Raw genomic sequence first — 115,343 nt, 5'->3', positions numbered from 1 at the left:
GTGTTGGCGGCCGAGCAGGTCAACGATGCGAAAATCTACATATTCCACTTTTTCCGCGTCAATTGTGGACAGGACTGTTTTCATATCCAACAAGATTCACTCCATTCACGAATTAAAGTTATGAATTCACTATCAATGTTCGGTTTTTACTTGGTTTCTATATTCTGAATTATATCGACAGTTATAATTGTTCGTCAAGAAGTTTTCTTACGTTTGTTGTTAGATTTTCTAACATTATATTGTGGGGTTTAGAAAATGGTTACTTTCTAATAAAATGTAGACAAACCAAGACTTATAAACGCGGAGGCGGTATAGATGAAGGTTCTCGTACTGGGAGCAGGGGGCATTGGCGGTTATTTTGGTGGCAGGCTGGTTGAATCGGGAGTAGATGTAACGTTTCTTGTGCGCGAGCGTAGGTACAAACAGTTACAGGAGCGAGGCTTGCGCATTCAGAGCATTCATGGAGATTTGCTTTTGGAGCAGCCACAACTGATTCAAGCAGGGGAGGAAGCAGGACCATTTGATGTTGTGCTGTTATCCAACAAAGCCTACACGCTGGAAGAAAGCGTGAATGCCATCGCTCCGTACGTAGGTGAGGACACAGTCGTCATTCCGCTGCTGAACGGAATTGCGCATATGGAAGTGTTGTGGGATCGTTTTGGGCGGGAGCGTGTGCTCGGGGGTCTTTGTTTCATTGAAACGACGCTGAATGCTGATGGCGATGTTGTGCAGACAAGTCCTATTCATGATGCGGTTTTCGGTGAGTGGGAAGGCGGCAAAAGTGAGCGTGTAGAGCGAATGGAGCAAGCTTTTTCCAAGATCAACGGAACGATGCGTGCTAGTACAAATATTCAACGGGAAGCCTGGCACAAATACTTGTTTATTGCGACGTTTTCCGGTATTACCACACTGATGAACTCCGCTGTTGGACCGATCCGGGAATCGGCATGGGGAGTAGAGCTGACACGTCAGCTCGCAGACGAAATCGCTTCTGTCATGAACGCTTTGGAGGCACCAATCAAGCAAGATATCGTCGATAAACAAATGGAGACTTTCCAAAATCAGCGTCCTCAAACGAAATCGTCCATGCTGCGCGATATGGAAAAAGGTCTTCCGGTGGAAGCAGATCATCTTCAAGGCTACCTCTTGGAGCGAGCAGAACAAAAAGGCGTGTCCACACCGCTTTTAAAAGTTGTCTACAATAATCTGAAGGTTTACGAACAGAAGCGTGCAGGAGACAAATAAGGTATAATATTGGGTGAAATGTCTTTCGCTCACGCATTATAAAAAGTAGGAGGGGTAAAGATGGAAGTCATCAAGATTTCCCCCCGTGGATATTGTTACGGTGTGGTAGATGCCATGGTATTGGCACTGCGAACAGCGCAAAACTTTGACTTGCCCCGCCCGATTCATATTTTGGGCATGATCGTACACAATGCTCACGTCGTCGAGGCGTTTGAAAAACAAGGGATAAAAACATTGGATGGAGAGGATCGGCTGGCTCTCTTGGATCAGGTTCAGGAGGGAACGATCATCTTCACGGCCCATGGCGTGTCTCCTGAGGTGCGCAAGAAAGCGCGCGATAAAGGCTTGACCATTGTCGACGCGACTTGCCCAGATGTAACGAAGACACATGATCTGATCCGTGAAAAAGTAGCGGAAGGCTATCATGTGCTCTACATCGGGAAAAAAGGACATCCTGAGCCAGAGGGTGCAATGGGGATTGCGCCGGATCACGTACATCTGGTTCAAAAGCTGGAAGAGCTGGACGCACTCGATCTGCCAACAGACAAGCTGATCGTTACGAACCAGACGACCATGAGTCAATGGGATGTCAAACATCTGATGGACGCCATTTTTAAGCGTTTTCCTGGCGTGGAAGTGCATAATGAAATTTGTCTCGCTACGCAGGTTCGTCAGGAGGCTGTAGCGGAGCAAGTAGGAGATGCAGATTTGTGTATCGTCGTAGGCGATCCGCGCAGCAACAACTCCAATCGTTTGGCACAGGTCTCAGAAGAAATCGCGGATGTTCCGTCGTATCGAATCGCTGACTTGTCAGAGCTCGACATAGAATGGCTGCGTGGAAAGAAAAATGTGGCAGTTACTTCTGGCGCTTCGACGCCGACTCCATTGACGAAGGAAGTCATCACCTTCCTGGAGCAGTTCGATGAGTTCAACCCGGCTACATGGGAGAAAAAACGGACCGTCAACATGGCGAAAATATTGCCAACGGTAAAATAAATCATGTAGGCATGCTCTGTGTTATGTTTTCTTACACGGTTAATTAACCTCAAAATAGGAGAGTTATATGCCAGAATCACTTTCCGGTTTCGGGCTGGGGGGCGCAAAAGGTAGATACGTAAGTCTTTGCGCCCTTTATCTTTTTATTTACTACGGGTTTGGCGCTTTTGCTCCGCTTATTACGCAATACTACGAATCCATCCATCTAACTGGGACCCAAATTGGTCTCATCAGTGCAGTCGCGCCGATCGTTTCCATAGTAGCGCAACCGATGTGGGGTATGATCTGTGATCGCTATCAAATTCGCAAAACTGTGCTGATTCTGACATTGATCATCACGGGTTTGACGGGACTTCTCTTTACGGGTGTCTCCACCTTTGTCTACGTCTTTTTGCTCTACATATTGTTGTCGTTTTTTCAAAGTGCCGTCGTTCCCATCTCAGATAGCTTGGCTCTCGGCTATGCCAAGGGACATGGCATTCAGTTCGGCGACATTCGCTTGTGGGGAGCAATTGGCTTTGCACTAGCGGCATTCATCACCGGTCTTCTCGTTGAGCAGTGGGGGCCACATTTTCTTTTTTACTCGTTTTGCTTGGCGTTTCTGATTGCTATTCTGTTTCTTCGGAAGGTTCCGGAAGAAGTGACAGAAGCATCGCGGTTTCGCGTCAGTATGCTGGCGGGGATAAGGGATTTGGCACGAATTCCGCGATTTGCGTTGTTCTTGATTTCATCGTTCTGCATGATGGGCTCTGTAAACGCCAATAATATTTGGTTTTCCCTGTTTTATCAGGATATCGGAGGGACCATTGCGGGGATCGGTCTTGCCTTCTTGCTGTTTGCAGGTAGTGAGGCTCCTTTTATGAAGCTGGCGGGTTATATTGTCCGCAGGTGGGGACTGGAGTTGACGTTGCTTCTATCAGCGGTTTTTTGCGCGATGCGCTGGTTTTGGTATAGCTCCGCTCCAAGTACGACAGCCGTGATTACGATGTTCTTTGTGCAGGGGATTTCAGTAGGCTTTTATTTGGCAACGGCAGCCCAATTTGTGCGCGAAAATACGCCCGCATCCCTTCAGGTGACGGCGTTGGCCATCTTCTTTTCGGTGGGAGGCGGGCTTGGTTCGATGTTTTGCAATTTGGTAGCAGGGTGGATCAAAGATTCGTTTTCAGTACTCGCCATTTATTTGTTTTTTGGAATCATCACCACGATCGGGATCATTCCTCTGCTCATGATAAAATTCGGACGGTGGAAGCAAATCTCACCAGACGAAGAAGTGCAAGCTAGTCAATGACGAGCATGCCTTGGAAGCCTGTTTCCGGATAGCCAGGTGCGTCAGATACGAAATGATACCGACCACGTTTGGCGGCTGAAAACTGTAAGAGAGTCGATTGAGTCGGCTTCAATTCTGTGGATGTAAGGTTCAGATCACGAATGGATAGATTGTGAGGGCGCGTATCGGTGTTGACGATCATCAACGAGACTCGCTCTCCTTCGTGTGCAGTCAATTGATTGGGCAAAAAGCCAGCGCTAGAAATCGTAACGGTATGTGTCCGTGTCGCGATCGCGTACGAAGCGGGCAGGCGATGGTGATGATGTGTCCAAAGTAGCGTTAATGTCACAGCCAAAGCGATGATGGGATAACGAAGCTGCCGATACCAGTGACGAGACATTTTGTTTTCAACTCCTTTGAGGACAATAGCATGGGAAGTTACTATTATCCTGTCCTCGGAGTGAGGGGGATAAACACTTTTTCCCTATTCGATTGAAGAAGGAGTGGAAAAACGTATGAAAAAATCGTTTCGGGTTTGATCAGAGACTGTTGATGATTGATTCAACAGCCTTTTTTTATTTAGTATTTTTTGTAACCTTTTGCTATTTCTTGCGATTAATTAACATTGAAAGAAATACGGGAGGATGTAAATGATGAAAAAGCTGAATAAAGTGATTTTTTCGGTAACAACTGCAACTTTACTTGCTACTACGCCAATCCATCTGACGAATAATGGTCAAGTGCTGGCGGAGGAGAGCAAGGCAAAGGAGCTTACACCTGAATGGAAAGGGAAGGTAGAGCTTGCAATCCAAAAGGTAAAGGAAAGGCTGCCATATTTATCCGATTTTTCTTACAGTACGCTTAAGATTTTAGAAAAAGATGATGGAACGAATGATATAACCATCATCTTGCAAACGTCCAAGGAGAAGAAGAAGCCGTCTTTTGAATTCGGTTTGGATAAACAAGGGAATCCCGATTGGTTTAGCTACGACGAGGAATTTCCCGAAGAAGGAAGGCCGAAGATTGAGCATGACAAGGTAGTCAGCAAAGCAACAGATTTTATGAAACAATGGTATGGTCCAGATATGGGCGGCTTTGCCTATAACCCTAACTATTCAAGGGACAACGAGGCCCATTTTACAAAATTGGTAAACGGACTTCCGTATCTGAATATAAATGTTCGTCTAACCGTAAACAGCAAAGGAGAAATTATTTCGAAAGGATCAGGTTTACATAAATATAATCTTGGAGACGATGCACCCGCCTTGGAAAATATGAAGTTTGCTGATCCAAAGGAAGCCATATCCAAGGATCAGGCTGAAAAAGCCTTCGCCAAACACCTGAAGCTCTTTTATTTGAAACAGCCAGTAGAGAGATGGGACGAGAAAACGAAGAAATACTTGTATGGCTCTCCTACATTACGATACAAATCGGAATTCTCGGAATTTATCGATGCCAAAACAGGCGAGGAAGTTCCTCCTTATGTCGGTTCGGCGAACGGTTCGGGGAGTGCATATAATCCCATTGTCAGAGTGAATCCTGTCGGTAAGGAAGTAACCGTAAAGACGACAGAGGAAGCAGCAGCTATGTTCGCTGCTTTTGGGATCGAGAGCAAAGCTGAAAAAATAAAAGAAGGCATTTCTGAAGATACAAAAGGTAAGAAATATACACATGAAATCAATAAAGACTTTGATGCTGAAATTGAAACGGAGGAAGAAACAGGACGATTCATGAGCTACCGTGTGGTTGACAAGAGAAAGAAAGAAATAAAATTCCCTAAAGAAGATCCAAACGGAAAGAAATGGCTAACGCCAGAAGAATCGATGAAACTAGCTATTGCTGCGCTGGAAAAGTACGGACCAAAGCAATTAAAAGAAGTGATGCCGATTGGGAAAGCAGAGTTTCAACAGAGAGGCGCTGTGCAGGGCTTCAGGTTTGTAAATGTGCACGAAGGGATTCCCGTTCTGGATGATGAGATTTTTATCAGAATAGACCGTATCACGGGAGAGGTGATAGGTCTGCATATGGAGGATGTATCTTGGGAACCACTCATTCTGCCTGACCCCAAAAAGGCTGTATCACATGAGCAGGCGCTAAAGGAATACTTGAAAGTGCGTCCACTGGAGCTGCAATATTTCACATCAGATGTCGATATTGAGTCGGATAACCGAAACTATCAACCCATTCTGGTGTACAGAACAGCTATATCTCTAGACCACCGAGAAATTGATGCCCTAACCGGCAAATTTACTACTACAGGTGAAATTCATTACAATCCGTACTAAGACAGGAGGCTAACCCGTGCAGGAGGATATCGAGCAGCGGATTAGCGCGATCTATCATGCTCACTATCAGGACGTTTACTACTTTCTGCTCCATTTTACGGGCAACCAGAATGATGCCGAGGATTTGACGCAGGAGGTTTTTACGAGAGTGTTAAAAGGGCTCGCCGGATTTGATGGCAGAGTCACTCTGAAAACATGGCTCTTCTCCATTGCCAAGCATGCGGCGATCGACCAGCATCGCAAGCAGAAGGTCAAGTCCTTTTTCTCAGAAAACTGGCTGATGAAGCTGGCGACCAAGGAAGGGAGTCCGGAAAACGTCCTGACCAAGAGGGAAAACGTTCGTGAGCTGAAGCAAGCGATCCAAAAGCTAGCGCCCCATTATCGTCTGGTTCTGATTCTGCGCTGCATCGAGGAATACAGCGTCAAGGAGACGGCAGAAATCCTGGGTGTATCGGAATCCAAGGTGAAAGTAAACACCCATCGGGCATTAAAGCTGGTCAAAGAAATGATGGATGATATGGAGGAAGGGGGCTTCCTAAATGAGTGGGCTAGAGGATGAGAAGCTGACGGTCCAACTGCGAGGGTTAAGAAGGCAAGACCCACCCCCTCGTCAGGAATTTGTCACCTATTTGGATCAGACGCTGGTTAAACAGGCAAGGCAGATGAAGCAGAGGAAAAAAGTGGGACGTATCTTGTCGATGACAGGAGGTGCAGCTGCAACTATCGTACTGGCTCTCTTGGTAGCTGTGCCTGACGGAAAAGAAGCACCAGGTGGGGCCAGCAGTGTACGTACGGAGCAGCGTGCAGAGAATGTGCCTTCACTGGCAAAAGAGAAGGACATACCGGAGCAAAGGAATATTCCTCCTGTTGCCGAGCAGCGGAAAATAAGCCAGGTGAAAGAACAGCCCAAACAGAAAGAACAGAGTGTCATTACGCAATCACAATCGCTCCCAAAAAGCCAAACACTGCCCAAAACGGCAACCACGCCAAGCAATACGCCAATGCTGTCTGTCGAGCAATATATGAAGCAGAAATTAGGCGATAAAAGTAAGCAATATCAACTCGCTTCTAACCATCTGGAAAAAGATACGGCTGTTTTTCAACGCGTCATTAACGGTATACCGTTCGCCGACAGTGTCGTGAAGGTTCACTTGGAGTCAGATGGAACACCAGCGGGAATGGTCATGGAAGAGAATCTCGATGTAGAAGCGGATTTCTCGCTATTTCCCAATCCAGAAAAAGCAATTTCCAAAGAGGAAGCAGTACAAAGGCTGACAGCCAGTTTGAAGCAAGAAGAAGTAGCGACTTTTGCAGGCTATATCAACGCATTGAACGGGGAAGTCCTCGATCATCGCTTTCAGAGCGTGGCAGCAACTGGTAGCTATAGCCTCATCCCGATTCAGGCACAAGGTAAGCTGCTCATGGCCAACTCAGATGAGGAGATAGCCACTCTGATCCAGAAAGAGTTCGGTGTACGTATCGGAGGGGATAACCGTCCATTATCAACAGAAGAACACGAATCGTACATGGAATATACGTGGAAAATGACAGATGCTACTTATCTTACTGCGAGGTTTGCCAAGAAATCTGGTCAACTGCTGGCGTATCGGATGAAAACAAATACGGAGTCACATACTTCCCCGGAGCTGTCCCAAGCAGAAGCAGCCCAAATCGGTGTCAAAAAACTGGCGTACTATTTGCCAAGACAAATCACACAGCTTGCAATGGAGGGCTCGGCGGTGGAAGACTCAGCAATCAGGCTAGACTTCATTGCCATTACACAAGGAGCAAGAGCGGAGAGTCACAAGTATAAGGTTTGGGTGGATAGCACCAGCAGACAGGTAGTAGGCCTGGAAGGGAATTTTTCAGAGATAGAAAAAGCTTCTACAGAGCCTAACAAGGGGAATCGTCCCTCCCTGGAACTGCTTTATGTTTGGCCGGAATTAAACGGAAAACGGACGCCAAGACCCTATCTGGTGTACCAGGTGAAACAATAAAACGACCGGGCTGCCTATTTGAGATACGGTTCTCCGCGCTAGTCTTACTTGGGCTATTCATTCGGCTAACAGAAAAAAGGGGCGAGCCTGTTACTCGTCCCTTTTGCTTTTAGATAAATACATGTAACAACAAATAAATGGCCGCTGCGAGAAAGGCAGAAATCGGCAGCGTAATAAACCAGGTGATCACGATGCGTTTGGCAACACCCCAATTGACGCTTTTTAGCCGTTTGGCTGCACCGACCCCCATGATCCCGGAAGAGATGACATGGGTAGAGCTCACAGGCAAGCCTAACTGCGTAAAGGTAAAAATGATCGAAGACGAAGTGAGATCGGCAGTGGCTCCATTAATCGGTTCAATCTTGGTGATTTTGCCCCCGACCGTCTTGATGATTTTCCAGCCTCCGATAGAGGTTCCCAAGCCCATCGCGAGGGCACAAATGAACTGCACCCAGAAAGGAATCGTGCTGGTATCTGTATGCAGGTCAGCGGCAACGAGAGCGAACACGATAATGCCCATCGCTTTTTGTGCGTCATTCGTTCCATGTGTAAAGGATTGCAGGGCCGCCGTGAAAATCTGAAAGAAGCGAAATCCCCGGTTGACCTTGGTAGGAGGAACCATGATTCGACTGAAAATGAAATAAACCAAATTCATCATGAGGTAAGCGGCAACCAGCGCAATAACCGGTGACACTATAAGTGCCTGGAATATTTTTAAAAAACCAGTCCAGTTGATTTGCGCACTCCCGGCGGAAGCGAGGACTGCCCCTACGAGTGAGCCGATGAGAGCGTGAGACGAACTGCTGGGGATACCGTACCACCACGTAATCAAATTCCAAAGGATCGCAGCCAAGAGAGCAGCCATGACCACAAGTACACCGAATTCCAGCTTGGTTGGATCGGCGATATCTCCACCAATAGTTTTGGCGACCCCAGTAAATGTCAGGGCACCGATAAAGTTCATGATAGCCGCCAGGCCAATGGCAATCTTAGGCGGGAGAGCCTTGGTGGATACGGTGGTTGCGATGGCATTGGCAGTGTCGTGAAACCCGTTGATGAAATCAAAGAAAACAGCCAAAATGATAACGGCAATCACAAGGGGAAGGCTCGTATACATGAAAGTAGGTCTCCTTGCTTAAGAGTTGCCCATGATCACGGATTCCATCGCATCCGCGACATCCTCGCAATGATCCATGACATCTTCGAGCACTTCGTAAACCTCTTTGAGCTGCATAATGTGAATCGGATCGCTTGAGGTTTTGAACAATTGCCGAATGCTGCTCCGCACCAATTCATCCCCTTCGCTTTCCAAATCGTTAATGCGGATGATGTACTCCTTCATGGCGGACAACTTTTGCTTTTGAAGCAGTTCGATGGCGAGAAGAATTTGCTTGGTAGCTTCTTCGATGAGTTGACCGAATCGTACCATCGTTTGATCTGGTTCCATGATATCGTACATATAGAGTCGCGAAGCGCAAAACTCCAATCCGTCCAGCACATCATCCAGCTTGACGGCAAGGTCCAGAACGTCCTCACGCTCGATTGCGGTAATAAATGTCTTGTTGATTTGCACGATGATTTCATGGATGAGCTTGTCGCCTTTTGTTTCGTACACCTTCATCTCTGTAGAAAAGGTTTTGACAGTCTCCAGTGAAGTGATTTTGTATTCATTAAAATAGATCGCCGTCTGATGCACATTTTTCGCAATCTCATACAAGTCATCCAAGAGTGCATCCGATTTGGTAAAAAGCATTAAACAAACCTCCACTTCGAAAACCCGAATAGGAGTATTTTGAGTGGAGGGGATGGGGATTATTCACTTTTTCATGAACTCTTTACGAGATGAGTAATTGGGCCGCCATATAAAAGGCCACTCCCCACATAATCACAGCCGAAATCATATTCAGGCCACGCTGCAATTTTCCGGACCGGTCCAATCGTCCTGCTGTACGACCAGCTACAGAAAGGCCGAAAAACCAGAAGCAGGATACGAGGATGCAGGCAACAGTAAAGCTCCACTTTTCTGTTCCCGAATAGCTGAGTGAGCTGGTGCCGATGACCCCGATCGTGTCGAGAATCGCATGCGGGTTCAACAAAGAGACAGAGGCCGCAAACATGATTTGTTTTTTGGCCGAAAAGCGCTCTTTCTCTCCAGCCTCAGTATCTGGACGGCTACGCCACGTTAAATATCCCATGTACACCAAAAAGAAGAAACCGATGACATATAGCACCGTTTTCAGCCATGTGACTGTCAATACAACCAAAGAGACTCCCAATACCGCTAATAAAATGAGCAGGGTATCGCAGAGTGCCGCAGTCAGTACGACGGGCATGGCGCGAAGCAATGTAGGTTGTAGAGCCCCCTGATTAAAAACGAAAACATTTTGTGCGCCGAGCGGTAAAATAAGCCCAAAAGCAAGCACAAAACCGTGCAAAATCGCTTCCAGCATGATCGTTTCCTCCCCGTTTCTCTCTCGATGCAAAGGCCATTTGCATTACTGTCATTATTCACGGTTGTGAATCTGTTGTCTCCAGCCAATTGGTTTACATCTAAACCAACCAATTTGTACAATGATCAGAAGAGGAGGAATGTGCCTGTGCTAACGATAGACTGGAAGCCTGACAAATCATCTGACATACCGATCTACGCGCAGATCGTAGCGTATATGAAGGGGAAAATTGCAGGTGGAGAGTGGCCGATCAATAGTAAATTGCCAACACAAAGAGCGTTGGCGCAAGCCTTTGAGGTAAACCGCAGTACGGTGGTGACGGCGTTGGAAGAGCTAAAAGCGGATGGTTTCATTGAAGCAACCGTAGGTAGTGGCTCCGTCGTCAGTAACAACACGTGGTCCTTATTGACGACCGCGCCGCCACCCAATTGGCTGGGCTACGTGCAAGCAGGAGCACATCTACCCAATTCGCCGACGATTCAGGATATCAATCGTTATGAGCCAGACCCGAGGTACATTCGTTTAGGGACTGGTGAGCTGTCGCCGAGCTTGATTCCTGTTGCGGAGATGGAAGCGGTCATGGCTAGCTTGCAGGGCAAAATGACTCATCTCGGATATTCGGAGCCAAAAGGGCTGTTGCCTTTGCGCCAAGCGATCAGCGATCATTTGCGGAGCAGGGGGATCGAGGCTTCACCAGCGTCTATTCTGGTCGTTTCGGGGGCCCTTCAAGCCTTGCAGTTGATATCGATTGGCATCCTTCACCGTGGATCTGCCATCTTGCTCGAACAGCCTTCGTATTTATTCTCTCTGCCTTTGTTTCCATCATCGGGAATGCGTCTGGTTGGTGTACCGATGGATGCGGAAGGAATCTCTCCCCAAGTGTTAACGAGACAAAAGCAGGCGCATAACGCAGCACTCCTCTATACGATTTCGGCTTACCACAATCCGACTGGGATTAGTATGTCAGAGAACCGAAGGGAGCAAGTGCTGGCTGCATGCGAGCGGGAGAGGCTGCCTGTATTGGAAGACGATGTTTATGGAGAATTGTGGTTAGACGAACCGGGGCCATTGCCGTTAAAGGCGAGGGATCAGAGCGGGTTAGTCTTATATTTGGGCAGCTTGTCCAAAACGCTCAGTCCAGGGCTGCGGATCGGCTGGATTGTAGGTCCTGAGCCAGTCATAGAACGCCTCGCGGATGTAAAAATGCAGACGGACTACGGAGCAAGTGCGATTTCCCAATGGGTGGCGACAGAATGGCTCACAAGCAATAGATATTCCCGGCATCTGGATCAGCTTAGAGCAGCTCTGCGTTACAGGAGGGACAGGATGTGCGAATGTCTTACTCGCTGGTTTGGCGATTTCGCAGATTGGCATATTCCGCATGGCGGTTTTTATATCTGGCTGCGTCTGCATCAGGCAGTCTCTATGCGCAAGCTTTTTACGGAAGCACTGGCAAAAGGGGTCCTGTTAAATCCGGGCTTTGTTTATGATCAGACGGATAGTCATCATCTTCGCTTGTCCTACGTGTACGCAGAAGAAGCCGACATGGAAAAGGCGTTATATGTAATAGCGCAGCTCCTGCGTGGTAGGGGGTAACAAAAAAAGACACCTGCTAGGGTCAGGTGTCTACTGCTATATCAATGATAAGGGAACTGTGTGGAGTACCCGCTAAACTGCTGATAAGCTTGCTGGAGTTTTTGTTGCTCGGCAGCCTCTAGCTTGTACCATCCCTTTTGGAACATGAGATTGAAAGCATCGCGGGCTGATTGATGGGTTTCATTCAAAATTTGCAGCATGTCATCATAAAGCTGCTGGTGGCTGGCTTCACGAACAGCGATGTTAAAGTTATCTGTCAAGTATTTGCAGGTAGCTAAACAATCGTTGAGATAATCACGATCGTTCATTTGCGGACCTTTTACTTGTGGCAGCTGACCGGATTGTGGATTGGCGATCTGGTTTTGGTTTGGCATCCCGATTCCTCCCTTACTGCATTTGTTGTTGCTGTTGTGATTGCTGTTGCTGGGACTGCATCTGTGGAATGGTCGCCATCACTGCGGTGTTGTTGTTTTGCAGGTGACTCAGCAGTTTTTGGTAGTGTCGCTGGTGCATTTGTCCTTGCTGTTCCAGACATTGCTTGACCTGGGGATCAGTAGCTTGCTGTGCAAAAGCATGCAGCTTTTTGAAAGCGATCAGTTCCCATGACAAAGCATCCTTGAGATAGCTCAAGTCCTTTGTCGAAATGACCTTAGGCGGTTCGGGAATCGGAGCTTGAGCAAAGGGCTTGGAAGACAGGATGGATGGCATAAGGTTGCTCCTTTCAGATGGAATCATGTATAGGATGAGCAACAAGTTAGGATGCAACCCCTGAGGATTGCAGCCAAAAAAAAATCCGGTCGCAAAGGACCGGATTAGGTTAGCTCCAGCGATAAAACGACGATGTCGATGCTGGCGGGAGCGATATTGAGACAATAGTGAGCTTCTTTGTACAACGTAGATTGAAGGGCATGGATAAGTGCTGGAATATTTGTCATGTAAGGCAATTGAAGAGCAATCGAAACCTGGAACCGAGGTAAATCTTCAAAGCTGGAGACGATCTTGACCACATGCTGGACCTCGCCAAACTGGTTGCAGGCCGCTTCAACGATTTTTCGCAACACCTGGGGATGAATCATGATACGTCCACCTGAAAATGGAGGATGAACCACAGTTGTTTCCCCAATGACTTCTTTTTTCGAGCTGAAAATCTGTTGGGCTGAAGAAATGAGACGCTGGAGGAAATCTTTTTCTACCTCCACACGAGGAATCGGTATCGTATGCTTGCCCATTGTTTCCCGCACGTAGCGGGCAGCCTCGATTTCCTGCGGAGGCTTGATGGATTCAATCGGGATGAAGTCCACCTGAAAAGGCAAATGCAGCGCTTCGACGATACGACTAATCATCCGTTGCGAAGTTCCTAACACGAGTAGTCGGCTTGGTTGAATCTCGCCAAGACTTCGCCGTACTTCTTCAGCGTGCTCCTTATAATGAAAAATAGCTCGTTTTACCGCCTGAATTTTTGTCTTCTCATATTTGGCAGAGGTTCCGGCCACCTTGCGTCCCTGGTAAATCAGGATGCCATCATCAATAATGGCGTCGATGTTCATTCGGTGAGCAAGTTCTAATGCACTGGTGCTTTTTCCTGTTCCACTGGTGCCGTACAAGGCGTAAATTTCCATGGGACCTCCTTCGTCATTTTTCTCGACTATGCTTGATCCTTTTTATTATACATGACAAGAAGGAGGGACAAAACGACTTTACTGGTATTGTGCCCCCATCTCCCGCGATCTTTCGGCAGCACGCAGGATGGCTGCCGTGACAGCCTCCTGAAACTGATAGGCTTCCAATACTTCCAGCCCTGCCTGGGTCGTTCCGCCCGGACTTGTTACTTTTTGGCGGAGAATCGAAGGCTCTTCGCGTGTATCGAGCAGCATATGTGCTGCGCCAATCACGGTTTGCAGCGTTAATTGGCGCGCCATTTCCCGATCCAGTCCCGCTGTGGCACCTGCCCCCATCATGGCCTCTACCAAATAGTAAATATAAGCAGGGCCGCTTCCAGACAATCCAGTAATGATGTCCAGCTCTTCCTCGGCGACTTCATATACGGTGCCAATTGCTTCGAAAAGTTTGGTAGCCAGCTCGCGGTGCTCTTCCTGGACGAAAGGATTCGCGCACAGTCCGGTAGCAGACAAACCAACCGCAGACGATGTATTGGGCATCGTGCGGATAATCGGGCACTCTGCACCGAGCCACTCTCCGATCAAGCTGGTGGAGACGCCAGCGATTACCGAGATAATCAATTGGTCGGAACGAACGACCCCACGCAAATCCAGCAAAGCCTCTGCGGCATCCTTCGGCTTGATAGCCAAAATCAAAATATCGGAAGAACGGACTACGTCAAATTTGTCCTGAGTAGCAGTTACTCCGTAGTCATTTGCCAACTGCTCCAAACGCTCCATATTGTTGCGGTTCGTAACGGAAATACGCTCAGAAGGGAGTAACCCTTTTTTTACGATACCGGAAAGCATGGCCTCCACGATCGAGCCTGCACCGAGAAAACCGATCCGCCCTTCTGTAATCGCTGTTGCTTGGTTGCTCATGATGATTCCCTCCCTTTTGGACTATCGGATTTGGCCGTTTCCGCGTACGACATATTTGTAAGAAGTGAGCGCTGGCAAGCCCATTGGCCCACGAGCATGTAATTTTTGCGTGCTGATGCCGATTTCAGCACCGAAGCCGAATTCTCCACCATCGGTAAAGCGGGTAGAGGCGTTGTGATAAACCGCTGTGGCATCGATTGCAGTCAAAAACTGACGGGCTGCGATTTCATCTTCCGTTACGATTGCCTCGGAATGGCCGGAAGTATGCGCTGTAATATGTTCAATGGCCTCGCTCAGGCTATCGACAGTGCGAACCGCCAGAATCAGCGAAGAGTATTCTGTGTCCCAGTCTTCTGAGGTTGCTTGGTGCAGTTGAGCGGCGAGGTCAGTATGCAGCTCTATCGTACGCTCACAAGCGCGGAGCTCAACGCCCTTCGCCAAGAGCTTTTGAAGCAAGGCACGTTGATTTTCCTGTGGCCAACTGCGGTGCACAAGTAGTGTTTCGGCAGCGTTGCATACGGCAGGACGACTTGTTTTGGCATTGATCACGATGCTTTCAGCCATGTCGTAGTGAGCCGCTTCATCCACATAAATGTGGCAATTGCCGACGCCTGTTTCGAGTACAGGAACGCTTGCGATTTGTAGAACTCGCTGGATCAGTCCTGCGCCACCCCGTGGGATGATGACATCGACGAGACCATTGGCGGTGCACAAGTAATCGACAGAAGCATGTTCGGCAAAAGGCAAGTACTGCACCGCTTCCGCGTCAAGTCCGGTCGCAGTGAGCGCTTGACGAATGCTAGTCACCAACGCGAGATTGCTATGAATAGCGCTGTGGCTGCCACGAAGAACGATCGCATTGCCCGTTTTGATGGCGATTGCTGCTGCGTCAACGGTGACGTTCGGTCTGGCTTCATACACCATTCCAATGACGCCGAGAGGGACGCGGATTTGTTCGATGAAAAGTCCGTTTGGTCGTGTCCACGAGTCGATCCGTTCCCCGACAGGATCATCGAGGGATACCAGCTGTGCAAGGCTATCCACGAGTTGTGTTATTCGCTCTGACGTCAACAAGAGACGATCTAGATAGGAGGCAGGCTGACCGTCTGCTCTCGCGATGGCGATGTCTTTGGCGTTTTCGGAGAGAATAACAGCCTCATCTGCCAGCAGCTGGTTGCCGATTGCGACGAGCACCTCGTCTTTTTGTTTGCGAGAGAGTAAAGCCATTTTTCGTGAAGCCTGTTTGGCCAGGCTCAATTGTGTATGCACTTTTTCCTTCAAGCTTTCCATGGTTGCTCCAACTCCTTTTTCTATCTACATGGATTCGTTTAGATGACAGGCGCCCATTCATCTCGATGTATAACAGTACCACTGTGTCGCGTTACGTTGTCAGGGGAAAGAAAATCACTTAACTGTGCTGCGGTAAATCTGCTGATACCGCGACCGATCAACGTCCCCTCACAGTAAACCTCGATAACCTCACCTTGCTCGAACATGCCGGATACATCGCGGACACCTGCTAGAAGCAAGCTTTTGCTGTTTTCCAAAATCGCTTCAGCTGCACCACTATCAACCGTGATTTTTCCACGGATAGGGGAGTGAAGCGCAATCCATTGCTTGCGAGTAGGAACGCTGTTTGTTGCAGATGCTTCGGGATGATAGTTGACGTAGGTGCCATTCCCGTTGCCAGTAAGGACATCGAGCAAATCTGTGGGATTCGTCAATTTTCCAATAAAGCCGGGAATTCCTAATGATTGGGCGGTTTTTGCTGCGATCAGCTTGGAGCGCATACCACCTGTTCCCAGTTGGGAAGCTCCGCCTGCAAGCGCCTCGATTTCGTCCGTCACACATTCGAGCCAGCCCATGTGTTTGGCATCAGCATGATAACGCGGGTCTTTGTCATACAGGCCATTCGTATCAGTCAGGATCATGTACAAATCGGCATGGATGAGACCAGCGACGAGTGCGCCCAGCATATCATTGTCTCCGAAGGTCAATTCCGCTACGGATACCGTGTCGTTTTCATTGATGATTGGCAAAATGTTTTTATCTAAAAGCAGTGACAGAGTAGAGAATGCGTGTTGATATCGTTCCTTGTGGGAAAAGTCTCCTCGTGTGAGTAAGATTTGCGCCACGCTGAAGTTATGGGCGCCGAACATTTGCGTATAGGTTTGCATCAACAGGCTTTGCCCGATGGCTGCCGCTGCTTGCTTGGCTGCCAAGGATCGCGGTCGCTGCTGATAGCCGAGACTTTGATAACCGCTGGCGACAGCTCCTGAGGAGACTAGGACAACCTGATGACCCGCTTCGCGCAATTGACTGATAGCGGAGACGAGCAAAGACATTTTCGCCGGATCAACACCGCCTGTAGCTGCTGCAATCGAACTGCTCCCCACCTTTACTACCAAACGCAATTTACCCTTTTTCATGTTCAAAACCCCCTTCTTGCATACAAAAAAGCCCTCTCGTCTCTTTGATAAGGACGAAAGGGCTTGAAAACCTCACGCGGTACCACCTTATTTGACGTTTTGGACTGAAGGCATACTTCAGCCAAGAAACGCCCGGCTCTCTTTCTTTGATAACAGGTGAAAGAAACCTGTCCAGGTCTTCCCTGGATGCTCTGGGGTGGGTTCAAACCGATTCAAGGACGAAACCTCTCAGCCGGTGGATTTCGCTCTCTGGACCTGAAGGGCGGTTTTACTATTCCCCGTCATTGCCGCTCACTATGTGCTTATTAATTCACTATTATTCGCTGGATCCGCAAGAAATGTCAAGAGGCTTATTGAAATTGTTCATTCCCATAAGCGCCCATCCGTGATTTTATTTCGAACCGTTTCGTCTTTTGATCGCGCACGAGTCGGTAGCGCAGCGTGCGGTCAGAAGCAAAGGAGGAATCGGTTACATCTTCCACGGTCACATTGAGTTCCCCATTGTTTTTTTGAACAGTCGTGTTTCGTACCGAGATCAAAGTCGGATAGTCGACGCGTGGGATTGCTACATATACCTTTTCCTTTACCAACTTGGTTGTCATGTTGTCGTACATGGCTTCTGCCAGTGGACGGCTCCAAAAATGACTGAAGTACCCCGTTATCTTGTCTTTACTGTCGAAGCGCTTAGGCAATTCCCGAAAGACGAGACCATCCTCAACTACAGATTTGCCCTTGGCATTGTCCGCGGCAGCGTAATATACATTTTCCAGTTGATGCTCGGCTTGTTTCAAAAAGAGGACGACATCCATTTTGTTATCCCCAAGCTTTTGGATGGCAGACTGCGCGGCAGGCTTACTCTGTGTTTTGGCCTTGTTTTTTGCATGCTCCTGCTTTACTTGCGTCATGCATCCTGTGACGAGCAAAGAGAGAACGAGAATAAACATCCAGTTTTTCCAGTTACCTTTCATGGCGCACCTCACTTGGGAGCAGTCGTTTAACGTTAGCGTGTGTGTCAAAAAAGACAAATAGCCCAGTAAATATATGGATAGGGGTTGTCTGACTCTCGGATTATGTCTATCATGGAGAGAGTTGGACAGATCGAACGATTGAGGTGGAATATATGTTTGGGTTTGGCAAAAAAGCAAAAAAACCAGACGGGATTGATGTGTTGATTATCAAAACCGATGAAGCGAAAACTCGCAACTTTTATCAGGTTGCTTTCCCTAGCGTGGTAGCGAATGATATTTTGTCCATGCTGCAAAAATTGGAGAAATCAAAAATGAACAAGCCGGAGTTACTGGGGGAAATCGGCGGTTTTCGTATCGTGACCCACTTGGAGGCCTTGACTGGTTTTGACATTTTGGATGATGCCGATACGGAGGGACATCCAGTACAGATTCAAGACTTTGCCAACATGCTTCTGCGTCGTTTGGAAGCTTTGGAGGAAAGTGGAAATTTTATCGAAAACGAAGATTTAGCATTCATGATGGGCGAGTTGACGATGCTGCGTGATGGCAGCTTTGTACCACAAAACTAATCATGAGAGCCGTTGGGATAACCGACGGCTCTTTTTCTATTCCCGCTGATTATAGGCCTTATGGCAGGAGGTCTAGTCGTCCTCGCCAGTTTTTCGCTGGGGCCATCCATGTTAGGGACCGCTCTTGGGATTATCGTCCTGTTCACCCTCATCAACATTTTCCTTTATGGACCTCTTGTGACCAGGGAGCCAGGCTGGTTAGAGCAGATTGAAGGATAGTCAGCGCATAGAGAAAAAGGATATAATTGGGCCGCTCATACAAAGTGCGGCTCTTTTTCATTTCTTCTGAAAAAGTATAACAAAGTTCCGTTTTCATCCCGATACAAGAAAGGGAGAGATCAGACCCAGGAAAATAGACCAATATGGCAGGAATGGATGCTACCGAGGGAGAATTACCAAAAAAAGGGAGTAAGGAAACGATCATGAAAAGAAAGGAGTTATCGTAAGTCATGGTAAAGCGTTTTGCTATCGTTTTTTTCTTGGTACTGTTAGTGGTGCAAAGCGTTTTTTCAGGGAGTGCGAATGCGGCTGGGCCTGGCATGTATACGGACATACAGGGACATTGGGCAAGTGAGCAGATCGAAAAAATGGCGGATCTCGGCATCGTAAAGAGAACGGGATATCAGCCTTTTTACCCAAACAAGCCGGTTACTCGAGGCGAAGCTCTGGTTATGCTGAATCGCGTATTTGAGACAATATACGGACCGATAGAAAAGCCAGAACGCAAGCCAAACCTGGATCAGCGCTATCTACTCCGGGGGGAAGTAGATCAACTGCTGAGCAACCTAAAGACCATGATGAAAATCGAAACAGACGATCTGGGCAAGTTTGATCCAGGAGACCGGATGCTGTACTATCTATATTTGGCTGAAACCGGGCACTTGATGAAAAAGCAAGAGAAGGAAAATCCGAAGTGGTGGATGTCCAGTGCCGGGATGCAGTGGCCATTGACGAGAGAAGAGGCCAGCTTGATATTGTTTCATATGATGGCCCCACAAAAATTCCGTACAGCCAATATTAAACCACAAGATACAGTCTCTTTCTTTAACAGCTATTACGAATGGAAGCGCGACCGATTCTATCGAGATACATATTCGCCATATCCACTGGCGATCCGGGAATTCAATCTGTTTCGCACAGAGAAGAACTTTTCTCCGAACAAAATCCTGACGCGTGCAGAATACATCGTTGTGATGGATCGATTGATCGATTATTACCGGATGGATGTAGCTTCGCAGTTCCGGGGTTCACCTGCGAATCAGCAGCATATCGCGCAGGTGTATTTACGAGCAGCGAATTTGGCGTACGAGACAAAAAATGAGAAACAGCTGTCTGCGCTCTTTACCGACGATGCACGAAAAAGCGTGGCAAAGCTGGAGCAAGTGCCTACGTACAACGGGCCGGTAAAAGTAACGGTCAAGGCAGACGAAAACAATTCGAAAATCCTTTGGGTGATTGCTCATTATCTAGACCCGAAAAACGGAGACTTCCAGATTGAATACCGTTTGGAAGAAGACACGTCCAACGCATACGGACGTAAGATCACTGCACTGATTTACACACAAAAATAGCACAGAAAAGGGGGCATTGGACAACAGTGTGCCCCTTTTCTTTTCTTTCATGAAGTGACGATTGCAACTGACAGAATTTTCGATTACAATAAAAACTGAACGGTGATTCAGTTGGTGGGAGCGTAGCATCTCCGGGCGTGTAAAACAGCCAAAACGTGGGATGTCATTTTTTAACCCACATACTGAATGAGCATTCATTCAACACGAGACATGTGCTGACGCACACAGGAATATCTATGGAGAAAGTAGAAGTTTTAAAAATACTCTGCTAGTCTGAATATTAGGTATTCACTGTTGCGAGGCCATTCTTTTTGACCATGAATCAGTCATGACTAGGTTTTTTAAAAAGGAGGATTTGGAGATGGAACGCAAAATTCGCAAGGCGGCAGTTCTCGGTTCAGGCGTCATGGGCGCCGGGATCGCAGCACATTTAGCCAACGTCGGTATTCCCACTTATTTACTGGACATCGTGCCGCGTGAATTGACAGCAGATGAGAGTAATAAAGGACTTTCTTTGTCTGATAGCGTGGTGAAAAACCGGATAGCACAAGCGGGCCGTGACCGACTTTTGAAGGAGAAGCCGGCGCCGCTCTACGATAAAAAGAACATCGACTTGATTACAGTTGGTAACTTCGAGGATCATCTCTCTTGCTTGAACGAGGTCGACTGGATTATTGAGGTGGTTGTCGAGAACATCGAAGTGAAGAAAAGCGTCTTCGCTATGGTAGAAGCGCATCGCAAGCCAGGGGCCATCGTGTCTTCCAATACGTCTGGGGTTTCTATCAATGAAATGGCAGAGGGACGCTCGGATGACTTCCGCAAGCATTTCCTCGGCACGCACTTTTTTAACCCACCGCGCTACTTGAAGCTGTTGGAGCTGATCCCAGGTCTTGATACAGACCCGCAGGTCATCTCTTTCATGAAGCATTTTGGTGAGCATGTGCTCGGAAAAGGAATGGTCGTTTGCAAGGATACACCGAACTTCATCGCCAATCGCATCGGTACATATGGATTGCAGGTGTCGATCCACGAAATGGTGCGACTGGGGCTTGGGGTAGATGAGGTAGACGCGTTGACAGGTCCGGTTATCGGCCGTCCGAAGAGCGCGACGTTCCGCACACTCGATGTCGTCGGACTGGATACGTACGTGCATGTGGCGGGTAATGTCAGGAACAAAAGCACGGATGAGCAGGAGCGCTCTGTTTTTGAAGTGCCGGAGTTCGTTCTGCAAATGGTGGAGAAAAGATGGATCGGGCAAAAAGCCGGTCAAGGCTTTTTCAAGCAGGTGAAGACGGAGAAAGGCAAAGAGATTTTGGCACTGTCGGTTGACACACTGGAATACCGTCCAAGTGTGAGGCCGAAGTTTGCTTCCCTCGAAGCAGCCAAAACAGCCAAGACTTTGCCTGAGAAGTTGAGAGCGCTCGCATACGGAAAAGACAAGGGCAGTGAGTTCGTCTGGAGTGTCTTCAAAAAGGTACTACTGTACTCTGCGGAAAAGGCTTATGAGATCGCAGACGATATCGTCTCTGTTGATCAGGCCATGAAGTGGGGCTTCGGTTGGGAGATGGGGCCATTCGAAACGTGGGATGCCATCGGTCTCGAAAAGTCAGTGGCAAGAATGCGTGAGGAAAACGAGAAGATTCCGGCACTCGTCGAAGAGCTACTCGCGAGTGGGAAAACCTCCTTTTATCAAAAAGAGCAAGGGAAGCGCAGCGTGTTTTCCATCGGAGGCACATACAAGGACGTCGAAGAGAGCAAGGAAAACATCAACCTGGCAGCCCTTAAGGAACAAGGCAAGCTGATCAAGAAAAATGCGGGTGCCGCCTTGATCGATTTGGGCGATGGAGTCGCATGTCTGGAATTCACCTCCCCGCACAATGCACTCGGGATGGATGTCTTGCACATGGCAAGTCAGGCCGCAGAGGAAGTGCAGAAGAACTTCGCAGGTCTGGTCATCGGTAATCAAGGCAAAAACTTCTGCGTCGGGATGAATCTCGCAATGGCATTGATGGAAGCACAGGATGAGAATTGGCTGGAGCTCGACATGCTCGTCACGAACTTCCACAAAACAGCACGGGCACTGCGCTATATGCATCGTCCAGTGGTCGCAGCACCATTCGGCATGACGCTGGGTGGCGGTGTCGAGGTGGTCTATCTCGCGGATCGCGCGCAGGTATCGGCAGAGACGTACCTCGGACTGGTAGAAGTGGGAGTAGGACTTCTGCCAGGTGGCGGAGGAACGAAGGAGATGCTGTTCCGAGCAATGGAAAACGTTCCAGAGGGAGGAAGCGTGCCAGTTGATCCGTTCCCAATCGTTGCGAAGGCGTTTGAAGCCATTGCCATGGCAAAAGTATCTACGAGTGGTCAGGAAGCCATCAATCTGGGGTACCTGCGACCGACTGACCGCATCAGCGTGAATGCTGATCATCTGCTATACGATGCGAAGCAGCTGGTGCTTACGATGGATAAAGAAGGCTACACGCCGCCAGCTCCACGCAAAATTCGCGTCATCGGCGAAACGGGTTATGCGAACCTCCGCCAAAATATTTATGCCATGAAGAAGAGTGGATATATCTCCGAGCATGATGAGCTGATCGCAAGCAAAGTTGCCTATGTCATGTCCGGTGGTAACGTGCCAGCGGGTACAGAAGTGACAGAGAACTACATTCTGGAGCTGGAAAAGCAAGCGTTCCTCGAACTGATCAAGACGCCGAAAAGCCAGCAACGGATGCAGCACATGCTGACCAAGAACAAGCCTTTGCGTAACTAGGGAGAGGGAGGGATAACGATGAGAGAAGCAGTTATTGTCGCGGGCGCCCGCACCGCTATCGGTAAATCGAAAAAAGGAAGTCTCAAGGATTTTCACCCAGTCGATATGGGAGCTGCAGTTGTAAGCGACCTGTTGCGCCGCGTACCACAGCTCGATCCTGCTGATATCGAGGATATCATCATGGGGACGGCTGTACCGGAAGCTGAGCAAGGCATGAATATGGCTCGCTTGATCGGCCTGCGCGCCGGATTGCCGACAAATGTATCGGGAATCACGATCAATCGCTTTTGCTCCTCCGGTTTGCAGACGATTGCTTACGCTGCTCAGCAGATCATGGTCGGCAGCTCCGATGTAGTTGTCGCTGGCGGGGTGGAGAGCATGAGTTTGGTGCCAATGCTCGGTCACAAAATCGCACTCAATCCGACTCTGGTAGAAACGAAGCCGGAAGCGTATATGAGCATGGGTCATACGGCTGAGGAAGTGGCGAAGAGGTACAACATTTCGCGTGAGGATCAGGATGCTTTTGCTCTGCAAAGCCATCAGCGTGCGACGGCCGCCATTGCTTCAGGGAAATTCCAGGATGAAATCGTACCTTTGACAGTCAAGCAGCATTTTGTCGATGAAGCTGGCAAGGTTCACGTCCAGGAACGTGTTTTCGACAAGGATGAAGGAGCGCGCTCTGACACGACGATGGAGGCACTCGCCAAGCTCAGACCGGTCTTTCATGTGCAGGGCAGCGTAACAGCAGGAAACTCCTCGCAAACGAGCGATGGCGCGGCGGCAGTTCTCGTGATGTCTGCCGAAAAGGCAGCCGAGCTGGGTGTCGAGCCGATTGCCAAGTTCCGTTCCTTTACGGTTGGTGGTGTAGACCCTGATGTCATGGGGATTGGTCCGGTTGTTGCGATTCCAAAAGCATTAAAGCTGGCAGGAATCAGCTTGGAGGATGTCGATCTGTTTGAGTTAAACGAAGCGTTTGCCTCCCAATCGATTGCCGTCATTCGCGAGCTGGGACTCGATCCAGAAAAGGTCAATGTAAATGGTGGGGCAATCGCATTAGGGCATCCACTCGGTTGCAGTGGTGCCAAGCTGACCGTCCAGCTTTTGAATGAAATGAAGCGCAGAGGCGGCAAATACGGAGTCGTTACGATGTGTATCGGTGGTGGAATGGGAGCCGCTGGCGTTTTTGAAATGATCTAATTTTAATATAAGGAGAGGGATAGTAATGGCAGAAACAAAAGATTTGATCCGCGGTGGAAGCTTTTTGATCGATGCAGGTTCAGCTGATGATGTATTCGTGCCAGAAGAGTACACCGAAGAGCAAAAGATGATTGCCAAGACGACAGAGGATTTCGTCAACAATGAAGTTCGTCCTCATCTGGAAGAGCTTGAAAACCATCAATTTGATATTTCGGTTCGTCTGTTGAAGGAAGCTGGGGAGCTCGGTCTGTTGGCTGGAGACGTTCCGGAAAAGTACGAGGGACTGGGGCTGGATAAAGTCAGCACGGCACTCGTAACAGAGAAGTTCTCGCTGGCTCGCGGCTTTGCGCTCAGCTACGGCGCCCATGTCGGTATCGGTTCACTGCCGATCGTGTACTTTGGAAACGAGGAGCAAAAACAGCGCTACCTGCCTGATCTGGCGTCTGGAAAGCGAATCGCAGCTTACTGCCTGACAGAGCCAGGCTCTGGCTCAGATGCGCTGGGTGCGAAAACGACAGCGACTCTCTCCGCAGATGGCACGCACTATATTCTCAAGGGAGAGAAGCAATGGATCACGAATGCTGGCTTTGCTGATGTGTTTATCGTATACGCGAAAATTGATGGCGAGAAATTTACTGCCTTTATCGTTGAGCGCACATTCCCAGGTGTTTCGTTTGGACCGGAAGAGAAGAAGATGGGAATCAAATGCTCCTCGACACGCACGGTCATTTTGCAAGATGTACCTGTGCCGGTAAATAATCTGCTCGGAGAGCCTGGAAGAGGTCACGTGATCGCGTTCAACATCTTGAACGTAGGTCGTTACAAGCTCGCGGTGGGCGCAGTCGGCTCCTCGAAAAAAGCGGTGGAACTCGCGACGAACTACGCAAAAGAGCGCAAGCAGTTCAAAACGCCAATCGCCAACTTTCCTTTAATCAAAAACAAACTGGCAAACATGGCAGTGAAAACGTATGCGGCTGAAAGCTCCGTCTATCGCACAGTGGGTCTGTTCGATACAGCGCTGACTCGCTTGGGTGAAAAAGCGGATGATGGCGCAGAGGTTGCGAAGGCGATTGCTGATTATGCGATCGAATGCTCGATCAATAAAGTATTTGCCACTGAGGTTTTGGATTACTGCGTGGACGAAGGCGTGCAAATCCACGGTGGATATGGCTTTATGTCCGAGTATGAGATCGAGAACATGTACCGTGACTCGCGGATTAACCGCATTTTCGAAGGAACGAACGAAATCAATCGCATGCTCATTCCGGATACGCTCGTGAAAAAGGCGATGAAAGGTGAATTGCCGCTCTTGCAAGCAGCAAGCAGTCTGCAAGCAGAGCTGATGAGCTATTATCCAGAAGAGATTGAGGATGCACCCCTGGCTATGGAGAAGCATCTGATCAACATCACGCGCAAAATCATTTTGATGGTGGCTGGCTCTGCGTTGATGAAATACCAACAGGAAATGTCCAAAGAACAGGAACTCTTGGCATTCGCGGCTGACATGCTGATCGAGCTGTACGCAATGGATAGCATCGTGAAGCGGACAGAGAAAGCAATGGCGGCAAATGGCATCGAAGCTGAGCAGCAAAAGCTGGAAATGACCGCTGTCTATGTACATGAGGCATTCGATCATATCGAAGGCTGGGCGAAGGAAGCATTGGCGGCGATGGAAGAGGGCGACGAGCTTCGTCTGCGCCTGTCGATCTTGAAAAAGCTGACCCGCCGCACGCCGATCAACACAGTGGCACTCAAACGTTCGATTGCAGACCGCGTGATCGAAGCGGGGGCATATGTGGTGTAGTTCCAAACAGTAGATGGGAAAAGGAGCAAAGCATTGAGCTTTGCTCCTTTTGCATGTAACGCACGTTTTCATTCTTGCGGATATTTGCGATTTGCAAATGCTTTGGGATTTATTCGATTCAGCGGCAGAATGTGCCAAGCTCCATGCATATTTTGGGAAGCTCTCACGAACGCTAATGGAACATACTTCGGAAAAGGGCGGGAGCTGTAGCAGATGGCGATGAGAGGGTGGCTAAGAAGAAAAAAGACATCTGTCAAAGACAGGATAAGCCACTCGAGTGAGCCTATCCGTGTCCGTGAGATCAGTGAGCGATTAAGTGATAACCTTGCGGAGTTGAATGCAATATTTACGCTGACACCCGATTTGGTCATTCGGACGTTTGCGTGCCAGCATATAGAGGGCATGGTTACACTCGTCTACCTGAATGGCTTGGTTGACAAAAACTCGATTAACAATAATGTGCTTCGTCCGCTTTTGTCACACCCAGAGGGTGAGAAATCGAGTATTTTGGACCTGTTATCTGTCGGAAAGGTATCCGTTGTCTACGACTTTCGGAAAGTAGAAACCGAAATTTTGCTTGGGAGTAGTCTTTTGTTTATTGAGGGTCGAAAAGAAGTGCTTGTGATTCAAACGAATGGATGGCCACAGCGGGCGATAGAAGATCCACAGTTGGAGGCTGCGCTAAAGGGAGGACACCAAGGGTTTGTCGAAACGGACTCGATGAACATTGCCCTCATTCGCCGCTATATTCCCAACCGTGAATTAAAAATAAAAGAAATATGGTTGGGAGAACGAGGCCTTACAAAGCTCTCAATCATGTACTTGGCTGATGTGGCGAATCCGGAAGTATTACAGGAGCTGGAAGATCGGCTCAAGATGATCAAGGTTGACTCGATTCTTAATGCGTCTGAACTGGAGGAGTATATCGAGGATAATCCTTACTCGCTGTTTCCGCAGTTTTTGACCTCAGAGAGGCCGGATACAGTCGCCTCTCACATCTTGCAAGGGAAGATTGCTGTCGTTGTCGATCGTTCTCCAAGCGTATTAATCGGACCGGCTACTTTCGTTTCCTTTTTTCAAAACGTTGACGATTACGGTACGCGTTGGCCTGTTGCCACGTTTATTCGCTTGCTTCGATATTTAGCTTTTTTGATTGCTACTTTTTTACCCGCGATTTATATTGCGTTAATTTCATTCAATTATGAGGTTATCCCACTCGATTTGATTTTGTCAGTCGGAGAGTCCCGCGAAAAGGTTCCATTCCCACCCTTGTTAGAGGCATTTATTATGGAGCTCACTCTGGAAATGCTCCGGGAATCGGGAATTCGCCTGCCAGCGCCTATTGGGCAAACAGTCGGTATCGTAGGGGGTATCGTGATTGGTCAAGCGGTCGTACAAGCGGGGATTGTGAGCAATATTATGGTGATTGTCGTTGCATTTACAGCGATCTCATCCTTTATTATTCCGAACTACGATATGGCCTCGGCAGTCAGGCTTATTCGATTTCTCATGATGATCCTCGCTGCGATGTTTGGTTTTGTAGGTATTATTGTCGGGCTGATGGCATTGATCGGCCATTTGATTACGCTGGAATCATTAGGTGTTCCTTATGGAAGTCCTCTTGCCCCTGTGCGCTTCGGGGACTGGAAAGATTTGTTTATCCGCCTGCCACTGTGGAAAATGAAAGAGCGTCCCCTGTCAGCCCATACGATTGAAGAGGAAAGACAAGGCAATAATCGGCCAAGGGAGGACGGGTGATGAAAAAGTATACGTACAACCAATTGAGCGTCCTTCAGTACATTCTCCTCATTCATGGGGCACAAGTAGGGATCGGCGTATTGACGATTCCCAGAGATTTGGCGGAGAAGGCGAGCACCGACGGATGGATATCGCTTTTGATCGGATGGCTTGCGGCAATGCTAGTCAGTCTCGTCATCACGAACATGATGAAGCAGTACCCGGAGAAGACGATCATCGATATATTCCCATTGATCCTGGGCAAGTGGCTCGGTCGTGTCGCTATTGTTCTCATGTTCATTTATTGCGGGGTTGCAGCGTTCGTTTTGCTGATAAATGCCACGGGAATCATAAATGTTTGGCTCCTGTCTCAGACACCCGCCTATGTCGTCGTGTTCCTTTTTACGTTGCCAACTTATTTTGTTCTCCAGGGAGGGGTTCGCGCCATAGGAAGGTACGCCGAGCTCGTATTCTATCTTACGCTTTGGATACCTTTTGTTCTCACGACGGCTTATCGAGAGGTTCATTGGCTAAACTTGCTGCCAGTGATCAAGGAGGGCTGGCACCCGATATGGGAAGCGAGCAAATCCACCGTACTCTCCTTTCTTGGATTTGAGTTTGGTTATTTTGCCTACCCTTTCCTTCAAAGAAAGCAATATGCGTCTCTTGGCATTGTCATTGCGAATACATTGACGTTGTTCGTGTATCTGTCTGTCGTTGTCGTTTCTTTTGCATACTTTAGCCCCGATGAAATCACGCAGTATACATGGCCTACGCTCAATTTATGGAAAGCCATTGAGTTCCGCTTCTTAGAACGTGTCGATATTCTTTTTCTCTCTACTTATATGTTTATATTGTCAACGACTGCATTGCCGTACATCTATTTCTGTGTCTTTTCATCCAGTCAGTTATTCGGCATGAAGGATCACCGCAAGCATTTGCGCCTGTTCCTTCTTCTGGTTCCAGTGGCGCTATGGTTTTATACGCCATCCTTTATTGATCTGAAGAAATCGATACAAATTTGGAACTTTGCAGGCTTGGTATTTGCTTATGCACTTCCTTTATTGGCTTGGGGGCCGATCAGGCTATCGAAACGAGCAGAAGGGGGGAAAAAAGCATGAGGGCATTTGCTCAAGTACTATTATTGAGCTTGCTGGTAACCATGTTGGCAGGTTGCAAGGATCAAATCAATTTGGAGGATGCTACTTTATCGCTGATGGTCGGAATTGATTTGAACGAAAAAAACGAGCTTCTCTTTTATATCTCAAGCCCGGTGTTCAATCGGGAGGCAAAGGAAAAATCTGAGGAATACGGCATTCGGTCATCTACGATTAGAGAGTCAAGAATGGGCTTTGATGAGCGAGTAACAGGCTTGACCCAAGCAGGCAAAATTCAGGTGCTCGTGTTTGGGAAAAAGCTACTGGCTCACCCGGACTGGTTTCGGTTGCTGGATGTCGTTTTTCGGGATGCAAAGTTCAGTGTCAACGCCCGCGTGGCTATGCTTGATGGTCCGTTGCATGAGTTGTTTGATTATAAACCAAAGGACAAACCTCGTCTGTCCATTCATGTAACAACGCTAATTGACACAGCCAATAAAAGAAATCTGACGGTAAAGACGAGGGCACAGGAGCTCCATCGGCAAATGTATGAAAAAGGGATGACACCTAGCTTGACTGAGTTGAAGAAAGAAAAGCGGGCGGTTAAGGTAATGGGGACGGCTTTGTTAAAAGAAAATGGAACGTACGCAAGCTCGATAGAACCGCGGGATACGATTCTTTTGCAAACGCTGCTCTATGAAAAACAAGGGGAATTGTCCGTCACCATCCCGATTAAAGAGCCGAACGATCAAAAACAAATTACGAAAGACAGGATCAGCTTTTTTATCAAGGGCGTCCAAAAAAAAGTAAAAACATCCTATCAGAACGGTCGGTTTCATTTTGACGTTCATTTCAGGTTGCGAGTATCCATATCAGAGCGTATGTTTCCGTACGACATGCAAAAGGACTACAAAAAGATGGAGCGAATGATCGGCGACGAGTTACAGAAGGATTACATGAAGTTAATCAAGAAATGCCAGGAAATCGGTGTAGACCCGTTTGGGTTCGGTCTCTATGCGCGGGCCTATGAATATAAGGAGTACAAAAAGGTAGAGGACGATTGGACAAAGGCATTTTCTAATGCCAAAGTTGAAATCAAGTCAGACATATCGATTAAGGGAAATGGCGTCGTAAAGTGAAAGGTGAAAGACAAAACCCCCTGGCAATCAGTAAATGCCAAGGGGGTTCGTTATTAATAGATCGCTTCCCAGCCAGCAGGAGTGACGAACAGGCGAATCGCCTTGATTTTGCGGTCGTCCATCAGGGTGAAGTAGTGGCGGTAGTTCGGTGGTACGGAGATCAGATCGCCTGGCTCCAGCTCGACGTCAAAGTAGCGACCGTCTTTGCCCTTGATAGCGAAAATACCGTGACCATCGACGCAGAAGCGGCACTCATCATCGGTGTGGTGATGCTCGCCCTTGAATTTCACCAACAGCTCGTCGAGGTTAGGTGTTTTGTCAGAGAGGACGATAATGTCCGCTGTCAAGTAACCGCGACGTTGGCTGATCGCATCGATTTCCGGCTTAAAGGTGTCGAGAATCTCTTGTTTTTCCTCGTCTGTCGGGCTGTAGTTATCACGGTGCTTTGGATCAAGGCGATCCACGCCCCATTTTTCGTAAATGATCTCTTGGGTATCCAGGAAGGAGACAACTTCCTCGGGTGCGGAGATGTACTCATTGTTGTCGTGAAAACGAATTTGTGCCATCGTTTATTCCTCCTTAATTGGTGGTTGTAGTGGACACGACTGCTTGGCGCAATTGCAGCCAGCGGGCGTGATACTCGAATAGGAATTCAAAAGCTTCCAAGTGGCGCTTGGCCTCGAAGTCATTGCCGCCCCACGTGTAGATACCGTGGTTACGGATGAGTACGCCGGGAACTTCTGGTGAAATCACTTTTTCAATGGCGGCAGCCAAGGTCGGAATATCGGCAAAGTTCTCAACAATCGGAACAGTAATGCGCGCGTTTTCTTCCCAGATTCCGAGTCCCTTGATCAGCTCTTGTCCTTGAATGGAGAAAGCGCGTTGTCCAAAGTACAGCTCGGAAATGAGATTATTCCATACGGTATGGACGTGGAAGCAAGCCCCTGCCTTCGGAAACGTTTTGTAGACGACAGCGTGGATGAGCGTTTCCGCGGACGGCTTGAGAGCAGTTTCATCCACCGGACGCGAGTCTTGATCCACGACCAGATAATCTTCAGGGGACAGCTTGGTTTTGTCTTTGCCGCTTGCCGTTACAGCAAATTGCAAGGGAGCGTTTTGTATTTTAATAGAGAGATTGCCACTGGTGCCGGGAAACCAGTCCCGGCGGGCAAATGTCAGCTTGGCGTCATCCAGACGGCGAAAGGCATCCAGACGTTGTTCGAGTGTTGCAGTCATGAATTAGACGACCTCCTGTTGGACTTGCTGTAAAATGCGAATCACATCGTGGAATGTGGCAAACTTGCTATGCGGCAATTGCATCTCTTCCGCCTTGTCAGCGAGGAAGGAACGGGCAATCACATAATCAGCGATCTTGGCCCCAGCCAAATCAGTGATGGAGTCGCCGATGACAATGCGGAAATGGGTTGCTGGATCGTAACGGCGGATGATGGTCGTCTTGCACATGCCACAGCCGTTCGTGCAATGTTCATCGCAAGCGTTTGGCCACGTAATGGTGATGCGCTCTCCGCTGAAATCACTGCCATTGCAGTAGATCGGTACATCGGTAAGATCGAAGGGTGCCAGGATAGGCTCCAGGAAAAAGTCGATGCCGCCACTCGTAATCAACAGCTCGATGCCTTCTTCTCGGCAATAGCTCACGAATTCAGAAAATCCCGGGCGAATGGTCGCTTCATGGACAATAAAATCAATAATGTCCTGGCGCAAGGAGGAGGGCAAGAGTTGAAACAGCTTGCCGACTCCTTCCTGAACGCTTATTTTTTGCGAAAGGATTTGCTCCGTCAAGGCTTCCCACTCAGGGGGAGCGAACTTGCGAACAATCGCTACAATGTTGTCTTTTTCGGTAATCGTTCCGTCGAAATCGCAGAACAGGACGAGCTTCTTACTCATCGCGCGCCACCCCACTTTTCCAGGGCGACCGCCAGTTCTTGTGATTCCGAGGCGGCTTCTTCCACTGTTCGGCCTGCGGTGACTGCATCAATCGCGGCAACGAATGCTTTCGCTCCGGCGGTTGCTCCACCGGGATGACCGTGGATTCCGCCCCCTGCATTGACGATTTGATCGAGTCCGAAGTCTTGATAAAGCTGTGGAACCAGCCCCGGATGAATGCCGGCAGACGGAACCGGGAAGGAACGGCGTACACCATTCAGTGGATCTGTCAAATGCTTCGCGAGCTGCAACGCTTCTGTTTTGTCCAAAGCGACATTGCCATATGGGGATGGGAAGAGCACCAAATCTGCCCCAGCTACACGCATCAACGTACCGAGTAGGAGCGGGGGGGCGATGCCGTAGTCAGGTGATGGATAGTAGGCGCCTGCCAATGCTGGATGCGCCATGATTGGTACGTGTACGTCAGGATCGGCTGCCAAACGGTGCAGGGCATCGAAGCCAAAGGCCAGCACGTTGAACAAGAGGCAATCAGCACCCGCTTCTACTGCACGCTTCGCTTTTTCGTTCAGCTCATGCACAGGTCCGGTCAGGTTGGCTGCATAGAGGACGGGCTTGCCAGTTTCGGCTTCGGTCTCTTGTGCGATCTGCTTGAACGCTTTGATTCGTTCGATAAAAGGAGCACGGTCATCTGCAAAGAAGATTTCGTCATCTTTCACGAGATCGACTCCGCCCAAGGCTTGTGCTCGGAATTGCGTCTTCAGATCGTCGAAAGGAAGACCTAGGCACGATTTGAAAATGCTCATCAAGAGCGGACGGTTATGTGCCCCTAAACGTTCGCGCAGACCATCAATGCCGAACTTCGGTCCAGGAAAAGCCTGAAGGAATGATTCAGGGAAAACGATGTCGATGAGCTTGATTTTGCCATCCATCGATAGTTTGCCGAATATTCCGGTTAACAAGGATGGAATGTCTGCTGTAAAATTGCGAGTCGGATAGCTAACGGTAATCAGACCGCGTGTTTCTCCGTTTTCCAGTGTCGCAATTGGTGTCGCGCTCACGGCTTCACCGAGATACGGCGCTAGCTCAGCTTGCTTGGCAAGCGGCAGGTCCGTCCAGGAACCGACTGTCATGCCGACAGCAATGGCTTGCGCTTTTTTGTTCAAGTCTTTTGCTTGGGTGAGATAGGTGACGAGGATACGTTGTTCACTCATGGTACGTCAAATCCTCCTTGAATTAATAAAAAAAGCCTCCCCATTGAGCGGGGAGGCGGTTGTCGACTATGAAAGCGTCTCGTCTCCTCTCATCTCTCGGGTCAGTAGCCGAAACGAGCCCGAAAATGCTCAATCTCGACTCTTATCCGTTGGAATTAGCACCGTTTCGCTATCCAAGGTACGCAATTATGAGCGTACGAATCATGGTATAGCGCCGGTTGCCGGGCATCATAGGGCCAGTCCCTCAGCCAGCTCGCGATAAGAGTTATTCGTTTCCCCCATGATATGACGTTCATTGTCAGGAGTCAATCTTTGTTTTTGCAGAGAATGTGCAGGAGATTATTAGAAAAATGAGACGAAGATGAAACTTTTTTACAATTCCTTCGTGGTAATGGGTGAAAGGGTGTGAACGGCTTGGGAAAGTAGGTCTGGAGGATGTGTACCAGCTGCATGTAAACGATATTTACCGCTATCTTTTCCGGCTGACACGAGATGAGAGGCTGGCAGAGGATTTGACACAGGAAACCTTTTGTCGCGCCTTCTCTTCCTTGGACGACTACCGTGGGGAAAAAGTACGGCCCTGGCTGTTCAAGGTGGCCTATCACGCTTTCGTGGACGGTTATCGCAAGAAGACGAAACAACGATTTGCGTTTGTGGAAGCCCTGCCACAGCGACGTGATCAATCGGCGGTTGATCCGGCAGAGCATGTCGTGAACAAAGAGCTGTGGGAAGTGGCCCATAACTACTTGGGGCAACTTCCGGAAAAGCAGAAACAGGTCATTTTGTTGTCTGCCATGCAGTTTTCCTACGCGGAAATGGCAGAGGTGCTCGGTATCGATCTGGCAGACGTCAAGCGTTCCTTGTTTCGGGGACGACAAAAGATGCGGCAGTTGTGGAGGGAGGAAATCCGGTGATGAACAAGGATGAGAATCATCGCGAGCAAAGGTTGCTTGCTTATTTGCGTGGGGAAATGGCGGAAGAAGATTCGAAACAATTCGAGGAGGAGATAGCCGCTGACGAAGAGTACGCACAGCGGTTGGAAAGGCTGTTGTTGGGGGCAGAACCAGAAGCGGACAACGCGAAAACCAAACAGTCTGAAACACTGTCAGCTGAAAAACAGCGTGCCATTGTTCGCCGGGGGAAATGGAAAAATCGGTTGTCCAACGCAGGATTCACCATAGGGCTTCCCTTTCTGGCCGGTGTTGTGTTGCTGATTCTGAATGGCTGGGTGGGGTCGCTGATGCATGAAGATCTGTTCCGCGTTGCAAAGTCGATGGTCAATTTTACTCAACCAGGTGTCAGTGTAGGCGGTAGTGGTTCGAAGGTCGGATTGCTGTACGGCAATATCAGCATGGAGCTTCGCGAGAGAGTCGGGTCGGAAGATAAGAATGCAGGGCGATTTGAAAGTACAAATGTGCTGTGGAACGTAAATGCTGGGCCGCAATGGACGAATGGAGTCAGGGAGCAGAAGCTGTATTTCCGTTATCCGACAGAAGGGGAAAAGGAGGATACGATGTCTTTCACTTCACCTGCCTGGACAACGATGGAGAAGCTGCCAGAGGGGACCGTTTCTCAGCTCGCGATTTCCTTCGATCACTTCTTGACGTATCAGGAGTACTATGAACTGGTTTCCCGCCATGTTACTTCTTCGGGACAAGATACAGTTTGGTTTGCGGTAGACACAGGGGTGGAGCGCAAGCAAGCAGAAGAAGAGGGCAATCGATTTCTCGGTCCCGGGTACGTGTGGGGATTTGCGCAACATGAACTGGATTACGGAGGTGCGCCCATTCGGGTAAACGGGGAAGGGGACAGAAGAATGTCCGCCTACTTGGAAGAGATGAAGTACTTATCTGAGCAAGAAGATCTGGCTCGCGATATCGGCAGATCTTTGCTGTTTCGTAGCGACCCTCAGATAACCGAACGATTCAACTACATGCAGCAAAACGGAGTGCGAATCTACGGCGCCGTCCTCACCGGACCTACGAAAGAACTGCTGAAGCTCAAGGCCGAAAAGTCAATAACGGCAGCGCTTTTAGGCAAGGTAGACTGGTGGAATTGGGATCGCCCTGCGGCATCAGGAACACATTACAGTTACTAGTAACAAGGTGCGAATTTTTGCACAAAAGGGTGTTGACATCGTGGAAGCGTTGGTTGTATGATTCAAACTAAATCAAAAACCGAATACGTTTTGGATACCTTATCCAGAGAAGGTGGAGGGACTGGCCCGATGATACCCGGCAACCGACATGACGCCATTCAGACGCGAGAAAGCGACTGATCGATAGGCGACATGCACGGTGCTAATTCCTGCAGAAACAAAAGTGGTCTGGAAGATAAGGGGGACATCAACACGGTTCTTACACGTGACGACAGCGACCTCTTTTCTTCGGGAAAAGAGGTCTTTTTTGCTCTCATGACACAAACAAAACAAGTAGAGATAGAGGAAAAATAAGTAGAGGGGAGTTTTGGGATCATGGCATATCGCGCATTGACTGAACAGGAAGCAGTGGAGTACGTAAAAGGAATACCAGATCTTTTTAGCGAAGGAGCAGAGCTGACCAGCCGAGAAATCGGGGATGGCAACCTCAATCTGGTTTTTGACATTCAAGAGCCAGCAACGGGTAAGAGCGTCATTGTTAAGCAAGCACTGCCTTTTGCCCGCGTTGTGGGGGAATCCTGGCCGCTTACGATTGACCGGGCTCGCATCGAGAGCGAGGCACTCCGCATTCAGCACAAATACGTTCCGGACCTGGTGCCACAGGTGTATCATTTCGATGGGGAACTTGCGTTGACCGTCATGGAAAACGTCGGGGACCACATCATCATGCGCAAAGGGTTGATCGAAGGAAAGCGGTATCCGCTATTCGCGAAGCAAATTGGCCGTTTTCTCGCGCAAACGTTGTTCTTCACATCCGATCTGGGTGCACATCCGTACATTAAAAAAGCGCTAGTCGGAACATTCATAAATCCAGAATTATGCAAAATCACAGAAGATCTCGTCTTTACCGATCCGTATGAAAATGCGCCTACCAACGACTTCAACCCGTTGATCCGCCGCGAGGTCGAGGCGATCTGGAACAACAGGCCGCTGAAGCTGGAAATCGCCAAGCTGAAATACGATTTCCTTACGCGCTCGGAGGCGCTGCTGCATGGTGACTTGCATACCGGAAGTATTTTCATCACGGAAAACAGCTTAAAAGCAATCGATCCAGAGTTCGCTTACTACGGCCCAATCGGCTTTGACATTGGGGCGATTATAGCCAATCTGCTGCTCAACTACGCAGGACAGCACGGTCTGCAAAAAGATCAAGGAGAACGGGAAGCGTACCGCGAATACTTACTGGAAATGGTCGAGGATGTCTGGAATGAATTCGTTTCGCAATTCGTTCAACTCTGGCACAAGCACGCCAAAGAGCGCAGCGCCCATGTCGAAGGACTGTGGCAAAGCTATGTGAAGCGCCTGATTCAGGATACAGCAGGCTATGCCGGATGCAAAATCCTGCGTCGTGTCATTGGCTTGGCAGGCGTAGCGGACCTGAATGCCATCGAAGACGACCAGACTCGCGCTGAAGCAGAGCGTCTCGCTCTCACGATTGGAGAAGCGCTAATCCTCGGTCGCGGTGGCATCGACGAATCGACAGATATCACGGACATCGTACGCACAGTAACTGAACGCTACTACCAGGAGGCTACAACAGTATGACAACCAGCACTCAATTGGCACCTGTAAAGTGGGAGAATGACGCATTGGTCCTGCTTGACCAGACGCGTCTGCCAGTAGAAACGATCTATTTGAACTTGACCACCTCCGAGCAAGTATGGGGTTCCATTCGACGCTTGGAAGTACGTGGCGCACCAGCCATTGGCATGGCGGCAGCTTACGGGCTCTACCTGGGCATTCGTGGCAGTGAAGCGAGTAACTACGACGAGTTTTGGCAGGAACTGAACCAGCAGGCAGACTACCTGGGCTCTTCCCGTCCGACAGCGGTGAATCTGTTCTGGGCGTTGGATCGCATCAAGGCTCGTGTTGAAAAAGAAAGCGGTGCGTCGATTGCCGAGTTGAAGGCGGCAATACTCGATGAAGCATTGGCGATTCAAAAGGAAGACGCTGAAGTATGCCGAACCATCGGGGAGCATCTGCTCACTCTGTTGCATGACGGTATGGGAATTCTCACACACTGTAACCCAGGGGCATTGGCTACAGCAGCGTACGGTACGGCTACTGCTCCCTTTTATTTGGCAAAGGAACGCGGTTGGAACCTGAAGGTGTACGCGGATGAAACCCGTCCTGTTCTACAAGGCGCTCGTCTTACTGCATTCGAATTGCAGCAAGCAGGGATTGATGTGACGCTGATCTGTGACAACATGGCGGCGATGGTCATGTCCCAAGGAAAAGTAGAGGCTGTCATCGTGGGGACAGACCGCGTAGCAGCGAACGGCGATGTCGCCAACAAAATCGGTACGTATGGGGTAGCGGTATTGGCAAAAGCTCACGGCATTCCTTTTTACGTGGCAGCTCCCTTGTCCTCCGTCGATTTGGACACACCGACAGGCGCAGATATTCCGATTGAAGAGCGTCCAGCCGAGGAAATTACCCATGGCTTGGGCAAACAGGTAGCTCCAGATGATATCAAGGTGTACAATCCTGCGTTCGATGTAACGCCTGCGAAGTACATTACAGCGATCGTTACCGAGACGGGCATTTTCAAGCCGGAAGAGATCGGCAATAGCAAAAAATAAAAGACATTTTTATATGCGTTCGCCTATTGTTGCTGGCGGGCGCTTTTTGCTCATTTTGGCGTTTTCCAGTAAAATATCCAAGAAAAGGGGAGATTCGTATGCAAACGATCCAACAGATAGCCATCAATGAAGATACGTACTTGAAACAATTAGAATTAGCTGATGCTGAGGAGTTATTTTTGCTTACGGATTCGAACCGGGAGAATCTTATGGAATGGCTGCCGTGGCTGAATTATACGAAGAAGGTAGAGGATTCTCGCCAATTCATCCAAGCGACGATTCATCAGTACAACGATAATCGCGGCATCCACTATGGTATTTGGTACCAAGGACGTCTGGCTGGCACAGTCGGCGTACATACGGTGGATTGGATCAACAAAAAGACGTCCATTGGCTATTGGCTGGGTGCGCAATTTCAGGGAAAGGGCCTGATGACAGAAGCAGTGGCGACCTACTTGGACGTGTTGATCTTCGGGTCATGGGATTTGGAAAAAGTAACGATTCAGGCAGCTACGGAAAACTACAAGAGCAGATCGATCCCGGAACGATTAGGGTTTCAATTGGAAGGGATACTGCGCCGGAATGAATTCCTTTACGATCATTACGTGGATCATGCCACTTACAGCCTGCTAAAAGAGGAATGGCTTGACTGGAAAACCGATAAAAAAATTTAGATTGAACTGTATGCTTCGATTGACAATGAAAATTCTGTAAATTACGATGGTGAAGACAGATCAGAAGGGCTGCGCGTGATTCGCAAGCCCTTTTTTAGTCGTGCTGTTAGGTCTAAATAAATAGAGGTGATTTACATGCAGACACTTCGGCAATTATCTTGGTTTTTTCGTGCCTATTGGAAACGATACGTCATTGGAATCTCTGTGCTGTTTGTCATCGATGTTCTCATGCTATGGCCGCCGAAATTAATCGGGGACACGGTGGATTCGATTCGCAACAGTTCCCTGACGGACGCCGACTTGACGCAAACAGTGGTCATCTTGCTCGTATTGGGTGTGAGCTTGTATGGGTTGCGGTTTCTCTGGCGGTACTTGTTAAATGGGGGAGCCTTGATTCTGGAGCGAACGCTACGCGAGCGACTGTTTGCCCATTTGACCAGAATGACCCCGTCGTTTTTTCATCGCAAACGTAGTGGTGATCTGATGGCCGTGGCTACCAACGATATTCCTGCCATTGAACAAACGGCGAGTACAGGGGTGCTTACGCTTGTCGATGCGTTGTTCATGACCGTGTTAACGCTAGGTGTCATGGTGACCGCGATTGATTGGAAGCTGACGCTGGCTGCGCTGATCCCGATGCCGTTTTTGGCTTGGTCAACGGCTTACTATGGAAAGCTGCTGCATGAGCGCTTTTACTTGGCACAGGAAGCCTTCGGAGAGATGAATGATCATGTTCAACAATCCGTATCGGGCGTTCGGGTATTGAGAGCATTTGTTCAGGAAAAGGCCGATATCGAGGCATATCGCCGGGTCAGTGAAAAAACGTTGGAGCGAAATGTGAGCGTTTCACGGATTGACGCGCTGTTTGAGCCGACGATCGCGATTATTATTGGCTTCAGCTTTTTGATCGGGCTGGGCTATGGCACGTATTTGGTGTTCACTAGCGCTATCTCCTTAGGGGATTTGGTTGCGTTCAATTTATACCTGGGACTTTTAATTTGGCCGATGTTCGCTTTTGGTTGGCTGGTTAATGTGTTGCAGCGCGGTGGCGCATCCCACAAACGCTTTACAGAGCTAATGGTGGAGCAGCCAGATGTGACGGAAGCAGCGAACCCGGTCACGAGCCAAATCGCCAATACCGTAGAAGCACGCCATTTTTCCTTTACGTATCCGGGCACTGACAAGCCAGCACTCACCGATATCTCGTTTCGTTTGGGTGAAGGAGAGACGCTTGGGATTGTCGGGAGGACGGGAAGCGGCAAGTCGACGTTGTGCCGTGCCTTGTTGCATCAATATCAGATGAAGGAACAAGTTCTGTTTATTGGGGGCATCCCCATCGAGGGACTCGCGTTCGATACGCTGCGGGAAAAAATCGGCTATGTGCCTCAGGAGCATTTGCTGTTCTCACGGACGATTGCAGAAAATGTTGCTTTCGGGAAACCACAAGCGACGACCGAGGAAGTGATACATGCGCTGGAGCTTGCGGAGATGAAGAGAGATTTGGCCCAATTTAGAGAGGGATTGCAAACGATGGTTGGGGAGAAGGGGGTCACCCTCTCCGGGGGGCAAAAACAGCGCATTTCCATTGCACGCGCTCTCTTAATGGATGCGGGTATTTTGATTCTCGACGATTCACTATCGGCTGTGGACGCGCGGACAGAGGAGAGTATCCTTCGTCATCTGCGACAGGAGCGCGCGGATAAAACGACCATTATTACTGCTCATCGTCTTTCTGCCGTACAGCACGCACAGCTGATTCTCGTGCTGGATGAGGGGCAGATCGTCGAGCAGGGGACACATGACGAGCTGATGCAGCGCAACGGCTGGTATGCAGAGCAGTACCGTCGTCAGCAAATGGAGCAGGATGTGGCTGGTTGAGGGAGGGGGAAAACGTTTCATGAGCAAACAAAATGTATGGGGGCGTTTGACCGAGTACGCCAGACCATTTCAAAAGCAGATACTAGGTGCATTGTTCCTGCTCTTGCTGGGAACGAGTGCAGAGTTGGCGGGGCCTTTTTTAGCCAAGGTCATGATTGATAATCACATCCTGGCGATCCAGAAGCCATGGTATCAACTGGACGAAGTGCCACCACAAGCAGCGGGGCAAGTCGCCTCAGTGAACGGTACGAACTATATACGTGAAGATGTCGCAGTAAAGACGGGTCTTGCTTTGGACAGGAGCAATCAAAAAGAAGTAACTGTGCTGACAGAAGGCACGACTTATTACTTGGTTTCTGGCAAGGTGAATCCAAATACGGAGAAGCAATTCACCCCGATTGCGCCAAAAAACGGCAGGGAACTCTTCGAGGTAACAACGAGGGATCAATCAGGTCAAAAGATGACCTCCACAGGGATTCGGCTAACCGCAGAGGAAGTCAAGGAGATGTACCAAGGGGATGTCCTGCCCATTGTCTGGCTGTCTGTTGGTTATGGGGCATTGATCTTGCTCTCAGCTGGTTTCAACTACGTACAGATTTTGTGGCTGCAAAAGATCGCTCAGCGCATCATTCAGCAAATGCGGATGAAGCTGTTTATCCATTTGCAAAAGCTCCCGGTTGCCTTTTTTGACAAAACGCCAGTAGGTGCGCTTGTCTCCCGTGTGAGCAATGATACAGAAGCCATCCGTGAGCTGTATGTAAGTGTGCTCGCCACATTTGTACAGAATGGTCTTTATTTGATCGGAATCTTGATCGCGCTCTACCTCTTGCAGCCTGAGCTTGCTTTCTTCTGCTTTTTGACGGTGCCAGTGCTCGTACTGTTAGTCTACGTGTATCAAAGGTACAGCTCTCGCTACTATGCAGTGATTCGCGCGAAGCTCGGTGATATGAACACAACGATCAATGAAATGATCCAGACCATGACGATTGTGCAGGCTTTTCGTCGGGAGCAAGGTGTACAAAAGGAGTTTGCTGATGTAAACGAAGACTACTTCAAGGTGCGGATGAAAGAAATCAATCTGGAATCCTTGCTTTTGCGCCCAGCGGTAGATTTGATCTGGAAAATTTCCTTGACCCTGATCGTCTGGTATTACGGCTCTACATCTTTCCACAGTGCGATTTCCTTCGGTGCGCTTTTTGCCTTTGTCGATTATATGGGGCGCTTTTTCGAACCGATCAACATGATCATGAATCGGTTGTCGCAAATGCAGCAAGCGACTATTTCGGCGGGACGCGTCTTTGAAATTATGGATGAGCTGCCGGAGAAAAAAGAAGCTGGTGCGCAAATCGAGCGCCCGCGTGGTGAGGTTGTCTTTGATAACGTTTCTTTTGCCTATCAGGGTGATGATTACGTTTTGAAAAACGTCTCCTTTACGGCGCAGCCTGGTCAAACGATTGCGCTGGTAGGGCACACCGGATCGGGAAAAAGCTCCTTGATGAATTTGCTACTCGGGTTCTATCCGGTGACGAAAGGGAGCATTTTGATCGACGGGCAAGATATGAGACAGATTGATACGCACTCATTGCGCAGTCATATCGGTCTCGTTTTGCAGGACCCGTTCTTGTTTACGGGAAGCATTGGATTCAATATTCGTATGTACAAGGATACGATTTCGGATGAAGAAGTGAAGCGGGCTGCAAAAGCGGTACGTGCTGACGAATTCATCTCCAAGCTGCCGGGCGCATATGACGAACCAGTCGTCGAGCGAGGCATGACACTATCCGCCGGTCAACGCCAATTGATCTCTTTTGCACGTGCATTGGCTGCAGATCCCGCGATGCTGATCTTGGATGAAGCAACGGCAAGCATTGACAGTGAAACAGAGCTAGCCATTCAGGAAGCGTTGCATGTACTATCAAAAGGTAGGACGACATTCATCATTGCACACCGCTTGTCGACGATTCAACACGCGGACCAGATTCTTGTCTTGTCCCGAGGTGAAATCATGGAAAGAGGTACCCATGATGAACTCATGGCGCAAAATGGTCTTTATCAAAAAATGTATCAGCTTCAGCAGGGGAGTGCTTCCGTAGAGAGTGCTTAATAGGAGGCTAGGGAGGAGAAACAACACCGTGTCACAGTCACGTTACACCTTTTGGGTGTTGATTTTGGCTGTCGGTATTGCGGGGGTAAGCCAAGGCTTGACGATCCCGATGCTGACAGTTTTATTGGAAAAACAAGGGGTTTCATCCGTGATGAACGGGCTCAACGCTGCTGCCTTGTATATTGGGATGGTCATGGTCAATCCATTTTTAGAAATCCCACTGCGGCGCATTGGATACCGGGCCACGATATTATGGGGATTGCTGTTGGTGACGATTGCAACAGCACTCATCCCGATGTTCAGTCATTTGGCGGTCTGGTTCGTATTACGTTTATTGATGGGTGTGGGCGATAGCGGTTTACATTACGCCAGCCAAATGTGGGTGACCAAGATCGCAGCTCCCGAGAATCGTGGACGTGATCTTTCCATTTACGGGTTGGCATATGGAGTGGGCTTTAGTGTTGGTCCATTAGGCTTAAGCGTGCTGCATTTGGGGATTTGGGTACCTTTTGGCGGCTTGCTCGTTCTTTATCTGATTGCCTTCTTATTATTATCCCGGATCAAAAATGAATTCCCAGCACAGGTTGAACAAACGGAAAAGAAGCAAAACAAATATGCATTTGTCTTGCGACTTGCCTGGCTGGCGCTGATTCCTTCGTTTTTGTACGGATTCATGGAGACGTCACTCAACGGCAGTTTTCCTGTTTACGCCTTGCGTACTGGTTTGTCCGTTGAATGGGTTTCCTTGATCCTTCCGTCGTTTGTCGTGGGAAGCATTATCTTGCAGATGCCGCTGGGGGCATTGAGTGACCGAGTCGGACGCAAGCAGGTCATGCTCGTGTGTGCGCTTGTAGGGGGATTGGCCTTCTTCCTGTTCCCGTTTGCAGGCGAAAACGTATGGCTGATGATGCTGTTGTTGGCCATAGCAGGAGCGGCTGTCGGCTCGTTTTACTCGCTGGGCTTGGCTTTTTCGGCAGATATATTACCTGCATCGATGGTCCCTACCGCAGGAATTATCGCGGGCGTCAATTTTGGTGTCGCCAGTATTTTGGCTCCGAATGTGAATGGACTGCTGATGGACGTGTGGGAGCCGTGGACCATCTTTTGGCTGATGGGATCGCTGCTGATTGTTTTCGCGGCAGCTTGCCTGTTTTTCAAGCAAAAAGCAACCCAGGAACAGACGTATTCAATGCCGTTGCAAAAACAGGGGTAAAAACAAGGAGGATAAGCTTCGCCAAGTTTTTGGCGAGGCTTTTATTTTTTGACCAAAAAAGCATAAACGGGCATCAAGGAGGGAAGCGTATGAATGGTAAGTAGAACAGCATGATTGGAAGGGGTTACCCGATGCTGACACCATGCATTTTCAGAAGAGGCATTGCCTGGATCTTATTTTTCGTGCTCAGTCTGGTAATCATCCCGTTTTTCTCAGATGACGGCCAGGTTCCGACACCGTCTGCACCTGCTACTACAAATTCAACTTCGCAGCCATAGCAACTGACAAAGAGGCTACAAAAAAGACCGTTGATCTGAGAAAGGTACAGTCACTCACAAAAGATGAGGAGACTGTACCTTTTTCTTTAGAAAAAATGCATTGATTCGATTCGGATGAATAAATATTAATTTCCTACCTCAGATTTTATCCAATACCGGATAGTCTCACCAAAGTGAAAGTACCCAAACATTTTTCATTATGGTTCTATTGGAGTAAAATTAGGCACTTTCTTTTTGTATTCTTCAGCAGCATCAAATGAAAGCAAGCTAACATTTTCGGGTGCTTTTGTTCGAGATAAATGAATGCCGTGCAGACAAGAATTACACCAGATATCTAAAAATCCTGCTCTTGATTTTAAATCTCCGACATATTGATAATCAATTTTTAATTGATGGCAATTAGGGCATTCAATTTCAGGAACTTCTTGGTCAATTTCAGCGATGATAGTGGTTAGCTTAATCCAATCCTTAAATTGTGAGTTACTCAATTGCTATCTCCTCTTTCGTTTATAATACTCCCACCAAGAGTCTTCTGAACCATATGCCCCTTTTTCAAATTCAAGTAACATTTCATGGTCTTGGGGCTTCCCAAAAGTTTTTGTTTGGTAAATATGAATCCTCTCGTGTCCTAATGTTTTAACTAAATTTTCCTTATTGCTAAAAGCATCAGGGTATAAAATTATCCTGTTTCCTTTTGGGTCAGCCCACCCATACAAGCCCTTACCAACTAATTCAGCGTCTCGATTTATTTCTATTTTAATTCCTTTTAATCCAATACCTGCATCTTCTGCAACTTTTTCAACGTGCCTTAATTGCATGGGTTCAGACAGGTCTTTGAATTCTCCAGTGTTTGAGGTTCGGCGGTATAAATATTGTTGAATATTAGGCTGTACTTTCTTTCCTTTCTTTGCCGCATCGATTAAATCCTTTATGTTTTTACTTCTCCCCAAGGTAAGTGCTTGCAAGGCAAGTCCACCGATTGCAATTCCATCTGCGATATTGATAGTATCATCCCGCAACATATCGATGTCCTCTTGTATTGGCTCGATATAGCCTTCCCTTACAAATACTCCAACACCCTTGGGCAAATCCTCTGTCGCTTTCTCCAAAGCGCCCGGCAGCTCACTTGTAGCCTTTTGCATCGCAGCAGGAACGTCTCCCAACTTGGAAATTCCTTTTACGAAGTTATCCCACATGGTTGGCTTTTCCTGTGGCTTCTCGCAAACTGGTCCTTGTCCAAAACCGGATTTTGTCGGCCCACTTTGTACTAGCGACTGAACTCCTAGCGTTACCCCACCCAAATCTTGCCCGTCATCTTCAATCTTGATCAGTCCACAATGGAGGCACATATTGGTTGATTTGTTCAACAATGCCGGATGATCCCCGACCATCTTGTCCGCTTTGCCATCGATCCATGGCATTGTCGTCAGAGGTGTGCACGGCATAGGTGTAAGTACACCATTGTTGGCTGCTGTGGCAGAAGTGACTGAGGGATTTTTCAAGCTACTGCAATTTCCAAAGGGCATGATGTTTATGTTGGGAATAAAATCCATGATATTCATTTGCGGCTTCCCTTTTACAAAAACACCATGACTGAACGGCATTTTTAACCGACTTAACTTACTTCCGTTGCTGCATGATAGAATGGCACCAACAACCACGTAACTCTTGCGCTCCGCATTCGACTTCTGGACGGTGATATTTTCAATATTGGGCATGCAGTCTCCTCCTCTCAGGCAGATTCCTATACAGATGGAAAGATGCTTGTGTTGAAAGATGAATGACTGATATCCAATCTATATAAATAAAGGGAATAATGCCCATGCATTGAGATATCGGATGTGAAGTGGTCACAAACAATAGGTAAAAAGCCTTGAACGTGCTATGCATCTATAGGTGCTTGGATATGATTTTTAGATGGAACATACAAAAGACGACCCTATCCCCAAAATTTGAGGACAGGGTCGTCTTTTGGAATCAGTTACGCGAAACTTAGCGAGTAACAAAATTTTGCGTGAAATACGGGCGGCCATCTTTCATAACGATACCGACACCGAGTTGCTTGAATTTTGGATTGAGCAAGTTTTGACGATGGCCTGCGGAGTTCATCCAGCTCATATGGGCTTCGACCCCATCTAGCTGTCCGTAGGCAATGTTTTCACCAGCTGAGCTGTAACGAATGCCGGCTTGCTTCAATCGATCAAACGGACTTCCCGTAGAAGGGGAGGTATGGTTGAAAAAGTTATGCTGGCCCATGTCTTGGCTGTGTGCTCTAGCTACTGCTGCAACTTGTTCATCCCAAGTGATAACAGGCAGTTTGGCACGTTGTCTCGCTACGTTGAGCAAGTCCAAATTTTGTTTCTCGTATGCGAGGGTTGCCTGCTTCATCTGTGCGTCTGTCAGTTTCGGCAGTTCCGGTAATTTCGTATAGGAAATGGGATACATCAAGCCAATCGCAATGGTGGCAAAATGCTCAGGAGTAGAGATGCGTACTCCTGCGACCTTGTTTCCACCCAGCTGATCGATAGAAAAGGTGATCGCTTGATTGTTTTGAATATAGGTCGGATGAGCAAGGGTATTCTTTTGGATACGCAGACTCGGCATGATCGTCAGCGTGTCTTGCGGTGCACCCCAGTTATTTTGTAGGTCTTTAGTAGTAGATCCAATCGTGATGCCTTTCAAATTCAGCTTGGCGCCATTGGTAAACAATGTCACGACTTTGCCGTTTTGTATGCCGACTTGAATGTAGTTGTTCAAATCCTGATTGTAAATCCACCATTCCACACCCGTATGACTAGCATCAATGCGAGCAGGCTTGCCTAATGTTTGTTCTACTTGCGCTGTGCTCATCCCTAGTTGAAGGTTATAGACATTATTCGTTTTAACGGCTGCTGCTTGAGGGGCAGCCGTTGCAGCTGAAACAGGAAGGACAGGGGCAACGTGGCCGAGCAGAGCCAGCGAAAGGCTCAGGGCGAGGATGCTAGTTACTTTGTGTTTACGCATGTATCTTCCTCCTCGGTTGAGATAGAATCTGCCTTGTTGGTAATGGTATCGGCAGGAAGCCTCTACCAAAATAGGGACCAAGGAAGCAAAAATAAAACCCCCGCTATAGAGCGGAGGTTACGGGCGACGATCCCGGATGACATACGTTTTGGCGATCAGATCATGCCAGCCTTGTTTACGTGGGTGCCAGGCAACCCATAGATAGCCCAGTCCGAATACGAGTGAAGCGAGGAATTTACCGATGACTTCGCGCAATAATACCTGTCCGCCTGTCAGATTGCCTCGCGCTTGTCTGGCACTGATGACACGGATACCTGTGATCAGCTTTCCCAAGGTTTGTCCAGTCCACCAGGTCAGTATGATCATATAGAGGAGATCAAACAACACCTCCAAAAAATCAATGAATGGAAAAGAGGCGTAAGGAACGGCAAAAACACGGCGCAACGGATTGAAAATGAGGTAGCTAATCCCAATCAAGAACATCGAATCAAGGAGCGATGCCACCACACGAATCCAAAAGCCAGCATAGAAATGTTGTGGATGGGCTTCTGCATATGGATCAAAAGAATCAGGATCATGTGCTTTTTCTTCGTTGGGAAGCTGGTTTATGATAAGCCACTCCTTTCCGTAATAACAGGCTAAGGCATGAACTGATATAGAAGGCGAGGTGAGCTTTGGCGGTCCCATATTCGATTGAGACCAAGCGGATCAGGATTCGACCAGTATTGCTTCATGCTGAATAACAGCTTGCTGATGGAGAGCTGGTCTGCATAGCGGATGACCATAGCTTCTTTTTCTCCAGACAAAGAGAGCGCGTAGCGTGTCGCTTCCTCCAAATCACCGAATTCATCGATGAGTCCCAGGCGTTTTGCTTGCTCGCCGGAATAGACACGGCCGTCAGCGATTTCCAGTACGCGTTGACGGGAGAGGTTGCGGCCCTTGACGATGACGTCGACGAAATTGTTGTAGCTTTCGTTGACGAGTGTTTGGAAAATGTGCCGTTCTGGGTCCGTCAGTGGCCGGGATGGACTGCCAATGTCTTTGAAGCGTCCGCTTTTGATCGCGTATTGATGCACACCCAGCTTGTTCGCAGCTTCACTATAGTTAAACAGATTGAAAATCACACCCAGACTGCCAGTTAGTGTGTTGGGATTGGCAAAAATCACATCGCCTGTTGTAGCCAGGTAATAGCCGCCTGAGGCTGCTGTCGAACCCATGCTAACGACGATGGGAAGATTGCGAACCTGCTTGAGCCGTAGCAAGCGTCTGTGTAGTTCATCGGTAGCGACCACCTCTCCACCTGGACTATCAATGCGAAGGACCACGGCTTTCACCAGCTCATCCTCTTCAATTCGGCGTAGCTGTTCAGTCAATAGCTCCGTCATCGAAGGCACCCCAGCACTATTCTGTTGCCCCGAAATAGTGCCGTTCACAAATAGCTGCACAATTTTGCTGTTGCCATAACCGGATACCACATTTTCTTCCCAAGCGAACCCAGGATGGTCGACGAGATCTGTATAAGTCCCGTAAATACCTTCCACCAAAAGCCCTAATAGAAAAACGGCCAGTACGATTACAAGAGCGACCCATTTTTTTCGATGCATGAAAACCACCTCACACTTAGCATGAGCCGCCGGGAGCATAGTTACGCATGCGACAAGCACTGGAAAAAATGGGATGGAGTCGATCGTCTATGAGGCTGGCGTTCACCCACCAAACAGCAAATTCATGCAATTTTTAGACTATTGCGGTAAAATGAAAGGAGATGAACCACAATCAAGCTTGTTTTATCGCAATAGGGGGACAGACAAATGATTATACAGGTGTCGAATTTGACGAAGAACTACGGCGATCTGAAAGTGTTGAAGGGCGTTACGACTCAGGTAGCAGAAAAGGAAGTAGTCTGTGTCATTGGACCGTCAGGCTCGGGCAAAAGCACGTTTCTACGTTGCTTGAATCAGTTGGAGGACATGAGCAGCGGAAAGATTGTCATCAACGGCCATGATTTGTCAGACCCCAAGACCGATATCAATAAAGTAAGAGAAGAGGTCGGGATGGTCTTTCAGCGCTTTAATCTCTTTCCGCATAAAACGGTGCTGGAAAACGTCATGCTGGCCCCTGTAAAAGTAAAGAAGATGTCTCAGGAAGAAGCCCGTAAGCAAGGCTTGGCTCTCTTGCAGAAGGTAGGGCTTCAGGACAAGGCCGATGTGTATCCCGAGCGGCTTTCTGGGGGGCAGATGCAACGAGTAGCAATCGCAAGGGCGCTCGCGATGAATCCAAAGGTTATGCTGTTTGACGAGCCGACATCCGCCCTGGACCCAGAGCTGGTGGGAGAGGTGCTTGCCGTCATCAAAAATTTAGCCAAAGAAGGCATGACAATGGTGATCGTGACGCACGAAATGAATTTTGCCAAGGAAGTGGGCGACCGAATCATTTTTATGGATCAAGGTATCATTATGGCAGAAGGTCATCCCAGTGAGGTTTTTGGCAATAACGTCAACGACCGCTTGCGTTCATTCTTGGGCAAGGTATTGGCGTGAAAAAGAAAGGCACCAGTTGCTTCGTTTCGTATCAGGAAAACGAGGCACTGGTGCCGTATTATTTTGCTGCATCCAACAATTGACTGACTGTGACAAATCGATACCCCTGCGAACGCAAATCCGTGATGAGCTCCCGGAGAGCGGCGACTGTTTGCCGTTGGTTTAAGCCCCCATCATGAAACAGGATGATATCCCCGGAGGAGACATTGCTCTTGACGCTTTTGGCAATGACATTAGCCGTGCGTGCCAAAGACCAATCACGAGGATCAATCGACCAGTGAATGATGTCGTAGCCACTGGATTGAACCGCACTCATGACGTCATGTGTAAGGATGCCGTAGGGTGGACGGTAGTATTGCGCCAAAATGCCGGTCGTCTTCAAAATAGAGCGCTCTGCATGCTTGATTTCTTCGTACACTTCATGCTCGGTCAGCTTGTTCAGATCAAAATGGTGGTAGCCGTGGTTTCCGATTTCGTGCCCAGCCTTGTAAATCCACTGCATGACCTTTGGATGCTTGTCCACTTGGGAGCCAAGGACAAAAAACGTAGCCCGAACGTTGTACTGATGCAGCACCTCAAGAATTTTGGGCGTATAGATAGCATCCGGCCCATCATCAAAAGTGAGAGCGACGACCTTTTTCTCTGTGTCGATTCTGTGGATCGGCTCATACGAAGGCAGTGTTTGCTGGGCAAAAGCAGGTAGGGTGCCGTAGCCAAGAAGGCAGACGAGTAGCAAGGCGTACCGTATGTAGTTGCGCATGAACAATCGCCTCCTTCTTCTGGGATGTGATTAGGTTCACCTCCTGCTAGGGAAAACATGCTACCAAAAGAAAACAGCGGTCAGAGTAGGTGGCGGTTATGTTAAAATGGAAGAACCGTACATAGGAGAGGAGAGAGTTTGGTGGAACTCCGCGGTATTTTGCAAGGACTAACACACGAGTACCATGGAGGGGACAAGCCGGTAGACTACTATTTGAATATCGGTGACGATCGCCTTCCGCTTAACGAATGGCTGGGCAGTGAATTGACGATTTCGTTTTTAGGCGAAAAAAATTGCATTGCCTGTGGCCGCAAAACAAACAAGACGTTTAACAGCGGGTATTGCTATCCCTGTTTTACCAAGCTGCCGGAAAATGACTTATGCATCGTCAAGCCGCATGAATGTCATTTTGACTTGGGGACTTGCCGGGACGAGAGCTTTGGCGAGAGATATTGCATGATTCCGCATTTTGTCTATCTGGCAGTGTCGAGTGATATAAAGGTAGGATTGACTCGCAAGCATAATGAATTGAGACGCTGGGTGGATCAAGGCGCGATTCGCGCGATTCCGATTGCAGAGGTTCCTACTCGTCGGATGGCTGGGGAGCTTGAATTCCACTTGAGTCAGTTTTTGCCGGACAAGACCAACTGGCGCAAAATGCTCAAGGGAGATGTGAAGGAAATCGACTTGCTCGCCATGCGTGACGAAGTGTACGGTCATTTTCCTGAACAGTTTAAAGCATTCCAATATCGCGAGGATGAATGGGTAGATATTGCTTATCCGATCTTGGAGTCACTGGATAAAATTAATTCCAAGACGCTCGATAAAGAAGAACAACTCGGCGGGCGATTGATCGGTGTGAAAGCACAGTATTTGATTTTTGAAACGGGTGTATTCCAGGTGAGGAAGCACGCTGGCTACCAAGTCGAGATCAAAGCAAAACCGTCTGCATAATGACCTGCAAACTCCTCACACTAGGACATGTGAAGGAGGATGGCAGATGGATGAGTACATTGAGTACACCATGCCTTTAACCGGGACACTGGCTGAGGCTGTGGAAGACCAAGATGTCAAGCAACTAGGGGTGCCCTTCTCGCCGCTTTCGCAAATGTGGCAGGTAAATCCTGATGTTCAGACCAATGAAGTAGAGACTGCGGATCGCAGGAGCAATGAAAGCAACTTGCCGCAATAGCAGCTTACTTATGAACGACAGCCAGAAGAACGTGATGGCTGTCGTTTTTGTTTAGCACGGTGAATACGTGAGGAGGCAGACGTATGCGAGTCTGGTTGCATTCTTTTTGGGTAGCGATGGTGCTGATCGGTTGCATGTGGGGGATATACGAAATCGGGGCAAAGCAGATCGGAAATATGAATACGAAAAAAACAGCACTTGAAACGACGGTTACTTCCACACAAGTGAGTCAGAAGTTGGTGGACCGTGACGCCGTTGTGGAAGCATTTGATTGGACAGACGACAAGGGTGCAGGCCTCGTGTATAACGAAGCTGAGCTGTTACAAATGCAAAAAGATCCGGACAACCATAACTACAAAAAAGTTCTCCGTCGTTTTGTGCAGAGTGAGTTGAAAACAGAAATCGAGAGCTTTCAAACGATAGGCAGTCAATTAAATCCAAGGAGAATCCTTGTAGCGACGACAGACGGCATGCTGTACGAGGTGACGATGAAAAAAAGGAGTAATCATCATCAAATGTGGACGGTAGAAGGGTACAACATGACAGCTGGATATAGGACGGATGTAGAGCAAGAGCAAGACCTGCTGCCGCAAGATATGTATCCAACCTATCGTGTGATGGAGCTAGCCGAAGCCGATTTGCAAATCCAAGCGTGGGCGAAGCCGCTTATTCAAAACAGTCAGGGCCAGTCATTTAACACCGCTCTAAACGGCAAAACCTATCTCTTGATCAAAACATCGCAGAGCGAAACAGATTCGGTGGAGACGGTAAACGTTGTCCGCTAGGTGTACTTCTTTTACAATGAAAGAAACGACGACATAAACCAAAAGCGAGGAAATGATATGACGATGAAAGCCTATCTATACAACAAATGTGATACATGCCGCAAAGCGAAAAAATGGCTCACGGATCAAAATATTGGCTTCGAAGAAATTCCGATTGTGGATGCACCGCCGTCCAAAGAAGAGCTACGCCAAATTTGGCAGACAAGCGGCCTCGATTTGCGCAAGTTTTTCAATGTGAGTGGAGTCCAATACCGCGAGCTGGGCTTGAAGGACAAGCTTCCTACGATGTCAGAGGATGAAATGCTTGAGCTGTTGGCTTCCAATGGCAAGCTGATCAAACGGCCTCTTATTGCAAGTGATCGCACCGTAACCCTTGGGTTCAAAGAAGAAGAACTTGAGAAGGCTTGGGGAGGGAAGGCATGATGCGCCAACCTTCCAAAAGACTGAATCATCTCTCCGCCGATATTTTTTCAGAAATGGATGCTCGCAAAAGGGAAGTTGCCAAAACAAGAACGGTATACGACTTGAGCATTGGCAGTCCTGATCAGCAGCCTGACGAGAAGCTTCTGCAAACGCTAATCCATGCTATCTGGCAACCAAACTCTTTTCGCTATCCGCTGAGCGAGGGGACTGCGGCCTTCCGAGAAGAGGTCGCCCGCTGGTATCAATATCGTTTCGGGGTGGAGCTGGCACCGGATGGGGAGGTTCATTCCTTGATGGGTTCACAGGATGGCTTGGCTCACTTTGCTTTGGCATGGACCGATCCTGGAGATATTGTTCTCGTACCTGATCCTGGGTATCCGATCTACGAAGGCAGTCTTCACTTAGCGGGAGCGGTACCTTACCGGATGCCTCTGCGGGCAGAAAATGAATTTTTGCCAAAGCTGACAGACATTCCAGAGGAGATTGCGGCTCGTGCAACGTTTATGATTCTGAACTATCCGAATAATCCGGTGTCCGCTGTCGCTACCCTTGCCTTTTTTGAAGAAGTCGTAGCTTTTGCCAAGCGTTTTGACATTATCGTGGTTCATGATTTGGCCTATTCGGAGATGGTGTTTGACGGCTACCAAGCACCGAGCTTTTTGCAAGTGCCGGGAGCGAAGGAAGTGGGAATTGAATTTAATTCGTTTTCCAAGAGCTTCAACATGGCAGGCTGCCGGATCGCTTACGTTGTAGGGAATGCAGACATCATCAAGCCGCTTGCAATCGTAAAATCCAATATCGATTACGGCGTCTTTTTGCCTGTACAGCAAATGGCCATTGAGGCTTTGCGAAAGGATCGGGAATCGGGTGGGGAAAACACAGTCGCGCCCGTTTACCAGGAACGGCGTGATGTGCTACTGGGGGCATTGGCAAAGGCAGGATGGAGTATTCCATCTCCCAAGGCGACCATGTTCGTCTGGGCAGCTGTACCGAACGGCTGGAGGTCAAGAGAGTTTGCCTTCGCTTTACTGGAGCAAGCCGGAGTCGTGGTCGTTCCGGGAAGTGCCTTCGGTGAAGAAGGAGAAGGCTATGTACGAATTGCTCTCGTCCAACCTCCTGAGATCCTGTTAGAGGCGGTGGCTGCCATTGATCAATCCGGGATTCTTCGCATGAAAACAAGTGTGTAACGGTTGAAGTCAAAAAAGAGGGGATGAGCTTTCATGCGTTTGCGCGAAGAAATGCCTGACTTCCCTGGGGGTACGGAATGGATCAACGGGCAAGCAACCAAAGCTGATTTGGCTGGAAGTCCTGTTTTGGTGCATATCTGGTCCGTCAGTTGTTACATGTGCAAGGAATCGATGCCAAGCATAAATGAATGGCGAGACCAATACGCTACTAACGGTTTGAAGGTCATTGGAATTCATACGCCTCATTCGGAAAAAGATACAGATATCGAGATGATCAAGAAGGCGATTGCAGAACAACATTTGACACACCCTATTGCAATCGATAATGATAGAAAGATAGCCGATGCATTCCAGAATGAATACGTCCCCGCGTTTTACTTGTTTGACGAAACTCTTCAGTTACGTCATTTTCAGGCAGGAGAGAAGGGTCTTCAACTGGTAAAAAAACGCTTGTTCAGAATTTTGGGGATCGAAGAGGAATCCTAGAATGTTCGTCTAATTATGTATGTGTAATGGATTGTACCCGATAGGAGGATATGTAAACGATGGAATTCCCGAAAAATCTACGTTACAGTGAAGAGCATGAGTGGGTGCGAGTAGAAGGAAACAAGGCGTACATCGGAATCACTTCTTTTGCTCAAGCAGAGCTGGGTGACATCGTGTTTGTCGAGTTGCCTGAGGTAGGCGCGACAATCCAACAGGATGAGCCGTTTGGCAGCGTGGAATCGGTAAAAACCGTTTCTGAACTGTACGCTCCTGTAACTGGTAAAGTAGTAGAAGTAAATGGCGAACTGGAAGACGCACCTGAACTGGTTAACTCTTCGCCATACGAGCAAGCTTGGATGATCGTCGTCGAATTGTCTGATACAGCTGAGTTGGACAAGCTGATGGATGCAGACAAATACGAAGCGATGGTAAAAGAATAGGAAACAAAAAAGCCGGGGCTTTTGTGCTCCGGCTTTTCTTTGTGTATGGACGAACTACTCCAACTTGAATGTTCGTACTGCATCATTAAGCTCTTCTGCCATTTTCGCGAGCATCGTTGCAGCCGAAGAGATTTCCTCCATGGAAGCGGTTTGCTCTTCCGCTGCTGCTGCAACGGTTTGAGAGTTACCGGCTGATTGTTCTGCGATTTGTGTAATATGTGTGATGGCGGATACAATCGACTGCATTTGCTGACTGATCTTGCTCATTTCCGTTGTCACTTCATTCATGCGGACAAGCAACTCCGACGTGGAGCCCGTAATTTGCTCAAATGCATTTCCTGTTGAGCGAACGAGAGTCATGCCTTCTCCCAAAATAGCAGCGCCATGATTCATTGCCGCTATTGCTGAGCCTGTGTCCTGCTGAATCACCGTGACGATGTGACTGACCTGCTCGGCGGCTGAGCTCGACTGCTCCGCCAGCTTGCGCACCTCATCGGCTACAACCGCAAAGCCTCGTCCTTGTTCACCGGCGCGCGCTGCTTCGATAGCGGCGTTCAGAGCGAGCAGGTTGGTTTGATTGGCGATCGTCGTGATGAGTGAGATCATTTCTCCAATCTCTTGGGAGCGTTGGCCTAGCGCATTGACAATGGTGGAGGTCTTGGCCATCTGGCTATGGATCACATCCATGTGCTCGACCGTTTTGGTTGCCATCTGATTGCCATCTGTGGCTTGGCGGTTCGCTTCTTGTGTAGAGAGATTTACATCCTCAATGCCTTTTTCCATCGTTTCGATGTGGACGGCAATCTCGTTGATAACCTCATAGCCTTGAACGGTCGCGTCCACTTGCTGCTCCGTACCGTAGGCAATTTCTTGAACGGCTTGAGCGATCTGCTCTGTTGCTTTGCTCGTCTGTTCCGCACTAGCCATCAATTGTTCAGACGTAGCAGCAACCTGTTGGGCGTTGAAGCTGACTTGACCTAGCGTTTCGCGCAAGGTTGCCGTCATGGAGTTGAAGCGATTTGCCATAACCCCCATCTCATCGGCTGTCTGAATATCCATGGAAGCGGTAAAATCGCCATTGGAGAGGCCATGCGCCAGCTGGTTGGCGCGATCGATTTGTTTGGTCAAGTATTTGCTGAAGTAATAAATGACAGCAATCATAATCAACAGACCGATCAGACTCACCGTACAAAGCTCAAAGAACAACTCATAGAGTGGATCGGCAATTTCTTTTTCTGGCATCACAAGAGCGATTGTCCAGTTTGTATCTCCGAGCTCTTGAAAATAAACACGATTGGTGCCGTTTTCATCGGTAAACGTCTTCATTCCTGATTTCTCTTCCAGAAGAGAAGGACCGATTGCTGCCAATGAAGCATTCTCGTCAGACTGAACGGAATGATTCATCAGTTTGTCCGCTTGAGGATGGGCGAGGTATCTCCCTTTTTGATCCACCAAAAAGGCCCAGCCTGTTTCGCCTACTTTTGTACTGGAGACGAGCTTTTCCACGTCAGTAAGTGTAATGTCGTCTGTGGCCACACCCAGAAGCTTTTTATCCGGAGTGTAAAAAGGAGCGACTACCGTCACCATGGAGACCTTGGAAACCTCGTCAAAGTACGGCTCGGAATAATCGATTTCCTTCTTGGTTGAAATACCGACCTTGTACCAGTCTTGATTGGGATAGTTGTAGGCATCACTGCTGTACTCACCTGTAATGTTAACCTTGCCGTCGGTCTTAGCCCCGTAGGTAGCAACGAGTTTCTTGTTCGGGTCAAAAGCGTAAGGTTCCATGAAAATTCCCATTCCAACCGTCGTATCATTAATGAGAACAGTCTTGGACAGCAGGGAATTTAACTGCTCCAGCGAATTTGTAATAGGACCCATTTCAATAAAGCGAGCCATACTCAACGTTACCTTGTTATGGGCTTCCAGTTGCTTTTCCACATTACTGCCGACCATATCTAGCTGATTATTGAGTTTGTCTTCAATTTCCCGATTCAGTTGGTCGACAGAGAACCAGAAACCGATGCCCACGACAAGCAAAAGTGTCAAAATAATGACAGGCAGGGTAATGGTCAGGGTTCGAGCACGAAGACTTTTGAAACGAAGCATGAAACCGCTCTCCTTTTGAATTTTACTAAAATGATTATTATTCCTTATTATCGGATAGATTAAGACTAGCTTTTATGATGGATTTAGGCAAATGAAGGGAAATATTCATACTAATCAGAAAATGTTGCATGAATCTAAGCAAATCGAGTAAAATGGATAAACCAAATCTTACTTCGATTTATTTATTGGTAGCATTTGCGGGTGGAGTGTTAGTGGGCATATAAGCTACAATGCGGATACAGACAAAAGTTTCGACCAAAAAACGGACATGGACGTTTCATTTGGTGAATAGGGAGGGAGACTATATGAGTTTTTGTTGTGGTGCTGGAATGGTAGGTTCCGTAGGCTCAGTCCGTCATTATAAAACGCTTGTACACAATGTCCCGATCATGTTTTGTCCTGTATGTGACAGAATTGAGGTTCATCCCGGTATTGAGGGAGAATACGAAATTTTAGTAGAATATGCTCAGGGAGATCAGGCTCCAGAAGTGGATTTCGCTGATTTTGTGAGTGTTGACAATACATCCGAGTTGTTTGAGAATTGTACCATGACGGATGAAGCAGCCAGCTTCGCCGAAGTGTTAAAGCAGCAGATCGATATTTCGCTGGATCTGCTCGGGATCGCCAAGGAGTTGCAGGATGACGATTGGCGGGAAGCATTGATGATTCGTTTAAGACGGTTAAGCGAGCGATTGAAGCAGTACAATAAAAGAAAAGCTAATGTCGCACAAGAGCGCATGACCTGAGTTGACGTGGGAGGCAGTGTGAATGTTTCATTTGAAAGCCGTTCACCACATCGCATTGAATTGTAGTGATGTTGTGAAGGTAGCTCGTTTTTTTAAGGACATTTTGGAAGTCCCTATCCCGGAAGAGAACATGACGGAAGGAGCACCTGTCTACTTTCAAATTGGCACATACACACGGATCGGTCTTCATCCTCATGGCGGGGAAGCTGGGAAAGGCGGCGTAGGGCAAGTCGATCATCTAGCCTTCTCTGTGCAAAGCCGTGCTGAGCTGGACTATCTGGTTGATAAGCTGGAGGCAGAGAATATTTGCTATCGTGGCCCCATTACACAGCCTACTAGCTATAATTTGTATTTTGAGACACCCGATGGTCACCACCTTGAGGTGCGACTCGATAAAGACGAGTTTGATGAGTAGTGTTTCCGAAAAGCATCTGCGTAAAGCGGATGCTTTTTTGTTGTGGATGATTAATCTTCTTTACGTTTTAAGGGTATCGATGAACCAACAAAGCTAGTGAGAAGAAAAAGCACAGGGCTCGCAGACTGAACTACTACCCGTTAGATGGACACTTTGAAAAAAGTGACCGTCTAACGGTTTTTTGTGTTTTAATCATCATTAACGAGAAATGAGTGGGGATATGTTAGATGAGTAAAAACAGAATAAGTTTTACGGAACATGAGATACATATGTTAGAAAAAAATCAAAATGTACTTCGAGTAACAGGGAAAAACATCACGTATTCTCCTATGTTCAAATTTACCGCTGTACAGGCATATCGAGAGGGACAAACGCCGATTGAGATATTTCTTCAGGCAGGTTTCCCCTTAGAAATAATGGGTCGTCATACACCAAAAAAATGCTTACATCGATGGAGAAAAGTATGTACGACTTTTGGTGAAGCTGGATTAATTGAGGAGCGCAGAGGCAAGGGGAGCACCGGTAGAAAGTCAGAGGGAGAATTATCAGCAAAAGAAAAACTGAGACGTGCTGAAGCACGAATTAGGCTTCTGGAAGCAGAGAACGAACTTTTAAAAAAGCTAGAAGCGCTCGAAAGACAAACCAATAAGACGTTATCGTCTCCCGAGCGCTTTCAGCTTATTAGCATAGTTCTTCGTAAACATGGCTTGAAGCGTGTAACCCGTTATCTATGCCAGATTGCTGAAGTGAGCTCAAGTGGCTATTATCGCTGGTGTAGTGCTGAGGAACAGCGACAAATTCGAGAAGAAGCCGACGAACGAGACTTCCTGCTCATCAAGGAGCATTTCGAAACTCGAAAAGGGAGAGCAGGAGTGCTGGTCATTAAAATGAGATTGGAGCGAATGAACGGTGTCGTGATGAATCATAAAAAGATTCGTCGTCTTATGCAAAAGTTTAAGCTAGTCACTCTTATTCGGAAAGCGAATCCGTATCGAAAAATGGCCAAGGCTACTCAGGAACACCGCACATGCCCAAACCTACTTAAACGTCAGTTTGATCAAGGTATACCCGAGAAGGTTCTACTTACTGACATTACTTATTTGCGCTATGGTACTGGTCAATGGGCATATTTGTCTTGCGTAAAAGATGGGGCGACCAAACAGATTTTGGCACACTATCTGTCTTCGACATTGGAGTTATCACTAGTGAAACGGACACTAGACTTATTAATCAAACGATTGGACGGTAACGTCCATCCTGATGCTATTTTTCATTCGGATCAAGGAATGCACTACACTCATCTTACAACGAGGCGCCTTATTGCTGAGGCTGGTTTTAAGCAGTCGATGTCTCGCAAAGGTAACTGCTGGGACAACGCTTCAATGGAATCGTTCTTCGGTCATATGAAAGACGAACTCGAATATAAGGACTGTGTTTCACTTCAAGAGTTGCGTCAACGCGTCAACGAATATGTAACCTATTACAATTCAGAGCGTTATCAGTGGACATTAAAAAAGATGACTCCTGATGAAACCAGGAATCATCTCATTGCTGCTTAATTTGCAACAGGCTCTTTTTAAATACTGTCTATTTCTAGGGGAGTAGTTCAGACCTTGACAACGTCTCCCCAGTCGGAACTTAAAAAAGGGGACCACGCTTGTCGAACACTTCTTCCTTGAGAAACGTCCGCCCATAGGGTGGCTTTGGCTCGACGGTCCTCTTTTTGCAGTGGAGACGGACAGTAAATCCCCCCTTGCGGGCGTGTCAGAGTCGAAGAGACCTGTGCTTTTTCTTCTCCTCCACTATGTTGACTCAAAAATAATTCTCTAAAAATCTTTCTTACAATGTCGAGAAAAAGATAGCTACCCTGACAACAGCCGACAGTGACTCTCATGCCTCGCCAAAGGATTCGACCAAACAGGCCACGAACCCAATTGAGAAGAGAGGGGTGGCGTGCAGATGATCGGAATGGGCAGACTGCTTTTTGAACTGGGCGAAAGACTACAAGGAAAAGCACACCTGCAATTCATTACAGCAGGATGGGAGCGCAGGATCAGAATTGTAATGGATGATTCACCATCACAGTGGCAATTGACGATAGCAAAAGGAGTTGCATCCTGGGATGTATGGACAGAAGAGCAGCCTGCCGATCTGATTATCAGGGGAGCGGAGAAACAAATGCAGATGCTGTTTGGAGGTGATGAGCTCGTCTATGTTCTAGCCAAAGAAAAGGTGCACATAGCAGGGCCGTTGCGCGACCAATTGAAGCTCGATGCCATTTTGCGACTGACCTGTCGGTGAACTGTCCAATGGGCATTGTGATATAATAGGAAGAAACGGTTTTCGAGGAGGCGCTTTGATGTCTACGGTTATGTCGTTGCAACAAACGGTTGCCACACGTAAAGATGCTATTGCCGAAACATTCCGTCATCTGCATGAGAATCCGGAGATTAGCTGGAAGGAAGTAGAAACGACTCGTTATTTGGCGGAGCGCATGCGCGCCTTGGGACTGCGTGTTACGACTTTTGACGATTGTACAGGTTTAGTGGCTGAATGGGGCGAAGGGAAGCCAGTTATCGGCTTGCGCACAGATATCGATGCTCTGTGGCAGGAAGTGAACGGTGAGTGGCGTGCGAATCATTCCTGCGGCCATGACGCCCATATGACGTTGATTGTAGAAACGGTAGAAGCATTAGTTGCGGCTGGATATCAACCGCCGGGAACGTTAAAAATTTTGTTCCAACCTGCAGAAGAAAAAGGAACGGGAGCATTGAAGCTGGTGGAGAAGGGTGTCGTCGATGACATCGATTATTTGTACGGGGTTCACTTAAGACCGATTCAGGAGATGGCAAATGGAACGGCGGGACCCGCCATCTACAACGGTGCAGCCATGTTTCTCTACGGGGAAATCACAGGAGTCGCTGCGCACGGAGCGAGACCACATCTTGGAATCAATGCGATTGAAGTAGCGGGAGCGATTATTTCAGGTCTCGGTCAAGTACATATTAATCCGATGGTGCCTGCCACCGTCAAAATGACGATGCTGCAAGCCGGGGGAGAGAGCTACAATATTATTCCGGACAAAGCACGTTTTGCCCTCGATCTACGAGCGCAGACGAATCAAGCGATGGATGACCTGGTGAATCGAGTTCGTCAAATGATCGACGGAGTCGCGATGTCTTTTCAGGCACGCATAGAGGTAGAGGCCGGGTCGCGCATGGTAGCGGCAGAGGTCGATGAGCAAGCGAAGGCATTTATGGAGCAGGCGATTATAGATGTGCTCGGTCAAGAGAATTTGCGAGCGGCGCCTGTCAGTCCGGGAGCGGAGGATTTCCACTACTATACGGTGGAGCGTCCTCATATCAAGGCGACGATGCTGGCTCTCGGATGTGATTTGGTACCAGGGCTGCATCATCCGCTGATGCATTTTGAGCGCTCGGCATTGGAAAAGGGTGTGGCGATTTTGTGTCAGACGGTTGTGAAAACGTTTGAAAATACGTAAATCTTGATGCCTTGTGAGAGCAACACTAAGAGAGTAAACTCTTGGTGTTGCTCTTTTTGTGGGGAAATGTCTCTGCGTACCTCACGAATAGTCGATAGACTGGTTGGTTTGTGGACAAAATACTGCTGTTGGGGAATAATACGCATGAGGAGGGTTATTCACACATTCTCCATGAGAGATTATAAAATTATGTAGCTTATTTAGCTAAATGTGATATACTAATTACAAATCGAGCGACAATTAGAAAGTCACAATAAATGATACACATTTTGGGAAGGAGATCGTTCACACATGGAAACCAATACGGTTCAAAAGCTTACTGACATTCTTGGAGCTACGAAAGTGTATCATAACTTGCCTGTAGCTAATCTTGTTGAGATGGCAGTGAAGCGTGGCGAAGGGATTTTGACCGATAAGGGGGCGCTCAATGCGCTAACAGGGAAGTTTACCGGCCGTTCGCCAAAGGACAAATTTGTGGTGGACGAAGCTTCCGTACACGATAAAATCAACTGGGGTCCGGTTAACCAACCGATCAGTACTGAAAAATTCCAAGCACTTCAACAAGACGTGCTCCAATACTTACAATCCAAAGATGAATTGTTTGTCTTCGATGGCTTTGCGGGGGCAGATACGACCTATCGCCTGCCAATCCGCGTAGTAAACGAATTCGCATGGCATAACCTGTTTGCACGTCAGCTGTTCATCCGTCCGTCCGAAGAAGAACTGGCTACGCACGAATCAGAATTCACGGTTATCTATGCACCTAATTTCAAGGCAAATCCTGCGGTACACGGAACGAACTCCGAGACTTTCATCGTATTGAGCTTTGAGCAAAAGACAGTGTTGATCGGTGGCACTGAGTATGCTGGCGAAATGAAAAAGTCGATCTTCAGCGTAATGAACATGCTGCTTCCAGAGCGCAACGTACTCCCGATGCACTGCTCTGCAAACGTAGGCAAAGACGGAGACGTTTCCCTGTTCTTCGGATTGTCCGGTACAGGAAAAACAACGCTGTCTGCTGACCCGGACCGTTTCTTGATCGGTGACGATGAACACGGCTGGTCTGACAATGGCGTGTTCAATATCGAAGGCGGATGCTATGCAAAATGCGTCAAGCTGTCTGAAGAAGGCGAACCGCAAATCTGGAAGGCAATCCAGTTTGGTACCGTACTTGAAAATGTAGACGTAAACGAAGCGACTCGTGTAGCAGACTACGATAGCACCAAATATACAGAGAATACACGCGCTGCGTACCCAGTGGAAGCAATTCCGGGTGCTGTTATTCCAGGCGTGGGCGGGCAACCAAATGTCATCGTCTTTTTGACAGCCGATTCGTTCGGTGTATTGCCTCCAATCTCCAAGCTGAATAAAGAGCAAGCGATGTACCACTTCCTGTCTGGCTACACCAGCAAAATGGCAGGTACAGAGCGTGGCGTAACTGCTCCGCAAACAGAGTTTTCTACTTGCTTCGGTTCTCCATTCTTGCCACTGCATCCTGTCGTATATGCAGAAATGCTCGGTAAGAAGATTGACGAGCGCAAGGTTCAAGTATACCTAGTGAACACTGGTTGGACTGGTGGCCCGGTAGGTGTTGGACAACGTATGAAGCTGTCCTACACGCGTGCGATGGTAACAGCAGCATTGAACGGTGAGCTGGAAAAGGTAGACTATGTAGCTGATGAGATTTTCGGGGTACAAGTGCCGACATCTTGCCCGAACGTTCCTGCTGAAGTTCTGCAACCACGCAATACATGGGCAAACAAGGAAGATTACGACAAGCAAGCAGCTGATCTGGCTGCACGCTTCATCGAAAACTTCGAGAAGAAATTCCCGAATGCAGCAGATATTGCAAATGCGGGCCCAAAAGTAAAGTAATCGAACAGGAAAGAAACGGGTAGACGATAAGGTCTATCCGTTTTTTCTTCGTGAAAACAGAAAAAACCGTCAACTTATGACCGACGGTTTTGAGCTTATCCGTTACTTGTTGCCATCGAATACTTTCGAAGTATGGATTGGTACAACTTTTCCATTTGACTGTCGGAATAGAGTCAGGTAAGCTTCCGAAGGGACCCCTTCCATAGAGTAATAGCGATACATAAGTTTCTTGTTACTCTTTTTCAAAATGATCCTTCCATTTCGAGTTATCCATTGGTGTTTTTTACAAAAAGCACCTGCAATTTGGACGGAAATGTATGCCCAAAAGTTACTAAGGGAAAAATGCTGCGGAGGCAAGAATATTTAGGAAGGATTTATGCGCAAAAACAGACTTTCTAAATATAATGATATAAAAAATACAGATATGTTTCATTCCTTGATTTATAATTATTCTTATTATAAGATAGTTATTGAGAATGGATTGAGAATTTACCAACTCACTTTTGACGTGTATGGAGGGAATTCAGATGACAGCAGTACCGCATTTGCAAATAAAAAACCTTCGCGCCAAGATCGAGGACAAAGAGATCCTCAAAGGCCTGAATTTGGAGATCAAGGGCGGCGAAGTGCACGCGATCATGGGACCAAATGGTACCGGTAAATCGACATTGGCATCCACGCTGATGGGTCACCCAAAATATGAGGTAACCGATGGCGAAGTGCTAATCAATGACGAAGACTTGTTGGAAATGGCAGTAGACGAGCGCGCACGTGCAGGTCTGTTCCTGGCGATGCAATACCCGTCCGAAATCAGCGGTGTAACCAACTCTGACTTCCTGCGTTCCGCAATCAACGCGCGCCGTGGCGAAGGAAACGAAATCTCCCTGATGAAATTCATCCGTGAGATGGACAAAAAAATGAACACGCTGGAAATGGATGAGTCTTTCTCCCACCGTTACCTGAACGAAGGTTTCTCCGGTGGTGAGAAAAAGCGTAACGAGATTCTGCAAATGATGCTCTTGGAGCCAGCTATCTGTATTTTGGATGAGATCGACTCCGGTTTGGACATCGACGCATTGAAAATCGTAGCGAACGGTGTAAACGAAATGCGCTCCGCAGACCGCGGATTCTTGATTATTACGCACTACCAGCGTTTGCTGAACTATGTAAAGCCTGACTTCGTACACGTCATGATGCAAGGTCGTATCGTGAAGTCCGGTGGTCCTGAGCTGGCTGAACGCCTGGAGGCAGAAGGCTACGATTGGATCAAGGAAGAGCTCGGCATCGAGGACGAAACCGTAAACGCCAACGTGTAGGATGAAGGAGGCAGCAGTGAAATGAGTGTGGATGTACAGCTACGCTTCGATTCCGAGGCGATCACCCAGTACTCCAAAGCTAATCAGGAGCCTGCCTGGTTCCTGGAAAAGCGCCTCGCTGGACTGAAGGCGGCGGGAGAGCTGGCGCTCCCTGCCTTGGAGAAAACGAAGATTGATAAATGGAATACCGTTGATTTCGATCCGTTCCAAACCACTACAAAGGTGGCAGCGGCGAATGAACTCAGCGATTTGGTAAAAGCACAAATCGATGTCGACAGCGTGAAAAACCTGTTGGTACAAAAAAATGCTTCTACCGTTTTTCAAGCAGTATCCGATGAGTTGAAGGCTCAAGGCGTGATCTTCACGACCTTTGCTGATGCTCTGCAAACACATGGCGATCTCGTGCAAAAGTATTTGCTGAACGTGATCGCACTTGATGAGCACAAGCTGACTGCGCTTCATACAGCAGTAGTGAATGGTGGCGTTTTCCTCTACGTTCCGAAAAACGTGGAAGTAGATGTTCCTCTGCAAGCTGTGTATGAAATCGCAGGCGACAACGCTCTGTTGGCTCCACATGTTTTGATCGTGGCAGAAGCGAACAGCAAAGTAACCTACGTGGATACTTATGTATCTGGCGAAGGCAAAAGCATGGTTGCGAACAGCCTAGTTGAAGTATATGTAGGCGCGGGCGCATCTGTGCAAGTAGCTTCTGTACGTTCACTGTCTGTAGACGTTCACGACTACAGCTTCCGTCGTGCAACTGTTGAGCGCGATGGAAAAATGGAATGGATTTTGGGTGAGATGAACGATGGCAACACCGTTGCTAACAACACCACTATCCTCAAGGGAACTGCTTCGATTGCAGAGACCAAATCCATTTCTGTAGGTACTGGTTCCCAACGCCAAAACCTCACTTCCCAAGTTCAGCATATCGGCACGCACACAGAGTCTGACATGGTGAGCAAGGCTGTTATGACGGATGAAGCAGTGAGTATCCTAAACGGTATCACGAAAATCGAAAAAGGCGCTGAAAAGGCAAACGGCGTACAGGCGGAAAACATCCTGATGCTGAGCGATAAATCTCGCGGTGATGCCAACCCGATCCTGTTGATCGATGAGGATGACGTTAAAGCGGGTCACGCAGCTTCGGTAGGACGTTTTAGTGAAGAGTCTATCTTCTACTTGATGTCTCGTGGTATTTCCCGTCAAGGCGCAGAACGTCTGATTATTCTCGGCTTCCTGGAGCCAGTTGTCGCTGAGATTCCAGTAGAAGAAGTGAAAAACAGACTCCGTCAGGCGCTTGAAAGGAAGTTAGGCTAATGAACGCCAAGGAGCTTCGGAAATATTTTCCCATCCTACACCAAGAAGTAAACGGACATCCGCTCGTTTATTTGGATAATGGTGCAACCTCTCAAAAACCGGTTCAGGTTATCGAGGCGATGGATAAATACTACAGGGAGTATAACTCCAATGTGCACCGTGGCGTGCACACCTTGGGTAACATGGCGACAGACGGGTACGAAGGCGCGCGTGAAAAAGTACGCGCCTTCATCAACGCCCGTGAAGCCGCAGAAATCGTCTTTACGCGTGGTACGACCTCTGCTTGTAATACGGTAGCGTACGGCTATGCTCGCAAGTACCTGGGGCCGGGAGATGAAATCGTGACCACATTGGTGGAGCATCACGCCAATTTCATTCCATGGCAGCAGGCAGCCAAGGCGACCGGAGCGACCTTTAAGTTCATTCCGTTGGCAGAGGACGGAACCGTTACTCTGGAAGCGGTCAAGGAAACGATTACGGACAATACCAAGATCGTTGCCATTCACCATGTTTCCAACGTATTGGGGGATACTACCCCAATCAAGGAAATTGCTCAAATCGCCCATCAGCATGGCGCACTTTTGTTTGTTGACGGAGCACAGGGTGCTCCACACAAGAAAATCGACGTCCAGGATTTGGATTGCGATTTTTATACGTTTTCGGCGCACAAGATGGCTGGCCCGACAGGCGTAGGTGTCCTGTACGGCAAGCGTGAAGTGCTGGAGCGTGTGGAGCCGATGGAGTTCGGCGGAGAAATGATCGACTATGTGGATATGTACGATTCCACGTGGAAGGAGCTTCCTTGGAAATTTGAAGGAGGAACTCCGATCATCGCAGGAGCTATCGGATTGGGAGCAGCGATCGACTTTTTGGAAGAGATCGGTATGGACAATATCGAGCGTCATGAAAAACATCTCGTCAAGTACGCGATGGAACAAATGCGCGAGATCGAAGGATTGAAGATTTACGGCCCACAGCAGGACCGCAGCTGTTTAATTACATTCAACCTGGATACAGTACATCCGCATGACCTGGCGACGGTGCTGGACAGTTACGGAATCGCAGTTCGTGCCGGTCATCACTGCGCACAACCGCTGATGCGTTGGCTGAATGTGACGGCTACCGCTCGGGCAAGCTTCTACCTGTACAACACAGAAGAAGAAGTAGATGTGCTGATCGCGGGCTTGAAGAAGACGAAGGAGTATTTCGGCAATGTCTTCTCTTGATGATTTATACCGCCGCGTCATTATGGATCACTACCAGAAACCGCGCAACCGCGGCAAGCTGGAAGAATCCGACGGACTCATTGTGAATTTGAATAACCCGACCTGTGGCGACAGCATCTCGCTCTCCTTGAAAGTGGAGGATGGCAAAGTGGTGGACGCGAAGTTTCTCGGTGAAGGCTGCTCAATCAGTATGTCATCTGCATCCATGATGACGGATGCTGTCAAAGGCAAGCCAGTAGCAGAAGCACTGGAGCTGTCGCAAAAATTCTCTGATATGATGCAAGGCAAAGAAATCGATGACTCGATTGATCTTGGTGATATCGAAGCTTTATCTGGCGTAGCCAAGTTCCCAGCGCGAATCAAGTGTGCGACATTGGCTTGGAAAGCATTGGAGCAAGGTGTCAAACAGGCGGAGCAGGAATAGAGTGATAGGTTAGGGACATGAACACGAAGGAGTGAGCAACGATGGCTGTTAAAGGCCCAGAAATACAGGAGTATCAGTACGGCTTTCACGATAAGGACGTTTCTGTATTCCGTACCAAAAAGGGTTTGACTCGCGAGATCGTCGAAGAAATTTCGAAGATCAAGGATGAGCCAGCATGGATGCTGGAATTCCGTCTAAAAGCATTGGACATCTTCAACAGCATGCCGATGCCAAAATGGGGCGGCGATCTGGACGACCTCGATTTTGACAGCATCACCTACTACGTAAAGCCTTCTGAAAAGCAAGGCCGTAGCTGGGATGAGGTGCCGGAAGAAATCAAGGCAACCTTTGACAAGCTGGGTATTCCAGAAGCAGAGCAAAAGTTCCTCGCAGGTGTATCTGCTCAGTATGAATCTGAGGTAGTTTACCACAACATGCAGGAAGACCTTGAAAAACTGGGCGTTCTCTTCTGCGACATGGATTCTGCGGTGAAGCTTCACCCAGAAATCGTGAAAGAATACTTCGCGACAGTGATTCCTCCAGCAGACAACAAGTTTTCTGCACTGAACTCGGCAGTATGGTCCGGTGGTTCCTTCATTTACGTTCCAAAAGGCGTAAAAGTGGAAACTCCGCTGCAAGCGTACTTCCGCATCAACTCCGAGAACATGGGTCAATTCGAGCGTACGTTGATCATCGCCGATGAAGATTCCTTCGTTCACTATGTAGAGGGCTGTACAGCTCCAATCTACAGCACGGATTCCTTGCACTCCGCTGTTGTAGAAATCATCGTAAAAGAACGCGCTCGCTGCCGTTACACCACGATCCAAAACTGGTCCAACAACGTATACAACCTCGTTACAAAACGTGCTGTTGCATACGCGGATGCGAACATGGAATGGATCGATGGTAACATCGGTTCCAAGCTGACGATGAAATACCCAGCTGTTATCATGAAAGGACCTCGCGCGAAAGGTACTGTTCTTTCCATTGCAGTAGCAGGAAAAGGACAACACCAAGACGCAGGTGCGAAAATGATTCACCTGGCGCCAGATTGCACATCGACGATCATTTCCAAGTCGATTTCCCGTGATGGCGGAAAAGTAACCTACCGTGGTCTGTCGCAGTTTGGACGCAAGTCGGAAGGCTCCAAGTCCAATATCAAGTGCGATACGCTGATTCTGGATAAACTGTCCACGTCTGACACGATCCCGTACAACGAGATCATGAACGACAGCATCACGCTTGAGCACGAGGCGACTGTATCCAAGGTATCCGAGGATCAACTCTTCTACCTGATGAGCCGCGGTTTGTCAGAAGCAGAAGCAACTGAGATGATCGTAATGGGCTTCATCGAGCCATTCACAAAAGAATTGCCGATGGAGTACGCGGTAGAGATGAACCGTCTCATTAAATTCGAGATGGAAGGCAGTATCGGATAATTGTCTCGATATCGTGTAAAAACGTGTCTGATTCGTTCAGACACGTTTTTTTGTGCCCTTGCTTTATGAGGGAAAACGAATAATCTGACGGTATGGTCAAGACCTCGTAGACAGTTAGAAAGACCCCGGCCGCCAGTCAGGCAGCAAACTGACGCCTAAATTCACTAGGTGTCAGTTTTTAGTATTAGTTGATAGTACTTTTGTAAAAAGAGTAACTCTCTAGTTAGTTTTCCCGACTAGAGAGTTACTCCTATTTAAAAGTTATTATTGTTGTAGTGGGTTTTCGTCGTCTTTATGAGTTTCTATTATGTCGACCATCTTATTTAATTGGATTTTTTCCCTTTTATTGTCAACCTTATCGTTTTTAACTTTAAATTTTCCTTGGTAGGAACCCACTACTGCATAGTGATCAGTAGACTTTGTTTTGTTAGCTGGTGAATCATCAACATTTAGAAATAGGAGGACTTTCTCGTTATCAGTGAATTCTGGTGCGTTTTCCATATCCATAATTATTTTTTCCGTTTCTCCACCGTAAACGCGAACTACGACTTTGTCTAATTCTTCACCTTTATGCGTTTTGTTTACTTTTATTGTGATATCTCGATAAATTGCATCCGCATCCTCAATCACTTCTGGCTCATTTCCATCCTCTGTATTCCATTTTGGCTGTGTAATGTCATTAATATTACCCTCAATGATTAAGGAACTTGCTGCAGCCATTTCCTCAGGTGATAATTCGATTAACGTACCTTCAATACGAATTGTTGACTTGGTTGCATTATATGTGTCGTAAACCACATAACCAAGCCCAAAAGCTAAAATCATAGAAGAAGCAATTATTCCGCTTTTCATGTTCATTTTCATTATTTTTACCTCCATGTTATTTTTAATCTTAGATGCTATTTTGAGTGGTTAATCACATAAGCATCTTTATCATATTTAGAGAGTGGAATTTTTACTTGATCCTTATTTAAAGTTGCATACATAACAGCCGGCTTATCTGCTAAATGACCAATCCCAAGGGCATGTCCCATTTCGTGAGTCATGATGGTTCGTAGGTGGTATGTATTTGAATCAGGTTTAGATCCGGTTGAATAGGCAAAAGATTCGTTGACTACTATATCTGCTTCGATAACATAGTCAAAACCATTGATATAAGCTCTTGTTTCGGCAAGTTTACCACTAGTAGTCCCAAGAGAGGCTGTATAGATTATGTTTATCTCATCATTTTTAGAAGAAGCAATGTCTGTTCTTGCAGGGCTTTCCTTTAGATAATATACGGGATCATCAACATTGTTCCATTGGTTATCAGCTGTTATAATCGCAGTTCTCTCACTTTTAGTGATTGATTTATCTAATGTGTATTCATAATCCTTATTAGGGTCCCACTTTGCAAATGCAACATCAGCATTACTTGCTTTTGCAAAACCATAACCCAAAGCAAAAAAAGCTCCTAAACACGATGTTAACAAGATTGATTTCTTAAACAATTTCATGATAACTCTCCTTTTTAATATAATAAAAATAGCACAATATAAAATATACCAATATTACCAATTTATGTAAATACCTATATATCAGCTTGTATATATAATTTTTTACATATGTATTTGAAGGTTAGCCGAAACAAAAGCTGATAAAAGACAAGTGGTGCAATGAAGTAGTCGACAAGTTTTTCACCAAGGACGAACTCGCAAAATACATTGGAAAATTTGTGAAGGTGGAGTAAAAAAGAAAAGTCCTAGAACATAATTTTTGGACTCTCTAACGTACAGATTTTGTGCCGACTCCAGATGAAAAGTAATAAATTGTGTTTGACGAGTCAACATCTCTGAGATAGCGCAAATCAACGTTTTCCTTATTCGATACAACGCTATGAAATTAATCTGTATTCAAATTCGAGATGGAAGGTTCCATCGGATAAGCGTTTTTGTAACGTGTAAAAACGTGTCTGATTCGTTCAGACACGTTTTTTTTGTGCCCTTGCTTTATGAGGGAAAACGCATAAGCCCGCTGACGGTAATCCGCCAGAGGACTATTTCTACAAGGACAAACCAAATTTCCATAATAAGATCATAAATAACCCCATCGGAATGACCCAAAGTAAAGGAATGGCATTGAGGGCGTAACTCGTTTTGAATCGTAACTTGTGATAGCAGTACCAGCTGCCCAACGCTGAGGCAAGTAGTACAAGCGGATACGATAGGATCGTATAGAACACCCCTGGCGCTCCAGTATCATATTCATCTTCAGGTAGTAGCACAATGGTAAAAAAAACAGAAATTGCCCAAGCCAATAAGAAAATGGCATAGATGCTTTGGCTAATAGAAAGGACGAGACAAGCTGTCTTGTTTTTCATAAGTGCCTGGTTCCTCCTAAAAAGTGGAATTACTAATAAACAAGACGAGAGGAGATAGAAAAAGTAACAATAACAATTGGTTAGATATCAAGGTCACCCGTCCTCCCATTAGAAGGCGGGTTTTTTGCTTGTTATCATTTTCATGTTATTCCGTTCGTCTACCTTGCAAAGTACCTTACCAATTAAGTAAATTAAGCTAATACCAATCGTGTTCGTAATAAACACCGATAATAATGACCGAGGAAATACGAGTGTTGCTGATCGCAATAGTTATAGCTGATAGAGGGAGGATCAACCATGAAGGTTTTAGTAGTAGAAGATGACAAGACCATTGCAGAGGGTTTGCACTATTCGCTTTCCAGTGAGGGCTATGAAGTAGTTCTATGCGAAGGAAAACAAACTGCACTCGAAGCAATTAAACAGCAACGTTTTGATCTATATTTACTCGATCTGACTTTGCCAGATGGTAATGGCTATGAGATTTGCGAATATGTAAAAGAAAATCAGGATGCCCCCGTCATCTTCTTGACGGCGTGTGATGATGAAATCAATGTGGTTCGGGGGTTAGATATGGGAGCAGACGACTATATCACAAAGCCGTTTCGTATTCGGGAGCTAATCAGCCGAATGAAATCATCCCTTCGACATTACCAAAAAGAGCCCAACCTGTCTGACAAAGTGAGGATTGGAAATGTAGTCGTAAATACAAAGCTGGCTAAAGTGTACAAAGGAACCGAGGAAGTGATGCTGACTGCTTTAGAATACCGGTTACTGTTGGCATTCATAAATAATAGAGGGCAAGTTCTGTCCAGAAATCAGTTGTTAGAGGGTATTTGGGATCTAGATGGTAACTTTATCAATGACAATACCCTATCGGTTTACATTAAGCGGCTTCGAGAAAAGTTGGAGGATGATAGCCAGAATCCCAAAGTGATAGAAACCGTTCGCGGTCTTGGCTATCGAATGAGTGGAAGTCATGTTTAAAAATAAAGAAATACAGAAGCTATGTATGTATAGCCTTGTTATTTCCATCATGGGGATCACAATTCTTTGGATGATCGACTGGAAAGCGGGGATTGTGGGAGTTGCTATGGTATTTCTGATCCTTTCCACTTTTTTCGTGTTTACCCGCAAACGTTATCAGGACATCAGTAAGCTCGCTTATTATTTGGCTTCTGTCTATTCAGGTCAACCCACGATGGATATTAGGGATAACGTTGAGGGTGAATTGAGCATTTTGAAAAATGATATTTATAAAGTCACATTAACATTGTCCGAGCAGTCTACTCATCTGAAAAAGGAAAAAAAGTACTTGGCAGATACTCTTTCGAACATCTCCCATCAATTAAAAACGCCACTTACCTCCATGTTTGTCATGGCTGATTTGTTAAACAACCCGAGTCTGCCAAAAGATAAGAGGGAGGAGTTCTTGGGCAAGATTATCAATCAGTTGAAGCGTATTGAATGGCTCGTGACTTCATTGCTCAAGCTGTCCAAAATCGAAGTGCAGAGCGTTATTTTCAAGAAGGAACTCGTATCTGTCAAAAAAATGATAAACAAGGCATTAGAACCGCTCCTTGTCCCGATGGAATTAAAAAATCAGGAGCTTTCTTTTTCCTGTAAAGAAGACCTTTTCGTGTATGGAGATGAAAACTGGACGGTAGAAGCCATTTTGAACGTAATGAAAAACGGGATTGAGCATACGCCAGTTGGGGGACGTATTGCCATTTCGTGTGAGGAAACACCCTTGTATACACAAATTGTCATTTCCGACAGTGGCGAGGGGATTAGCCCGGAAGATGCTCCACACATTTTTGAACGATTTTATAAAGGGAAGAATGCGGGAGCGGATAGTATTGGAATAGGGCTAGCCATGTCTAAAACAATCTTGCAAAGTCAAAACGCCGGTGTGTTTATGGAAAGCCAGATGGGTGTAGGCACAACATTCAAAATCAAATTTTACAAGCAAATCATTTAGATGACAAAATTGTAAGAATGAATGTCACCGACGAGACATGTTTGGCAGCTATTCTAAACGTAATAACTTATCTGGGAGGATCATGATGGAGATTTTGCGAGTAGAGAACCTGTCAAAAACGTATGGTGATGGCGAAACAGCTGTTACTGCACTGAACGATATCTCATTTTCCGTACAAAAGGGGGAGTTTGTGGCGATCATTGGGCCCTCTGGTTCAGGTAAGTCTACCCTTTTGCATATTCTGGGGGGCGTTGATACCCCCACATCCGGTAAAGTGATCGTTGACCAGACTGATATGTACGCGATGGATGAAACGGCACTGGCCATCTTCAGACGCAGACAGATTGGTCTTATCTATCAATTCTACAATTTGATCCCTGTCCTTACTGTAGAAGAAAATATTACCCTGCCATTGCTGTTGGACGGTAGAGAAGTAAATCAAGATATCTTTTCCGGTATCGTAGAGACTTTAGGCCTTCAACAGCGATTAAAGCATCTGCCAAACCAGCTTTCTGGAGGACAGCAGCAGCGTGCGTCTATTGGCCGTGCCTTGATTAGCAGTCCCGCCATTGTATTGGCTGACGAGCCTACGGGGAATCTGGACAGCAAAAACAGTGCTGAGATTGTGAAGCTCTTGAAAAAATTACACAAAGAACGGCATCAAACTCTGATTGTTATTACACATGACGAAAACATTGCCCTGCAAGCGGACCGTATTATTGGCATTTCGGATGGCAGGATTTCTAGAGATGAGGTGATTCGGCGATGAATATCGTAAATCAGCTCACCTTACGTTATATGAAGAAGAATAAGAGCCGTACCCTTGTGACAATCATTGGGGTTGTCATTTCTGTCGCAATGCTTACAGCAGTATTTTCGATTAGTAGTTCTTTCATGGATATGATGCAAAGAAACGCGATTACCTACTCTGGTAAATGGCAGGCAGCTTTTCTCAATGTTTCAGGAGAAGATGTTGCAATTATTACAAATATGGAAGCCATTGAAAGATACGATATTGACCAGAAGCTCGGATTTGCACGACTTTCTAACTCTCCAAACAGCGTGAAGCCCTATTTGTATATTACGGGACACAGTAATCACGATGTAGTAGGGGTGAGCCTAATTGATGGGCGGTTGCCTCAGAATGAAAATGAACTGGCACTTTCATCGGAGTATCTTCGAACCGCAGGTGTAAGCTTGAAGGTTGGAGATGTAGTCACTTTAAATTTTGGTGATCGTAGCTTGAATGTAGATGGGCAGAGCGAGACGTTGGGCAACAATGATGTCTACCAATCAAAGGAAGTCTTTACGCCTACAAAGACGAAAACATACACGATTACCGGGATTGTTCAAGCACCAGATAAAGAGCAGGAAGTAATGGCTGCATACCGTGCATTTAGCGGTCTTTCCGAGGGGGATTTAGAGGAGGGTTCTCCCTACACGGTAAGCGTTGAATATAAGGATTTTAAAGGTTTAGGGAATGACATTTACGAAACGAGTGACGCGATTGCTAGTAAGGTAAGCGGAGTAAAGGATCAAGTTAAATCGAATGGAGTAAAAATCAAGTACAATCGGGACCTGTTGCTTTATTCCGGGATTTCGAACGATTCCCACTTTCTTAACACGATGTACCTGGCAGTTCTTTCTGTTGGAATTATCATTCTGATTGGATCTGTCTCACTCATCTACAACGCGTTTGCGATCTCGCTTTCAGAGCGTAGTCGCACTTTAGGGATGTTATCTAGCGTAGGGGCAACCAAACAACAAAAAAGGGCTTCTGTATTTTTTGAAGCTGCTGTAATCGGGGGCATAGCGATTCCAGCTGGGTTGTTTTTTGGGTCCATTGGCATTGGTGTTACTCTCCATTTGCTCAATCCATTCATTCAAAAAATGCTTTTCGTTAGTGAACCGATACGTTTGGTGATAGAGCCGTACAGTATGATTGCGGTCGTTTTGTTTTCCATTTTGACATTGCTCATTTCTGCATGGTTACCAGCAGTGCGGGCATCGAAAATTACACCGATAACTGCAATCCGCCAGACAAAGGATATCGAGATAAAAGGAAAAGATGTTCGTACATCCAATATGACCCGGAAGTTGTTTGGATTTGAAGCGGAACTAGGATTAAAAAATCTGAAAAGGAATAAACATCACTATCGCTCAACTGTCTTTTCTCTTGCGATCAGTGTCATCCTGTACCTAGCAGCTTCTTCCTTTTCGTTGTATATGGATAAGTCCTATAATATGGCACAAGCACCGCTACCATATGATTTATCAGTAAACGCAAGGGGAGCCGATCTGGAAAGGGTAAGGTCATTAACAAATGAATTGATGTCTGTTCAAAACGCAACAACAAAAGTGAAGACCCAACTTATCGGTGCTGATCTAATCCTCAACGAAAACGAGGTCACCACAGACATCTCCAGTCGCCATACTCTTAATCCTGATAGGCAATACTTCATGTCTGCAAACATTGTTTCTCTTGATGAGGCCTCTTTTGCAGCGTACCTGCAATCCGCGGGGATTGATGCAAAGAAATTGGAAGGTGACGAGATTTCTGCCATACTTGTCAATCGGTTCACCTTGAAAGAAGAACATAATTTTACAGATATCTCTCAACTAACAGTCCAAGAGGGATCAGAACTACCTCTTACTTTGATTAAAGGAGCTAAAGTCCGAATTGCTTCTATCACGGATAAACGTCCACCTTTTATGCTACGATACCAGGAAGATGCTTTTACGGTGACATTTGTTGTTTCTGAACGAGGCTTTGACAAGCTACGAGAACGAGGTAACGCTATGCTGTCTGAGCAAATTACCAGCGAGGTTCAATTTACAACAGAGCAGTCTGCGGCATTGGAAAATGAAATAAACCCGATTATTAACGAATATCCAGATGTACATGTCTATACGACCAATCTGATTGAGGAGCGTCAGGATGCAATGAATCGCGCCACAGTCACATCCGTATTCCTTTATGGGTTTGTGGTTCTCATCGGACTCATTTGTATGGCAAATATTATCAACACGATTTCCACAGGGATGGCCTTGAGAAAACGTGAATTTGCGATGTTGGCTTCCATTGGTATGACGCCAAAGGGCATGAAGAAAATGCTACGTTTCGAGGGATTCTTTTACGGAATGAAGTCGCTAATTTACGGTTTACCGATTAGTTTATGCGTAATGTTTTTCATCTACAAGAGCCTTAGCCGTAATTTTGAATTCGCTTTTACGGTGCCTTGGGCGGATCTTATCATTGCAGGGGTAGGTGTGTTTTTTATTGTGGGGACGACGATCTTTTATGCAAATAGAAAATACAAAGAATACAGTATCGTTAACTCGTTGAAGAACGAAAACATTTGATCGAAGCATGGAGTTCGAGATAGAAGGTTCAATCGGATAATTGTTTTGTAACGTGTAAATACGTGTCTGATTCGTTCAGATACGTATTTTTTATTACATAGTGGACCAAGCACAGCGAGGAAAAAATGAAAACCCGACCATGAGATCGGGCAAAGGAAATCCTTCTATGAAGCTATCCAATCGATGACAAACGCAATGGACATAACTGCGATGTAAGTGTATTCCTGACAATCCCCCAAAAAATGATGAATGTGAACAGTACATACAGCCATCTTTTACGAAGTGACTGGGAATTTACGATAAAACCCCAACTAATTAGGGGGAGTGTTATCAATAGGATTGATACGAAGTCGGTCATGCGGAATTCACTCCTTCACGTTTTATTACGTAAATGGGGAATGTTGGTTACTCAATAAAAGGGGTGCACTCCAGGGATAACCGGGGGCTTTTTGCGCGTGTTCAAACATGTACATTCACCCCGCACAATGATAAAATTTCGTATATACAAGATAACGCTACCTACCGTCAACGAAGTATGCCTACGTATCCAGGCATGCTTTTTTCGGGCGAGCACAAGCCTTTTACAAATGCGCTGTTGCCCTTCTATGAATAGGTAGCTGTAAAGGTTTTCATACTTACTGGAGCGGGGTTGCACATATGATAGTGGTAAAGCAATTAATGGATCATTGCCACTGCTTTTTTGGGAGTCAAGGGGATCTGTATCAATCTGAGGATGCGGATATCCTGATTGCCGTCTATCCGGCTACGCGCAAGCGAGGATGGTGGACGTACGCCACGCTTGAGCTGCACGAGATGGGGGCTACAGAGTACCTCGCCTATTCCTATCAGTTTGAGCAGAGAATGATCACGCATTTGGCAAGAATAGCAGCCCAGGTAATTCGTCAGTGGGAGAGTCAATCTACCCGCTTGGAGTCTGGGAGCGTCTTTTCGCTCGAGGATACAATCGTGGAAAAATCGGTTTTGAATCATATGGTACTGACCCCTGCCTATTATGAAGAGGCTGGACTTGAATATTATACAAACGGCAAGGACGTAATCAGGTTCATGATGCTTCATGCCATCGCGGATTCTGAAGCAAAGTTTTTGGAACAATATGGACTTATGGCATTACAGGAATGGTTAGCGCACTCCGGTGTCGATTCCCTGAATGTTACGCGTACGCCTGCCATCTGAGAAGGGAGCGAGCGAAATGTCAGCGATTCGCTTGAGAGTCACCGTAGTAGTTGAACACGAAGGGAAAGTCCTCCTCATCCGTGAGCAGACACAACGAGGCATCTTTTACAACCTGCCAGGGGGAATCGTAGAATATTTAGAGGCGATTCCAGACGCGGCGAAAAGAGAAGTGATGGAAGAGACCGGACTCCTCGTGGAAATGGAGCGATTGATCTGGATAGACGATCGGATCGATCAGGAAGGGAACGGAAAGCATACAGTTGGAGTAGGAGTTCTGGCGAAGCTCGTCGGTGAAGAGACAAACCCAACGCCAGGTGGTATCGTCGATGAAGAAATCGAATGGGCTGGCTGGGTCACGCTAGACGAGTGGAAACAACTGCCGAACGACCACAAAACACGCCCGGATCAAGTCAAGCAAGTCTTGTCTGATCCCACTTATCAACCGATGTACTTGGGAAATATGCTGAGCCGAGCAGAATAAAAACAAGAAACACCGCCCTTTTCCTAGCGAAGAGGAGCGGTGTTTCTTTTCTTACGCTTTTTGCTGTACGGAAGCTTTTCTTCCTTTTGCGACAGCCAACACGACGATGACAGCGGAGAGAACAGCACCGAGTGTCAATGGCTCTGACAGGAGGAGCCAGGCTGCGAGGATTGATAAAAAGGGTTGAAGGTATTGAATTTGACTGACCTTGGAGACACCGCCGATTGCCAGGCCGTGATACCAGGCGAAAAAACCGAGAAACATACTGATTACACTAATATAGCCAAAACCGAGCCAGACAGGCAAAGTGGCTTGTTTTAAGTCAGTAAGCAAAGGACCTGTGAGCGGAACAACGAGAAACGGAAAGGCAAAGATCAACGACCAACTGATGACCTGCCAACCCCCCATTGTCTTGGAGAGCTCACCGCCGACAGCGTATCCGATAGCCGCACTGATGACCGCCCCGAGCAAGGCGAGATCCGCCCATTGAAGGGCACCAAAGCCAGAGCTGATCGCGTAGGCGATAATCGTCACACAGGCGATCACACTAGAAGTCCAATACTTCCGGGTGGGGCGTTCTCCTGAAAAAAATATCGCTGCGCCAGCTGTGGCCAATGGCAATAGTGCGATGATGACTGCGCCATGCGTAGCGGGTACTCTCTCCATCGCCCACGACGAGAAAAACGGGAAGCCTGCTACTACTCCGGCGGATACGAGAAACAGTTTCTTGGTCTCTTGCCAGGTAGGAAACGGTACTCGTTTTAGTAGGAGCACCAAAGCAGCCAGTACAGCCGCGATCAACGCTCGTCCCAGCCCTGCCGAGAGGGGAGAGAGTACGGTAACAACCATCTTCGTTACAGGCAAGGTCAAGCTGAAGCTAAGCACCCCGATGAAGCCATACAGCAAGCCCATTTTCTCTGTATGCAGCTGGTCAGGAGTGATTGGCTGCTCTTTTTGTAGGACTTGCTTCTCGATAGGAAGCTGTGTGCTCATCCGAATCCCATCCTTTATCGAATAAAAGTTTGTGTTGTTTCATCTTAGAGGCGACCGAGTATAAACGGTAGAGCCAATTGGCAGCAGGACCAGTAAGCCAATTTGTCGAAAGGGAGGAAAATGAAAACAGGAAGTGTGGAGGACGGATCAGGATGGAATGGAAGCCGGACAAAGATGCGGGAGTTCCGATCTATATACAAATCGCCAAAGAGCTGGAACGACAGATTGTGCTAGGAGTGCTGTCACCGGGTACATCTCTTCCGCCGGAAAGAGTGTTGGCACGACGCTTTGGCGTCAATCGTGGGACGGTATCGGCAGCGTACGAAGAATTGCGGGCAAAAGGTATTTTACAATCGTGGCAAGGGAGCGGGACTTGGGTCAGTCGTGATCTGTGGGGCGTCAAACAAATGCCAAACTGGTACACCTACACGAATGGCGGGGCATTCTTGCCAGCCTATCCACTCGCGAAACGCATTCAGGATGCATGCTTCGATACCTCGATCATCAATCTGGCAAAGGCAGAATTGGCAACGACGATGATCCCGTCTTTGATATCAACGACGCCGGGGGAAGAAAACGAGATCAGGCTTGAGCTGGGCTACGCGCATCCAAAGGGGGAGCCACGTCTGCGTGAGGCACTGGCTGTGCATCTGCAAGAAAACTACGGCATTCACGCTTCCCCCGATGAAATTTTGGTGACGTCAGGAGCGCAGCAGGCATTGCATCTCATTACACTGTGTCTCTTGAATCCCGGAGATGCAATTGCAATGGAGGGACCCTCTTATTCGTATTCCTTGCCCTTATTCAGTTCAGCTGGGCTGCGTTTATTTCGCTTGCCGATGGATGAGGACGGAATTGTACCCGAGGCTGTCTACGAATTGCAGCGGGAGCATCGTATTCGCATGGTTTTCGTCAACCCGACCTATCATAATCCAACCGGGACGATTTTAAGCAAGGCACGGCGATCCGAGCTGCTCGATATTTGTCAGGAGCTGCGCCTGCCACTCGTAGAGGACGACGCTTACGGGGCACTTACACTGGCTGGAAGCCCTAAACCGCCCAAGCCGATCAAAGCCATCGATAAGACGGGGGCTGTTCTGTACGTCGGGAGTCTTTCGAAAACGATTGCGCCAGGCTTGCGAATTGGCTGGCTGGTGGGACCAAGATCTGTCGTAGAAAGACTAGCCGACGCCAAGCAGCAAATGGATTTTGGCACGAGCAGCGTCTCCCAGCAATTCGCCCGGCGATTTGTTGAGCGAAAGAGCTGGAACAATCAGCAGGAGCGGATGTCTCGTTACTTGTTGGAGCAACAACAAACGATGGTACGCGCTATGCACAATCATCTCTCCGATTACGCGATATGGAAAGAGCCGGGTGGCAGCTATCATATTTGGTGTCGGTTGCTTGCTCCCAGAGACGAAAAAGAATTGCTGGATGATGCGATCAGAGAGGGCGTTGTCTTTACACCCGGCAGCGTCTATGGAGCGGAAGCGGGCTGGCTGCGCCTGACCTATTCGTGGGAGTGCCCGACGAATATCGAGGAAGGCATTCGACGCATCCAAAGAGTCCTTCAGCAGAAAAAGCGATAAGAAAAGGGATTAATTCCTTATTTATGAAACTATTTTCCACCTCACTCGTATGCAATATAGAGGCAATTTTAGAAAGGGGGGACAGTCGTGGGCGTACTTGAAACCGTCTACATAGTCTGCCTTGTACTTGGCCTACTCTACACGCTCATCTCACTGCTGTTTGGCGATGCGCTCTCGGATTGGCTGGGACATCTGCATCTGCCTTTTGCACAGCCCATTTTGTTGGTCAGCGGCATGACTGCCTTTGGCGGAGCGGGGTATCTGTTATCTCGGTACACTTCTCTCGGTACGTTTGTCGTGTTGATGCTGGCAGCTGTCATTGGTATCGCTTTGGCTCTTGTTTCTTACTTCCTATGGGTAAAGCCGATGAGCCATGCGGAAAATTCCACGAGCTATTCCATGAGTCAACTAGGAGGGAAGCTGGGCGAAGTCGGGACGACGATCCCGGCAGAAGGACTGGGAGAGGTACTGCTGCCGATGATTAGTGGAACCACTTACCATATGGCAGCGAGTCTTGAAGGCCAGGTTATCCCGCAAGGAGCCCGTGTCGTCGTAGTCGAGGTCCGTGACCATGTCTTGTATGTGATCCCCTTTTACACTGAATCTGGCGAAGGAGATGGGAAATGATGTTAGATCCTGGCGTTTTGACCATAGTAGGTGTTGTCGTCGCAGTCTTTCTCGTGTTGGGTATTGCTTTTTGGGCCCGTTACAAAACAGTGGGTGCAGATGAAGCCATGATCGTGACGGGTAGCTATCTCGGTACGAAAAACGTACTCAGTGACGAATCTGGGCGCAAAATGAAAATTGTCCGCGGAGGCGGCGCATTTATCCTCCCTATTTTTCAACAAGCAAACTTTCTGAGTCTTCTGTCTCATAAGCTGGACGTATCGACTCCTGAGGTGTACACCGAGCAGGGCGTTCCTGTCATGGCAGATGGCGTTGCAATCATCAAGGTAGGCGGCTCGATTGAAGATATCGCGACTGCATCCGAGCAATTTATGGGCAAGAGTGACGAGGCGCTGCGCGGAGAAGCACAGGAGGTCCTCGAAGGCTATTTGCGGGCAATCCTCGGCAGTATGACGGTAGAGGAAATTTACAAGAACCGTGAGCGATTCGCACAAGAGGTGCAAGCTGTAGCAACAAAGGATTTGAAAAAAATGGGGCTGTCCGTTGTCAGCTTCACGATCAAGGATGTCCGGGACAAAAACGGCTATTTAGCTGCGCTTGGAATACCGCAAATCGCTGCGGTGAAGCGCGATGCGACCATCTCACAGGCTGATGCGGACAAAGAAGCGCGGATTAAGCAGGCACAGGCAGAGGAAGAGGCACGCAAGGCAGAGCTGCTGAAGGAAACGAACATTGCCGAAGCTGAAAAGGAAAAAGAGCTGAAGGTAGCGGCGTTTAAGCAAGAGCAGGACAAAGCGAAGGCGAGTGCGGACCAAGCCTACAAGCTGCAAGAAGCTGTCGCCAAGCAGCAGGTGACAGAAGAAGAGATGAAGATCGATCTCGTCCGCAAGCAGAAGGAAATCGAGCTGGAGGAAAAAGAAATTCTTCGCCGCGAAAAGCAATATGATGCGGAAGTGAAGAAAAAGGCCGACGCCGACCGCTATTCTGTGGAACAGGCGGCAGAAGCGGAAAAAGCGAAGAAGCTGAGAGAAGCGGACGCGATCAAGTACCGCATTGAAGCTGAGGCAAAAGCAAATGCCGAGCAGAAGCGTCTGGAAGGCTTGGCGATTGCCGAGGCTGAAAAAGCCCGTGGTAGCGCTGAGGCAGAAGTCACGCGACTCAAGCTCGAAGCCGAAGCAGAAGGGAAAGAGAAGCTGGCTGAAGCATTTGAAAAATTCGGTCATGCGGCTGTCCTCGATATTATTGCGAAAATGCTCCCTGAGCTGGCTGAGAAAGTTGCCGAGCCAATGAAGGCGATCGACAAAGTAACGATCGTGGATGCGGGAGGCGGTCAGGGAGATGGCGTCAATCGTCTGAGCGGGAATGTTACGAAGCTGATGGCCCAACTTCCTGAGATGCTGAAAGACGTATCCGGATTGGATATGAACAAAATGATCGCAGATTTTATGAAAAAGGATGATACCGTGCCTGCAAAGCAACAGCCTGTACCCGTAAAAGTTCAGGTAGAGACGGATTCTATTTTGGAGAACGAAACGAAATAATCAAATCGATCAGAGAAGAAGTGCCCCTTAGTGAGAGGGGCACTTCTTCATTGGAAAAAATTAAGGATAGTCTACCTGCTTCGCACGTCCATATCCTCTCAACAATTCACTGACCGTGACGAATTTATACCCTCTATTTTTCAGTTCAGGCAGTATTTGCTCGAGGGCTTGTACGGTCTGTCTTCGATTGCCTCCGTAATCATGAAATAGCACGATGTCTCCATTCCGAGCATTGTTCAAAACCTTGTTGACGATTTTTTTTACACCGGGATCGCTCCAATCACGTGTATCTTGATGCCAGGACCACATGATCACGAGAAAACCGGCTTGCTTGGCTGTATCGACGACGGTCTCGTCATAGTATCCCCCCGGAGGACGAAAGAGGGTGGGACGAACCCCTGTTGCCGAATAAATCGTCTCCTGTGTTTTTTGCACCTCTTCTAACAGTCGTTTTGCTGACAGCTTTCGAATATCTGGATGACTGTAAGTGTGATTGGCAATCTCATGTTGATCATTCGCGAGAGATTTGACGATTTCCGGGTACTCGCTCACACGATTGCCTACGACAAAAAAGGTGGATTTCGCTTGATACTGCTTCAAAAGCGCTGCGATCTGAGGAGTGTATACCTGATCTGGACCATCGTCAAAGGTAAGGGCAATCACCTTGCTCTCTGTCGGCACTTCCCAAACGATATCTCCTCTTGTTTCGTAATACTCGCGATTTTTTCCCCGAATGGCATTGGCTGTCTCGCTGAAAGAAGGAGCAAGAATGACAGCGAGCAAAAGGGGGAAAAAGAGGATATGCTTTTTCATTCGTTCACCTCGTTGCAGAGACTTTCGTGCTAGGTGGCTGTACGTGATGATGTACTCATCGTTACTATGCGACAAATCTTGATGAATATTCCTGTGTGTCTTTGTGGAAAAGACACTTGTTCTTTTTGTGTGGATAAATTAAGCTAGTAAGAACATAAGACGTGAGAGTTGGGTGGAGGAATCAATCATGAAGGTGTCAAAATTTGGGGGAACTTCTCTGGCGAATGCTGAGCAAATAAAAAAAGTATGTCAAATTGTTATGGCGGATCGGGATAGACGATTGATTGTTGTATCGGCACCTGGGAAACGGAACAAGGAAGACACGAAGGTTACTGATTTGTTAATTGCCTATGCTGAGCAATCTTTGGCTGGGGAGTCTACAGAGGAAGCAAAACAAGCCATTTTCCTGCGCTATCGGGAGATTGTGGCCGATCTCGGTCTTTCTGCCGAGATCGGTCAAGCGATCGAAGCGGAGCTCGAGGAGGTTCTCGCAAACAAGGCGGGCTTGTCCGCAGATAGATTCATGGATACGGTCAAAGCTGCCGGAGAGGATACATGCGCCAAAGTTGTCGCTCGTTATTTGCAGAGCTTGGGTGAGGTGGCGACCTACATCAATCCAAAGGATGCAGGAATGCTGGTTACGGATGAAGCAAGCAATGCGCATATTCTCCCTGAAGCGTATGCCAAATTGGCGACATTGCGAGAGCGGGAGGGAATCGTCATTTTCCCTGGCTTCTTCGGTTATTCGCGCGCCGGTGATCTGGTTACTTTTTCACGAGGTGGCTCGGATATTACGGGCTCGATTTTGGCTGCGGCAGTTCAGGCAGAGGTCTACGAGAATTTTACCGATGTCGACTCGGTGTATGTGGTCAATCCAAACCTGATTGCCGATCCGAAAAAAGTGACAGAGATTACGTACCGAGAGATGAGGGAGCTGTCCTATTCCGGTTTTAGTGTGTTCCACGAGGAAGCGTTGATTCCCGCATATCAAGCAGATATACCTGTATGCATCAAGAATACGAACAATCCGTCTGCGCCTGGTACGATGATTGTGGCCGAGAGAGGAACTGCTACAAACAGAGTGTCGGGGATTGCAAGTGACGGCGGCTTTTGCAGCATTTACGTCAGTAAGTATTTGATGAACCGCGAAATTGGCTTTGGTCGCAAGCTGCTGCAAATTCTGGAGGAGGAAGGGCTTTCGTATGAGCACACGCCATCTGGAATTGATAACATTTCTGTCATTCTGCGCGAGCGCGATCTCACGGAAGAGAAGGAACAGCGGATAGTAGAGCGCATCCGCCGAGAGCTGTTCGCTGATGATGTAGCTGTTCAACATAGTCTGGCACTCGTCATGATTGTCGGGGAGGGCATGCGTCAATCTGTGGGGACAACTGCGCGAGCCACTACGGCGTTGGCTGCTGCGAAAATCAATTTGGAAATGATCAATCAGGGGTCATCGGAAGTAAGCATGATGTTCGGTGTAAAAGCCGAAGAGGCAGACCGTGCTGTGATTGCTTTGTATCAAGAGTTTTTTGGGGGAGAAGAACCAGTGGTTTCCTCATCGTCACAAGCCGCTTCTGTCAGTGTATAGTCACGTGCTTCAAATGACCCACTATTTCCATCCTGTACCCATTGATAGACATGCCATGCTGGCTGTGCGGATGCGAGTCCCACAATCCAATAGCTGAGCGTGGGATAATGCCAGCCTGCTATGTCGCGTGCAGAAGGGATTGGCAGTGTATGTGGGTGTGTATGCAAGACACCTAACCATTGAAGATTGTTCTTGCGGATGTGCTGCAAGGCTTGAAGAAATGTTGTCCCATCCCAAGCGAACACATGCTTGTCAGGTGAGTTGGGCATTGGTACACAGGTCATAATCGTTGCTCCATGACCTGCGAGCAAAGCAGAATACTCATAAGGAAACGCCTCTTGTGCTTCGGCCAGGAGGCGTTTCGCTACTTTTTTCGTCAGGAATATTTTGTTATTCTTAATCGCAAAGGGGTCGCCCAACCAAGCGGGATTTTTCATTCGGCTTTCGTCCTTCTTCTCTATTCGGCTATGATTTGGAGGTTAGCATTCGATGACTACGATACAAGTGGGAGTTTGCGGCTGGGGAGATCAGCACGAATTGTACGTACAAGGTGTGCGCAATCGAGACAAGCTGTCTGTATATGCCAGCCACTTTCCAATTGTAGAGGTGGATAGTTCTTTTTACGCTATTTTACCACAGCGAAATTACGAATCGTGGGTGAAGGATACACCTGAACGATTTGGCTTTATCGTCAAGCCTCATCAAGGGATGACGGGACATCAGCGAGGGGATGCTTCGGGAAGCAGACGGGAATTGTTTCGTCAGTTTGAGGAGAGTATTCAGCCTGTCGTGGAGGCAGGCAAGCTCAAAGCATTGCTGTTTCAGTTTCCGCCGTGGTTCGATTGTACCCGGGAGCATGTCCAGTATGTGACTGCTTGCCGCCAAGCCATGCAGACGTATCCGTTTGCGGTGGAGTTTCGCCATCAAAGCTGGTTTGAATCACGGTATTCGGAACGAACGCTTGATTTCTTGCGCAAGATCGAAGCGACTCATGTCGTATGTGACGAACCGCAAGTCGGAAAAGGCTCAGTCCCGATTGTTCCTGCCGTGACGAAGCCATCCTTGGCGTTGGTCCGCTTTCATGGGCGCAACAAAGCGGGCTGGCGAGATCCCGGAGAGGGACAAAATTGGCGAGACGTCCGTTATTTATATCGATACAGTGAGACAGAGCTTGCAGAGTGGGTTGAACACATCAGACTGCTCGAACAGGAAGCGGATGAAGTCTGCATTTTGTTCAACAATAACTCTGGAGGAGATGCAGCGGCGAATGCGAAGCAGTTTTCGGAGATGCTTGGCCTTGCACCTACTGGTCTGAATCCTCGTCAGATGGACCTGTTCTCCACGTAGCTAGAAAGAAGGGGAGTTCCATGCTTGCAGTAATTGCCATTTTGTTTGTCATCATCGGAGTCGTAGCTGGCGTCATTGGCAGTATCGCGGGTCTGGGTGGTGGGATTTTTTTCGTGCCTGCTCTGCTTTATTTTGCGAACTGGTACATACCTGGATCGATGAACCCGCAAGTAGCAGCAGCGACTTCGCTAATCGTAATTGCGGTAACCGCCCTTTCTTCTTCTCTTTCTTATCTCAAACAAAAAAAAGTGGATAAGCAGAGTGCCCTGCTCTTTTTTATCGGGAGTGCCCCAGGTGCTATTGTGGGCGTGTATCTTAATACATTACTAGCAGTGGAGGGCTTTTCGCTGCTGTTCGGCTTGTTTCAGCTCTGCATGTTTGTCGTATTGATGGTCAAAGACAAAATCAAGCCACGCAGCATTAAGTGGGAAGTCCAACGCCACTTCGTTGACAACGAAGGAAATGAATACGTGTACGGGTATAGCAAATGGTCCGTGATTACGATTGCCTTCTTTGTCGGGATTACCTCTTCGCTATTTGGCGTGGGTGGCGGCATCCTGATGGTTCCAGCCATGATGATTTTGTTTCGGTTCCCGCCACACATTGCTACGGCTACGTCCATGCTGGTCATCTTTTTATCAGCGGTGGTTGGGTCAATCACGAATATCTTCCACGACAACGTACACTGGCTGTATGCAGCGATGCTCGCACCAGGAGCATGGGCGGGCGGAAAGCTCGGAGCGGTTATTGCCAGTAAAATGAAGGGTCGTACCATCGTGCTGTTTTTGCGTGTTTTGATATTGGGAATTGCCATACAAATGATCGGAGAAGCGATTTTTGGATGATTTTTGGATAATGAGACGAGAGGGAGGGGAAAGTCGTGGCTGACACCTGTACCTTACATATTTTGCACACGAATGACTTGCACAGCCATTTTGATACGATGCCGCGAATTGCAACCTGCCTAAGCATGCACCGAGAAAAGTGGGAGGGCAAGGGAGAGCATGTGCTGACGGTCGATATTGGAGACCATATGGATCGAATGGATATCCGATCGGAAGCGAGCTTTGGGAAAACAAACGTCGAGGTCATGAACCGAAGCGAGATTCAATACGCGACGATTGGAAACAACGAAGGCATCACACTCCCTAAAGACAAGCTAAATAAACTGTACACAGATGCACGCTTCACCATCATTACAGGCAATCTGTTTGAACCGACAACCAATTCTGTCCCGTCTTGGGCTGTACCATACGCGATTCATACCGTAGGCGAGCTGCGGCTGGCGATCTTGGGAATGACGATTCCCTTTGGACCCTCTTATCAAAGTATGGGCTGGGAGATCAAGGAACCGATCCCGATTTTGCGTGAGCAGATTGCGGCGCTGCGCTCGGCAGTGGATGTTGTCATTTTGCTTTCGCATCTCGGCTATCAAACAGATTGTGTGCTGGCTAGTGAAGTCGATGGCCTGGATATCATTTTGGGCGGACATTCTCACCGGGCGCTGCCTCATGGAGAACGCATAGGAGGCACCTTGATCACACAAGCCGGGCGATTTGGCGAGTATGTCGGTCATGTGGAGCTCGTCTGGGACAGGACTCAAAATGGCATCAAAGACGTGCGCGCAGAGCTTTTTCACACAGAACAGTATCAGGTAGACGAATCATTGCGCCAGTTCATTGAGAGTGAAAAAGTATGGGCAGAAAGTCGTTTGATTCAGCCGATTGCGCAACTGGAGCAAGACCTGCATATAGGCTGGACGGAGGAGACCCCCTATGGTTCCTTCATCGCAGCGAGTATTCGCAAATGGACGGGTGCTGAGATCGGCATGGCAAATGGCGGGCTGTTGCTTGCAGATTTGGCTCGCGGCAGCTTGTCTTTTGCCGATTTGCTGCACAGTATGCCCCACCCGATCAATCCCTGTGCGGTCACGATTACAGGCGCACAGCTCACCACTGTTCTGGAGCAAGCCATTCAACCGGAAATGGTTCAGCGGGAACTGCGCGGGTACGGTTTTCGCGGCAAAATAGAAGGCTGGATGTGCGTGGACGGATTGCACATCCGCTACAGGGAGGATGACCAGCCGCAAATTATCCAGATTGAAGTCAACGGGCAACCGCTTGATCACGAGCGTCTGTATCGAGTCGGGACGATCGATATGTTTATGTACAATCGCATGTTTCCCGATTTGCTGCTCGGCAGTGAGCTTACGTTTTTCTTACCCGAGATGCTTCGTGAAGTGCTCGCCACCACGATAAAGGACCAGCAGATGCTTCAAAATGCGTTTCTTCCTCGTTGGGAAAAGATATCATCCGCGTCAAAAAACCAATCGTAGAGACTGTTTTTTCGGGAATGCTATCGGAAAACGGGAGGAGACGAGCGATGCGTTTCATTGATGAAGTATACGAGCTGTACAGAGGACATTTTAATGGCGATGAAGAGGACATTACAGCGGTTGTCGTCGGCATTCTCGCTGAGCAGTCTCGGGATGATTTGTTGGACTTGGTAGAGGAAATGGACGAAGAAGAGCTGTTTCACATGCTCGCAACGTATATGATTGAAGTCATGAAACGGAAAGTCGCGATGGAGGATGAGCACTTTCCGACAAGCATCGTGCATTAAAATTTGATCAGGGGGGCTTCCTCACTCAAACCTCACCTTTCTCTGCTAAATGTCATAGGATGGTAACGCTAACAGACAGGAGAGAAAGGGAGGAATCTTGATGGTCGAGGTAGTGCCAATCCACTTTCCAGAGGGGACGGCTATTGCTGTCACCGTTCGTTTGCCCAAGACGACGCTATTGGCTGTAACGACCGATCATGGCTACATCATGTGTGGGGCGCTGGATGTAGGGCTATTAAACGAAAGGCTAGCAGCGAGAGAAATTCTTGCCGGTCGTGCGGTGGGGGTCAAGACCATACAGGAATTGCTGGATGCACCGCTGGAGTCCGTGACGACGACGGCGGAGGAGAAGGGGATTACTGCTGGGATGATTGGGCGGGATGCTGTCGTGAAAATGTTGTAAAACAACAAATGGTTTGCCTATAAAACATTAAAAATGTAGGAAGCATTTTAACCAATTACCATGCTGTACAATCCGTCGTTCACTTAACGGAGAACGAGTTCAATAAACTAGCCGCAGTCTAGGACTTTATTTTTCCGGTCCAAGGCTGCGGCTGGTTTTATATTGAAGTCAGTCTAATACTATATTTCTGAAGCTTCAACCAATCCCTGCTTTTCCACCAGTGTTTGAAAACCGTTCCGTTCAATCCGCGTCTCTGAAGAGATAGTTAATGTCAAAGGTTTTTCAGTTTTCTCGCGCTTTGTTTACCAACGGGAATTTTGTTCTTCACAGATTCCGATCTTGCTTTGCACCGCAATCGTTTTTCCATCAGGTGTTGAGAGTGTCCCGTCATATCGGCCGATTATTTGATGCAGAGTGGTCCGCACCAATGCAAAATTTTTGTGCTCGGTTCGAGCAAAGAGCGGTGTAAAGGTGAGGCGTACGGCAGAAGATTCTTCACTCGCAAGCGTCCAAGGGAGCATCCGGTTGTCAGGATCGTAGGAAAAACGAATTTGTTCACTCAGCTTGTAGAGGACATCATCGATCATCAAGGCATTTTCCGTCATACCCGTTCCGTCCGTCCAGCCTTTGCCAAAGTTAAAGCCTGCGACACCTTCCGCGTGACGGAAAGAGCAGGTCGTCCAGTTCCAGCGAGTGTGATACGGCCAAACGCCACGCCCAAAATCCAGACTGGCAAAAGCATTCTGTCGATCGAGCAAATAGGTTTTCCCGTTATAGGCAATGGTGCCGTGCACAGGCCGGGCCGTTTGCTTCGATGTGAACTGAAAGCGCTCCGCACTCCACGGAATCACGACATTTAAGGACTCGGCTGGCGAATCAATCACGATGTCGAGCAAGAGAGGCTTATCACCGGGACAAATGGCAGTCGCTTGTACGCTCGTTCCGCTGACTTCTGGGTGAAAGGAAACGGAAAGCTTGCGACTCGAAAAATGGCAAGGCTCATCTACAGTGGCACCAAGCCGAATCCCTGCACCAAAAGGAACCGTAACGGCACTGTCCGCGGTCTCTGCTGTCGTTAGATCAATAAAATGGACAAAGACAATGCCCGCGTAATCCAAATTGACCATCGCAATCGACATCGCACATTCAGGCGCTGTGATAAACCAAAAATTCCATTTTTTCCGGCGAAGCCAATGCCCACTAAATTGGCAGTCATGCAACGGATAACGGGACCAGCCAACCGCTTCGGGAAGCAAGCGGCCATTCTGGTCACATAATGAAAGAGGTTGCGTTAATTCTTTTTCGATAAGCGGCATATGATCATCTCCCTTGACAAACAAGGATTCTTTCAGACAAACGCGTCCCAAGTGTCTTTTCTCGATAGACATGAAATGAAAATCTAGAAAAAAATTCATGTAGAATCAAGTCGAATCACGCTATAATAGGGATACCCTGAGGAAAGGCGAAGGAAAGGAAATGCGACTGAAATCCATTCAAAAATGCCAGCCGGGTGATAAACTGGCTCGTTCCATCTATACAGAGAATGGAACGATTCTCGTTGGGGCCGGAGTAGAACTAACCCAACGAATGATAGATCGACTCAAAACCAAAAACGTGAACAGTCTCTACATCCAAGACAAGCGCACCGATGATATCATCGTGGAGACAGTCATTTCCGAAAATACTCGCAGACAAGCAATGTCCATGATTCACGATACATTCCGAACTGTTCATCAAGTCCCGGACAAATGGCAACAGCTTTTTTCGGACAAGGGTTTGGGACGTAAGCTGCGTGATGTCATGCAAATCGTTGCGGATGAATTGAACAACAGTGATTCAGCCATAAATTTATTGGCAGATGCTTGCGCCTTCGACAATTACATATTCACGCACTCATTTAACGTTGCCTTGTATAGCACAGCTCTTGCCATCAATACCGGTTGTTCGGAAAAAGAAGTGTTGGAGATTAGTATTGGCGGTATGCTCCACGACATCGGAAAAGTGCATATCCCAGACAACATTTTGAAAAAGCCGGGCCGCCTGACGCAAGAAGAATTTGAAATTATGAAAAGACACACGGAGATCGGCTTTGAAATGCTACGTCGTCAAGACGACATCCCGTTGCTTGCAGCCCACTGTGCTTTTCAGCATCACGAGCGCTGGGATGGCTCAGGTTATCCACGGCACCTGAAAAAAGAAGAGATTCATCCGTTTGGTCGCTTGATGGCTGTGGCTGATGTATTCGATGCCCTGACGTCGCATCGGGTATACCGTCGCGGAATGCTTCCTCACGAAGCGATGGAGGTGCTCTACTCCGGTTCAGGCAAACTGTTTGACCAAGTCTATGTAGAGGCTTTGCGAAATACGATTGCACTCTACCCTGTTGGTCTGACCGTCACCCTGAACAATGGTCTGTCTGGTGTTGTTGTCGATTCGAACAAAGGAATGCCGAGCCGTCCGATCGTCAGAGTTCTGGTGGATGAGGAAGGTCGGGATATCGAGCATCCCTATGAGTGTGACTTGTCCAAAATGCTGACGCTCATGATCATCGCCTGTGGCGATTTGGTATAATCAGAGCCAGTCTTTCTTTTTAAAAATGATAAACATCGTCGTGCCGATAGCCGCCATACATCCCAGTACGATGTAGTAGCCGTAGGGTGAACGCAGCTCAGGCATCACATCAAAGTTCATCCCGTATATACCGGTCACAATCGTCAACGGCATAAAAATCGTTGTCAAGGCGGTAAAAACACGCATAATATCGTTGGCTCTGCCAGCAAGCGCCGCTTGATACGCTTCGCGCAAGTTCCCGATGAGCTCGCGAAAAGCTTCAAAGCTCTCTACAATTTTGCTGGCATCGTCTACAATATCGCCAAAGTACTTCCGCAGATAAGGTTGAATGAGCGGGAGTTCTTTTTTATGTAGGGCGTCAATCAAATCGCGCTGGGGAACGAGCATTTTACGGGCATACAGGATTTCACTGCGCAGCCCGATAATTTGATCCAGATGGGATTTTTTCGTGTGCATCAAAATTTGTTCTTCCAGATCTTCAAGCAGGTCTTCAATTTTTTCGGTCACATCAAAATAAAGATCGACAATTTGATCGACCAGGTAGTAGAGAAATGTATCGGGGCGATTGACTTCCTTTTCCCGGATGATCGAAAGCATGGTAGTGAATTCAGGGGCCTCCTGCTTCGTTACGGTGATGATGGTGCTGCTACCCAGAAAAATATTGATTTCACGCAAGAAGATATCATGATTGTGAAAGGTAATGCCATTGATGACCATAAAGTAATGATCCTCGTAGTTTTGCAGCTTGGGCCGCTGTTCTTCCTCGTCGATACAGTCCTCCACAGCCAGATGATGCAGTCCGAACAGCGGCTGTAAAATATCCAAATCGAATGGCGTGGCATGAATCCAGTAAAACCCGTTCACAGGTGGAGTAGCAGCCTCTTCGATGTCTTCTATCTCAGTGATGATTCCGTTTTGTACGAGTCTGATCTTCATGTTCGATTCTCCTGCAAGTGGATTCGGTTGCGGCGGGTAGACGGGGCCAGATTTGTGTGAGAATCAGTTCATAAGCAGAGCGAAGTGCCCGGCGGCTGGGCGGAGCCTTTGATATGCGCTCTTGCTTGGGAGTCGTCATGCAAGTTCGCCTCCTCGATGAAAGCCTTCATCCTATATGTATGAACGTCAACTCGTCCGCTTTCCCGCTGCGGCTAGTGCTGGTAATTCCTTTTGATTCGTACTCATGCGAACCTCCGCACGTTTTATTGCCATAGTGTTCCTCACTTTCTACATTCCCTCTCTCTTATTTTACCGTGTAGGACGGTATGACCAAAGCCATTTTTTGCATACTACAAATAAGCTGAGCAGATGAAAAGGTGGATGTATCGACATGTGGACAAGCATGAGGGCAGGTATGATTGGTTGTATCGTATGGATGTTGACAGGAGCTGGGTGGGGACAAGCTGCTCTTGCCTTGGAGGTGAGAGACGTACAGCCTCCTCCGACTGTGTTTGAGGAAATCCAGATTAAACGGCAGGATGTGACAGGCGATGGTAAGCCAGATCTTATAACGCTGCTAGGAAAGAGATTTGCAGCAGACAGTCCTTACTTCGAACACTTAAAAATCATGGTGCAAGACCCCGTTGCGAAAAAAACAACCTTTTTTACCACACCGTATGGCGCCTATCAGCCGGAGATGTTCTTTTGTGATTTTACCGGAGGGGGTGTGCAACAAATTTTGCTTCAGGCGCCGACTGGGGGCAGTGCAGGGACGTCTGAGTTTTATTTGTTCGCAGACAAGAACAATAAGCCGGCGATTCTGCCTGTTCCGCAACCCTTGACGATTTCGGGCTCCTATCAGGATCATTACAAAGTGAAGTTGACGATCAAGGAGACGGGGGAGACTGTCGTTCTCGATTTGTCTGACCGCAAAAAAATATATGAAGAAAATGGTGTCTACAAGAACGGGAAGCTGGTTTCTCCAGTAGAGGTATTGCCAAACACCTTCAGCGTACTCAAGCCCATCGATGAGAACCGCGATGGCATCTGTGAATTACAAGGGGAGCAGAGAGTCAGCGGTGTTGCCAACGCCGATACGATCGCGTATGTGGAGTCGTACTGGAAATGGGACAAGACAAGCTGGAAGCTGCAACGGGCAGTCGTGAGGAAAGCGGAAATGTAGGCGTTAGCAAGGCTCATTCAACCGTCCATTGTCAAGGTGGGCGGTTTACACCCGTTTGTAAAGAGGTATATAATGAAAAGATATTCCAGAGATATATGTACTCAGACAAAAGGAGTTCAGGCTATGAGCACATGTCCGTTTTCCACCTTTTTTGGATTAAAAGGGAAAGGAAAAAGTGAATCTTTTTTTCAGGGGGTGAAGGAAAAGGGGGAAGTTCAGATTGTAGGGAAAAGCACACTCGCGAAGCAACTAGCAATGATCAACCTGACCGAAGAAGAACTGAGTATTGTGAAAGCACTTCAACCACTTATCATTCAAAATATTGAGGCTATTATTGATTACTTTTATGCCAGTATTGAAAATGAACCGCTTTTAATGAAAATTGTAGACCAAAACAGCACGATTGAACGGTTGAAACTAACGTTGAAGCACCATATCTGCGAAATGTTTAGCGGACGCATCGACAGCGCCTACATTGAACAGCGCAGTAGAATCGCGGTTATTCATATGCGAATTGGCTTGGAACCAAAGTGGTACTTGAGTGCATTCCAAAATATGCTGGTCTCCTTGATTGATCTCTTGCAAAAAAACATCGCGGACAAGGACGAGTTCGTACAAGCCATCACGGCCGTCACGAAGATTCTCAGCATCGAACAGCAAATTGTGCTGGAGGAATATGAAAACGAGCATGAAAAGGCAAGGCGAGCGGATCAAGACAAAAAGGACGAGCTGCGAATCCTCCTGACTAATTCCGCACATGAGCTGGCAGCGGTATCAGAAGAAAACAGCGCGTCTGTGGTGCAATTGACAGAACAGTCGAGAGAAGTGCTTCGTTTTGCTGAAAATGGCACGGGCTTTTCCACGAAAGCACAAGATCTTTCCCGTGAAGGCAAAGAAAAGCTGGAAAAACAACAGGAACAAATGTGCTTGATTCAGAGCAGCGTCAAGCAAATCTCGGAAGAAATGAACGCGATGGAGAAAAACGCCGAAAAAATCCAAGGGATTGTGGAGGTCGTGACGGCGATTGCTGAGCAGACGAATCTCTTGGCTTTAAATGCAGCGATTGAAGCAGCACGGGCTGGCGAACAGGGACGCGGATTTGCTGTTGTAGCCGATGAGGTGCGCAAGTTGGCAGAACAGACGAAAAAGTCAGTATTTGGTGTGCGTGAGCTGATCGAAAAGACAAACCAACAGACAGTGGTTCTCTCGTCTGTCGTGGTAGAAATTCAAGCGCTGGTCCAATCGAGCACTGCGGTAGCAAACGAGACGAATGCCTTTTTTGAAGGAATCATGAGCGCTGTCTCAGACAGTAAAGAACAGAGCTCACGAATTCAGCGGGAGCTGGAAAACTTCTTCAAGGTCATGGAAGATATGAACCAAGCAGTGGCACAGGTCGCCAGCTCTGCGGATGAGCTATCGGAAATAACAGAAAACCTGTAGAAAAACAAAAATCAGGATTACGTTGTCGGTTCAAAGGGGCAATATTGGCGACAATTACGTAATGGAGGACTGTAAACGTTTATGGAAACAACCGGACTTTGTCCATTGTTGCGAATGGCATGAATTTCCCCGGGCTCAACAAAATAGTATTCACCCGTGCTGACATGAGTTGTTTGTGCTCGTAGAACTTCATTTTCATTATTCGTTTGGACATAAATCATATTCGTTAATGTACCTGAGACTACCAATTCCCATCCAAAAGAATCACCGTGATTATGCGGAATGGATTCCTGTTCCGTCGGCAGGTGGATCAAGACCACTTCTACATGTGGCGTGGAGAATAATACTTTGCGTCCATAGGGGAGGTTTAGCGGCTCCGGGATGTATGGACCGAGTTGTTCCATGCAAGGAGACAGGGATACGAGAGCGTGTCTAAGCTGGGCAGGAGTAGGCGAAACGAGGGAGCCAAATGCTTGTTCCAGACGTTCCAGATTCATAAATAACCTCCCAAACGAAAGTCATACTACCTACACCATATGATGAAATTTCAAGAGTAGTGATAGGCTGAGCTTGTTCAAAAGGAATTTCTTTACCAATATTATTGCATTGTAAATCAACAGGACTACTTGAGTTTAAGGCGCTTTTAGAGAAAAAGCGTCTTTTTTGTGCTATCGACAATTAGCTGACTCACCACATATGTCGATGTTTGTCGAAAAGGTTGGCTTGTTTCGACACAGGGAATTATTTATTATTATCACATTGTAAATGAAGAGTCGTTTGTTTGATCAGGGGACGCTTTAGAATAAAGAGCGCCTCTTTTCTTTTTGTATGGACTTGGATTTCATTGGGGGATTTGTAAATGGAGAGGAAGAAAGGGCTACTAGCTAAAGGCATGCTCATGATCATGTTCACAGTTGGAACATCGCAAGGGGCATATGCTCAAGGAAACGTCCCAGTTGTATCAAAGACTTCGTACGCATCCATCGTGGAAGCGGATATTCCGGGGGTAGTAGCGCGTGTTTCTGCGAGTGTAGTAGCGATAGTTGGGAAACCGGAGGGGAATGAGAGCGGTAGAGATAACCGTTTTAATCTCGCTCATGGGACGGGTGTCATTGTAAAAGCGGACGGCTGGATATTGACGAACGCCCATGTCGTAAAGGATATGCGCAATCTCACAGTCATTACGGTAGACGGCAAGCAATACGGTGGAACCGTTACGAATATGGATGAAGAGAGCGACTTGGCTCTGGTGAAGATTCAGGCAACGGGCTTGCAGCCGGCAAAATTCGCATCTAATTACGCGATCCGTGTAGGAGAGCCAGTGATCGCGATTGGGACACCGATCTCTGTTTCGTTACGCAATTCAGCCACGCTGGGTATTATCAGCGGGGCAAATCGGTCGGTCAGCTCGACATATCGCTTGATCCAGACAGATGCTTCCATCAATCCGGGAAATAGTGGGGGACCACTCGTCAACGTAAAGGGCGAGGTCGTCGGGATTAATTCGATGAAATTCGTTTCAGTAGGAATCGATAATCTCAGCTTTGCGATCCCCGCAGATACAGCGCAATACGTCATGAACCACTTTTTTACATATGGCAAAGTAAATCGTCCTTACTGGGGTGCAGAATTGGAGGAGAGCTGGGCAGCTGTGGTCGGACTTCCGACGAAAGAGCCGTTGCGCATTACACGCATTGAGCCGGGCTCACCGGCGGCAAAGGCAGGCTTTCAATTGGGGGACGTCATTTATTCCATCAACCAAGCTCCGTTCAGTACATTGGTTGAATTCAATGAGCTGCTAAAAAAATACTTGCCAGGACAAACCGTAGAGCTCATGGTGCAGTCTGGTGGCGATATGGTTAAACGTAAAGTGCAATTTACCAAGCATCCGTAGAGGAAAAGGAAATGGGGAGAGCGTCATGGCTAAGAAGAATTGGAAGTTCCTTTGTGCAGCAACAATGCTGGCTGTCTCATTGACAACAAGTCAGGTAGCTTGGGCAGCAAATACACAAGCAGAGCAAAACGTAGAGGTAAAGCTTAAATTAAACGCGAGTAATGCGAAGGTAAACGGTGTTGATGTCACAGTCGAGGAGCCGTATCTCTCGCAAGGAACGACGATGGTTCCACTCAGTCTGTTAACCTCCGCATTTGGAGTTGCGCTTCAGTATGACAACGAGACGAAATTGATCGAGCTCATCTACAAGACAAAGAGTGTGAAGCTTGCGCCAGGCAGCAAGGAAGTGTGGATCAATGGCAAGGCCGTGACCTTGACCGCATCGCCCGAGACGAAAAACGGCAAAACAATGGTGCCGCTCACGGTACTTACCCAAGGCTTGGGGCTTACGATTGTGATCGATGCCAAGACAAAAGACGTAAGTATCATGGGGACAAAGCAAGGAGATGCCCCCAAGGCGGACAGCTCCCTCGATAGCGATGTGGGCAAAACAAAGATTGGTGATAGCTATTATGGCTGGTCGATGAAGTACCCTACTGGCATGATTCAGGCGCATCAGAGCTTCCAAGGGAATTACGTCCTGTTCAAAGACGCCAAGGAAGCAACCTATTGGCTCGATATTAGCATTGAGACGAACCAACCGGAGAACCTTTCAGGCAACGGATTATTAACCCGCTTGGCTGACATGACGGAAAATTCTATCCTGTCAAAAGAATATATAGCCAATGACAAACAGCCGTATGCACGTCTGATCACGAAATCTTCTGAGGGTAATATGAATGAAGAACGAGCCTATCAAAAAGGGAGCAACATCTATTACGTTACGCTCACGCTAGAGAACGAGGTCGACTTCCACAATCCTGCGAAATACAGTGTCTACAAAAGCTTGTTAGATAGCTTCACCCTAGACTTTCCGACCGGTGAAAAGTCAGTGAAGGACTTGTCCACAGTGGAAGGAAACTACCGTTGGTACAAGGACGATGACTTTGCCTTAAAAGTAAAAGTACCAGCGGAGTGGACTCCGAACTACGGTGATGACATGCTCTTCTCTAATGATGCAGGTACAGAGTGGATGAAGATCAAGATTACCTCCAAGGAGCAAGGTCTTACGCTGGACGAGTGGGTCAAAGACCATGAAAAGCGCAATCGGGAAGATATGAACGAAAACTATATCAAGGTCAGTCCAGAAGTAGGATCTACCTCGATTGCAGGCGAGGCCGCAAAGGAACAGGAATACAGCTTCTTGGATGGAACGACCTGGTATACGCATCAATATCTATTTTTCACGAAAGGCAAGTACAAGTATTTGATTACGATCGCGTATATGAAGGATGAGCCTACGGAGGAAATAACCGACCTCACGCGTACGATCAAGCAGTCTTTATCCATCGATCCCTCGAAAATGAATCCGTTACTTGGGCAAATCGCGGATGATGATCAAATCGACAAGAATAAGACGGTCATCATCAAAGACAAGAATGCTACGTATTCACTGGAGATTCCAGAGTATTGGCAGGAAACAGGGGGAGAGAACGGAGGACGGTATTATGCATTTTTGGGTGGAGATTTTACTTTCCAGGCAATCCCCGGTAAATTGAGCACCGTAAAGGATCTCATCCTCAAAAACATTGAGGAGAGCAAAGCAATCGAATTTACACTCAAAGAAAATAAAGCGACGACGCTGGCAGGTAAGCCTGCTCACAAGCTGCATGTCCAAGGAAACGAAGCGGGTGTACGCTTCGAACGCACCCTCTACTTTATCGAAAAAGGAAACAGTACGTATTTACTGTATTGGTCGCTGTTGGATTCAGCTAAAACAAAGGCCGCAGAAGAGCGTCTGCAAAAAGTAGCGAATTCTCTTACGTTTACAAAATGATAAAGGAAGTAAGGCTGAACGGCTGTCGGGATGGCAGCCGTTTTTTTGTCGACAACTAGCCTATATACCACCTATCATGGAAGTGCGGCAGCAAATGCCGTACAGGACGATTTGGGGAAGCGCCCCCGTCAGAATGTTCCGGACAAATGAGCTTCTTATTTCAATTTTGAGGAGGCATGCGCATGTCAACTGCCATAATCAGTGAACGCACCCACTAGAGGGGGGCGTTGATCCAAACCACCTGTCAGGATCGGGAGGTTTGGATGCAGATGAATCACAAATGGTATTTGTATGTCAATGCGTTGTCGTCCTTGGGATCACGGATGAATTTGATCGCGTTTAGCGCGTTGATTTTTACATTTGAACATAGTGCTTATTGGATGACCGCTTTTTTGTGGCAAGACAACTAGGGGGGATGCTGTTTAGTCCCTTGGCAGGCATATTGGCCGATCGAATGGACAGAAGGCGTACCATGATCGCAAGCGACATGGGGGCAGGTCTTGCTATTGTGGCCATCGCTTTTTATCCGACACCGTATGTATTAATTGCAGCGGCTTTTCTCAATGGCATGCTGTATACGCTGTTTCATATTAGCTTTCAGGCATCCATGCCGCAAATTTTTGGGAGTGAGCAACTGGTTCAGGTCAATGGATGGAAGGTTCGGCTGGAATCATTGGTCGGCATTATTGGCTTCATGCTGGGTGGATGGCTGACAGATCATTATGGCTATACGATTGTGATCGTTTTGGATGCCGCCAGCTTTCTTTTCTCTGCATGGATTCTGACGAGACTTCGGTGGGAGGTGAAGGAGGACAATGCGCGAGCTGCGTCAAAAGCATCGAGCGGCTTTCGTGTCACCCTTCGCTACTTGCGGGAAACACCCGTGCTTCTGACGATTAGCCTGTTAGCTTTTCTCGTATCACTCAGTACGTCTGCGTATAATTACGGGTTGCCTTTTTTGGCGGATCAATTGCGTGGTAGTGATGCTACCCTGCACGGATTGATGTGGACGGCGATGAGCGTCGGAGGCTTGATTGGCTCCTATGTGGCAGCGCGTTTGCGGGTAAAGCTGGTGAATGGGATGTTCGTCGCTTATGCTGTTTGTTCCGCGGGGATTGTAGGGGCATTCGCGGCAAACCATGCTGTGTTTGTGCTTTTTCTCTTGGTTTTCGCGGGTCTTTTTTCCGGGGCAGCACAGGTTTATGAGAGCACACTTTTGCAGCAAGCCCAAAACGAGCTGCGCGGCAAGGTGATGGGGGTGCAGGGGCTCTTGAGTCGAAGCGGGTTCTTCGCTGGTTTTCTCATGGCTCCATTCTTGGCGGGTTCCTTCACTTTATTTGGGATGCTGGTATTTGCCCAATTGATGTTTGTCGCAGGGCTGATCGGATTTGGCTTGTATCTTGCTTTTTCCCCCAAAAAATAGAAATCCGGCCTCTCGATACACGTAGTCTTTTTTCCACCCTCTAACCATAGGATGTACCAGTTGGGAGGTGTCGGGATTGGCCGTATTTCGACCCCGTCGGCGTTGGAGAAACCCGCTTTCACGTACGAGAGCGTTTTTGATCGCGTTGGTTATCTTTTTTGTTTTGACGATACAGACCCTTGTGTTTTTGCAAAATCGATTGGAGCCCACTCTCGTGATCCTGGCGACGCAAAAAGCCGAGCAATTGGCGAAAGAGGCGATAACAGATGCCGTAACCAAGCGGATTTCGCAGCAAGGCGTCGACTTCAATCAGATTGTCAAAATCGAGAAAAACAACAAGGGGCAGATTCAGGCGTATCAGTTCAACTTCAAGGAATATGCAAGAATCGTGGGCGAAACAACAGCGAGAGTCCAGAATAAGCTCCAAGAGTTCGAGCAAGAAAAAGTAGACCGCACGATCCCGCTTGGTTTGGCTACAGGAAACTCCTTTTTGGCATCGATGGGGCCGAATTTGCCAGTGACTTTCGTGCCCATTGGTTCGGTCAAGACCAAGCTGGAGACAGAGCTGAAGGAAGCAGGTATCAACATGGTGCTGGCGACGGTTTATATTTTCGTGGAGGTCGATTTGCGCATCGTCATCCCTTTTGCGACTGAGGAGCAGACGGTCACGACGAAAATCCCGATCACCCATTCCTTGATCATTGGCGATGTGCCGACGTATTTGTATAACAACTCGGAAGGCAAGCCGGATGTACCGCGAATCCCTGGTGATACACCGAACAGCACTCCGTAATCGCTGAATAGGAAAAAGCGGCAGCGCGTTGCTGTCGCTTTTTTCATAAGGCTTTAGGAAAGAAGGAATAGCCTAAGCATGGACTTGAAAAAACTACGCTACTTTATTGCAGTAGCAGAAGAACTTCATTTCAATCGCGCTGCGAGTAAACTGTTTGCAGTCTGCGAAGGGAAGCGTGGCAAGCTTCCATGATGTGTTTGCGGGAGAGACCCCAATCGTTTTTTCCTGTACCGGTCGGATGGAAAACCTTCGTGCACAACTCAATACCTTCACGACGAATCCCCATTAAAGACTCACCCAAAATCGATTCTGCTTTCGTCTCCGAATACACATCAGCAGTATCAAACGTGGTGATTCCAGCGTCTAATGCAGCATGTACGCAGGCTTTTGCAGTGGTGTCATCTATTTGAGCACCGTGAGTAATCCAGTTCCCCCTTCCAAAATTAAACAGATTATAACAAGTATAATATTTAGGCCACTCCGTATTCATAGACCAAGGTTTGTTAATTATTCACATTTTCTGCAATCATTTGCCGCTATGATGAGAGATGGATGTGATACCTATGAAGAAACAAAGGAAAATCCTCTTTCTCCTCATATTAGTGGCAGGAACTCTGCTCGATTGGTCCAGTAGTCAGCAAAAACAGGACGTCGATCTGTACACGATAGGAATTGTGATTGCCAATGAGGATCGAAAAGATAAAGTAGCGGGATTAAAGGCGGGATTACAATCATTAGGTCTCGGTGAAGGAGTACGTGTTCAGTATGCGCCTGTTTATTTGAATAAGGCTCGAACTCTTGAGGAGGAGCGCTCCCTTGTCCAGGACTTGATTTCCAAAAAGCCTGATGTAGTCGTCACGACAGGGGCGCACGAGACCTTTTTGATTCAACAGGAGACAACGACGGTTCCCATTGTTTTTATCGGTGTCGCCTCATTGGTCGAGCTACCACTTGTTGAGACAGAGGGGACGGTTACGTGTGGAATCAGCAATGGCCAAATGAATGTGATTGGGAAAAGATTGGAGCTGACAACGCGTTTGTTGCCTGACGCCAAGCGCATCCTGATCATTGCCGATTCTCATGCTCCTACGACAGAGCAAGCCATCGTAGAAGCAAGGTCAGCTGCTTCCTTGCTCGGTGTTCACTTGCAGGTGGAGCAGGTTGCATCCCCAAGAGATTTAGAGCTATTGCTCAGTAGGCTTTCTCCAGGAGAATACGACGCCATGCTTCCTTTACCTAGCTATGTTCTGGAAGACGCGATTACCGATTGCTTGCCTCTTTTGATCGAGAAGCAATTGTTTGTCATGGGCTCTTATCCCGAGCAGGTGAAGGCTGGTTTGTATGCCGCTTACGGCGTTTCTTTTCATGCACAAGGCATGCAGGCTGCTCATATGGTGGCGCGGGTGTTGGATGGAGTGCCGCCTACCGCTCTGTCTATCGAATGGCCGGATGACGTGCGATTAGTTGTCAATGCGACTTCCCTGTCCAAGCTTCCGATTACCGTAACCGATCAACAGTGGTCACTGGCACAGGAATGGTATGGAGTGAAGGACAAATGAGAAGGAGCAGACTACCACGCATCAATCGACTGAAGACAAAGATGCTCCTGTTTGGACTATGCATGTCCATCATCCCTTTTCTAATTCTTGGTTCTATCAATCTGCATACCAGTAAAGAAAAGGTTCGAGAAGAGGTAGACAGAGCCAATCAGATCTACGTGGAAAATACGTTGGCGCAGTTGGATATGCTTTTTTTACATACTTCCCAATCCATGCAGGTGGTTCAGCAGCGTTTTCTCAATGAGCGCCCTAGCGATGAAGATGCTTATTTTTTGTTGAATACGTTATTGAAAACCTCCCCTTACATGGAGGAGGTCGCGCTTTTTCATCAGGATGGAGAGCCACAATTTTTGCTGAATCGCTGGAAGCACCAGAGAGTGGCCACAGTCAGTGAGCAAGACAACCAACTTCTTCCTACCATCCAGTCGGGAAAGCCATACATCGGCAGCATTGTTCGATCAGCGGAAGGGAAGCTGCTGGTATCGGTCGCGATCCCTCATGTATCTGCCAACGGTGTAAAAGGCGGCATGTACGCAAAGCTCAATGTAAAGCAGTTGCTCGAACAAGTCACGCTGCGAGCCCGATATGAAAACGAGGCCTATTTGTTTGTCACAGATGGGAAAAGCGATAGGTTTGCAGATCCGTTTATGCTGGGCAAGCCTTCTGATGGCTCTTTGACCTATTATGAACAAGCGGTTCCTCCCTCCTGGACACTACCTGATCGAACAGACAAGCCTGTTATCCGTACGTATCAAGCTTCCAATGGAGATGTCATGGTCAACTATGCCATGCGCTCTTCTGTCACGCATTGGGTCATTATGCTGGAGCAGTCGAGCCAAACGGCGTTTGCTGCCTTCTCAAAATTGGAACAGTCTCTGCTCTTTGCGACCTTATTCATCGCACTTATCGTGTTGGGGATTAGCATTGTATTTTCTGTCTCGTTTAGCCGATTAATGGAAAAGATCGAATCCGCTGTGCAAAAAATCGCAGGTGGCGATTTATCTGTGCGAATACCAGTGACGACCTCAGATGAAATTGGCAGACTAGCAGCGTCCTGCAATGAAATGGCACAGAGTCTGGAGACGAAGACCAATCAGCTTCTGGATGAAAAGAAACGGCTTGATCTCGTCGTCAGTGGGATGGGGATGGGGCTGATTCTCGTAGATGAATCTTTTCGCATTCGCTGGATTAACCAAACAGCGTCGGCGTGGTTCCAGGATGCGGCGAATCTCTTAGGGAAAGACTGCCACCTGACGATTGGTCAGCAATTTAGTTCATGCAGTAGTTGCATGCTCCGAACGCGACAAATGGTAAACCAAAAGCAGACTGACCTTATTTCCACCAGAGTCGATCAAGATGGACGTGTCCGCTCTTATCGCCATCAGGTTTTCCCTCTGCATCCGGAGAAAGAGTCGTCTGCTTTTCTAGAGGTTATCGAGGACATCACGGAGAAACGAGAGCTGGAAGCCGCAATCGCACAAGCAGACAAGCTCGCTGCTATTGGACTCTTGGCGTCGGGCATCGCCCATGAAATCAATAATCCATTAGGCATTCTGTCGTTGTATGGACAAGACTTGCGAGACCGTCTGGTGGAAGAGGATATTCGAGATTTACAGGACACAGGAGAGCTTACCCAATACTTGGACACGATGGACAAACAAATTAACCGCTGCAAGGAAATCACGACCCGATTGCTGCACTTTTCGGGGAAATCACCCGTTATCGTAGAAAAAGTAGATATTCATCAAGTCCTATCAGACATTCTCATTCTTCTGTCCCATGAAATACGTGTCAAACAGGTAACGGTCAACCAGTCTCTGTCGGCCTCTGCTCCTTTTCTTCTTGCTACCCCTGGACAGCTTCAGCAGATTTTGCTCAATCTGTTAACCAATGCGTTGTACGCGACCGAGGAGCGAGGAACTATTGAGATAGCAACTGATTCTCCATCGAATGATAGACTCCGTCTGTGGATCAGAGATGATGGATGTGGAATACCCGCAGCAGATTTGCCACACGTTTTGGAGCCCTTTTATACAACCAAGCCTCCTGGAAAAGGGACTGGTCTCGGGTTATCGGTCTGCTACGGGATTGTGACGAATTTAGGCGGAGAAATCGAGATCGAAAGTACGCCAAACATAGGTACGACTGTTACGGTCATCCTGCCGTCGGCAAAGGGGGAATGAACAAAAGATGCACACTGACACACCTATACTCATTGTTGATGACGAAGCAGATTTCCGCCATCTATTAACCAGTCGATTGAAGAGAAAGGGATATACCACGCTGGAAGCATCTGACGGAATCAGCGCACAGAAGCTAGTAACCAGCGAAACAATTCATGTCATATTGCTTGATTTGAAAATGCCCGGGATGGACGGTCTCTCCTTTTTGCAATGGTGCAAGGAAACCTCTCCTGCGATTCAAATCATTGTTGTGACGGGACACGGAACCATCGAAACAGCGATCGAAGCAATGAAACGCGGCGCTTATGATTATTTGACAAAACCTTACAACCTCAATGAATTGGAGGTTTTGATTTCCAAGGCCGTCGAAAAACAGCAGTTGACCGAGGAAAACAAACAGTTGAGAGAAGCTCTATCGACAAACGGGAAAACGACGTTTCAAATCGTTGCGGAAAGCCCGAAGCTAAAGGAGGTCCTAGCTACTGCCAAGCGAGTAGCCAGTACGGATTTTCTCGTTCTCTTGAAAGGGGAAAGTGGGACAGGGAAGGATGTCATCGCGAGACTCATCTATGAATGTAGTGTGAGGGCATCAGAGGCATTCGTACCAATCAATTTGGGAGCAATACCCGAAACGATGCTGGAAAGTGAACTGTTCGGGCATGAAAAGGGAGCCTTTACTGGTGCAACTGCTCAGAAAAAGGGACTAGTAGAGATTGCCCATCAAGGAACGCTCTTTTTGGATGAAGTAGGGGATTTGCCTTTTCCTTTGCAGGTCAAGCTGCTCCGTTTTCTGGAAACTGGTGAATTTCGCCGAATAGGGAGTCCGATTTTGCACAAGGTGGATGTGCGGATCATCGCTGCTACCAATGCCGATCTGGAAAAGAAAGTGGAAGAAGGAACGTTTCGATCCGATCTTTATTTCCGGCTGCATGTCATGGATATAACGATTCCACCTCTCACGCAGAGAAGAGAGGACATTTTGCCACTGTCTGCTTTCTTTTTGAATCGCCTCAAGCGTAAGTATCCAGTCAAACCGCTTTCTGTGAAAGCGCAGGCAGCTCTGTTGGCCTACTCATTCCCGGGGAATGTTCGGGAGTTGGCTCATATGATCGAACGCGCTGTCGTTTTGGCAAAAGGAGAGGAGATTGACGACAAGGATCTCTTTCCGCACGAACAGCTAGTACCGAGCAACCCGTCAGATCGAAAGCTCACTACATCAGCAGAAACGGGCGAGGAAGATGCATTTTTACTGAAAAATGTAGAGCGAGAACATATCAAGCATGTGCTGGACGTTTCCCAATGGAACAAGACCAAGACAGCTGAGAAGCTAGGGATCAGCGTACGTAATCTGTATCGAAAAATCGAAGAGTACGAGCTGCGACCGTGACATTTTGTCGCGTATTGACCATGACATTTTGGCATGGTCTTTTCTTTTTCTTGCTGTTTGGAAGCGCCAAGTCGTTCGTTTTCCAGCTTTTATGGCTTGGCATGCCTCTTGCTACTCTTACCCTAGCGAATACACGATCAACATGGAGGAGTGAGACCTATGATCAAAAAAGAGAAGACAGGCTGGAAGAAGCTGTCCATGGTTGTAGTGGCGATGCTAGTCTTTGCTGGCTGCGCTACACAGCAGACCGCCCAACCCACCTCAACAGCGAGTGAGGCCAAAGATAAAACAGCGAGTGGGGCATCGGGAGCGATCAATCTAGATTCCTACACCCCGCCTAGTATGGACAAGGTGCCAGAAGGGCCATTGGGAGAATCGATTAAGTATGGACATAAGTTAATGAATGAAACGAGCACAGTGATCCCTGAATATACAGGGAATAAGCTCTCCTGCTCTAGCTGTCACGGTAATGCCGGAATGGATGCGACCTCCCCTTTAACGGGTGTCACCGCAGTCTATCCCCAGTACATTCCAAGGTCTGGCAAAGTGGTTACCATTGAAGATCGCATCAATGGTTGTTTTCAACGAAGCATGAACGGAAAGCCATTGCCTTACAACAGCGATGAAATGAGAGCGATGGTAGCCTATCTGTCGTATATCTCAACAGACGTACCAGTAGGCATTAAAGAGCGCCCGTGGATAGAGAAAAATGATATGAAGAGCGTACCTCAACCGAATGTGGCAAATGGAGAAGCTCTCTTTCAAAAATCGTGTTTACAATGCCACGCAGCTGATGGTTCAGGAACAGGACCAAACTCTGGACCTGCCCTATGGGGGGATAACTCCTTCAATATTGGTGCAGGTATGGCCCGTATTTCCAAAGCTGCTGGCTACATTCAGCGCAATATGCCTCTAGGGGAAATGGGCGGTATCAAGCAAGGCTCGTTAACCGATCAAGAAGCGGCGGACCTAGCTGCCTATATTTTGTCCAAGCCACGTCCGGACTTTGCCAAAAAGGCACAAGACTGGCCAGCTGGAGGCGTTCCAAAGGATGTGCCGTATGAAGTAGACAGCGCCAAGAAGAAGCAATAGGAACTAAATACCGAACCCCAGAAAGGGGACTGTCCCAAAAGTTATAAAATGACGAAGGGATCGTCCTCTTTTTGATAAAATGGTAGGAGCAGCCACCAGATTATTCCGTCATTCTTGGACAAGCATGGCGTATTATCAAAAAAGGAGACGCAAAATGAGTAAAACCTTTCAAAAAGGCATTATTTTCGATATGGACAATACCTTATTGCAATCCAGGATCAACTTCGCAGAGATGAAGCGGGCCATCTTTCAGCTATGGGTGGACAATGGGATCGTTTCTCCCGCACTTGAGTGGGAAGAGCATACCGCATCACAGCTCATTGAGATCGGGCGAAAAGCAGAGCAAATGACGAGAGAGCTGGAGCAAGCGATGTGGGATGCGGTAACCGTGATCGAGAAGGAAGGGATGCATGGCGCTGTGCTGGAGCAGCACGCGGTAGAAGTGTTAGAAGAATTGAAGAACCGCTATCAGCTGTATATCCTGACCAATAACGCTTATGCCGCTGCGGAGGAGGCTTTGAACGAGACGGGAATCGCCTCTTACTTTGACGAAATCGTCGCCCGCGAGCAGATGACGATCTTGAAGCCATCTCCATCGGGCATTCACTATATTCGCAGCCGCAAGCCAGATTGGCCTGTTTCGGCTTGGACGATGATCGGGGATTCGTGGATCGATGGTAAGGCGGCATGCGATGGACAAGTTGCTTTTATTGCCTATCAAGGGAACGAGCAGGAAATGGAGCGAAACGGTGTTGTGCCAAGGGCATACATTAGGGACTTAAAAGAACTACTGAAGGTCCTCGAAATGTGCAAGCAAGAGTAAAAGTGCACTTCTCCAATAAATGATTACAGACAATCGCGAAAAATATGCTATACTTTGCCTAACTGAATACCAGCCTTCAGGGTAGGGTGCAATTCCCGACCGGCGGTAATGACGAACGCACGTCTGAGCCCGCGACTCGCTATCGTAAGCAGTTGATAGCGACTGACTTGGTGCAAATCCAAGGCCGACGGTACAGTCCGGATGGGAGAAGGTATTTGGAACGGCCTGTTTCGCTGTTTTTTTTCAAAAAAACGGTAGAAGCAAGGCTTCTTTCTGAACGCCCTGAGCATAATATTCATGGGCGTTTTTGTTTTTCGTGAAAACTTCATAGCGACAATCTTCAGGGCAAGGTGAAATTCCTGACCGGCGGTAATGGCGTACGTACGTCTGAGCCCGCGACTCGCTGACCACACTTGCAGCGACTGATCTGGTGAAAACCCAGAGCCGACGGTACAGTCCGGATGGAAGAAGATTTTGTGCTTTCTTCATTTGTTTTTTGGAAAAATGAATGAGGTAAGGCTTCTTTCCCTATGCCCTGAAACGCTTTGAGGTTTCAAGGGCTTTTTGTGTTGTACTTGGCTGGAATGATGGAACAGAAAGGAGTGCGGTATGGAACAGGACAGCAAGTACATGGATCTGGCGCTGGAATTGGCACGATCGGCACGAGGTCAAACCAGTCCGAATCCCATGGTCGGAGCTGTGATGGTGAAGGATGGAACCATCGTCGGAATGGGAGCGCATCTGCGGGCAGGAGAGCCCCATGCTGAGGTGCACGCGCTGGGGATGGCTGGGGAAAAAGCGCAAGGTGCGACCGTGTACGTGACCTTGGAGCCTTGCAGTCACTACGGGAAGACACCGCCGTGTGCAGAGGCGTTGATCGCAGCCGATGTACGTCGTGTCGTTGTAGCGACGCTCGATCCGAATCCATTGGTGGCGGGAAGAGGAATGGAGCTGCTGCGGGCAGCAGGAGTGGAAGTAGCGGTGGGCGTGAGAGAAGAGGAAGCGAAGGCGCTCAATGAAGTCTTTTTCCATTACATCCAAACAAGACGTCCATTTGTGACGGTAAAGACGGCCAGTACATTGGATGGGAAAATTGCTTCGTTCACGGGACACAGTCGATGGATTACTGGTGCAGAGGCTCGGGCAGAGGTGCATGAATTGCGCAGGCAGCACGATGCGATCCTCGTTGGGGTAGGGACGATTCTCGCGGATGACCCACTGTTGACGGCGCGCCAGGAAGAGCAGCGTTTTGGAAGCCAGCCAGTTCGCGTGATTTTGGACAGCCATTTACGGACGCCGCTGGATGCCCGTGTGGTCCAGAATGCAGATGCGAAGACATGGATCTTTGCGACAGATGCAGCCCCAAAGGAAAAGCAGGAGCTACTTGCGGCAAGAGGAGTAAAAGTTATCACAACGGCAGGGCCAATTCGCGTGGAAAAGGTGCTGGATACGTTGGGAGAGCAGGGAATTACCTCGTTGCTTGTGGAAGGCGGGCAGGAGGTCAATGGCTCCTTTTTGCAGGCGAGAGTGATTCAAAAGGTCGTGAGCCATATCGCGCTAAAGCTGATCGGGGGAAGCGGTGCGCCTTCGCCATTCGGAGGTCAAGGCTTTGCGACGATGGGGGAAGCGGTACAGCTGACAAATGTCACGATCACGCCGATCGGGAAAAGCGATGTACAAATCAGCGGGTACCCACAATGGGAGGATCAGACGTAACGAGTGAGGAGGAGAGAGCATGTTCACAGGACTGGTCGAAGAAGTGGGCGTGTTGGAATCGATTCAAGGGAACGAGCAGGCGAGTCGACTGGTCATCCGCGCACAGCAGATACTCGAAGGGGTGAAGCTCGGTGACAGCATCTCGGTCAATGGTATTTGCCTTACCGTTACTTCTTACACCAATCGCCAGTTTAGCGTCGATGTGATGCCAGAGACGATGAACAAGACGAGCTTGCGCCAATTACGCAGTGGACAGCGAGTGAATTTGGAGAGAGCGATGCGGCTGGGGGACCGATTCGGCGGGCATATCGTCTCCGGACATGTAGACGGGACCGGAATGGTTGCTTCACGAGAGGTGAATGCGAATGCTGTCGTGTTTCGGATCGAGGCCAAACCGCAGCTGTTGAAGTACGTTATTGCCCGTGGATCGATTTGCATAGATGGCATCAGTCTCACTGTGGTGGACGTAAACGATAGCGGTTTTACCGTTTCGATCATTCCGCATACGCTGGCGAATACGAGTCTTGCAGACAGACGCCCTGGGGACTTGGTGAATCTCGAAACGGATGTCATCGGCAAATATGTGGAGCGTTTGTTAGGTTATCAAAACCATGGCAGTACAGAAAAATCTGGCGGGCTCAGTCTAGCCTTTTTACAGGAAAACGGCTTCGCGTGAATAGGAGGGAGAAAGCATGTTTCACAGCATAGAAGAAGCATTGGAAGATTTGCGTCAGGGCAAGGCGGTCATCGTGGTAGACGACGAGGATCGGGAAAACGAAGGAGATTTTGTCTGCATGGCCGAAGCGGCTACGCCTGAAATGATCAACTTCATGATCACACATGGCAGGGGACTCGTTTGCGTACCAGTGACAGAAGAGCACGCGACTCGCTTGCAGCTGGCTCCGATGGTGAATGCCAATACAGACAAGCAAGGAACGGCTTTTACCGTGTCTATCGACGAAGGGAGTACACATACAGGGATATCTGCTCATGAGCGCTCTCAGACGGTCTTGGCGATGCTTGACGAGCAGAAGGACGCAGACGATTTCCGCAGACCGGGACATATTTTTCCGTTAATCGCGAAGGCTGGCGGTGTATTGCGCAGAGCGGGACATACAGAGGCGGCAGTTGATTTGGCTCGCTTGGCGGGGGGCATTCCAGCGGGAGTGATTTGCGAAATTATGAATGAAGATGGCTCCATGGCACGTCTGCCGCAATTGGTAGAGATCGCACGCCGCTTTGATCTCAAGCTGATTACCATTGCAGACTTGATCGCGTATCGGATGCGGACGGAATCCATGGTGAAAAAGGAAATCGAAGTGCAGCTTCCGACCGCCTACGGTGATTTTCGGATTGCTGCTTACACGAATGAGCTGGATGGCAAAGAGCATGTGGCTCTTATCAAGGGAGAGATCAGTCCGGATGAGCCCATTCTCGTCCGCGTTCACTCGGAGTGCTTGACAGGAGATGTTTTCGGCTCTTATCGCTGCGATTGCGGCCCACAGCTGCACGCAGCATTGGAACAGATCGAAGCGAATGGACGCGGCATTTTATTGTATATGCGCCAGGAGGGCAGAGGAATTGGCTTGATTAATAAGCTGCGTGCCTACAAGCTGCAGGAGGAAGGCTTGGATACGGTTGAGGCCAATGAAAAGCTAGGATTCGCCGCTGATCTGCGAGATTACGGTATCGGTGCGCAAATTTTGCGGGATTTAGGCGTGCAACGCATGCGGCTTTTGACCAACAACCCACGAAAAATCCGCGGGCTTACCGGTTACGGATTAGCAGTAGAAGAACGGGTGCCGCTTCAAACGCCGGAGCATCTGCACAACAAACAGTATCTATCAACAAAACAAGAGAAGCTGGGTCACCTGCTTCATCTGAACGGATAAGGAGAGGGAATAAACGATGAGAACATTCGAAGGACATTTGGTTGGAACAGGCTTGCGTGTAGGGATTGTGGCAGGACGCTTTAACGAATTAATCGTAAGCAAGCTGGTCGGAGGGGCTCTCGATGCCCTGAAGCGTCACGGCGTAGAGGATGAGCAGGTAGATGTGGCATGGGTACCGGGCGCGTTTGAAATTCCGTTGATCGCCAAAAAAATGGCGGAATCCGGTCGCTATGATGCGGTTGTTACATTGGGAGCTGTCATTCGTGGCTCCACTCCACACTTCGATTATGTCTGCAATGAGACCGCAAAAGGAGTTGCGTCTCTATCACTATCGACTGGGATACCCGTTATTTTTGGTGTTTTGACGACAGACAATATCGAGCAAGCCATCGAGCGAGCAGGAACCAAAGCAGGCAATAAAGGCTGGGAAGCAGCAACGGCAGCGATCGAAATGGCTAACTTATCTAAGCAGTTCGCCTAATCATTTCATATGGGTAGCGAGATAGTTCAACGGGGGCTTCGGCTCCCGTTTTCTATTTTTTTGGATAAAGTAACCACAGATAGGTCAAAGTAAGAAAGATTTTCCTGAAAAAAAGGGGGATCTAGCATGAAGCCGACTGATTGGTGGAGAGCGCAAGTAGAGGCCATACAAGCAAAGAAGCGCATCCGTTCGGTTCATGCGCGGCGAAGCGAACAAATTACACCGGATATGGTAAAACAACGTATGCAAAACGTGGATGATCTCAGCAGCTTGTCATTGAAGATGAATGACGAGGAGGTACACGTTTTTTTTCTCGATACGCTGGTGGATGTGTCCCAGATTTATGAGAATGTCTTTCTTCCGTTGCAGCGTTCCGATGGTAGAGATCCGATGGAGGTGCTCCCTTTCTCACAGGAATGTCTTCTTGACGATATGGAGACGTTGATGAGTAACTTGCTACGCGGTCATACCATCTTGTTTTTTCTGGAAAGGGATCTCATTCTTCATGTGAATACATTTCAGGTCGCGCATCGTTCCATTACGAAATCCGAGACGGAGGCAACCGTCCTTGGACCGCAAGACTCCTTTGTTGAAATGCTGGAGATCAATTTGTCCTTGCTTCGGAGAAGACTTGCTACACCTCATCTGAAAGTATCGAGCTACGCGATCGGCACTGAGGCGCACAACAAGGTAGCCGTGATTTATTTGGAGAACATCGCGAACGCAGAAAATGTGGAGCGCGTGAAAAAAAGGATCGACAATGTCATTTACCATGGATTTGTCGGGATGCCTGTCCTAAAGCAAATGCTGGAGGACAAGCCGTACTCTCCGTTCCCGCAGTTTGGCTTGACGGGTCGGCCTGACAATGCAACAGCAGCTTTGCTGGACGGCAGGATCGTAATCATGCTGAATGGAAGCCCGGATGCCGCGATCTGTCCGACGTCCTTTCTGGAGATGTTTAGCAGCCCCGAAGACTTTTACAATCGATGGTCTACGGCGAGCTTGCTTCGGATGATTCGCTTTTTCGGATTGTTTATCACCATTATGCTCACCTCCAGCTACGTCTCTGTCTTGACGTACCATCCGGAAATGCTTCCTCCCGCTTTGCTGACGATTTTGTCTGAATCGCGCAGTCGGGTGCCTTTTCCGCCCGTGATCGAGGTGCTCATTATTGAGCTCGTTATCGAGATCTTGCGGGAAGCGGGGATACGCATGCCGACTAAAATCGGCCAGACAATCGGTATCGTTGGCGGTATCGTGATCGGGACAGCCTCTGTACAAGCGGGGTTAGCCAGTAATATCCTGATCGTCCTTGTTTCTGTATCGGCACTGCTTTCTTTTGTGCCACCCAATTTTTTGATGAGTAATGCGATTCGGCTCGTTCGCTATGGTTTCATCCTGATGGCAGGTGTATTGGGCATGTACGGCCAGATGCTGGCACTGTCGTTTTTATTCGCGCACTTGCTCAATCTGACTTCTCTCGGGACGCCGTACATGACCCCGGGAGTTCCGCGTCAATGGACGGATTTGATGAATGGTCTCGTACGTGCACCATTGAGGTTTATCGTCAATCGCAACCGCATGTCCCGGGCAGAGCAAAAGCATGTCCGGCCAGTCGGGGAGGACTAGGGAGATGGATAGAGGGAGAATTTCCAGCCTGAATCCGATCCTAGTAATCGGATTGATTATGAATACGATGGTGGGTGTTAATTTACTTGGATTGGCTCATTCTGCTAGCAAACTAGGCTACAATCTGTGGTGGTCTCCGATTTTGTTGGGAAGCATTGTCAGCTTAACGTTAATTCCAATGATGGCCTTGTGTCGTCGCTATCCAGAGGATAATCTTTTTCGGATTCACGAAAAGCTGTTGGGAAAATGGTTGGGACGCTGTTTCAATGTGCTGATTATCCTCTACGCCATTCTGAGTGTATCTACCGCCAATGAAGGATATGTTAGGCTGGTGCAAACCTCCATGCTGAACAATCAGACAGTCACATTACCTTTGATCGGATTGACTTTGGTCATGGTCTACATTACAAATGGCGGCATCAAATTGATCGCGCGTTTTTGTCTGCTAACCTTCTTTTTTACGGGCTGGATGGTTTTTCTTTTGCAGTACGGATTTCAAAAGGGAGGAATCACGCATATTTTTCCTCTTATTAACACAGATTGGCGCAGTATAGCCGAAACCGTACACAATTCTTCCGCGAGCATGCTTGGGTATGAATTGGTCCTGTTTTTCTATCCATATATCCAAGAGAAGAACAAGGCACACAAGCATG

Annotated in this window: 107 protein-coding genes, 2 pseudogenes and 4 riboswitches (2 of these 113 only partly in view); of the genes and pseudogenes, 76 read left to right on the top strand and 33 right to left on the bottom strand. The window is 47.9% G+C overall.

All coding sequences use genetic code 11. From position 1 onward, the window contains the following. Positions 1-90, bottom strand: partial view of a type I glutamate--ammonia ligase gene (gene glnA, locus ACUUHJ_RS26395; RefSeq protein ID WP_142497002.1) — the 5' end (the start) only. It extends 1,329 nt beyond the left edge of the window; only the first 90 of its 1,419 coding nucleotides appear in the window; its start codon is at positions 88-90; the stop codon falls past the left edge of the window. A gap of 225 nt (positions 91-315) precedes the next feature. Between glnA and panE the strand changes: the two genes are divergently transcribed. The 3 genes from panE (at position 316) to ACUUHJ_RS26380 (ending at position 3,529) form a co-directional block, all read left to right on the top strand. Continuing rightward, positions 316-1,245 (top strand): 2-dehydropantoate 2-reductase, encoded by a 930-nt coding sequence (gene panE / locus ACUUHJ_RS26390; protein ID WP_472300418.1) that lies wholly within the window; start codon positions 316-318, stop codon positions 1,243-1,245. A 60-nt stretch (positions 1,246-1,305) separates the two neighbouring features. Continuing rightward, complete coding sequence (locus tag ACUUHJ_RS26385; RefSeq protein ID WP_472300417.1) at positions 1,306-2,241, top strand: 4-hydroxy-3-methylbut-2-enyl diphosphate reductase; 936 nt, start codon at positions 1,306-1,308, stop codon at positions 2,239-2,241. Between the two features lie 67 nt (positions 2,242-2,308). After that, a complete protein-coding gene (locus ACUUHJ_RS26380) occupies positions 2,309-3,529 on the top strand; it encodes an MFS transporter (RefSeq protein WP_289674517.1) in 1,221 nt (406 codons plus the stop codon). On the opposite strand, the gene ACUUHJ_RS26375 is transcribed toward ACUUHJ_RS26380, so the two are convergent. Further along, a complete protein-coding gene (locus tag ACUUHJ_RS26375; protein WP_016742915.1) occupies positions 3,519-3,908 on the bottom strand; it encodes a cupredoxin domain-containing protein in 390 nt (129 codons plus the stop codon). The genes ACUUHJ_RS26380 and ACUUHJ_RS26375 overlap by 11 nt on opposite strands. 250 nt (positions 3,909-4,158) lie before the next feature. Between ACUUHJ_RS26375 and ACUUHJ_RS26370 the strand changes: the two genes are divergently transcribed. Genes ACUUHJ_RS26370 through ACUUHJ_RS26360 form a run of 3 tightly spaced genes read left to right on the top strand, consistent with a single transcriptional unit; the run spans position 4,159 to position 7,790 of the window. Then, positions 4,159-5,793 carry a YcdB/YcdC domain-containing protein gene (locus ACUUHJ_RS26370; protein ID WP_472300416.1) on the top strand — a complete coding sequence of 545 codons (1,635 nt, stop codon included), beginning with the start codon at positions 4,159-4,161 and terminating at the stop codon, positions 5,791-5,793. A 16-nt stretch (positions 5,794-5,809) separates the two neighbouring features. Further along, positions 5,810-6,352, top strand: coding sequence for an RNA polymerase sigma factor (locus ACUUHJ_RS26365; protein ID WP_472300415.1), 543 nt, complete (start codon positions 5,810-5,812; stop codon positions 6,350-6,352). Next, the gene (locus tag ACUUHJ_RS26360) at positions 6,333-7,790 is read left to right on the top strand and encodes a hypothetical protein (protein ID WP_472300414.1); all 1,458 of its coding nucleotides are present in this window, start codon (positions 6,333-6,335) and stop codon (positions 7,788-7,790) included. Before ACUUHJ_RS26365 ends, ACUUHJ_RS26360 begins: the two co-directional genes overlap by 20 nt. A gap of 109 nt (positions 7,791-7,899) precedes the next feature. Here the strand turns inward: ACUUHJ_RS26360 and ACUUHJ_RS26355 are convergent, their stop codons facing one another. From ACUUHJ_RS26355 to ACUUHJ_RS26345, 3 genes are all read right to left on the bottom strand, one after another. Further along, the gene (locus ACUUHJ_RS26355; protein WP_472300413.1) at positions 7,900-8,907 is read right to left on the bottom strand and encodes an inorganic phosphate transporter; all 1,008 of its coding nucleotides are present in this window, start codon (positions 8,905-8,907) and stop codon (positions 7,900-7,902) included. A gap of 18 nt (positions 8,908-8,925) precedes the next feature. Next, on the bottom strand, positions 8,926-9,543 hold the full coding sequence (locus tag ACUUHJ_RS26350; RefSeq protein WP_289674510.1) for a DUF47 domain-containing protein: 618 nt from the start codon (positions 9,541-9,543) through the stop codon (positions 8,926-8,928). 82 nt (positions 9,544-9,625) lie between these two features. Then, a complete protein-coding gene (locus ACUUHJ_RS26345; protein ID WP_472300412.1) occupies positions 9,626-10,240 on the bottom strand; it encodes a LysE/ArgO family amino acid transporter in 615 nt (204 codons plus the stop codon). A 147-nt stretch (positions 10,241-10,387) separates the two neighbouring features. Here ACUUHJ_RS26345 and ACUUHJ_RS26340 point away from each other — a divergent pair, with 147 nt between their 5' ends. Continuing rightward, on the top strand, positions 10,388-11,836 hold the full coding sequence (locus tag ACUUHJ_RS26340) for an aminotransferase-like domain-containing protein (RefSeq protein ID WP_472300411.1): 1,449 nt from the start codon (positions 10,388-10,390) through the stop codon (positions 11,834-11,836). 41 nt (positions 11,837-11,877) lie between these two features. Here the strand turns inward: ACUUHJ_RS26340 and ACUUHJ_RS26335 are convergent, their stop codons facing one another. From ACUUHJ_RS26335 to ACUUHJ_RS26305, 7 genes are all read right to left on the bottom strand, one after another. Beyond that, positions 11,878-12,210, bottom strand: coding sequence for a spore coat protein (locus ACUUHJ_RS26335; RefSeq protein WP_015893141.1), 333 nt, complete (start codon positions 12,208-12,210; stop codon positions 11,878-11,880). A 13-nt stretch (positions 12,211-12,223) separates the two neighbouring features. Continuing rightward, a complete protein-coding gene (locus ACUUHJ_RS26330) occupies positions 12,224-12,544 on the bottom strand; it encodes a ferritin-like domain-containing protein (RefSeq protein WP_015893140.1) in 321 nt (106 codons plus the stop codon). A 104-nt stretch (positions 12,545-12,648) separates the two neighbouring features. Next, complete coding sequence (locus ACUUHJ_RS26325; RefSeq protein ID WP_289674507.1) at positions 12,649-13,455, bottom strand: hypothetical protein; 807 nt, start codon at positions 13,453-13,455, stop codon at positions 12,649-12,651. A 78-nt stretch (positions 13,456-13,533) separates the two neighbouring features. Beyond that, on the bottom strand, positions 13,534-14,376 hold the full coding sequence (gene proC, locus ACUUHJ_RS26320; protein ID WP_472300410.1) for a pyrroline-5-carboxylate reductase: 843 nt from the start codon (positions 14,374-14,376) through the stop codon (positions 13,534-13,536). 21 nt (positions 14,377-14,397) lie between these two features. Then, positions 14,398-15,666 (bottom strand): glutamate-5-semialdehyde dehydrogenase, encoded by a 1,269-nt coding sequence (locus ACUUHJ_RS26315; protein WP_289674505.1) that lies wholly within the window; start codon positions 15,664-15,666, stop codon positions 14,398-14,400. Positions 15,667-15,704: 38 nt separating this feature from the next. Beyond that, on the bottom strand, positions 15,705-16,805 hold the full coding sequence (gene proB, locus ACUUHJ_RS26310; protein WP_289674504.1) for a glutamate 5-kinase: 1,101 nt from the start codon (positions 16,803-16,805) through the stop codon (positions 15,705-15,707). 350 nt (positions 16,806-17,155) lie between these two features. Then, positions 17,156-17,773 (bottom strand): hypothetical protein, encoded by a 618-nt coding sequence (locus ACUUHJ_RS26305; protein ID WP_472300408.1) that lies wholly within the window; start codon positions 17,771-17,773, stop codon positions 17,156-17,158. A gap of 152 nt (positions 17,774-17,925) precedes the next feature. On the opposite strand from ACUUHJ_RS26305, the gene ACUUHJ_RS26300 reads away from it, so the two are divergent. From ACUUHJ_RS26300 to ACUUHJ_RS26265, 8 genes are all read left to right on the top strand, one after another. After that, on the top strand, positions 17,926-18,342 hold the full coding sequence (locus ACUUHJ_RS26300) for a hypothetical protein (RefSeq protein WP_472300407.1): 417 nt from the start codon (positions 17,926-17,928) through the stop codon (positions 18,340-18,342). Between the two features lie 449 nt (positions 18,343-18,791). Beyond that, a complete protein-coding gene (locus ACUUHJ_RS26295; RefSeq protein ID WP_472300406.1) occupies positions 18,792-19,913 on the top strand; it encodes an S-layer homology domain-containing protein in 1,122 nt (373 codons plus the stop codon). Between the two features lie 361 nt (positions 19,914-20,274). After that, positions 20,275-22,683: a 3-hydroxyacyl-CoA dehydrogenase/enoyl-CoA hydratase family protein gene (locus ACUUHJ_RS26290; RefSeq protein ID WP_472300405.1), complete on the top strand. Its 2,409-nt coding sequence runs from the start codon at positions 20,275-20,277 to the stop codon at positions 22,681-22,683. A gap of 18 nt (positions 22,684-22,701) precedes the next feature. Then, positions 22,702-23,880, top strand: coding sequence for an acetyl-CoA C-acetyltransferase (locus tag ACUUHJ_RS26285; protein WP_048034625.1), 1,179 nt, complete (start codon positions 22,702-22,704; stop codon positions 23,878-23,880). Positions 23,881-23,905: 25 nt separating this feature from the next. Then, positions 23,906-25,684: an acyl-CoA dehydrogenase family protein gene (locus tag ACUUHJ_RS26280; protein ID WP_472300404.1), complete on the top strand. Its 1,779-nt coding sequence runs from the start codon at positions 23,906-23,908 to the stop codon at positions 25,682-25,684. A 213-nt stretch (positions 25,685-25,897) separates the two neighbouring features. Further along, positions 25,898-27,442: a spore germination protein gene (locus ACUUHJ_RS26275; protein ID WP_472300402.1), complete on the top strand. Its 1,545-nt coding sequence runs from the start codon at positions 25,898-25,900 to the stop codon at positions 27,440-27,442. Continuing rightward, positions 27,442-28,542: a GerAB/ArcD/ProY family transporter gene (locus ACUUHJ_RS26270; protein WP_289674495.1), complete on the top strand. Its 1,101-nt coding sequence runs from the start codon at positions 27,442-27,444 to the stop codon at positions 28,540-28,542. The genes ACUUHJ_RS26275 and ACUUHJ_RS26270 overlap by 1 nt, the downstream gene beginning before the upstream one ends. Then, positions 28,539-29,657, top strand: coding sequence for a Ger(x)C family spore germination protein (locus tag ACUUHJ_RS26265; RefSeq protein ID WP_289674494.1), 1,119 nt, complete (start codon positions 28,539-28,541; stop codon positions 29,655-29,657). The genes ACUUHJ_RS26270 and ACUUHJ_RS26265 overlap by 4 nt, the downstream gene beginning before the upstream one ends. Positions 29,658-29,710: 53 nt before the next feature. Here the strand turns inward: ACUUHJ_RS26265 and ACUUHJ_RS26260 are convergent, their stop codons facing one another. The 4 genes from ACUUHJ_RS26260 to ACUUHJ_RS26245 are packed head-to-tail and all read right to left on the bottom strand — an operon-like array spanning position 29,711 to position 32,776. Beyond that, a complete protein-coding gene (locus ACUUHJ_RS26260; protein WP_015893125.1) occupies positions 29,711-30,223 on the bottom strand; it encodes a 1,2-dihydroxy-3-keto-5-methylthiopentene dioxygenase in 513 nt (170 codons plus the stop codon). Between the two features lie 13 nt (positions 30,224-30,236). Continuing rightward, entirely contained in the window at positions 30,237-30,893 is a 657-nt protein-coding gene (locus ACUUHJ_RS26255; RefSeq protein WP_289674493.1) for a methylthioribulose 1-phosphate dehydratase, read from the bottom strand. A 3-nt stretch (positions 30,894-30,896) separates the two neighbouring features. After that, positions 30,897-31,565: a 2-hydroxy-3-keto-5-methylthiopentenyl-1-phosphate phosphatase gene (locus ACUUHJ_RS26250; RefSeq protein ID WP_289674492.1), complete on the bottom strand. Its 669-nt coding sequence runs from the start codon at positions 31,563-31,565 to the stop codon at positions 30,897-30,899. After that, positions 31,562-32,776 carry a 2,3-diketo-5-methylthiopentyl-1-phosphate enolase gene (locus ACUUHJ_RS26245; protein ID WP_472300401.1) on the bottom strand — a complete coding sequence of 405 codons (1,215 nt, stop codon included), beginning with the start codon at positions 32,774-32,776 and terminating at the stop codon, positions 31,562-31,564. The genes ACUUHJ_RS26250 and ACUUHJ_RS26245 overlap by 4 nt, the downstream gene beginning before the upstream one ends. 86 nt (positions 32,777-32,862) lie before the next feature. Then, a riboswitch (SAM riboswitch) is annotated at positions 32,863-33,041 on the bottom strand. A gap of 130 nt (positions 33,042-33,171) precedes the next feature. Between ACUUHJ_RS26245 and ACUUHJ_RS26240 the strand changes: the two genes are divergently transcribed. The 8 genes from ACUUHJ_RS26240 to ACUUHJ_RS26205 all read left to right on the top strand — a co-directional run bounded on the left by ACUUHJ_RS26240 (position 33,172) and on the right by ACUUHJ_RS26205 (position 43,385). Next, positions 33,172-33,690 (top strand): sigma-70 family RNA polymerase sigma factor, encoded by a 519-nt coding sequence (locus ACUUHJ_RS26240; protein ID WP_289674490.1) that lies wholly within the window; start codon positions 33,172-33,174, stop codon positions 33,688-33,690. Beyond that, positions 33,690-34,874, top strand: coding sequence for an anti-sigma factor (locus ACUUHJ_RS26235; protein WP_289678150.1), 1,185 nt, complete (start codon positions 33,690-33,692; stop codon positions 34,872-34,874). The genes ACUUHJ_RS26240 and ACUUHJ_RS26235 overlap by 1 nt, the downstream gene beginning before the upstream one ends. Before the next feature lie 96 nt (positions 34,875-34,970). Further along, positions 34,971-35,116: riboswitch (SAM riboswitch) on the top strand. A gap of 133 nt (positions 35,117-35,249) precedes the next feature. Beyond that, positions 35,250-36,479: an S-methyl-5-thioribose kinase gene (mtnK, locus tag ACUUHJ_RS26230; protein ID WP_472300400.1), complete on the top strand. Its 1,230-nt coding sequence runs from the start codon at positions 35,250-35,252 to the stop codon at positions 36,477-36,479. Beyond that, positions 36,476-37,516 carry an S-methyl-5-thioribose-1-phosphate isomerase gene (gene mtnA, locus ACUUHJ_RS26225; RefSeq protein ID WP_472300399.1) on the top strand — a complete coding sequence of 347 codons (1,041 nt, stop codon included), beginning with the start codon at positions 36,476-36,478 and terminating at the stop codon, positions 37,514-37,516. Before mtnK ends, mtnA begins: the two co-directional genes overlap by 4 nt. Before the next feature lie 98 nt (positions 37,517-37,614). After that, positions 37,615-38,190 (top strand): GNAT family N-acetyltransferase, encoded by a 576-nt coding sequence (locus ACUUHJ_RS26220; RefSeq protein WP_289674486.1) that lies wholly within the window; start codon positions 37,615-37,617, stop codon positions 38,188-38,190. Positions 38,191-38,325: 135 nt separating this feature from the next. Beyond that, positions 38,326-40,068 (top strand): ABC transporter ATP-binding protein, encoded by a 1,743-nt coding sequence (locus ACUUHJ_RS26215; RefSeq protein WP_289674485.1) that lies wholly within the window; start codon positions 38,326-38,328, stop codon positions 40,066-40,068. Positions 40,069-40,087: 19 nt separating this feature from the next. After that, the gene (locus ACUUHJ_RS26210) at positions 40,088-42,172 is read left to right on the top strand and encodes an ABC transporter ATP-binding protein (RefSeq protein ID WP_472300398.1); all 2,085 of its coding nucleotides are present in this window, start codon (positions 40,088-40,090) and stop codon (positions 42,170-42,172) included. Positions 42,173-42,200: 28 nt separating this feature from the next. After that, positions 42,201-43,385: an MFS transporter gene (locus ACUUHJ_RS26205; RefSeq protein WP_289674482.1), complete on the top strand. Its 1,185-nt coding sequence runs from the start codon at positions 42,201-42,203 to the stop codon at positions 43,383-43,385. A 475-nt stretch (positions 43,386-43,860) separates the two neighbouring features. Here ACUUHJ_RS26205 and ACUUHJ_RS26200 read toward each other — a convergent pair whose 3' ends face one another. The 5 genes and pseudogenes from ACUUHJ_RS26200 to sppA all read right to left on the bottom strand — a co-directional run bounded on the left by ACUUHJ_RS26200 (position 43,861) and on the right by sppA (position 48,270). Then, positions 43,861-44,151: a hypothetical protein gene (locus ACUUHJ_RS26200; RefSeq protein WP_472300397.1), complete on the bottom strand. Its 291-nt coding sequence runs from the start codon at positions 44,149-44,151 to the stop codon at positions 43,861-43,863. Between the two features lie 810 nt (positions 44,152-44,961). Continuing rightward, a pseudogene (locus ACUUHJ_RS26195) lies at positions 44,962-45,381 on the bottom strand (DUF4280 domain-containing protein); the annotation flags it as partial. A gap of 274 nt (positions 45,382-45,655) precedes the next feature. Continuing rightward, complete coding sequence (locus ACUUHJ_RS26190) at positions 45,656-46,666, bottom strand: CAP domain-containing protein (protein ID WP_472300396.1); 1,011 nt, start codon at positions 46,664-46,666, stop codon at positions 45,656-45,658. A 117-nt stretch (positions 46,667-46,783) separates the two neighbouring features. Continuing rightward, a complete protein-coding gene (locus ACUUHJ_RS26185; protein WP_472300395.1) occupies positions 46,784-47,353 on the bottom strand; it encodes an RDD family protein in 570 nt (189 codons plus the stop codon). Further along, positions 47,305-48,270, bottom strand: a complete 966-nt coding sequence (sppA, locus tag ACUUHJ_RS26180) for a signal peptide peptidase SppA (RefSeq protein WP_472300394.1) — start codon at positions 48,268-48,270, stop codon at positions 47,305-47,307. The genes ACUUHJ_RS26185 and sppA overlap by 49 nt, the downstream gene beginning before the upstream one ends. Before the next feature lie 207 nt (positions 48,271-48,477). Between sppA and ACUUHJ_RS26175 the strand changes: the two genes are divergently transcribed. Then, positions 48,478-49,206, top strand: a complete 729-nt coding sequence (locus ACUUHJ_RS26175; protein ID WP_289674479.1) for an amino acid ABC transporter ATP-binding protein — start codon at positions 48,478-48,480, stop codon at positions 49,204-49,206. 58 nt (positions 49,207-49,264) lie between these two features. On the opposite strand, the gene ACUUHJ_RS26170 is transcribed toward ACUUHJ_RS26175, so the two are convergent. Beyond that, on the bottom strand, positions 49,265-49,966 hold the full coding sequence (locus ACUUHJ_RS26170; RefSeq protein WP_173626698.1) for a polysaccharide deacetylase family protein: 702 nt from the start codon (positions 49,964-49,966) through the stop codon (positions 49,265-49,267). A 141-nt stretch (positions 49,967-50,107) separates the two neighbouring features. On the opposite strand from ACUUHJ_RS26170, the gene ACUUHJ_RS26165 reads away from it, so the two are divergent. The 7 genes from ACUUHJ_RS26165 to gcvH all read left to right on the top strand — a co-directional run bounded on the left by ACUUHJ_RS26165 (position 50,108) and on the right by gcvH (position 54,479). After that, positions 50,108-50,920, top strand: a complete 813-nt coding sequence (locus tag ACUUHJ_RS26165) for a DUF2797 domain-containing protein (RefSeq protein ID WP_289674478.1) — start codon at positions 50,108-50,110, stop codon at positions 50,918-50,920. 46 nt (positions 50,921-50,966) lie between these two features. Beyond that, entirely contained in the window at positions 50,967-51,158 is a 192-nt protein-coding gene (locus ACUUHJ_RS26160; protein ID WP_289674477.1) for a hypothetical protein, read from the top strand. 83 nt (positions 51,159-51,241) lie between these two features. Then, positions 51,242-51,943: a hypothetical protein gene (locus ACUUHJ_RS26155; RefSeq protein WP_472300393.1), complete on the top strand. Its 702-nt coding sequence runs from the start codon at positions 51,242-51,244 to the stop codon at positions 51,941-51,943. A 57-nt stretch (positions 51,944-52,000) separates the two neighbouring features. Next, a complete protein-coding gene (locus ACUUHJ_RS26150; RefSeq protein WP_041749627.1) occupies positions 52,001-52,366 on the top strand; it encodes an arsenate reductase family protein in 366 nt (121 codons plus the stop codon). Further along, a complete protein-coding gene (locus ACUUHJ_RS26145; protein WP_472300392.1) occupies positions 52,363-53,553 on the top strand; it encodes an aminotransferase class I/II-fold pyridoxal phosphate-dependent enzyme in 1,191 nt (396 codons plus the stop codon). Before ACUUHJ_RS26150 ends, ACUUHJ_RS26145 begins: the two co-directional genes overlap by 4 nt. A 33-nt stretch (positions 53,554-53,586) precedes the next feature. Next, complete coding sequence (locus ACUUHJ_RS26140; RefSeq protein WP_472300391.1) at positions 53,587-54,039, top strand: redoxin domain-containing protein; 453 nt, start codon at positions 53,587-53,589, stop codon at positions 54,037-54,039. 59 nt (positions 54,040-54,098) lie between these two features. After that, positions 54,099-54,479, top strand: coding sequence for a glycine cleavage system protein GcvH (gene gcvH / locus ACUUHJ_RS26135; RefSeq protein ID WP_007726364.1), 381 nt, complete (start codon positions 54,099-54,101; stop codon positions 54,477-54,479). A gap of 54 nt (positions 54,480-54,533) precedes the next feature. Here the strand turns inward: gcvH and ACUUHJ_RS26130 are convergent, their stop codons facing one another. Then, positions 54,534-56,588, bottom strand: a complete 2,055-nt coding sequence (locus tag ACUUHJ_RS26130; RefSeq protein ID WP_472300390.1) for a methyl-accepting chemotaxis protein — start codon at positions 56,586-56,588, stop codon at positions 54,534-54,536. Between the two features lie 305 nt (positions 56,589-56,893). Between ACUUHJ_RS26130 and ACUUHJ_RS26125 the strand changes: the two genes are divergently transcribed. The 11 genes from ACUUHJ_RS26125 to sufB all read left to right on the top strand — a co-directional run bounded on the left by ACUUHJ_RS26125 (position 56,894) and on the right by sufB (position 68,851). Further along, complete coding sequence (locus ACUUHJ_RS26125) at positions 56,894-57,334, top strand: hypothetical protein (protein ID WP_007726368.1); 441 nt, start codon at positions 56,894-56,896, stop codon at positions 57,332-57,334. 22 nt (positions 57,335-57,356) lie between these two features. Continuing rightward, complete coding sequence (locus tag ACUUHJ_RS26120) at positions 57,357-57,749, top strand: VOC family protein (protein ID WP_007726371.1); 393 nt, start codon at positions 57,357-57,359, stop codon at positions 57,747-57,749. 269 nt (positions 57,750-58,018) lie between these two features. Next, on the top strand, positions 58,019-59,308 hold the full coding sequence (locus ACUUHJ_RS26115; RefSeq protein WP_289673973.1) for an IS3 family transposase: 1,290 nt from the start codon (positions 58,019-58,021) through the stop codon (positions 59,306-59,308). Between the two features lie 400 nt (positions 59,309-59,708). Continuing rightward, on the top strand, positions 59,709-60,050 hold the full coding sequence (locus tag ACUUHJ_RS26110; protein WP_289678149.1) for an SCP2 sterol-binding domain-containing protein: 342 nt from the start codon (positions 59,709-59,711) through the stop codon (positions 60,048-60,050). A gap of 58 nt (positions 60,051-60,108) precedes the next feature. Then, complete coding sequence (locus tag ACUUHJ_RS26105; protein WP_289674468.1) at positions 60,109-61,251, top strand: M20 peptidase aminoacylase family protein; 1,143 nt, start codon at positions 60,109-60,111, stop codon at positions 61,249-61,251. 291 nt (positions 61,252-61,542) lie between these two features. After that, positions 61,543-63,126 (top strand): phosphoenolpyruvate carboxykinase (ATP), encoded by a 1,584-nt coding sequence (pckA, locus tag ACUUHJ_RS26100; RefSeq protein ID WP_472300389.1) that lies wholly within the window; start codon positions 61,543-61,545, stop codon positions 63,124-63,126. Between the two features lie 527 nt (positions 63,127-63,653). After that, the gene (gene sufC / locus ACUUHJ_RS26095) at positions 63,654-64,442 is read left to right on the top strand and encodes a Fe-S cluster assembly ATPase SufC (RefSeq protein WP_015893095.1); all 789 of its coding nucleotides are present in this window, start codon (positions 63,654-63,656) and stop codon (positions 64,440-64,442) included. A gap of 21 nt (positions 64,443-64,463) precedes the next feature. Next, the gene (sufD, locus tag ACUUHJ_RS26090) at positions 64,464-65,762 is read left to right on the top strand and encodes a Fe-S cluster assembly protein SufD (protein WP_015893094.1); all 1,299 of its coding nucleotides are present in this window, start codon (positions 64,464-64,466) and stop codon (positions 65,760-65,762) included. After that, the gene (locus ACUUHJ_RS26085) at positions 65,762-66,988 is read left to right on the top strand and encodes a cysteine desulfurase (RefSeq protein WP_289674466.1); all 1,227 of its coding nucleotides are present in this window, start codon (positions 65,762-65,764) and stop codon (positions 66,986-66,988) included. Before sufD ends, ACUUHJ_RS26085 begins: the two co-directional genes overlap by 1 nt. Beyond that, positions 66,975-67,412: a Fe-S cluster assembly sulfur transfer protein SufU gene (sufU, locus tag ACUUHJ_RS26080; protein WP_007726380.1), complete on the top strand. Its 438-nt coding sequence runs from the start codon at positions 66,975-66,977 to the stop codon at positions 67,410-67,412. Before ACUUHJ_RS26085 ends, sufU begins: the two co-directional genes overlap by 14 nt. A gap of 41 nt (positions 67,413-67,453) precedes the next feature. After that, on the top strand, positions 67,454-68,851 hold the full coding sequence (gene sufB, locus ACUUHJ_RS26075) for a Fe-S cluster assembly protein SufB (protein ID WP_015893091.1): 1,398 nt from the start codon (positions 67,454-67,456) through the stop codon (positions 68,849-68,851). A 264-nt stretch (positions 68,852-69,115) separates the two neighbouring features. Here sufB and ACUUHJ_RS26070 read toward each other — a convergent pair whose 3' ends face one another. From ACUUHJ_RS26070 to ACUUHJ_RS26060, 3 genes are all read right to left on the bottom strand, one after another. After that, on the bottom strand, positions 69,116-69,715 hold the full coding sequence (locus ACUUHJ_RS26070) for a hypothetical protein (RefSeq protein WP_172141251.1): 600 nt from the start codon (positions 69,713-69,715) through the stop codon (positions 69,116-69,118). Positions 69,716-69,750: 35 nt separating this feature from the next. After that, a complete protein-coding gene (locus ACUUHJ_RS26065) occupies positions 69,751-70,347 on the bottom strand; it encodes a matrixin family metalloprotease (protein WP_172141250.1) in 597 nt (198 codons plus the stop codon). A gap of 545 nt (positions 70,348-70,892) precedes the next feature. Next, entirely contained in the window at positions 70,893-71,210 is a 318-nt protein-coding gene (locus ACUUHJ_RS26060; RefSeq protein ID WP_472300388.1) for a hypothetical protein, read from the bottom strand. 297 nt (positions 71,211-71,507) lie between these two features. Here ACUUHJ_RS26060 and ACUUHJ_RS26055 point away from each other — a divergent pair, with 297 nt between their 5' ends. The 6 genes from ACUUHJ_RS26055 (at position 71,508) to ACUUHJ_RS26030 (ending at position 78,226) form a co-directional block, all read left to right on the top strand. Next, positions 71,508-72,194, top strand: a complete 687-nt coding sequence (locus ACUUHJ_RS26055) for a response regulator transcription factor (protein WP_142497046.1) — start codon at positions 71,508-71,510, stop codon at positions 72,192-72,194. Continuing rightward, positions 72,187-73,188 (top strand): sensor histidine kinase, encoded by a 1,002-nt coding sequence (locus tag ACUUHJ_RS26050; RefSeq protein WP_472300386.1) that lies wholly within the window; start codon positions 72,187-72,189, stop codon positions 73,186-73,188. The genes ACUUHJ_RS26055 and ACUUHJ_RS26050 overlap by 8 nt, the downstream gene beginning before the upstream one ends. Positions 73,189-73,273: 85 nt before the next feature. Beyond that, a complete protein-coding gene (locus tag ACUUHJ_RS26045; RefSeq protein ID WP_016739677.1) occupies positions 73,274-73,957 on the top strand; it encodes an ABC transporter ATP-binding protein in 684 nt (227 codons plus the stop codon). Further along, entirely contained in the window at positions 73,954-76,551 is a 2,598-nt protein-coding gene (locus ACUUHJ_RS26040; RefSeq protein WP_472300384.1) for an FtsX-like permease family protein, read from the top strand. The genes ACUUHJ_RS26045 and ACUUHJ_RS26040 overlap by 4 nt, the downstream gene beginning before the upstream one ends. 657 nt (positions 76,552-77,208) lie before the next feature. After that, the gene (locus ACUUHJ_RS26035) at positions 77,209-77,745 is read left to right on the top strand and encodes a suppressor of fused domain protein (RefSeq protein WP_472300383.1); all 537 of its coding nucleotides are present in this window, start codon (positions 77,209-77,211) and stop codon (positions 77,743-77,745) included. Positions 77,746-77,761: 16 nt separating this feature from the next. Further along, complete coding sequence (locus tag ACUUHJ_RS26030; RefSeq protein WP_026133939.1) at positions 77,762-78,226, top strand: NUDIX domain-containing protein; 465 nt, start codon at positions 77,762-77,764, stop codon at positions 78,224-78,226. 51 nt (positions 78,227-78,277) lie between these two features. Here the strand turns inward: ACUUHJ_RS26030 and ACUUHJ_RS26025 are convergent, their stop codons facing one another. After that, complete coding sequence (locus ACUUHJ_RS26025) at positions 78,278-79,219, bottom strand: DMT family transporter (protein WP_472300382.1); 942 nt, start codon at positions 79,217-79,219, stop codon at positions 78,278-78,280. Positions 79,220-79,371: 152 nt separating this feature from the next. Here ACUUHJ_RS26025 and ACUUHJ_RS26020 point away from each other — a divergent pair, with 152 nt between their 5' ends. The 3 genes from ACUUHJ_RS26020 to ACUUHJ_RS26010 all read left to right on the top strand — a co-directional run bounded on the left by ACUUHJ_RS26020 (position 79,372) and on the right by ACUUHJ_RS26010 (position 82,976). Continuing rightward, the gene (locus ACUUHJ_RS26020) at positions 79,372-80,808 is read left to right on the top strand and encodes an aminotransferase-like domain-containing protein (RefSeq protein WP_472300381.1); all 1,437 of its coding nucleotides are present in this window, start codon (positions 79,372-79,374) and stop codon (positions 80,806-80,808) included. Positions 80,809-80,895: 87 nt separating this feature from the next. Next, on the top strand, positions 80,896-81,435 hold the full coding sequence (locus ACUUHJ_RS26015) for an NfeD family membrane protein (protein WP_173626682.1): 540 nt from the start codon (positions 80,896-80,898) through the stop codon (positions 81,433-81,435). Continuing rightward, on the top strand, positions 81,435-82,976 hold the full coding sequence (locus ACUUHJ_RS26010; protein WP_289674458.1) for a flotillin family protein: 1,542 nt from the start codon (positions 81,435-81,437) through the stop codon (positions 82,974-82,976). The genes ACUUHJ_RS26015 and ACUUHJ_RS26010 overlap by 1 nt, the downstream gene beginning before the upstream one ends. Before the next feature lie 60 nt (positions 82,977-83,036). On the opposite strand, the gene ACUUHJ_RS26005 is transcribed toward ACUUHJ_RS26010, so the two are convergent. Continuing rightward, positions 83,037-83,789, bottom strand: a complete 753-nt coding sequence (locus tag ACUUHJ_RS26005) for a polysaccharide deacetylase family protein (RefSeq protein WP_289674457.1) — start codon at positions 83,787-83,789, stop codon at positions 83,037-83,039. A gap of 187 nt (positions 83,790-83,976) precedes the next feature. Here ACUUHJ_RS26005 and ACUUHJ_RS26000 point away from each other — a divergent pair, with 187 nt between their 5' ends. Then, positions 83,977-85,380, top strand: a complete 1,404-nt coding sequence (locus ACUUHJ_RS26000) for an aspartate kinase (protein WP_472300380.1) — start codon at positions 83,977-83,979, stop codon at positions 85,378-85,380. Here the strand turns inward: ACUUHJ_RS26000 and ACUUHJ_RS25995 are convergent. Then, positions 85,311-85,817 carry a M67 family metallopeptidase gene (locus ACUUHJ_RS25995; RefSeq protein ID WP_472300379.1) on the bottom strand — a complete coding sequence of 169 codons (507 nt, stop codon included), beginning with the start codon at positions 85,815-85,817 and terminating at the stop codon, positions 85,311-85,313. The genes ACUUHJ_RS26000 and ACUUHJ_RS25995 overlap by 70 nt on opposite strands. 52 nt (positions 85,818-85,869) lie before the next feature. Between ACUUHJ_RS25995 and ACUUHJ_RS25990 the strand changes: the two genes are divergently transcribed. The 5 genes from ACUUHJ_RS25990 (at position 85,870) to ACUUHJ_RS25970 (ending at position 89,752) form a co-directional block, all read left to right on the top strand. Continuing rightward, positions 85,870-86,727, top strand: coding sequence for a DUF72 domain-containing protein (locus tag ACUUHJ_RS25990; protein ID WP_289674454.1), 858 nt, complete (start codon positions 85,870-85,872; stop codon positions 86,725-86,727). A gap of 20 nt (positions 86,728-86,747) precedes the next feature. Further along, complete coding sequence (locus tag ACUUHJ_RS25985; RefSeq protein ID WP_472300378.1) at positions 86,748-87,572, top strand: sulfite exporter TauE/SafE family protein; 825 nt, start codon at positions 86,748-86,750, stop codon at positions 87,570-87,572. A gap of 35 nt (positions 87,573-87,607) precedes the next feature. Continuing rightward, on the top strand, positions 87,608-89,062 hold the full coding sequence (locus ACUUHJ_RS25980) for a bifunctional metallophosphatase/5'-nucleotidase (RefSeq protein ID WP_472300376.1): 1,455 nt from the start codon (positions 87,608-87,610) through the stop codon (positions 89,060-89,062). A 47-nt stretch (positions 89,063-89,109) separates the two neighbouring features. Further along, positions 89,110-89,349: a DUF6154 family protein gene (locus ACUUHJ_RS25975; RefSeq protein WP_016739663.1), complete on the top strand. Its 240-nt coding sequence runs from the start codon at positions 89,110-89,112 to the stop codon at positions 89,347-89,349. Between the two features lie 100 nt (positions 89,350-89,449). Then, entirely contained in the window at positions 89,450-89,752 is a 303-nt protein-coding gene (locus ACUUHJ_RS25970) for a YunC family protein (RefSeq protein ID WP_007715663.1), read from the top strand. 302 nt (positions 89,753-90,054) lie between these two features. On the opposite strand, the gene ACUUHJ_RS25965 is transcribed toward ACUUHJ_RS25970, so the two are convergent. Further along, complete coding sequence (locus ACUUHJ_RS25965) at positions 90,055-91,068, bottom strand: DUF2804 domain-containing protein (RefSeq protein WP_472300374.1); 1,014 nt, start codon at positions 91,066-91,068, stop codon at positions 90,055-90,057. A gap of 160 nt (positions 91,069-91,228) precedes the next feature. On the opposite strand from ACUUHJ_RS25965, the gene ACUUHJ_RS25960 reads away from it, so the two are divergent. Further along, the gene (locus ACUUHJ_RS25960; protein ID WP_289674450.1) at positions 91,229-92,323 is read left to right on the top strand and encodes an HD-GYP domain-containing protein; all 1,095 of its coding nucleotides are present in this window, start codon (positions 91,229-91,231) and stop codon (positions 92,321-92,323) included. Here ACUUHJ_RS25960 and corA read toward each other — a convergent pair whose 3' ends face one another. Further along, positions 92,324-93,259 carry a magnesium/cobalt transporter CorA gene (gene corA / locus ACUUHJ_RS25955; protein WP_234125509.1) on the bottom strand — a complete coding sequence of 312 codons (936 nt, stop codon included), beginning with the start codon at positions 93,257-93,259 and terminating at the stop codon, positions 92,324-92,326. It lies immediately after the preceding gene. Positions 93,260-93,650: 391 nt separating this feature from the next. Between corA and ACUUHJ_RS25950 the strand changes: the two genes are divergently transcribed. Continuing rightward, complete coding sequence (locus ACUUHJ_RS25950) at positions 93,651-94,442, top strand: hypothetical protein (RefSeq protein WP_289674449.1); 792 nt, start codon at positions 93,651-93,653, stop codon at positions 94,440-94,442. A 123-nt stretch (positions 94,443-94,565) separates the two neighbouring features. Next, a complete protein-coding gene (locus tag ACUUHJ_RS25945; RefSeq protein ID WP_289674448.1) occupies positions 94,566-95,882 on the top strand; it encodes a globin-coupled sensor protein in 1,317 nt (438 codons plus the stop codon). Positions 95,883-95,899: 17 nt separating this feature from the next. Here the strand turns inward: ACUUHJ_RS25945 and ACUUHJ_RS25940 are convergent, their stop codons facing one another. Beyond that, the gene (locus ACUUHJ_RS25940) at positions 95,900-96,379 is read right to left on the bottom strand and encodes a cysteine dioxygenase (RefSeq protein ID WP_015893064.1); all 480 of its coding nucleotides are present in this window, start codon (positions 96,377-96,379) and stop codon (positions 95,900-95,902) included. A gap of 362 nt (positions 96,380-96,741) precedes the next feature. Here ACUUHJ_RS25940 and ACUUHJ_RS25935 point away from each other — a divergent pair, with 362 nt between their 5' ends. The 5 genes from ACUUHJ_RS25935 (at position 96,742) to yunB (ending at position 101,928) form a co-directional block, all read left to right on the top strand. Next, the gene (locus ACUUHJ_RS25935; protein WP_472300371.1) at positions 96,742-97,776 is read left to right on the top strand and encodes a S1C family serine protease; all 1,035 of its coding nucleotides are present in this window, start codon (positions 96,742-96,744) and stop codon (positions 97,774-97,776) included. 25 nt (positions 97,777-97,801) lie between these two features. Then, a complete protein-coding gene (locus tag ACUUHJ_RS25930) occupies positions 97,802-99,712 on the top strand; it encodes a stalk domain-containing protein (RefSeq protein WP_472300369.1) in 1,911 nt (636 codons plus the stop codon). A gap of 269 nt (positions 99,713-99,981) precedes the next feature. Further along, positions 99,982-100,122 carry a hypothetical protein gene (locus ACUUHJ_RS25925; RefSeq protein ID WP_472300367.1) on the top strand — a complete coding sequence of 47 codons (141 nt, stop codon included), beginning with the start codon at positions 99,982-99,984 and terminating at the stop codon, positions 100,120-100,122. Further along, positions 100,107-101,135, top strand: coding sequence for an MFS transporter (locus tag ACUUHJ_RS25920; RefSeq protein ID WP_472300365.1), 1,029 nt, complete (start codon positions 100,107-100,109; stop codon positions 101,133-101,135). Before ACUUHJ_RS25925 ends, ACUUHJ_RS25920 begins: the two co-directional genes overlap by 16 nt. Before the next feature lie 67 nt (positions 101,136-101,202). Continuing rightward, positions 101,203-101,928 (top strand): sporulation protein YunB, encoded by a 726-nt coding sequence (yunB, locus tag ACUUHJ_RS25915; RefSeq protein ID WP_289674443.1) that lies wholly within the window; start codon positions 101,203-101,205, stop codon positions 101,926-101,928. Positions 101,929-102,073: 145 nt separating this feature from the next. Here the strand turns inward: yunB and ACUUHJ_RS25910 are convergent. Further along, a pseudogene (locus ACUUHJ_RS25910) lies at positions 102,074-102,418 on the bottom strand (aldo/keto reductase); the annotation flags it as partial. 73 nt (positions 102,419-102,491) lie between these two features. Here ACUUHJ_RS25910 and ACUUHJ_RS25905 point away from each other — a divergent pair. The 11 genes from ACUUHJ_RS25905 to ACUUHJ_RS25855 all read left to right on the top strand — a co-directional run. Next, positions 102,492-103,487 carry an ABC transporter substrate-binding protein gene (locus ACUUHJ_RS25905; RefSeq protein WP_472300363.1) on the top strand — a complete coding sequence of 332 codons (996 nt, stop codon included), beginning with the start codon at positions 102,492-102,494 and terminating at the stop codon, positions 103,485-103,487. Next, a complete protein-coding gene (locus ACUUHJ_RS25900; RefSeq protein WP_472300361.1) occupies positions 103,484-105,670 on the top strand; it encodes a sensor histidine kinase in 2,187 nt (728 codons plus the stop codon). Before ACUUHJ_RS25905 ends, ACUUHJ_RS25900 begins: the two co-directional genes overlap by 4 nt. Positions 105,671-105,677: 7 nt before the next feature. Then, positions 105,678-107,057 (top strand): sigma-54-dependent transcriptional regulator, encoded by a 1,380-nt coding sequence (locus ACUUHJ_RS25895; RefSeq protein WP_472300359.1) that lies wholly within the window; start codon positions 105,678-105,680, stop codon positions 107,055-107,057. 159 nt (positions 107,058-107,216) lie between these two features. Next, positions 107,217-108,149 (top strand): c-type cytochrome, encoded by a 933-nt coding sequence (locus ACUUHJ_RS25890; RefSeq protein ID WP_015893053.1) that lies wholly within the window; start codon positions 107,217-107,219, stop codon positions 108,147-108,149. A gap of 154 nt (positions 108,150-108,303) precedes the next feature. After that, on the top strand, positions 108,304-108,972 hold the full coding sequence (locus ACUUHJ_RS25885; RefSeq protein WP_472300357.1) for an HAD family hydrolase: 669 nt from the start codon (positions 108,304-108,306) through the stop codon (positions 108,970-108,972). Positions 108,973-109,040: 68 nt separating this feature from the next. Further along, a riboswitch (FMN riboswitch) is annotated at positions 109,041-109,189 on the top strand. A 115-nt stretch (positions 109,190-109,304) separates the two neighbouring features. Beyond that, positions 109,305-109,449: riboswitch (FMN riboswitch) on the top strand. 132 nt (positions 109,450-109,581) lie between these two features. Next, complete coding sequence (gene ribD, locus ACUUHJ_RS25880) at positions 109,582-110,688, top strand: bifunctional diaminohydroxyphosphoribosylaminopyrimidine deaminase/5-amino-6-(5-phosphoribosylamino)uracil reductase RibD (RefSeq protein WP_472300355.1); 1,107 nt, start codon at positions 109,582-109,584, stop codon at positions 110,686-110,688. A gap of 19 nt (positions 110,689-110,707) precedes the next feature. Continuing rightward, complete coding sequence (locus tag ACUUHJ_RS25875; RefSeq protein WP_289674433.1) at positions 110,708-111,364, top strand: riboflavin synthase; 657 nt, start codon at positions 110,708-110,710, stop codon at positions 111,362-111,364. Between the two features lie 16 nt (positions 111,365-111,380). Further along, the gene (locus ACUUHJ_RS25870; protein WP_289674432.1) at positions 111,381-112,580 is read left to right on the top strand and encodes a bifunctional 3,4-dihydroxy-2-butanone-4-phosphate synthase/GTP cyclohydrolase II; all 1,200 of its coding nucleotides are present in this window, start codon (positions 111,381-111,383) and stop codon (positions 112,578-112,580) included. 16 nt (positions 112,581-112,596) lie between these two features. Next, a complete protein-coding gene (gene ribH / locus ACUUHJ_RS25865) occupies positions 112,597-113,061 on the top strand; it encodes a 6,7-dimethyl-8-ribityllumazine synthase (protein ID WP_015893048.1) in 465 nt (154 codons plus the stop codon). Positions 113,062-113,187: 126 nt separating this feature from the next. Further along, positions 113,188-114,690, top strand: coding sequence for a spore germination protein (locus tag ACUUHJ_RS25860; protein ID WP_472300353.1), 1,503 nt, complete (start codon positions 113,188-113,190; stop codon positions 114,688-114,690). 4 nt (positions 114,691-114,694) lie between these two features. Continuing rightward, on the top strand, positions 114,695-115,343 hold the 5' portion of the coding sequence (locus tag ACUUHJ_RS25855) for a GerAB/ArcD/ProY family transporter (RefSeq protein ID WP_472300352.1). It continues 440 nt past the right edge of the window; 649 of the gene's 1,089 nt are visible here — the first part of the coding sequence; its start codon is at positions 114,695-114,697; its stop codon lies off the right edge, out of view.

The sequence above is a fragment of the Brevibacillus schisleri genome, from assembly GCF_055685845.1.
This window is presented reverse-complemented; position numbering and strand designations above follow the sequence as displayed.

Coding starts and splice junctions, on each gene's coding strand:
- ACUUHJ_RS26375 (WP_016742915.1), bottom strand. CDS start 3,908: ATGTCTCGTCACTGGTATCGGCAGCTTCGTTATCCCATCATCGCTTTG.
- ACUUHJ_RS26085 (WP_289674466.1), top strand. CDS start 65,762: ATGAACGCCAAGGAGCTTCGGAAATATTTTCCCATCCTACACCAAGAA.
- ACUUHJ_RS26060 (WP_472300388.1), bottom strand. CDS start 71,210: ATGAAAAACAAGACAGCTTGTCTCGTCCTTTCTATTAGCCAAAGCATC.
- ACUUHJ_RS25860 (WP_472300353.1), top strand. CDS start 113,188: ATGAAGCCGACTGATTGGTGGAGAGCGCAAGTAGAGGCCATACAAGCA.
- ACUUHJ_RS26070 (WP_172141251.1), bottom strand. CDS start 69,715: ATGAAAATGAACATGAAAAGCGGAATAATTGCTTCTTCTATGATTTTA.
- ACUUHJ_RS26170 (WP_173626698.1), bottom strand. CDS start 49,966: ATGCGCAACTACATACGGTACGCCTTGCTACTCGTCTGCCTTCTTGGC.
- ACUUHJ_RS26315 (WP_289674505.1), bottom strand. CDS start 15,666: ATGGAAAGCTTGAAGGAAAAAGTGCATACACAATTGAGCCTGGCCAAA.
- ACUUHJ_RS26370 (WP_472300416.1), top strand. CDS start 4,159: ATGATGAAAAAGCTGAATAAAGTGATTTTTTCGGTAACAACTGCAACT.
- ACUUHJ_RS26055 (WP_142497046.1), top strand. CDS start 71,508: ATGAAGGTTTTAGTAGTAGAAGATGACAAGACCATTGCAGAGGGTTTG.
- ACUUHJ_RS26345 (WP_472300412.1), bottom strand. CDS start 10,240: ATGCTGGAAGCGATTTTGCACGGTTTTGTGCTTGCTTTTGGGCTTATT.
- ACUUHJ_RS25935 (WP_472300371.1), top strand. CDS start 96,742: ATGGAGAGGAAGAAAGGGCTACTAGCTAAAGGCATGCTCATGATCATG.
- ACUUHJ_RS26035 (WP_472300383.1), top strand. CDS start 77,209: ATGATAGTGGTAAAGCAATTAATGGATCATTGCCACTGCTTTTTTGGG.
- sufB (WP_015893091.1), top strand. CDS start 67,454: ATGGCTGTTAAAGGCCCAGAAATACAGGAGTATCAGTACGGCTTTCAC.
- ACUUHJ_RS26010 (WP_289674458.1), top strand. CDS start 81,435: ATGTTAGATCCTGGCGTTTTGACCATAGTAGGTGTTGTCGTCGCAGTC.
- ACUUHJ_RS26105 (WP_289674468.1), top strand. CDS start 60,109: ATGTCTACGGTTATGTCGTTGCAACAAACGGTTGCCACACGTAAAGAT.
- ACUUHJ_RS25875 (WP_289674433.1), top strand. CDS start 110,708: ATGTTCACAGGACTGGTCGAAGAAGTGGGCGTGTTGGAATCGATTCAA.
- proC (WP_472300410.1), bottom strand. CDS start 14,376: ATGAGCAACCAAGCAACAGCGATTACAGAAGGGCGGATCGGTTTTCTC.
- ACUUHJ_RS25930 (WP_472300369.1), top strand. CDS start 97,802: ATGGCTAAGAAGAATTGGAAGTTCCTTTGTGCAGCAACAATGCTGGCT.
- ACUUHJ_RS26285 (WP_048034625.1), top strand. CDS start 22,702: ATGAGAGAAGCAGTTATTGTCGCGGGCGCCCGCACCGCTATCGGTAAA.
- ACUUHJ_RS25900 (WP_472300361.1), top strand. CDS start 103,484: ATGAGAAGGAGCAGACTACCACGCATCAATCGACTGAAGACAAAGATG.
- ACUUHJ_RS26000 (WP_472300380.1), top strand. CDS start 83,977: ATGAAGGTGTCAAAATTTGGGGGAACTTCTCTGGCGAATGCTGAGCAA.
- sufC (WP_015893095.1), top strand. CDS start 63,654: ATGACAGCAGTACCGCATTTGCAAATAAAAAACCTTCGCGCCAAGATC.
- ACUUHJ_RS26220 (WP_289674486.1), top strand. CDS start 37,615: ATGCAAACGATCCAACAGATAGCCATCAATGAAGATACGTACTTGAAA.
- ACUUHJ_RS26280 (WP_472300404.1), top strand. CDS start 23,906: ATGGCAGAAACAAAAGATTTGATCCGCGGTGGAAGCTTTTTGATCGAT.
- ACUUHJ_RS26250 (WP_289674492.1), bottom strand. CDS start 31,565: ATGAGTAAGAAGCTCGTCCTGTTCTGCGATTTCGACGGAACGATTACC.
- ribD (WP_472300355.1), top strand. CDS start 109,582: ATGGAACAGGACAGCAAGTACATGGATCTGGCGCTGGAATTGGCACGA.
- ACUUHJ_RS25950 (WP_289674449.1), top strand. CDS start 93,651: ATGTGGACAAGCATGAGGGCAGGTATGATTGGTTGTATCGTATGGATG.
- ACUUHJ_RS25975 (WP_016739663.1), top strand. CDS start 89,110: ATGCGTTTCATTGATGAAGTATACGAGCTGTACAGAGGACATTTTAAT.
- ACUUHJ_RS25885 (WP_472300357.1), top strand. CDS start 108,304: ATGAGTAAAACCTTTCAAAAAGGCATTATTTTCGATATGGACAATACC.
- ACUUHJ_RS26355 (WP_472300413.1), bottom strand. CDS start 8,907: ATGTATACGAGCCTTCCCCTTGTGATTGCCGTTATCATTTTGGCTGTT.
- ACUUHJ_RS26290 (WP_472300405.1), top strand. CDS start 20,275: ATGGAACGCAAAATTCGCAAGGCGGCAGTTCTCGGTTCAGGCGTCATG.
- ACUUHJ_RS26045 (WP_016739677.1), top strand. CDS start 73,274: ATGGAGATTTTGCGAGTAGAGAACCTGTCAAAAACGTATGGTGATGGC.
- ACUUHJ_RS26140 (WP_472300391.1), top strand. CDS start 53,587: ATGCGTTTGCGCGAAGAAATGCCTGACTTCCCTGGGGGTACGGAATGG.
- ACUUHJ_RS26215 (WP_289674485.1), top strand. CDS start 38,326: ATGCAGACACTTCGGCAATTATCTTGGTTTTTTCGTGCCTATTGGAAA.
- ACUUHJ_RS26130 (WP_472300390.1), bottom strand. CDS start 56,588: ATGCTTCGTTTCAAAAGTCTTCGTGCTCGAACCCTGACCATTACCCTG.
- ACUUHJ_RS26360 (WP_472300414.1), top strand. CDS start 6,333: ATGAGTGGGCTAGAGGATGAGAAGCTGACGGTCCAACTGCGAGGGTTA.
- ACUUHJ_RS26265 (WP_289674494.1), top strand. CDS start 28,539: ATGAGGGCATTTGCTCAAGTACTATTATTGAGCTTGCTGGTAACCATG.
- ACUUHJ_RS26380 (WP_289674517.1), top strand. CDS start 2,309: ATGCCAGAATCACTTTCCGGTTTCGGGCTGGGGGGCGCAAAAGGTAGA.
- ACUUHJ_RS25965 (WP_472300374.1), bottom strand. CDS start 91,068: ATGCCGCTTATCGAAAAAGAATTAACGCAACCTCTTTCATTATGTGAC.
- ACUUHJ_RS25905 (WP_472300363.1), top strand. CDS start 102,492: ATGAAGAAACAAAGGAAAATCCTCTTTCTCCTCATATTAGTGGCAGGA.
- sppA (WP_472300394.1), bottom strand. CDS start 48,270: ATGCATCGAAAAAAATGGGTCGCTCTTGTAATCGTACTGGCCGTTTTT.
- gcvH (WP_007726364.1), top strand. CDS start 54,099: ATGGAATTCCCGAAAAATCTACGTTACAGTGAAGAGCATGAGTGGGTG.
- pckA (WP_472300389.1), top strand. CDS start 61,543: ATGGAAACCAATACGGTTCAAAAGCTTACTGACATTCTTGGAGCTACG.
- ACUUHJ_RS26150 (WP_041749627.1), top strand. CDS start 52,001: ATGACGATGAAAGCCTATCTATACAACAAATGTGATACATGCCGCAAA.
- ACUUHJ_RS26300 (WP_472300407.1), top strand. CDS start 17,926: ATGTTTGGGTTTGGCAAAAAAGCAAAAAAACCAGACGGGATTGATGTG.
- ACUUHJ_RS26190 (WP_472300396.1), bottom strand. CDS start 46,666: ATGCGTAAACACAAAGTAACTAGCATCCTCGCCCTGAGCCTTTCGCTG.
- ACUUHJ_RS26145 (WP_472300392.1), top strand. CDS start 52,363: ATGATGCGCCAACCTTCCAAAAGACTGAATCATCTCTCCGCCGATATT.
- ACUUHJ_RS26155 (WP_472300393.1), top strand. CDS start 51,242: ATGCGAGTCTGGTTGCATTCTTTTTGGGTAGCGATGGTGCTGATCGGT.
- ACUUHJ_RS26325 (WP_289674507.1), bottom strand. CDS start 13,455: ATGGAAATTTACGCCTTGTACGGCACCAGTGGAACAGGAAAAAGCACC.
- ACUUHJ_RS25995 (WP_472300379.1), bottom strand. CDS start 85,817: ATGAAAAATCCCGCTTGGTTGGGCGACCCCTTTGCGATTAAGAATAAC.
- ACUUHJ_RS25890 (WP_015893053.1), top strand. CDS start 107,217: ATGATCAAAAAAGAGAAGACAGGCTGGAAGAAGCTGTCCATGGTTGTA.
- proB (WP_289674504.1), bottom strand. CDS start 16,805: ATGAAAAAGGGTAAATTGCGTTTGGTAGTAAAGGTGGGGAGCAGTTCG.
- ACUUHJ_RS26050 (WP_472300386.1), top strand. CDS start 72,187: ATGTTTAAAAATAAAGAAATACAGAAGCTATGTATGTATAGCCTTGTT.
- ACUUHJ_RS26005 (WP_289674457.1), bottom strand. CDS start 83,789: ATGAAAAAGCATATCCTCTTTTTCCCCCTTTTGCTCGCTGTCATTCTT.
- ACUUHJ_RS26065 (WP_172141250.1), bottom strand. CDS start 70,347: ATGAAATTGTTTAAGAAATCAATCTTGTTAACATCGTGTTTAGGAGCT.
- ACUUHJ_RS25960 (WP_289674450.1), top strand. CDS start 91,229: ATGCGACTGAAATCCATTCAAAAATGCCAGCCGGGTGATAAACTGGCT.
- ACUUHJ_RS26270 (WP_289674495.1), top strand. CDS start 27,442: ATGAAAAAGTATACGTACAACCAATTGAGCGTCCTTCAGTACATTCTC.
- sufD (WP_015893094.1), top strand. CDS start 64,464: ATGAGTGTGGATGTACAGCTACGCTTCGATTCCGAGGCGATCACCCAG.
- corA (WP_234125509.1), bottom strand. CDS start 93,259: ATGAAGATCAGACTCGTACAAAACGGAATCATCACTGAGATAGAAGAC.
- ACUUHJ_RS26030 (WP_026133939.1), top strand. CDS start 77,762: ATGTCAGCGATTCGCTTGAGAGTCACCGTAGTAGTTGAACACGAAGGG.
- ACUUHJ_RS26235 (WP_289678150.1), top strand. CDS start 33,690: ATGAACAAGGATGAGAATCATCGCGAGCAAAGGTTGCTTGCTTATTTG.
- ACUUHJ_RS25945 (WP_289674448.1), top strand. CDS start 94,566: ATGAGCACATGTCCGTTTTCCACCTTTTTTGGATTAAAAGGGAAAGGA.
- ACUUHJ_RS26295 (WP_472300406.1), top strand. CDS start 18,792: ATGGTAAAGCGTTTTGCTATCGTTTTTTTCTTGGTACTGTTAGTGGTG.
- mtnA (WP_472300399.1), top strand. CDS start 36,476: ATGACAACCAGCACTCAATTGGCACCTGTAAAGTGGGAGAATGACGCA.
- ACUUHJ_RS26120 (WP_007726371.1), top strand. CDS start 57,357: ATGTTTCATTTGAAAGCCGTTCACCACATCGCATTGAATTGTAGTGAT.
- ACUUHJ_RS26330 (WP_015893140.1), bottom strand. CDS start 12,544: ATGCCATCCATCCTGTCTTCCAAGCCCTTTGCTCAAGCTCCGATTCCC.
- ACUUHJ_RS26210 (WP_472300398.1), top strand. CDS start 40,088: ATGAGCAAACAAAATGTATGGGGGCGTTTGACCGAGTACGCCAGACCA.
- sufU (WP_007726380.1), top strand. CDS start 66,975: ATGTCTTCTCTTGATGATTTATACCGCCGCGTCATTATGGATCACTAC.
- ACUUHJ_RS26305 (WP_472300408.1), bottom strand. CDS start 17,773: ATGAAAGGTAACTGGAAAAACTGGATGTTTATTCTCGTTCTCTCTTTG.
- ACUUHJ_RS26255 (WP_289674493.1), bottom strand. CDS start 30,893: ATGACTGCAACACTCGAACAACGTCTGGATGCCTTTCGCCGTCTGGAT.
- ACUUHJ_RS26275 (WP_472300402.1), top strand. CDS start 25,898: ATGGCGATGAGAGGGTGGCTAAGAAGAAAAAAGACATCTGTCAAAGAC.
- mtnK (WP_472300400.1), top strand. CDS start 35,250: ATGGCATATCGCGCATTGACTGAACAGGAAGCAGTGGAGTACGTAAAA.
- ACUUHJ_RS26260 (WP_015893125.1), bottom strand. CDS start 30,223: ATGGCACAAATTCGTTTTCACGACAACAATGAGTACATCTCCGCACCC.
- ribH (WP_015893048.1), top strand. CDS start 112,597: ATGAGAACATTCGAAGGACATTTGGTTGGAACAGGCTTGCGTGTAGGG.
- ACUUHJ_RS25970 (WP_007715663.1), top strand. CDS start 89,450: ATGGTCGAGGTAGTGCCAATCCACTTTCCAGAGGGGACGGCTATTGCT.
- panE (WP_472300418.1), top strand. CDS start 316: ATGAAGGTTCTCGTACTGGGAGCAGGGGGCATTGGCGGTTATTTTGGT.
- ACUUHJ_RS26350 (WP_289674510.1), bottom strand. CDS start 9,543: ATGCTTTTTACCAAATCGGATGCACTCTTGGATGACTTGTATGAGATT.
- ACUUHJ_RS25990 (WP_289674454.1), top strand. CDS start 85,870: ATGACTACGATACAAGTGGGAGTTTGCGGCTGGGGAGATCAGCACGAA.
- ACUUHJ_RS26385 (WP_472300417.1), top strand. CDS start 1,306: ATGGAAGTCATCAAGATTTCCCCCCGTGGATATTGTTACGGTGTGGTA.
- ACUUHJ_RS26125 (WP_007726368.1), top strand. CDS start 56,894: ATGAGTTTTTGTTGTGGTGCTGGAATGGTAGGTTCCGTAGGCTCAGTC.
- ACUUHJ_RS26115 (WP_289673973.1), top strand. CDS start 58,019: ATGTTAGAAAAAAATCAAAATGTACTTCGAGTAACAGGGAAAAACATC.
- ACUUHJ_RS25940 (WP_015893064.1), bottom strand. CDS start 96,379: ATGAATCTGGAACGTCTGGAACAAGCATTTGGCTCCCTCGTTTCGCCT.
- ACUUHJ_RS26160 (WP_289674477.1), top strand. CDS start 50,967: ATGGATGAGTACATTGAGTACACCATGCCTTTAACCGGGACACTGGCT.
- ACUUHJ_RS26025 (WP_472300382.1), bottom strand. CDS start 79,219: ATGAGCACACAGCTTCCTATCGAGAAGCAAGTCCTACAAAAAGAGCAG.
- ACUUHJ_RS26335 (WP_015893141.1), bottom strand. CDS start 12,210: ATGCCAAACCAAAACCAGATCGCCAATCCACAATCCGGTCAGCTGCCA.
- ACUUHJ_RS26175 (WP_289674479.1), top strand. CDS start 48,478: ATGATTATACAGGTGTCGAATTTGACGAAGAACTACGGCGATCTGAAA.
- ACUUHJ_RS25895 (WP_472300359.1), top strand. CDS start 105,678: ATGCACACTGACACACCTATACTCATTGTTGATGACGAAGCAGATTTC.
- ACUUHJ_RS25925 (WP_472300367.1), top strand. CDS start 99,982: ATGAATCACAAATGGTATTTGTATGTCAATGCGTTGTCGTCCTTGGGA.
- ACUUHJ_RS25870 (WP_289674432.1), top strand. CDS start 111,381: ATGTTTCACAGCATAGAAGAAGCATTGGAAGATTTGCGTCAGGGCAAG.
- ACUUHJ_RS26020 (WP_472300381.1), top strand. CDS start 79,372: ATGGAATGGAAGCCGGACAAAGATGCGGGAGTTCCGATCTATATACAA.
- ACUUHJ_RS25985 (WP_472300378.1), top strand. CDS start 86,748: ATGCTTGCAGTAATTGCCATTTTGTTTGTCATCATCGGAGTCGTAGCT.
- ACUUHJ_RS26245 (WP_472300401.1), bottom strand. CDS start 32,776: ATGAGTGAACAACGTATCCTCGTCACCTATCTCACCCAAGCAAAAGAC.
- ACUUHJ_RS26185 (WP_472300395.1), bottom strand. CDS start 47,353: ATGGGACCGCCAAAGCTCACCTCGCCTTCTATATCAGTTCATGCCTTA.
- ACUUHJ_RS26110 (WP_289678149.1), top strand. CDS start 59,709: ATGATCGGAATGGGCAGACTGCTTTTTGAACTGGGCGAAAGACTACAA.
- ACUUHJ_RS26040 (WP_472300384.1), top strand. CDS start 73,954: ATGAATATCGTAAATCAGCTCACCTTACGTTATATGAAGAAGAATAAG.